This is a genomic window from Brevibacillus sp. NSP2.1, assembly GCF_000470975.2.
Taxonomy (GTDB): Bacteria; Bacillota; Bacilli; order Brevibacillales; family Brevibacillaceae; genus Brevibacillus; species Brevibacillus agri.
The window spans coordinates 4,356,528-4,471,870 of sequence record NZ_CP048274.1; the positions used below are offsets into that span (position 1 = coordinate 4,356,528).

Here is a 115,343-nt window from a genome sequence, read left to right on the forward strand (position 1 = left end):
GGACAGCGTATCGCGGTAGGCCATGATGCACACCGTGTCAAACTGCTCGATCATCCATTGCGACACCGATACAGACTGCTCGCCCGGAACGGGAATATCGTCGAGCCAAAAGGCGAGCGCCACGCTTGCCACAAGCTCGGGCTGTTTTTTCACTTCGCTCGTAAACGCCTGCACATTGGCTTGCCACTCCCGGATGATCCGCTCGCGATCCGTCTCCCAGAACGGCAGCAAGTACGGCTCGATGTCCAGTTGAATGCCGCGGATGCGCTCGTCTTCCGCCGCTTCGAGGTTGTAGTTTTTCACCCATTTGACGATATTCATCATCCGCTTTTCGTTGCTTTTAAGCGCCCAGGCAGGGTGTCCGGCCACGGCGTGCACCTCCACGCCCATCGCATTCGCTTCGCGGATAAAGGCGCGGTAGTAGTCAAACGGCTTGTTCATTTCGATCCGCAAGTAAATCAGGTTGATCTCGTTGCTTTTGCAAAATTCCAGAATTTCCCGTTTTTCGTCTCCGATGATTTCGGATTGCCAAATCCACGTGGCTTTACTCTTTTTTTCCGCCGGGGAAAAGCCGAACAGAAAGCCGAGCGTCAGGCAGAGAACACTAAGGTAGATAGGCGCGGCTTTCATCTGTGCTAGCTACTCCTCTCATTGGCTTCTATGCTTCGTTTCCAGCTTTCGTAGTCGTGAATGGCGCTGCCTGCGAACGCCGGGTTGCCGGACAGCTCCTGCTGCAAAATCGCCAGTTGGCTTTTCATCTCCGCCGGACCGTCGTCGTAGAAGCTCACATGCGAGCCTTCCGCCGATTCCATAATGTTGACCCCGACGATCACCGAGCCTTTTTTCCGCGAGTTGGCGTCGGCTACGATCTTTTTCACAATCTCGACAATGCCGTTGTCTCCCTGGGCGCGGTTGCGGTACGCCATCAGCGTGATGCTGTCGAGGCGCTGCACCATCCAGTTGCTGACTTTTTCCGAGCTTCCCGGGACGGAAACGGAGTCGATCCAGAACGGCAGGTCTGCGCCCACCGCCAGATCGGTGTCCTTCTTCGTCTCGGCCACGAGGTACGCGACATTTTTCAGCCATTGGCGCACGACATCCTGCTGCGACTCCTTCCAGGCGGGCAGCAAGTACGGCTCGATATCGACGTGGATGCCACTAAAGCGCTCGTCCGCCCTGGCGCTCCTGTTGTACGCTTTCACCCAGGAGATCAGTTCGTCGATGCTTTGGCGGTTTTTGGTCAGCGCCCAGTTGGGATCGCCGCCCAGCGCCTCCACCTGAATGCTGGCCTGCCCCGCTTTGCGGATGAACGTCCGGTATGCCTCAGGCGAAACGGCGGTCGGCTCTACATGGAGATAGATCAGGTTGATGCCGTTTTCCTCGGCAAACGCGATCATTTCGTCTGTCTGCGTCTCGATTTGTTTGGCGTGCCAAATCCAGGTGGCTGTCGTCAGGGCAGCGCGAGAGTGGTTGGAGAGCACGAGCATGAGGATGGAAGCGGCCGCAAAAATCGCCATCCCGGCCCATAGCGGCCCGTATTTTCGCAGCGCCCGCATCAATTCAGGCCGTGATCCTGCCCGTTTGTCGTCGCTGCCACCTCAACTGCCGCCCTGTCTGTGTACGCGCTCCCGTCAAATGAGGAAAACGGCGGAACCCGCGTGTAATCCTCGACGACCATATCCTTGACGTGGGCGTGCGGCCCAACCTGGCAGCCTTCCCCGATCTGCGTTGTGCCAAGCAAAAACGTTCCGGGGTACAGCACCGTATCGCGCCCGATCGTCACGGCCGAGTCGATGTACGTAGCGGCCGGGTCGATCATGGTCACGCCGCTCTTCATGTGGCGCTCGTTGATCCGCTTGCGCATGAGCCGCTCCAGGTGGGCGAGCTGCACGCGGTCGTTTACGCCTGAGCCTTCCTCCGGATCTTCGGTAACGTGTGCGGCCACCAGTTCTCCCTGCTCCTGCAAAAGCGCCAGGACGTCTGGCAAGTAATACTCGCCCTGCGCGTTCTGATTGGAGACGTTCGGGAGGGTCGCAAAAAGCTTTCGATTATCGAAGCAAAAGATGCCCGTGCTGATTTCGTTCACCTTTTTTTGCCCGAGGGTCGCGTCCTTTTCCTCGACGATTTTGCGGACATCGCCGTTCTCGTCGCGAATGATTCTTCCGTAGCCGGTCGGGTCTTCCACGATGGAAGTCAAAACCGTCGCTGCCGCCTGCTTCGACTGATGGTAGTCGAGCAGACGCCGCAGCGTTTCGCTTTGCACGAGCGGCGTATCGCCATTGAGCACGATCGTCACGCCGTTTTGCTCTGCGAGGATGTCTTTGCTCATCCATACGGCGTGCGCGGTGCCGAGCTGCTCCTTCTGCTGCGCGTATTGCACGCGGCTTCCGAGCTGCTTTTTCACGGCTTCGGCCCCGTGACCGACAACGACAACCAAGGTATGTAGTGACAAAGGCTCCAGTGCCCCGACGACATGCTCGATCATCGGCTTGCCGCACAGCGGATGCATGACTTTGTACAAGGCAGAGTTCATTCTGGTTCCTTTTCCTGCTGCGAGCACTACTGCGTGTATGTTCATCCTGTCGCCTCCACTCTGGCCAGCCGGTTAGATGCATGCTGGCCTTGCTGGATTTGCTGTTCGAAGTACGGCTTCAATTCATCAGTCAACGTGTGGATCATCATGTTCAAATCTACGTCTTTCCTCTGCACGCCTAGCTGATAGGCCTGGAGCATGATCTCCAGCAAAATCTCCTGGTTCAACTCCCGCTTCGAGGTGCTCATTTACCCGTTCCTCCTCGCAAGTCCATATGGTGGTTCATAACGATAGACGGATTCGCTTACTCAACTGTTACACTTTTTGCCAAATTGCGTGGACGATCTACGTCGTTGCCCAGCACGACAGAAGTGTAGTAGGCGATGAGCTGCAGCGGAATGACGGCGAGCACCGGGGTAAACAGCGCATCTGTCTTCGGAATCAGGCAGACGTCATCCACCGAGCGATGCAGATCGACATGATCCTCGTGCGTGATGCCGAGTACGTTGGCACCGCGCGCCTTCACTTCGGTAATATTGCTAATCATTTTCTCGTGCAAAGCGTCCTGCGTGGACAGGGCAACGACCCGCGTGCCTTCCTCGATCAGCGCCAAGGTGCCGTGCTTCAGCTCCCCTGCGGCATACGCCTCCGAATGGATATAGGAGATTTCCTTGAGCTTGAGCGAGCCTTCCATGGATACGGCATGGTCAATCCCCCGGCCGATGAAAAACAGATGGCGCTCGTCCTTGATCGCTTCAGCAAACTGGCGAAGCTGCTGGGCATGCGCGAGAATGTCCTCTACCTGTCCAGGCAATTGTTGCAAGCTCTGAATCAGCGAAGCGATCTCGGCTGGCGCAAGCGCCGCTTTTTCCTGCGCCAAGTACATTCCCCACAAATAGAAGGCGATGAGCTGGGAGGTGTACGCTTTCGTAGAAGCGACGGCGATCTCCGGTCCGGCATTGGTCGTGATGACTTCATCTGCCTCGCGGGCAATCGAGCTGCCGACTACGTTGGTAATAGCGAGCACGACAGAGCCGTTGCGCTTCGCTTCCCGCATCGCCGCCAGCGTATCTGCTGTCTCACCGGACTGGCTGACAGCAATCGTCAACGTGTTTGGCCCGAACAGCGGGCGGCGGTAACGAAACTCGGAGGCCACGTCGACCTCGACCGGGATGCGCGCAAGACTCTCGATCACATGCTTGCCGATCAGACCTGCATGGTAAGCTGTGCCGCATGCGACAATGTAAATTTTCTCGATGCTGCGAATCGTTTCGGCTGGCAGTTGCAGATCAGGGAAAACAACCTTCTGTCCGGCTTCGTCGATACGGCCTGTCATCGTGTTGCGCAATGCGCGCGGCTGCTCGTAGATTTCTTTTTCCATATAATGCGCGTAGCCGTCTTTTTCCGCTTGCTCCTTGTTCCAGTCAATCCGGACGAGATCGCGCTCTATCGGCTCGTCTGTCGCCAGGCTCATGACCTGCACCGAATCTCTGGTCAAGACGGCCAGATCGCCGTCTTCCAAAACGTACACGTCGCGCGTATGCTCCAGGATGGCGGGAATATCGGAGCCGATGAAGTTCTCGTTTTCGCCTACCCCGATAATCAGCGGACTTGCCATACGGACTGCGATCAGCTTGTCCGGCTCATACTCCGACATGACGCCAAGGGCAAACGCCCCGCGGATTTTGCCTGCCACCTTGCGCACCGCAGCGAGCAGGTCGCCGTCGTATTCGCGGGACAAAAGGTGGACGATCACCTCCGTATCGGTCTCCGAGCTAAACGCGACGCCTTGCTCGATCAGCTCCTGCTTGATTTCCAGGTAGTTTTCGATAATGCCGTTGTGCACGATGGAAAATTTTTGCGTCTGGTCCACGTGAGGGTGAGAGTTCTCATCCGATGGCCGCCCGTGCGTCGCCCAGCGCGTGTGGCCGATGCCGATGGAGCCGGAAAGCCCGGACTTTTCCGTCTTCTCCACGAGGACGTCGATTCTGCCTTTTGCCTTGCGTACGGCGATCGACTTGCCGTCGCAGACCGCGATGCCAGCCGAGTCGTAGCCTCTGTATTCCAGCTTGCGAAGTCCGTTAATCAAAATGGGTTGTGCTTGTCTGTACCCGATGTATCCCATAATTCCGCACATGTTTGTCCTTCCTCCTTCGGTCGTGCTTGTTTGTGTGTGGCGCTCGCCCGCCTGTTAGGCGAGCAAGCTCACGACTTCCTTTTCTTCCTGGATCGCAACGGATGTGCCGATGCGGTAGACGTTCGGGTTGGTGATGCCGTCGAAAGCGTTGCGCGTATCAATAATCGCGACGCCCAGGTCAGCCAGCTCCTGGTAGTGGAAGCACTTGTGGTTGGTGATGAGCACCATGCAATCGTACGTCTTGAACAACTCGTAGTCGTTTTCAATCGAGGACACGACCTGTCCCTTTTTATTCACGAAGCTTTGCGCATACGGGTCGTAGTAGTCGACCTGCGCCCCGCTCTTTTTGAACAGCTCGTAAATTTCCAGTCCGGGAGATTCGCGCAAGTCGTCGACGTCCGGCTTGTAGGCCATGCCCAAAATGAGAATGCGCGAGCTGTTGATCGCTTTCGCGTAAATATTGAGCACCTGTGCTGTCTTGTTCAGCACGTAATCTGGCATGTTGTCATTGATAGATTGGGCAATCTCGATGAACTGGCTATGGAAACGGTAGCCTTTCGCTTTCCACGACAAATACATCGGATCGAGCGGTATGCAATGCCCACCGATACCGGGTCCCGGATAAAACGGCATGAACCCGAACGGCTTGGTCGATGCGGCCTTGATTACCTCCCAAACGTTGATGCCCATTCTGTCGCACATCATCGCCATTTCGTTCATGAACGCGATGTTGACGCTGCGGAACGTATTTTCCAAAAGCTTGGACATCTCCGCCACTTTTGGCGAGGAAACCGGAACGACTGTTTTGACCAGGTTGCCATAGAGAAGTGTCCCAAGCTCGATGCAACGCTCCGTCGTGCCGCCGATGATTTTCGGCGTATTGTACGTGTTGAACTTGCGGTTGCCCGGATCGACCCGCTCAGGCGAGTAGCAGAGGAAAAAGTCGACGCCTGTGACGTAGCCGAGCTTTTCCAGCTCGCGCCCGATCAGCTCTTCGGTCGTTCCCGGATAGGTCGTGCTCTCCAGTGTGATGAGCAGTCCTTTGCGCATATATTGCTTGATTTGCTCTACCACATTCGTGATGTAGGACGTGTCCGGGTCCTGGTTCGGGCTGAGCGGTGTCGGAACGCAAATGCTGATCGCATCCAGTTCCTCGATCGCGCGATAGTCCGTCGTCGGGAAAAAGCGCCCCGTCGCCAGGCATTCCTGCAAGGTTTCGTTGGAGACGTCCTGCACGTACGACTCTCCTTTTTTCAAGCTCTCAATCTTTCCCGCGTGCAGGTCGATCCCGACGACGGTGTACCCGCTCTTCACCGTCTCTACCGCGAGCGGCAGCCCGACATACCCAAGCCCAATCACCCCGATTTTCGCTGTCTTTTGCCCAAGCAGTTGCTGGAGTTCCTCGTATCTTGTCATCCTCGTTTCTCTCCCTTTCTCTTTATGAATTTCTATGAAATCAAGCGTTTGACTCTGGCTTCCAGCTCGACTGGCGAAAATGGCTTCGTGATGTAATCGGAGGCGCCCAGGGCAAACGATTTTTGCACATCTTCCTCCAGGCGTTTGTCTGTCAGCACCATGATTTTGCTCATCGCTTCCTGGCCGAGATGCCTGATTTTCTCCATCAGTTGATAGCCGCTGACGACAGGCAGGTTCAGGTCTGTAATCACCAGGTCGTAGGCGGCTTCGCGGAATTTTTCCATACCGTCCATCCCATCGTGAGCGACGGTTACCTGGTAGCCTTTGCGCTGTAGATAGATGCGCAAAAACTCGTTGACCGTCTCATCCTGATTGACGAGCAAAATGCTTGCCGGCTCCTGCTCGCGGTTCGCCGCGTGCTGTTCGTAAACCGTGATGCTTCCCAGCTCGCTTGCGTCCTTCATCTCCTGAATCATTCGCATCAGCATTTGCGCCGAGGAACGAGAGCTTTCCGGAAAGCTGGCGATCAACAACCCGCCTGTCAAAAGCTTGCGGCCGAGCAAATAGTCTTTGACTTGCAGCGCGTAAAAATGGGTGTCTGCGAGCTTTTTTTGTTCCAGCAAAATGCCGAGTATATTTTTGCTTTTGTCATGCGCAAAATGCATGGTCATGGTGTCTGCCAGTTGCGCTTCCATATCCCTTTTGACCAATTCCAGCGACTCTGCGGAAAAGTTTTTGCAAGATGCCAGGATAACCCCGCACGCCATGCGGTTCTCTTCCATCTTGCTTAACAATTCATAGAAAGCAGGTACGAGATTACTCATCATCAAGCCTCCAAACTGGAAATATTTTTGTTGTTTTTGGACTGCCAGCTCGTCCGGGTCATCGTTCCCCACGAGTTGTTGTTGCGCAAATATTCAATATGTCCGAGGAATCTCCAGATGACGCCGATTTGCCGATAGCCAAAAAACATCAGGATTGTATAGAAAAGCATTTTGACGATGTCCCGGAAGCGCGGGTATCGCCGAAACGCGATTTCCTCCAGCAAGATCGAGCCGATCCCCAACAGTACGCCATACAGCACGTTGAGCAGACCGTAGATCAAAAGAACGTGGCTGTTCGTCATGTCCAGCATCGTATAACCGATGAGCGCGAGCAGACCCGTGATGCGGAAATACGGATTCAACGTTTCAAACAAAATGTTGAAGGGCAAAGTCAGCATCCCGAACAGCTTGTATTTCGGGCGAAAGACCATGTGCTTGCCGTATTCGATCATGTTTTTCAGGTTGCCGCGTCCCCATCTGCGGCGCTGGCTGCCGAGAATCTTCAGCGAGTCCGGCGCTTGCGTCCAGCAAACGGCATCCGGGCAAAACGCCACCCGGTACGGCAAGTTGTTTTCCAGCATGTATTTGTGCAGTTTGATAATGATGTTCATGTCCTCGCCGGGATACCCCTCGCGATAGCCGCCGACCTTGACGACGTAGTCTTTGCGGAACACGCCGAACGCACCCGAGACGATAATCAAGCCGTTGATCGCGCTCCAGCCGATCCGCCCTCCGAGAAACGCCTTCAAGTATTCGACCGATTGCATCATCGGCAAAAACTTGTCTGGCAAACGAATGTCTTTGACGACGCCGTTTTCGATCTTGCAGCCATTGGCGATCCGAATGTCGCCCCCGATCGCCACGGTTTCCTCGGGATTTTCCATGTACACCTTGGCGATGCGGATGAGTGCGTCTTTTTCCAGCAAGGAATCGGCGTCAATGGAAGCGATCAGCGGGTAGTGCGACAGGTTGATGCCCGCGTTCAGCGAATCGGCTTTTCCTCCGTTTTCTTTGTCGATCAAATACAGATTGGGGAACGCCGGATTGTGATAGATTCCCCGTACACGCGAGGTTTGCAGCAGCGGCTGGACAGGCATGTGCTGGGAGATTTTCAGCGAAAACTCCTCGATGAGCACCTGCAACGTATCGTCCTTCGATCCGTCATTGACGACGATCACTTCGTAGCGCGGGTAGTTTAAGGCGAGCAACGACCGGACGTTTTCGATGATCGTCAGCTCTTCGTTGTACGCCGGGACCAGAATCGAGATCGGCGGTACATGCTCCGAGCCAGACAATGCCTGGAACCGCGAGTAAATGGAGTTTTTCAGAATCCCCATGATGCTCTTGAACGAAAACATCATGATGATGAAGTACAAGGAATTGATCGCGATGACGTAGTACATCGCAAACATTCCGTAATAGAGCAGAAACTCTCTCATGCTGGCCTCCTTTCTTCTAGCCTTCCATCACCTGAACCGTAGAGATCGTTTTTTTGTACGACTTGCGGTACAGATGCAGCTTTTCGTTGTACGCCAGTTGCTGTTCTGTGCTGCTTTCTTGCTCCAGACGAAGCTTTTCTTTTTCCAGCTCCTCCAAAATAATTTGGTGCGCCATGTCGACTTTGTGGCCGAAGCGCTCTTCCCGCAAAATCTCGCACAGCGCCGCAAAGCCTTCTGTGTGCATCTGTGCCAGACTGCGCGCACTGTGATGGCGCACCCACCAGTTGCTGTCCCCGACCGCTTTTTTCAGCGCGGGAATGTAGGCGGCCAGTTGCAAGGCCCCGATTGCTTTGGCGATCAGTGCGCGTATTTCCCAGTCTTTGTGGTTCAGGAAATCTTTGACCGTCTGTTCGCTTAAATACCTGACGTCGCGGCACATGAGCTTCACGGCCTTGATGCGCACTTCTTTGTCCGGCGACATGACCAGCTTGGGCAAAGCCGGCTCCAGGCCAGTCTGCGCGTGCACTGAGAAGCCGATCAGTCCGATTTTGACCAGCTCCGGGTCTTTGTCGCGGATAAACTCGGTAAACAGCGAATCGGTATCCAGTTGGGAGTCGCTAATCATGTCGACGATGAGCTGGTGGACGTTTTTCTTCGCCCGGACGACGAACTCTGCCATCTGCCGCAGATCACCGTTGTCTCGGGCGCATTTGGCAATCGCCCGGGCAACGATGAACAGGCTCGGATCATTGGCGCTACTCTTTTGCAAAAGAGCGAGCAAATCCGGTGCGGCCTGCCGGGAGCGCATGACTCCCAGGTTGTAGGCGGCGTCGACTCGCGTCCATTTCCAGCCGCTTTTCAGCCGTTCGAGATCGAGGGCGACCAGCCCCATATCTTCGCACAGCCGGATCAGCTTTTCCCGGTGGACGCCAGTAAAGCGCTCCAACAGCTCAAACAGCTTTTTCTGGATCAGTTGCTTTTCTTTTTGCGTCGGGTCGCCATAAGGCACTTTCAGGCGTTCTTCCTCTTCGCTATAGGCCTGCAAGTAGACGAAGTAGTCGCGGTATTTTTCCTGGCAGCGCCGCGCCTGTTTTTCCGCCGATATATTCCGCAGCTTCAGTGCGAACAACGCAAGCAAGCCCAGTACGGTCAACCCGCATAGTGCGTACACGAAGACAATTGCCATCGCCAATGGTGTTTGCACGTTTGCCACTCTCCTATCCAACCTTTTACGGTTGCGCTTTGTCTTTGTCTGCCACAGGGGCAACTATCTCTTTGAATGCTTGCTGAATGATGGCATAGCTCTGTTTCTTCCGCTCGTGATAGCCGACCTGCTCCCAGGCTGGCCACGAATAGAGCGGAAGCTGTGTCACCGGATAAGGAGAAGGCCATTCAGTTTTGCCGACGATGCTTTTCGTCGCGCGGTCTGCGAGAACCGGCAGCAGGCGAATCCCTTTTGTCGTGTTCGTCGCAAAGTTCTTGCCTTCATCCTGGTAGCTCATCACCGTAAGCGAGCTCGGGTCGGTAAAGCCAAGCAGCATCCACGGCACTCTCAGCTCGACCACATCGCCTTTTGCCTGCCAGGCTGTGCGCGAGTCGTACTGCGGGTCTGCAGCATCCGTCGTTCCTCTTGGCAGCCTGCCAACCACGACCTCTTCCAGCGGGTAGTATTTTTTGCTGTCCGGCGGCTCCATTTCCAATCCAACCGCAAGCTTCCACGGCTTGAAAATGCCGGAGTCGTCCTGCTGCTCCTCTGCTTTCACTTCAAGCATCCCGTACCGTTTGCCGTAGAGGCGCGTGTGAAAATCGTAGTTGGCCGCAATCTGGATTTGGCTTTCCTCCGGTTTTCCCAGCTCGATCAGCGTCTCCAGCCCTTCGTCGAGCGTAAGGCCGGGCAACTGTGCCGCGTGTTTGTTGCCGCCCGGAGTCGTGTCCACGCCCAGGTAGAGCTTTTCTTTTTCCGGGTCAAACGCATGCGCAAGCTTGGCGAGCACGTACACGTAACCTTCGTCGTGCGTCATCCAGATTTCGTCGATGCCGGGGACGCGGATGTCGAGGCGCTGTTTTTCCTCCGGCTTGAGCTGATCCCAGTCGGCGCGGTTGCCGTCGATCGCGAGCACGCCTTCTTTGTTCGGGTACATCCCCAGTACGCCAAACAGCGACTCGTTCGTCAGCACGTTGATCCAGAAGGAGCGGCGGTCTTCGGGAAGCTCGAAGCGCATCGTGTTCCACGTTTTTTTAAACCATTCGTCCTGCCAGACGAACAGGATGCCGCCCGCGTAGCCCTCCTGGTGAATCTCGCGCAACAGCGCTGCGTCGATCTCTCCCTGCTGCCGCTCGGAATGCCCGCCCTGATTGCGTCCGAGATTGCCGAAGTGGGCGACTCCGATGGATGCCGGAACGCCAAACTCCGTCACCATGATCGGCATGTTTTTGTGATGCTCCTTCAAAAGCCGCAAGTACGCTTTGTACGAATCGACCTGCCCGTCGTCATTTTTCACCTGCTGCAAGGCCGGATCGTAGCGGAACAAATCCGGGTAGTACGGATACACGTGATAGGAAGCGAAGTAGCCTGCCTCCCAGTTTTTCGGCTGGATATGGGTCGGATCGACACTGACGAGATCCTCGTGATACAGCGGTTCGCCCGGATGGGAGAGCGGATCGGTAGTCACCCAGTTGGTGAACGTCATCGGGTGCTGCCAGCCGTACTTGCTCTCTTCTGCTGCAACAGTGTCGACCATTTCCGCAAGCCACGTCTCAAAGGCGGTCGCCTCTGCCGTCGCCTGGAAATGCTTGCCCTGATACGGCGGCAGCTTTTGGTGCAGGCGGTTGGTGTTTTGCACCATCACAGGGTCCCACTCGGTGCCTGTATGCCAGCCGATCAAGTACTTGCCCGCATTGGCGCGGTATGTACCGCTCGCTTTTCCTGATTTTTCAGGCAAAGTGACTTCCCCGTACACAGCGCCGACTGCGTCTTTGATCTCTGCCCGAAACTGTTCGCGAATCTCGGGCAAGTACGCGTCTTTCTTTTCGATCAAAAGTTCCTCCGGGCTCCAGATGCCTTGCATCAAGTAGAGCGGATCTCCTTCTTTATGGCGGTTGTATTCCACAAGCGCCTCGTAAAAGACAGGAGGATGAATGGTATATACGCGGATGACGTTCGCTCCCATCTCGTCGATCATGGCGAACCAGCGCAAGTAATCGTCTTTGGTAATAGGCAGCTCGCCAGGAAAATGACCCGGCAGCGACGCGCCCAGATTGACGCCTTTGGCAAAGAACGGCTGCCATTTCTCATCGCGGAACACTTCGATCTGCTCGCCTGACGTCCGAAATTTCATCTGAACGCCAGCCGTCGTCTCCATGCTCTCGACCCGGTCCGCGTCCCAAAACCACCAGATGGCGCTTGCCCCTGCCAGCATCAAGGCAGTGAGGCTCGCCCAACGCCAGCGTCTATTCTTTTTTGGTTCCAATTCCCGTCAACCTCCGATATGTTACCGCGAGCTTTCTTTTCAACGGAAACGGCCAAGGCCGTTTTGTCGACCGCAGGCGGTCACATCTCCTTTTATGCTCCTTTTATGAAAAGCGCCGAGGTGTTTTCGCACGTCGAGACGTTTCTCACAGATTCAGAAAAACGATGCCGACGCGCGGCTTCTACGTCAGCGGGCGGTTACCGGCTTTCTCTCGCCCAAACGTCACTGTCATTGTAAACATAGGGGGCAAACCGTTCCCATAGACGAAATTCACTAATGTCTGTTTTACGGTTTTGTCATGAAACTGTAATGGAGAGGCAGATTCGCCCCCATCGTCCTACATATTTTGGTGCGAAGTCCTGCAACCCGCCCCTCCACCCGGCCCATCATTTTTTGACAATTAGGTACATGTGCTTGAAGCTTTCATTTTGCGAATGCCCTGAAAAATGGTAGGTTGCTACTATTTGGAAATCGCACAAATTTGCCAATATCGTTTTTTCTTTACACAAAAAATACAGGAAATTGGATGGAAAAGCGGTTTCGGGACGGAGAATGGCCCGGATGCTGCGTGAAGCGGGACTGTGGCTCTATCACGAGTATCCGGGTTTTTTAAAAGGAAAAGCGCCTCGGTCGGACTCAAGGCGCGGGGCTCCGATTTTTTTACCATAAACAAAAAAGACAATCCCCCGCCTCCATGAGACGGCGGGATTGCCTTTTCCCCTCTTGCTCGTTGATGAAATTGTGTTCAATGAGATTACAAAGTTTTCATTCCTGGCTTCCAGTTTGCAGGGCACAGGCCGCCTGCCTGGAGAGCTTGCAGGACGCGGAGTGTTTCGTCTACGCTGCGGCCCACGTTCATGTCTGTTACGACCTGGTAGCGCAGGATGCCGTCCGGGTCGATGATGAACAGGCCGCGATGGGCTGCGCCGGTTACTTCGTCGAGGACGCCGTAAGCGCGGGCGGTTTCTTTTGTGAAGTCGCTTGCCAGCGGGAAGTTGACTTCGCCAATGCCGTTCTGGTCGCGCGGCGTTTTGATCCAGGCGCGGTGTGTGTGCACGCTGTCGGTGGACACGCCCAGCACTTCGCAATCGAGATCTTCAAATTCGTCCATGTTGTCGCTGAAGGAAGTCACTTCCGTCGGGCACACGAAGGTGAAGTCGAACGGCCAGAAGAACAGGATCAGCCATTTGCCTTTGTAGTCAGCGAGCGTCACGCGCTCGTTCAACGTCTCCATGTTTTTGGTTGTGAGCATGTTGAAGTCCGGTGCCGGTTTTCCTACTTGAAGCTGTACAGTTTGTTGTTGGGTGGTCATACGTAATCGCTCCTTTTGCGGTGTCTTGGATTTGGTCAGTGACAAAACGGGCTGCTGCCGAGGCGACAGGTTACTGTGCCGTTTCTTCCAGGGAAGCCAGTACTTTTTTGATGCGGTTCGGGTTGAAGCCCAAAATTTTCTTTTCGCCGATGACGGTCAATGGTACCGACATCACGCCGAGGCGGCTCAGCTCTTGCGCAAATTCTTCCTTTTCGTCGATGTTGCGCTCTTCAAAAGAAATGTTTTGTTCCGTCAAATACGTTTTCAGTTGCTTGCAGAAGCCGCAGTTTGTGCTGGAATAAACGATTGCTTGTACCATGTATCCATCTCTCCTTTTATGTTGGGGGAATTATTTGTATTGGGGAACCACTTTGGAACGTTTGTGAATGTACTTGTCCACGGCCATCGCCGCAATCGCACCGTCTGCCGCTGCCACGACGGCTTGCTTGACCGGGGTTTTGCGCACCTCTCCGGCTCCGAACACGCCTGGAACAGAAGACTGCATGTATTCGTCGAGGATCATGAAGCCCTCGTCATCGAGCGGAACCTGGCCGTCGAGAAAATCCGTCCCCGGCTTGCTGCCGGACAGGAAGACGAACACGCCGTCTACGGAAAGCACTTCCTCGTCGCCTGCCGCATTGCGGATGCGCAAACCTTCTACTGTATTCGTGCCGACGATCTCCAGTGGACGGGTGCGGTACAGGATGTCTGTTTTCGGCAGCTCCGGCACCTCCTCCACGCCTTGCAGATCGGCACGCGGCACCAAAAACGTAATTTTGCCCGCAAACTTGGTCAGCGCATGGGCTTCCTCCAGCGCTTCCTCCGTATCGCCAATCACGGCGACATGCTTGCCTTCATAAAACGCTCCGTCGCACGTCGCACATGTGCTGACGCCGCGTCCGAGCAGAGCTTCCTCTCCTGGCAGCATGCGGTTGCGCCCTTTTGAGCCAGTCGCCACGATGACCGCTTTTGCTTCAAACGTGCCGTGCGCGGTAAAAATGCTTTTGACTTCGTCCTCGACATCGACGGCTGAAATCGTCGTCTGGATAAACTCGGCACCGAAGCTCTCCGCCTGCCTGCGCATTTTGTCGAGCAGTTCTTTTCCCGTCAGTTCGCCTTCCACGCCAGGATAGTTGGCGATTTTATGTGTCAGGGCAAGCGCACCTGAGCCTGGCGCCTTATCGATCACCAGCGTTTTCAGATTCCCCCTGGCTGTATATATCGCAGCGGATGTACCAGCCGGGCCGCCGCCGATTATGATTACATCGTACATGAATGGCTCCCCCTTTCTTTCTCTCAATTTATAATTATTATTAACTAGGAACAGTTCTCATTTTACTAGATATCAAGTAAAAGTCAATATCTTTTTATAATAATTTTAAATAAGGAATTTTTATCGGCTGATATGCCAGTCAAACGTATAGCGGACGAAAATGTGCTACTACTCCGTATTATTTTGCGATTCCGAATACAAGCGAACGCGTTGACGAATCAAACCATTCAGGATAAAGTACGCCTATCACTGGAACGCACAAAAGCGAAAAAGCAACAAAGCCAAAAAGCGCGAAAGCATGAAAGCCCACGTCTCTTTGCTTGCTGCTCGCTCGCGTTAGCCTGATTTTGCAAGGAGTTGCCATCATGAACAAATCTATTTCATTTTCGCAAAGTATTTGGGTGCTTTTGGCGATCTTCGGCATCCTGTTTCCTGCCTTGTTCTGGGGCAAAGTAGAGCCACACATGCCGCTTTTTGCCGCCACGATTGCGGCGGCCACGCTCCTGCGGCTGTTCGGGGTGCCGTGGAAGCGGATGGAAGAAGGGCTGGTCAAAGGCATCCAGACCGCCATCGCCCCGATGCTGATCCTCTGTCTGATCGGGGTGTTGATCGGGGTCTGGATGATGAGCGGAACGGTTCCGATGATCTTGCACCTTGGCATCTCGCTGATCTCGCCGGAGTACTTTACGATCAGCGCCCTCTTTTTGACCGTGATCGTCTCGAGCGTCACCGGCAGCACGTTTACGACGATCAGCACGATCGGCGTAGCGATGATGGGCGTCTCGACCGCACTCGGGCTCGACCCGCTAATGACAGCCGGGGCGATTATTTGCGGCGCCTGCTTCGGGGATAAAATGTCCCCGCTGTCAGACACGACCAACTTTGCGGCTGCGATTGCCAACGTCTCTTTGATGAATCACATCAAATTCATGTCGCACACCGCGATTCCCGGCCTGCTGATTACGGCGATTTTCTTCGCCGTTCAGGGACAGTCCGCTGACGTAAGCCTGGAGGCGATCCAGGAAATCCAGACGGTGCTTGCGCAGCATTTTTCCCTGGGAATCACGACGCTTTTGCCTGCTGCCGTCGTGCTCGTCTGTTCTGCCTTGCGCAAGCCGATTTTGCCGACCCTCGTCTTCGGGATCTTGAGCGGAGTCGCGACTGCTGCTCTCGTGCAAGGCGTTCACTCCCCGGTCGAATGGATGAACGTCATGCAAAACGGCTTCGCCAGCGAAATCGCCAACGAAGCCGTTGCTTCTATCGTGAACAGGGGCGGGCTGTTGTCCATGACCTGGTCACTTGCCCTCATTCTCATCGCCCTGTCTCTCGGTGGTATTTTGCAGTACAGCGGTGTGTTCGAAGCCTTGTTTGCAGGCTTGATCCAGCGCATCCAAAAAGCGGCAGGCATGGTCGGACTGGCCGGCTCGTCGTCCATCCTCGTCAACCTTTTGACAGGCGAACAGTACTTGTCGATCCTGCTTCCGGGGCAAATGTTCCACGACGCCTTTGTCAAACAAGGGATCGAAGGCAGACGGCTTTCCCGTACGCTCGAAGACTGCGGGACGCTCGTCAACCCGCTCATTCCTTGGGGCGTCAGCGGGGCCTTTTTCACCTCAACGTTGCACGTGGCGACAATCGACTACTTGCCGTATGTAATCTACCTGTGGATTTCGCCGCTGTTGACTTTCCTGTTTGCTCTGCGGCAGCCAAAAGTCACAGTCGAAACTAGACACTAGCCTGTCGCATACACGGTCGTACAATTTTTCCCTCTGCGCTTGGAGCGGTACAGCGCCTCGTCTGCTGCCCGCTTCAAGCCGTCTGCCGTGTCGCTGTCGTCGGGAAAACGCGCGATGCCGACGCTGACCGCGATCGGGATGCAGCAATTGTCCTGCAATAATGGGTGCATGCGCAAAAAGTCGCGGATCGCCCGCACCTTTTCCTCCGCTTCCTTCATCGTCGCCTTCGGGCAGAGCAGCATGAACTCGTCCCCCGCATAGCGGTAGGCCGTATTTTCTCGCCCTGCCACGGCTTTCATCGCCTCGGCGATTCTTCTAATCAGCTCATCTCCCGCGTGATGTCCGAAATGGTCGTTCACCAGTTTCAAACTGTCCGAATCGAGCATAATCAACGCCACCGGGGAGCTTTCTTCTCCCAGCAGCTTTTCCAGATCGCGGTGGAACGCCCGGTAGTTGGCAAGTCCCGTCAGTTCATCCTGAAAAGACATCTGGTACATCCGCTCGTACAGACGCGCCGTCTCGATCGCGCTCGCCACCTGGAAGCCGATGATCTTCAAAAGCTCCTCGTGCTCCTTTTTGTAGGCAAACTCGCGATAGGACTGTGCCGAAATGACGCCTTTGATCTGATTCCCCAGCATCAGCGGCACAAAAATACAGGTGTTCGTGTCGATCTCCGGGCTGCCCCAGCGAATCATTTCCGGCTCGCTCGGCTCGTCCTTCATCGTCCGAATGTGGATCGTTTGCCGGGTCTCAATCACCTTGGAGATCATCGCCTGGCCGTACGGAACCGTAATCGGCCCGTAGTTGATGCCGTTGTCGATGCTGATCGGGATTCTGATCTCGCTGTCGCCCTCGTCAAAAAACGCGATGAAAAAGGCGTCGGCGCGCATCACGCGGGAGACCAGCTCAAAAGCCTTCCACAAAATCTTGTCTTCCTCAAACGTCTTCGCAAAAATATGGCTCAAGTCGTGCAAAATTTTCATGTGCTCCGACATCCACATCATTTCGGATACCTTGTCCCGCAACTCGCTGATTTTTTTCAGCAGCTCCTTGTGCCGCATCCCGTCTTCTGTTGCCAACACCTCGTCAATCTCGCGGGCTACCGCCTCGATCTCTTCCTGATCCACGGCGTCAACACGGCTGAGCCAGCCGCTGTAACGCTCCAGCAGATGTCTTGCGTACGCTTCTCTTACGGCGTTGTTTTCATGCATGTACAACCCTCCGGCTATTGGGTAGGCTTACGCTTTTTTCTCGTGATAACGATCGACAGCCGCACGAATGGCCTGCAAAACAGCTCCCTGTCCGGGGGCGAGAAAACGCTCCTGGATCGTCTGCGCAATCTCCTGCATCCCCCCTGCCACTGACTTGCCCACGAGCAGACTGACCAAAAACTCGCTCGTCTTGTCCATCACAAAGGTAAAACTGGCATCGCATATGACGCCGTCATCGGCATCAATGATGAGCACACAGCCCACCATCGTCGACACCTCGTACAGCGTCGTCCCTTTGGGGATTTGGGCAAATCCCGCTGTCAGCACTGTGTTTTTGTTTTTCCACTCAGCCATCTGCATGTCCTCCCCTTCGCCATTCGCCCCGCTCTAGCTGATGACGGGCAAACATACCTCCACTGTCGTTCCGATTCCTGGAGTGCTCATCAGCCGTAATGTTCCTCGATGGTTTTCGATGATTCTGCGGCTGACCATCAGGCCGAGGCCGGTTCCCGTCTCCTTCGTGGTGAAGAAAGCCTCTCCCAGCCGGGCAAGCTGCTCCGCCGGGATGCCTACCCCATTGTCCTCAAAGCGGATGACCACCTTGTCGCCCTCGCACCATAGCCGGATGACGATTTCCCCACTGCCTGATGTAGCCTCGATACCGTTTTTCAAAAAGTTGATGAACGCTTGCTTCAACTGGTTTTCATCGCAGTGAACCATAGGCAACGGCGATTCAAACGCGACCTGGATCGTCACTTTTTGCAAAATCGCCTCTGTTTCCAATAACGTTACCACATGGGTGATGAGATTGGTCAAGTCGTGCACCTCAAAGGCAGACGCGTGCGGCTTCGCCAGCACCAACAGCTCGCTGACGATCATCTCGATCCGCGCCAGCTCCGAGCTCATGATGGAAAAGTACTCCGGCTTGCGCATGCCGTCCTTTTGCATCAGTTGGATAAAGCCTTTCAACGAAGTCAGCGGATTGCGTATCTCATGGGCAATCCCCGCCGCCAACTGTCCCACCAGCGCCAGTTTTTCCGAGTTTTGCAAAAATTCATGCACCCTTTTGCGCTCTGTCATATCGCGTATCAATATGTAATGGCGTAGCTTGTCCTGAATGACCACAGATGTGCCGCAAACCTCCACATCCGTTCGCGTGCCGTCCAGGCGAATCAGCTCCACCTCAATCGGCGAGGTCGTCTCTCCCCGCTCCAGCCGCTTTTGCAGCTCGTGAATCAAAGGCATGTCGCGCGGGTGGAAAAAGGAAGTGAACGGATAGGGCAAAAGCTCCTCGTATCCTCGTGCTCCCATGAGCCTGATTCCGGATTGGTTGACGTACTTCAGCTCTCCTTTTTCGTAGATAAAGGCCGCCTCCAGCGAGAGATCCAGCACCTTGCACGATTGGGCCTCCCTGCTGTCGGCCACGGCTTGCGACAGCTTTTGCACCATCGCGTAATAGCCAATCGTGGCACCTTCTGCCAAAAATGCGCCATACGTAATATGGACAGGTACCGGCGGACCAGCCTTGTGAGCGAAAACCGTGCAAAATGGCATCGGCTCCCCGTTTACTGCGCATTGCGTCTGACGGCGCACTGTCTCTTGCTCCTCCGCGATGGCAAGCTTCCAAAACGGGTAGCCCTCCCACTCTTCTGCTGCGTAGCCTGTCAGCGCTTCGCAGGCGGGATTGCCTCTGCAAACGCTTCCTGATTGATCCAGCCAAAAAGCCGCTTGCACCATTTGCTCGAAGAAGGAGCGATAGAGAAGACTGCTCCTGCACTCATTATCCAACAGGTCTTTCATTGTGCCCCTCCCCTCCTGGGACGAGAAAACGGCTACTCCGCCTAGCGGAAATAGCCTTAACCGTTCTCAAATGCTATTCATACCCAATTTTACCCTATTCTTTTTGCCGTTTCCATCCCCTGGGTTTGTGAAATGTATATAAATCTTCTTTTATAGGATAGAGGGGAGCATTCTTACCCGTGCTCAATCGCGGCCCTGACCTTATTGCCTGCACGCGCCAGCCGCTCTGCCGCCTCCTTTGCCGCCAAGCCTGTCTTTTGCATGACGATCGCCACTCGCACATCGCCTGCCGCTTCCCCGAGCAATCGGTCCGCTTCCTCGTACGACGCTCCCGTCACTTGCATGACAATATGCTTCGCGCGCTCCCGCAACTTCTGGTTCGTCGCCTGCACGTTCACCATCAAATTCCCGTACACTTTGCCAAGCTGCACCATGCTCGCAGTCGTCAGCATGTTCAGCACCATCTTCGTCGCGCTGCCTGCCTTGAGCCGGGTAGAGCCGGTGACGACCTCCGGACCGACTTCGATGTTGATCGCGATGTCGGCGCTTTTGCTGCTGTCCGGGTCTGGATTGCAGGAAAGCGCTATCGTTGCAGCCTGCCGCGCCCTCGCCTCTTCCAGCGCTCCCAGCACATAAGGCGTCCGCCCGCTGGCCGCGATCCCCACGACGACATCGCCCTGCCCGACTCCCGCCTCGCGCGCATCCTGCCGCCCCAGCTCGTGCGAGTCTTCGGCCCCTTCGATGGCTTCTGTCATCGCTTGCACTCCGCCGGCAATGATTCCGCGCACGACGGAAGCATCCGTGCCAAAAGTCGGCGGGCATTCGGCGGCGTCCAGCACCCCAAGCCGCCCGCTCGTACCGGCTCCGAAGTAAAACAGCCGTCCGCCGCCCGACAGCGCCTGCACGATCTGCTCGACAGCTTCGGCGACTTGCGGCAGCACCCGCTTGATGGCGACCGCTACCTTGTGATCTTCCTCGTTCATCAGCGTGACGATTTCCAGCGCCGTCATCTGATCCAGCCGCTCGCTGGCCGGATTGCGCATTTCCGTCTGAAGCTGGTGCAGGTTTTCGTCCATGCTGGGCTTCACCTCTTTTCCAAGGCTGTACCGCTTTTTCGCAACTTCTCTGCCGCTTTTTCGTCCAGGCGGTGGCCTGTGCCCGTGATCGCCGCTGCCAGAGAACCGATCACAGGCGGCACGTCCGGGATGACCGTCGAAAACGAAGCTTTATCCATCACTCGCTGTCTGACCAGCGTGTCGGTGGCAAGCAGCCCTCCCGCGAGCACGACAGGCAGTGCTTCCTGCGTCTTTTCCAGGCATGCCTGCGCCAACTCGAGCAGATCGTCCGCCGCTTCTGCAATCAGTCTGCACGCGAGGCTGTCTTGCTGCCGTGCCGCCTGCTCCACCAGCTCGCTCGCCCCGGCCAGGCGCATGCGCGGATTGCTGGCCCCGTAGATCACGCCGATCAGCTCTTCCGGGCTTGCCACCTGGTAATGGGCAAGAAACAGCCCGGTCAAGGCAGTCGGCTCGCCGCGACCGTCATATGCGCGCAAAACAGCCATGGCCGCCTTTTTTCCGAGATCGTAGCCGCTGCCTTCATCGCCAAGCAAATAGCCCCAACCGCCTACGCGGTGCCTCGCCCCTCCGCTTGTCAGCGCACACGCAATCGAGCCTGTACCGGAGATGAGCACAATCCCCGGCTGCCCCCACGTCCCGGAGTAGAGCGCAGGAACCGCATCGTTGTCCACGTGCAGCCGCTCCTGCCACACCTCTGCAAACGAAGCGTGCAGCTTTTCCCGAATCGCCGGGCGATCAGCGCCGCCCAGACCGATGAACAGCCCCGCCACCTCTTCCGCTCTCGCTCCCGCCTGCTCGCACGCAGTCGCAACGAGCTGTTGCAGCGTCGCCTCCACCTGTGCCCACGGCCGCGACAGCGGATTGGATGACTCCCCTGCCACGATCGCCCACACTTGCCCTTGCTCGTCGCAGATGGCGGCTTTTGTCTTCGTCCCCCCTCCATCTATCCCGATAAACCATTTTTTCCCGTCATTTAACTGCACCTGCGGTCAACCCCTCCATGAACTGTCTGGACGCCAGCAAAAACACGACGATCATTGGCAGCGCAGACAACGTCAGCCCGGCAAAAAGCAGGCTCCAATCTGTTTCGTACTCCCCGAACAACACCATCATCCCCACCGGAATCGTCTTCAGCGCGTCTTCCTGAATGAAGATCAGCGGGAAAAAGAAGTCGTTCCAGGCGTGAATGAAGTTGATGATGACAACCGTCGCGAGCGCGGGCCGGATCAGCGGCAAGAGCACGCGCCAAAACACCTGAAAGTGGCTGCAGCCATCAATCCGCGCCGCCTCCTCCAGCTCTACAGGAAGCGTGCGGAAAAACCCCGTCAAAATAAACACCGAGATCGGAATCCCGCTCGCCGTGTAGATCAGGATCAGCGACCAGAGCGAATTGAGCAGCCCGAAATTTTTCATCAACAAAAACAAAGGCACAATCCCCAGCTTGATCGGAATCATCAGCCCGATGATGAAAAAGAAGTACAGCACCCCTGTCCAGCGATACGAAAAGCGCGACAAGTAAAAGGCAGCCATCGCGGAAAAGACCGTAATCATCAGCACCGACATCCCGCTGACCAATACGCTGTTCAGCAAAAAGTCGGCAAACGGCACCGCTTCCCACAGCTTCCGGTACGTCGCAAAGCCAAACGACTGCGGCAGCGACAACGGACTGGCGAAAATCTCCCTGTTCGTTTTAAACGAGGAAAGAATCATTAACACGATCGGATAGAGCGACACCAATGCAAACATATACGCGGCCACATACGAAACCGCCCTGCCCGCTACGCTCGTTTTCACCTGCATCCCCCCTTCCCGTTCCGGTTCAGCCCCAGCCTGCTCGCGGGTCCGCTCCATCGCTCAATGCTGGACTTCGCGCTTGCGCATCAAGTACAGCGAGACAGCCGACACGGACGCGACGATGAAAAACAGCACGACAGCCAATGCGGAGCCGAGTCCGACAGCCAAGTCTCCCGCGCCGCCCGCACTGGAAAACGCCATGCGATAAAAGTAGACCGCGAGCGTATCCGTCGAGCGAAACGGCTCGCCCATCGAGCCTTGCATCGCGTACACCAGCTCAAACGCTTCGAACGCCTGGATAAAGGTGAAGATCGTCATGATCGTAATCGCCGGCATGCACAGCGGCAGGATGATTTTCCACAACAACCGCAGGCCCCGCGCCCCGTCCAGCCTGGCTGCCTCGATCAGCTCTTCCGGAATCGCCTGTAATCCGGCCAAAAAGATCAGCATGGCAAAGCCGATGCCAAACCAGCAGTTAATCAAAATAATCGCAATCAGCGCCGTATCCGGATCGCCCAGCCACGGTCTGGCCCACTCCTGCAGTCCTACCTCGGCCAACAGCGTGTTCAGCGCTCCGTAATTCGGATTGAGGATTAATTTCCATAAAAAACCAATCACAATCACAGACAGCAGCCGCGGCATGAAGTAAGCGATTTTCAAAAAGGCCGAGCCGCGAATTTTGCGGTAGATGAGAAAGGCGAGGCCGAACGCAATCCCGTTTTGCACGATCATTTCGATGACAAAGTAGGAGACGTTGTGCCCGAAGGCGTTCCAGAACATCTCGTTGAACGGCTCCACCGTAAACAGCGTGACAAAATTTTTCAGCCCGACAAACACTCCCCGCTTGATGCCCTGCCAGTCGTACAAGCTGTACAAAAAAGCGCTAAGAATCGGGTACAGGACAAACAGCGTGTACACAATCAAGGCGGGCAAGGGAAACAGGTGGATCAGCCAGCGCGCCCGCCCCTTCGGTCGAATCGTATGCCTGTTCCTCGTGCCGATGATCTCCACCCCCTTTTGGCTTTCGCGGACGGGAGGGCTACGGTTCATCCGCTCCCGCCAACGATCATCACTGCCTACCTTTTAAACGGAGGGAACCAGGTGGCGGCGGACTTCTGTACTTCCCCCGCGACCTGTTCGGGCGTGAGCTTGCCCAAGTACATGCCTTGCAGGGCGTTTTCCAGCGTTTGCTTCGTTGTCGGCTGTCCTTCGGCGAAGTGCACGACCATCAGGTAAGGCGTCGAGCTTGTTTGCGACAGCTCCGCCATTTTGTTTACGAGCGGATCGTCTGTCGACACTCCCGGCACTGCGCTGATACGCTTGAACTGGTTGGCGAACAGCTCGCCGAACTTTTTGGTCGCCATAAACTCCATGAATTTCAACGCTTCCTGCTTATGCTTCGACTTGGCGTTGACGGCATACGAACCATCCACCCATGTCGTCAGGACAGACTGCCCGTTGTTGGTCGGCATCGGGAAAAAATCTAGCTGCAAATCGGGGTTCAGCTTTTTCAGCCCTTCCAGCTCAAAGCTGCCGTTGATGAACATCGCCGCCTTTTCCGTCGCGAACAAGGTGCGCATGTCGTTCAATTCGAGCCCCACATAATTTTCCGGGAAATAAGGAATCAGTTCCTGCATGCGTGTAACCGATTGGAGAAACTCGGAACTTTGCAGATTGCTTTCGCCTTTGAGCAGCTTGTCGAGATAGTCGCCGCCGCTGTAGCTCGCCGGAGCGATCACGCCGTGGCTCAACGAAAGCAGCCAGCCTTCCTTTGCGCCAAACGAAATCGGCGTGATGCCTTTTTCCTTCAACGCCTTGGCTGTCGCTATCAATTCGTCCCAGCTCTTTGGCTCTGTCAGGCCGTTTTGCTCGAAAATTTTCTTGTTGTAGTAAAACTGCGTGGAATTTAAGGAGAGCGGAACGCCGTAGACTTTGCCGTCTTTGCCTGTCGCCGCTGCGAGGACGTCTTTGGGGAAGGAGGAGATGCCTGGCACATTGTCCAGCGACTCCAGATAGCCTGCTTCCGCCAGGGAAATACCCGGGGCATACGGACGCAGTTGCAGGATGTCCGGTCCGCTGTCGCTTTGCAGCGCGGTGTTGAGGATGGTGTTGTACTCGGTTGCCTTGAACGGCTTGAACTCGATCTTGATGTTCGGGTTCTCGGCCTCAAACGCTTTGATAATCGCCTTGTAGCCCTCTGTGTCCTCGACCCGCCAACTGTGCATGGACAGCGTCACCTGCTGTCCGCCGCCCTCATTGCCACCAGGCTGGGTGCCCGGCGCGGTTTGCTCCCCTCCACCTGAACTGCAGCCGACCAGTGCCATGGCTGCTACCAAAAAGACAGACGCCGCCCTTCGAAAACGGAAATGCTTCATCCAGAACCCTCCCCCTTTTTCTTCGAAGCGATCATACACGTGCTCTCGCTTTATCAGTCAGACCGTTTGCAGCGCGGTCGTGACAGCGTTGTGCAGGATGGGCCGCAATTGCCGAAGCTGATGATTGCGCCCGAGGTGAACGGCATTGGTGAGAAAAATGACGGCAAGCTCCCGGACCGGGTCGATCCAGATGCTGGTCCCGGTGAACCCCGTATGTCCGTAGCTCGCGGGATGAAAATGATCGCCGCAACTGAGCGTAGTTCCTGCCTGGTTCAGCTCCCAGCCGAAACCGCGGCTTTCGCCCGCTTGCCCGGCGTGGTTGCGCACCGCCAGCTCGCGCCAATGCTCCGCAAGCAAGGGCGGTTCATTGTACAGCCAGCTTTGCGCGTACAGGCACAAGTCGTCCGCAGTCGCAAACAGCCCGGCGTGCCCCGCGACTCCGCCCATGGCAAACGCTTTTTCGTCATGGACTTCCCCACAGATGTACGCGCTTGTGAGCGAGCAATATTCAGTTTTTGCAATATTCGGAAAACACCTCCCGTCAGGACAGTAGCAAGTGTGCGCCATCCCCAATGGGGCAAAAACCCGCTGTGCGACAAACGCATCCAGCGGCTGTCCTGCCACTCGCTCGATGAGCAGGCCGAGCCAGATCATGCCCAGATCGCTGTAGACGACTCGCTCGCCCGGCTTTTGCAGCAACTGCTGCCGATACAACAGCTCAGGCAGCACGATCTCGCTATCCCGCCTGCGCGTCTCTAAATCTGCTGGCAGTCCGGACGTGTGCGCGAGCAACTGCCCGATCGTGATCGCGGCTTTATCGGGCGGACAATCCGGAAAAAATGCGCCGATCCGGTCATCGGGGGCGAGCAGCCCCTCCTGCATCAAGAGCAGGAGCGCGGGCAATGTCGCTGTCACCTTTGTCAGCGAGGCCAAGTCAAACAAAGTGTCTTTCGTGATCGGCTGGCCGTCGGCGATACTCGTAGCTCCCGCATCGAGCGAGTAGCAGACACGCCCCTCGCGGACGACGCGCAGGGCAGCTCCCGGCAGCAGTCGCTCGCCGATCCAGCCTTGCAACAGTTTTTCGAGCGCCTCCATATTTCCCCCTCCGCCTTTTCGTCAATTGGATGAGCGTTTTGTCCGGCTGACAGCCAGCCGCGTTTTTTCCAGCAACGGAATCACATCATCCTGCTTTCTGCTGACCATCGTGATGAACAAAATATCAATCACATTGAGCTGCGCAATCCGGGAAGCCATCGCCCCGCTGCGGATGCTTTTTTCCACGGAGCTGGTAAACAGCCGGATATGAGCCAAATCCGCGACAGGCGAAGGCCCGAATTTGGTCAGCGAAATGACCGTGGCGCCCTGCTGTCTCGCCTCTGTCAGCGACTGGATGATATCCTCGGTTTGCCCCGAATAGGAAATGCCGATGACGACGTCTTTTTCCGACAGGTTGACAGCCGAGGTCAGTTGCGCGTGAAAATCGGAGTAAGCCTCGCACCACAGGTTGATGCGGGAAAACTTTTGCCTGATGTCGTCGGCAATGACCGCGGAGGCTCCTACTCCGTACACATCTATTTTTCTCGCTGTGGACAGCGCATCGACGGCTCTGTTCACTTCTTCGCTGGACAGGACCGAGAGTGTGTCCTGAATCGACTGAATGTTGTTCCAGCTCACCGCCTGCATGATCGACTCGGTCGTGCCCTCCATCATGATTTCCTGATAGCTCGTGGGCGCCGTCTGTTTGTTCAAGTCGCCCGCAATCCGCAGCTTCAGCTCCTGATAGCCCTTCATATTCAGCGAACGAGCCAGGCGAATAATCGTCGCCTCCGATACTCCGCTCAGCTCGGACAGCTTTTGCACCGACAGCTTCACCACATCTTCCGGGTGAGCCAGTATATACTCGGCCACCTTGCGTTCGGATGGCTTCAATTCGTCCAAAATCGCCTGCAGGCTGACAAGTCCTCCGTTTAACATATGCGCCACCGCTCTCTTCCTTCGTATCTTATCACCATTTTATGTAGTATTATTTCTTGAGTCAATTGTTATCTAATAAACAATATTACAGAATCCGGCGAATCAGCACTGCTTTGCTTCTCTTTTTCGAGACAAATTTCCCTCTTGACTCTGCCGCCGCGTGAAGCTTTACGCTTGCAACCGAACAGAAATCCAAGGAGGATGGTTGCATGAACACGTTACTGATTAAAGGGTGCCATATCTTGACGATGGTGGAAAAAGAACGGCCGTGGGTCGGGGACATTTTGATTGCGGACGGGCGGATTGCGAAGCTCGCACCCGTGATTGAAGCGTCTGCCAGCACCGTGCTTCCGGCCAAAGACATGGTCGCCATGCCTGGCCTTGTCAACGCCCACAATCATGCGAGCATGTCGCTGTTGCGAGCTTTTTCCGACGACCTGAAGCTGATGGATTGGCTGGACAAAAAGATGCTGCCAGCGGAAGCGCGGATGACGCCAGAGGACGTTTACTGGGGAACGATGCTCGGGATTGCGGAAATGATCGCCTCTGGCACGACGGCTTTTGCCGACATGTACGTGCACATGGACGCTGTAGCCGAAGCCGTGCGGGACAGCGGAATCAGAGCTTCCCTGACGCGCGGCCTGATCTTTTTGCAGGATGACGGCGGACGGCGCATGACCGAAGCGCTCGATCTGATCGACAAATGGTCCGGTGCGGCAGACGGCAGAATCACCACCATGCTCGGGCCGCACGCGCCTTATACGTGCCCGCCGCAGCCGCTGAAAGAGGTCGTCGATCTCGCCAGAAGCCGCCGGATTCCGCTGCACATCCACCTGGCCGAAACCCGCGAGGAAGTGGAAAAAATCCGCGAGAAATACGACCAGACGCCGACCGAGTATTTGCAGGAGCTGGGGACTTTTCACGAAAATCACGTCCTGCTCGCCCACGCTGTCCACTTGAGCCTAGAGGACATCGGCCGTTTGCGCGGCATGCGAGGCGGCGTCGCGCACAACCCTGTGAGCAATCTGAAGCTCGGCTGCGGAATCGCTCCTGTCGCGGAGCTGCTCGCCCAAGGCGTCACGGTCGGCCTGGGCACCGACGGAGCAGGCAGCGCCACGACGCTCGACATGTTTGCGGAAATCAAGGCGGCGTCCTGGATGCAAAAGCTGCACTATGGCGATCCGACCGTGCTGCCAGCCGAGCAAGTTTTGCGCATGGCGACGATCGAGAGCGCCAGACTGCTCGGGATCGACCACGAGGTGGGCACACTTGCGACAGGCAAACGCGCCGATCTCATCCTGCTCGATCTGAAAAAGCCGCACCTCGCCCCGCTGCACGACCTGCATTCGCTCGTCGCCTACAGCGCGACCGGCGCGGATGTCGATACCACGATCGTCAACGGCGAAGTTTTGATGCGCGACCGCAAGCTGCAAACCATCTCCTGGGAGGACGTGTATCGCCAAGCCACAGAGCGGGCAAAGCGGCTCGTCGCAGGGCTGTAGTCCGGCACGATCCCAACGCTCACAGGTTCAGCACACAGAACGAAACCGCAAGATAGATGGCGAACAGGCTCCATTGCAAATACGGGATCAACAAGGAGGAGGCGATCTTGTCCAGCGGCCGAATCGCCCGGATCAGCACCCAGGTCGAGTACAGGATGAGAATCGTGTCGACGGCGGCCAAAAACGGCAATTGCAGCCTGTAAAACAACAGCGTAAACAACTGATGAAAAAACCAGTTTATTCCGTACAGAAGCAAAAGCTCCCGATTCATTTGCTTGCGGCGAACAGCAATGACGACAGATACAGCAATGAGCACATGCAAAATAAACCAGACGATCTTGAGCACATGGTCGGGCGGCGTGCCTTCAGGCTTGGTCAGCGACTCGTACCAGGCCCCGCCCCCCGGAAAGGCGAGGCTCGCCAATGAATAAAGGACGATCACCGAGAAAAACAGCAGCGTATGGTGCAAAGTGCTCATCGAGACTTTCCTCTCCTTTTTGCCAGGCTCTCTTCCCTATGTTTCTATATCTATGAGCGTCGCTACCATTTTCATGCCGCTTTTTCAGAGATTGGCCTGTCTCTTTTTATAGAAGACAGGAAAAGAAAAACCGCCTGTCCCGTTTTTTCGGACAAGCGGTTTTTTGGCAAAAGGCGGTTTGCTCTCGGCTGCGGGCTGGTAGACTTGCGGGCTTGTATCTTGCAGTCTGGTAGCTTGCAGTCTTACAGGCTCGCAGTCTTGCAGACTACGGCAGGCGCAAAACCTCGCCTGGTTTCAGTGCCTTGCCTCTGATATCTTTTTCGGCCAAAGTCGCGACAAACGCGTCTCCGTCCTGTTTGATCGGCGGGAACGTATCGTAGTGAATCGGCACGACGTAGTCGGCGGCGATCCACTCGGCGGCGATCACCGCATCCTCCGGCCCCATCGTGAATACATCCCCAATCGGCAAAAACGCCAAGTCGATATCATGGCGATCTCCAATCAGCTTCATGTCGCCGAACAGCCCTGTATCTCCCGCGTGGTAGATCGTTTTGCCGCCCAGCTCGATCACAAAGCCGCCTGGCATCCCCATGTAGACGATCTGCTGCTTGTCATCCAGCACGACGCCGGAGCTGTGGAACGCCTGTGTCATTTTCACTTTTCCAAAAGGCAGTGTCACAGAGCCGCCCAGGTTCATCGAAACGGTTTTGACGCCTTGCCAGTCAAGGTATGTAGCCAGCTCATGCGTCGCGACGATGGTCGCGTCATTTGCCTTTGCCAGCTCGACTGCGTCGAGAATATGGTCCTGGTGTCCGTGCGTCAGCAGGATGTACTGGACTTGGATGTCCGCAAGCGTCGTTTTTGCCAGCGGATTTCCCGAAATAAACGGGTCAATCATGAGCGAATGCCCTTCACTGGTCAACTGCACGGAAGAATGTCCGTGAAACCGGATTTCCAACATGGTATCCCCTGCCCTCTCTCATCATTGGTTTGTTCCTCTACCATGTTACCATGCGCAGGGGCGGGAATAAAATCCATCTGCACACTCCGGCAAAAAGAAAGGAAGAGGCTGCCGATCGCTCGACAGCCTGAGGAACAACTCATTTCTGTTAACAAGACGGTATGGCAGCTTAGCAGTCGTGGTCGTGTTCCGTAACGGCAATAATTTTAGAATCACGAATGATGGTGCGGCGATGGTTGTCGTGTTCGCGCAGGATGATAGTGCTGGATTTTACCTCGATCAGCTTGCCGAAAAAGTTGCAATTCACAGTCTCAACCTTTACGTTTTTCCCTTCGAATCGTCTCACCTGGTCTCTGAATGCCATGGTCAATCCCTCCTTCTGTAAGCATCCTATGTACGTTTGGCATAGCCCTACTGAGCAAATGCACAGACAAACAGAAAATGTACTTGTACCCGTCCGTCATTCGTCTAGTTTGCGGCGTGCAGCGCCACAACGGCGAGTTTTGTCGGCAGATGACAGAGCGCGGACAATCACCGGCGCAAAATTCGAACGGTGCAGGAAATTGTCGCACGATTGCAAAAGGAAATTCTTTTGCCGCACAGAATGGGTAAAAAACGGATAAAAAGCACGTACGGCAGGAGGGATAAGCATGGGAGACGTCATTGAGCTTGTCGCCAGGGAACGGACCTACAGCGGCAGGGAAGTCGTCGAAATGCTCGGGATCGGGGCGAGCACATTGCGCAAGTGGAGCATGCTGCTCGAGCAGCACGGCTATTGGTTCCTGCGGGACAATCAAAACCGGCGCGAATACCGCCAGATGGATGTGTCCTGCCTGACCCGCTTTTACGAGCTGACCAAGGACCAGCTCATTCCCCAGGAAGAAGCCGCGCAAATGATCGTCAGCCAAAACTACACGGGAGCGGGAGCGGCTCACAGAGAGACGGCTGTTGCTCTCGCCCCTGTTGCTCATCCCGTCGCAACATAAGACACTCTCGAAGCATTGGACGCCATCGACGAAAAGCTGCACGCCCTGGCGCTGCACGTGAAGCAGCAGGATGAGAACCAGCAGGCGCTGCTCGCGCGCCTGGAAAAGCAGGAGGCGTATATCCGCAGCAGCCTCAAGGAGCGCGACCGCCGCCTGACCAAAGCGATGAGCGACATCATGGACGCCAAAGTCCAGTTGGCCAAGCTCAAGGACGCCGAGCGGAAAACGTCTATTTGGCATAAGCTGTTTCGGCTGAGCTAAGTATAATGGCAGGAAGCGGTTTGGCAAGCTGGCGGAGGCGGTTTCTGCGGTTTCGTATGTTCGTTCGTGAGGCCGATGCAAAAACACTCTGACTCGCCTCGGTGCGCGAGGGCGGTAGAGTGTTTTTTGTTTTGGGTGTGTAATTTGATACGATCACTGTCGAAATTCGCATATTCGTGCGATGGTGACTACCTAGGAAAAGCGATTCAGTAGTGAGTGAATGCTATCCGCATTAGTTAAGAAAAACTATTTAGTAGATAGCTAAATTATCTTATGAGGTTTTTTATAAAAATTGACATTTAAAACAAATGGATGTATCTTCACCAATATATGCCACTGAAAAACAAAGTAATTACAAAAAGTTAATTAATGAAGGATTATCAGTTGAAGATGCTTTATACTATTCCGAATTACAAGCCTCGCTTGATCAACTAAAAAAGGAAAATAAGACGATTGATGTTGATTCTGTACGTAGCTTGTCGGCAGTTGAGTATACAGATGATTATATTCGGAAAAATAAAAAAGAGTTTAGGGAGAAGATTTTGCAGCAGGATCCCGTTGCAATTAAAAAGGCTACTGAAAATGCACTACAGTCTCACTTTGAAGGAAACGATTTATTAGCCAAATTAGTTAAAGAAGATATTGAGAAAAATGGAAAACCCAAAAGCTTCTACGAGATAACTTTTCCTAGCGGAGATCGCATGCAAGCAACTTTTGAAAGCGTAAAAGAAGTAGATTCTGACAGCGATCAAGTAGAAACGAACGCATCATCCCAGCCTTATGCTGGTCCATGGGGGTCAAATGTGACAACTATAGGTCAAGGAACTTTACCAAGCTCAAGTGGAAATTGGGGAACAAGCACCGATATAAAGTTCTATAATGCAGCGGGATACGCATCAAACTATCTTCAAATCAAATATACACTAGATAAAAAAAACACAAGCACTGCTGATGATGACACTGTTTCGGTCTACTATACCTACTCCACTGCCTCTTCTTCAGGTATCATGGAGGTAGTTACTCCCAATCCAAATGTCGGGCGTCCCTATGATAAAGCTTCCAAATCTTCAAATCTGTACACACAAACTTTTTCGGATGCTACTATGAAGCTTTCTGCCCAAGTAAGCGGTTCTTATAATTTTGTCGCAGGAGGTATTAGTGTTACCTTAACGCACTCGACGATTTGGCATGAGTTCAGCATCATTGAAGTCATGTATCATGGACTCCCAATTTATTATGGTGGATATAAACTGTAAAGGGGCGCTAGAAGGGGATAGTTTTTTATCCCCTCCTTTTAATTTGTGTGATTATGTCGAGAAAAAAAATAATTTATATCTTTGCGATAGGAATTACATTAATTCTTATTGCTTTAAATATTAAAATTGAAACTGATTTCAGATACCCCAATACACCAAATCTCGAAGCAATTCAAAATATGAATGGGTATCCTTTAAAAGTTAGAATTTCACAAGAAAAATTGTATGGTGTGAAAATAGCGATAATTGATAGTGGTATAGACGGGAATCAAAAGAATCTAACACTAAATGAGATTGCTTCCTCACAAAGATTCGGTGATAAATCACACGGTACAATTATTGCTAGCGTGATTGGGGCTAGGGAATGCGAAAATCTGAATTTTAATGGAATACTCCCAGGAATAACGCTGTATACCTATGATATTCATTCAGATACTTTAAATACTGAGACATTGTCTAAAGCTATAGATGAGGTTTCACACATAGGAGTTGATGTGATTAATATTAGCTTATCTACTTATAAAGACACCCCTTCCTTAAAAAACAGTGTTGAAAAAGCCGTAAATAGCGGAATCACGATCGTTGCATCCGTAGGAAACGATTCTTCTAAACAATACAGCTACCCAGCATCTTATAAAATACCTGGTGTAATCTCCGTTGGTGCTTTAGATGAAAACTTGGATGTTTGGTCGCTAAGTAACTTTAATGATACTGTTGATATTTTCGTGCCTGGAACAAAAATTTACTCAATAAATCATAAATTAAGTGGGGATAGCGTTGAAATTTTTAATGGAACATCGCTGGCTGCCCCATTGGTAACGACTTGGGTAGCTATGTTATTAGCAACAAACCCCAATTTGACACCAAAGAATATTGAAAGCATAATTCAAGAAACAGCTCGCCGCCACTTAGTAAATTGGAAGCAAAGTAGAGTAAATATTCAAATGGCAGATATTAATGGATCATTATTGAAGGCAATTAATTTCGTGGAGTGATAATATGAAACGAAGACTGATTTTTATAATCACACTTATTCTTATTAGTGGTTGTAGTAATTCAGAGGTGCTTAACAAAGAACAACCGACTCAATCGATAAACAATGTCACCTATCCAGCCGATAATCCGCCTGTAGTTGGTGAGGCTGGGAATGAAAAAAGCATAGAAGAGCCTATCTATCAGAGATTGATTAAGTACTACAATAGTAATTCTATAAGTGAATTTGAGGTTACTAACTATGCAAAAATTAGCAAGACCATTTTTTGTACGATTAACTTCAAAGTTGATAACAAACTACATTATGGGCTTGTTCAGGCTTATCCTAAAGATAAAGGGTGGGTCATTCAATCTATCAATGAAACCCCTGAAATTCCAGATTTAGCTGTAGTATTACAAATGAGTGTTGGGAAAGAACTGGTAGAAGAAAATGAAACTATAAAACAGTCGTATAGAATTTACTCAGGCTATATAAATGAGAAGCAGGTTAAAGAAATTAGAATTACTACCACAGATGATCGTATGTATGTAATCAAGATAGGTGATAATCAAAAACAGTTTCTTTATGCGTCTCCTCGTGAGGAGGTCAAAGCAAAATTCGTTGCTCTAGATCAGAACGGAAAGATTATTTACGAACAGTAATCAGTAGCACCTAAAAACAACTGAAAAGCATTCCCTATAATTAAAAGCCTTCTCTTTGAGAAAAAAAACAATCTATCGGTGAAGTGGTCAAGAGAGAGCGTAAAAAGTTTTGTGTAAATGGTTAAACTTCCCAGTAAGGAGATGATCATTTATGCAAGACAAAAGAGACATGACGATCAAGGAGTTAGCGAAGGATTGCCGTACCATCGAGGACGTGCACGCCATGTTAAAGATTTGTTCCGCGACACCATTCAGCAGTTGTTTGAAGCAGAAATGGATGCTCATTTGGGCTATGCCAAACATAATTCTGACGGCGATCACACGGGAAATAGTCGGAATGGGTATAGCAAAAAGACGTTGAAAACAAAGTTTGGCCATACAGAAATTCGGGTACCTCGTGACCGTAATGGAGAATTTGAACCTCACGTTGTGAAGAAGCATGAGACTACGGTAAATGGCTTAGAGGAGCAAATCATCGCACTCTACGCCAAAGGAATGTCCACACGAGACATTGAGGAACACATGAAGGAGTTGTATGGGATTGACGTATCTCCTGCCATGGTTAGTAAGGTGACCGACAAGATTATGCTTTGGTAGCGGAATGGCAATGCAGACCGCTTGATCGTGTCTATCCCATCGTGTTCCTGGATGCCATTCACTTTAAAGTTCGGCAAGAAAATCGGATCATCAACAAAGCGGCCTACAGCGTTCTTGGCATTTCGATGTCGGGTCATAAGGACATTTTGGGCATTTATACAACGAACATAATCGAGGGGTATCATCGGCAACTCCGTAAGGTCACAAAGACCAAAACGGCCTATCCATCCGACGATGCTCTGCGGAAAATCATCTACCTCGCTACCGTAAATGCATCGAAGAAGTGGACGATGCCGCTTCGAAGTTGGAAAGAATGTATCTCGCAACTGGCCATCCATTTTGGAGATCGCTTGCAAGGCGAACTGTCCGCATAACCCAACTGTTGAGTCGGCTTGACATGGAGCCTCTGCGGGCATGATTTCTTGCGATGGGGCGATGCCAGTCAACCATGCATCGCATGGCAAACGAGCCTATCATGCCCGCCCCTCCATGTAAAGCCGCCCACGTAACCATCCGCCTGTTAAAAACCCATTTACACAAAAAAATTTACATTCCCTATGGATGTTCGTGAATTTATAAGATTCGCCCTTTGATAAGGTGATAGATCCATCGTAAGCTGCTGTTAACGCAAACTTGCCTTTTGCCGGGGCCTCTTCTTCGAAATTGGCAGGCTCTGCTTCGTTTGTTTTTGCTGATGACGTGCCATCAGCAATCTTTTCTTCTGTATCAGTCTGGACAGGTTCTTCCGAAGGGGCAGTTACGGTTACATTGATGGGAAGAACTTCCTTCTCGTAGTTTGCCACCAGAGTTGTGTTTCCCACGCTTTTGGCATAAATCGTTCCCCTTGAAACGGAAACAACTTTGGGATCTTCTACTTGCCATTCTGTTTGTTTGGAAACATCCGTCTTACTGCCATCGCTGTAAATGGCGTTGATTTCGACTTTTTGAGAGTCTCCGATTTTTAGCGTCATTTCTTTTATAGATGAATCAATAGATACTAGCTCGGGACCCGGATTCGTATTGCTTTCGTCGACGGATGAAACAGCTTCCTGAGCTAATGCCGTGTTGTTAAACATGAGTGGCTGGCTAAAAAAATGGATGGGTTCCAGCAATAGGCAAAACATAACAAAGCAGCACAAAAGTCGTTTTAAGTGAATCAAATCTTACACATCCCTTCCTCTATTTCCAATTAATTGATATGCAGACTTGGTTATACTCTTAAATACTCTGCGTGCAAGATGATTCATAGACAAACGAATTTGTCGATGATCCAAAATACCCCGTCACGATTGCCTCCGCATCACTCCCCCGCTCGCTTCCGTATCCGCAAGTCGCCACGCCCTCACTAAACCGCGCCCATTCAACACCGCTTATCTTGACAATCCCCCCTCAAAACTCCCCTTGTAATATCTCCAAACAAAACGAGTATGCATAACAATAACGCCCCCTAGTCCTGCTGTATAAAAATGGAACAAATTAATATACAAAATAACAACCTCCTCTAACTCACTACCATCTCCACCCTTCGACAAATCTGCGGTTTCCGGCGGTTCCCCTGCACTCGTGGCCCTTTTTCATTACAAAATCCTTATTGATAATAGTAATCATTCTCTATATAATCAAGCCAAACGGTATTGATTCTCATTATCAAAATCAGGAGGCTATACATAGTGAAGCAATCAGGATGGAAAATGGGCATGATTGCCCTACTTTTGACAAGCGCTGTCGGGTGCAGCAGTGCACAGTCTCCCGAACAGGCAACCACTCAGCAGAACCAAACCAGCGAACAACCGAGCCAAAACACCTCCACGCAAGCGGCATCCAGCGAGCAGGCTGCTCCCTCTGTCAGCATTGATGAGAAAAAGGCGGAAAAACTGCTCGCCCAGTTTCAAAACCAAACTCCCACAAAAGTCGTAACTATCTCCGTCGCAATTACGGAAATTTTGCATGAACTCGGGATCGCCCCCGTAGGAGTACCGACGACGAGCAGCAAGCTGCCAGCGGCTCTGGACAGCGTTCCGCGCATCGGGACGTCGCACCAGCCGGACCTGGAGCAAATCGCGAAGCTGCAGCCGGAGTTCGTGCTCGGTCCGTCCTCGATCAAGGACAGCGTCGACAAAAAATTAAAGCCTGCCGGCACACCTACCGCTTACTTGCCTGTCGATTCCTTGGATGAGCTGAAATTGTCCACTGTCGTACTCGGACGGCTGTTCAAGCAAGAGGCAAAAGCAGAGCAGCTCCTGAGCAAAATTGCGGAGCAGGAAAAAAGCATCATCGAAACGACGAAGGGCAAACCGACGCCAAAGGTGCTGTTCCTGTTCGGCTCGGCGGAAGCGCTCATGGTCATGAGCGACCAGACTTTCGCCGGAAGCATCGCGCACAATCTGGGAGCCGTCAACGTCGCTACCGACACGTTGAAGCAAACGCAAACGTACGCGCCGCTGAACATGGAGAGCATCGTCGCGGCCAACCCGGACGTGATTTTGCTCGTGGCGCACGGCGATCCGAATGCCGTAGCGAAAAAATTCGAAGAAGACGTGAAAAAGAACGGCGCCTGGGAAAAAATGAACGCCTTCAAAAACGGCAAAATGCAGTCGCTTGATTTCAGCACGTTCGGCACTGCCTCGATCGTCAACGCCCCTGCCGCCTACCAGCAGCTCGCGGAAATTCTGTACAAGTGATAAGGAGTTTTTGCAGTGAGCCAGAACCATTCAACCAGGAAACCAGTCCTTCTCAGCGTCGCTTGCCTGCTGCTCGTAGCGGCAATCGTCCTGTCTGTCGGGCTTGGGAGCGTGCAGCTCTCGCTGTGGGAAACGATGACGACCGTACTCGGCCAAGGCAATGAAGCCAACCATACGATTCTCTGGGACATTCGGATTCCCCGCGTGTTTCTCGCGCTGCTGATCGGGGCCAACCTCGCTGCGTCCGGGGCGCTGCTGCAAGCTGTCATGCAAAATCCGCTGGCTGATCCGGGGCTGACCGGGGTATCCAGCGGGGCAGCGGTCACGGTGTTGTTCATCATGCTGGTCGTCCCCGGTTATTCCGCGCTGATTCCGCTCTTTGCCATTGTCGGCGGGGGCATCGCAGCCGTGACGGTCTACTTGTGGGCCTGGAAAAAGCAAGGGGGCTTCACCCCGATCCGCATTATTTTGTCCGGTGTCGCCGTCAATGCTGTATTTGGCGGCGTCATCGGCCTGTTGTCCATCCTCTACAGCGACAAGCTGCCAGCGGCTCTGCAATGGATGAACGGAAGCCTGTCCGGGAAAAGCACAAGCGACGTGCTGACGATTCTCCCCTACTCGGTCGTCGGGTGGATCGCTGCGCTAATGTGCATCCGCCAGGCCAACATCTTGCGTCTCGGCGAGCAGGTCGCGCACAATCTCGGGCAAAACCTGAACCGGCTTCGCTTCACCCTGTCCCTGATCGCGGTCTACCTCGCGGCCATCTCCGTTTCGACCGTGGGCCTGGTCGGTTTCGTCGGGCTGATCGTCCCGCATATGTCGCGCATGCTGATGGGCTCCGATTACCGGATGAACTTGCCGTTTGGACTCGTGCTCGGCTCGCTCGTCCTGCTTGTGGCAGACACGCTGGGCCGGACGCTTTTTGCTCCACTCGAAATTCCGGCGGGGATCGTCATGGCCATCGTCGGCGGGCCTTACTTCCTTTATCTGATGCGCAAAGGAGGAACGTGATGTGCTGAACGTGCAGTCAATGAACGTCTGTTACGGCAAAAAACGAATCGTAAATGACTTTTCGCTGGATATACATGAAGGAGAGATTGTCTCGCTCATCGGGCCAAACGGCTCCGGCAAATCGACGGTCCTCAAAGCCATCTCCCGGCTGATTCCTTGCGAGAGCGGCTCGGTGCGCATCGCAGGGGAGCCAGCCGACAACATGAGCATGAAGCAGCTTTCCCGCATCATGTGCATGCTGTGCCAGTCCAACTCCTGTCCTTCGGATGTGACTGTCGAGGAGCTGGTCGGCTACGGTCGCGTCCCCCACAAAAAATGGTATGAACGGCTGGATGCAGCCGACTACGAAATCGTCGACTGGGCGTTGCAGCAAACAGGACTGGAAAGCTACCGGGGCCGCTATCTCGCTTCTCTGTCGGGCGGGGAAGCCCAGCGCGCCTGGATCGCCATGGCCTTGGCCCAGAAGCCGAAGCTGCTGCTGCTCGATGAGCCGACGACGTATCTGGATATTGCCCACCAGCTCGATGTGCTTGAGCTGATCGCCAAGCTGAATCGGGAATTGAAGCTCACGGTTGTCATGGTGCTGCATGACTTGAATCACGCCAGCACCTACAGCGATAAAATTTGCGTCATCAAAGACGGGGACATTCGTGTTTTCGGCAAGCCTCAGGATGTGTTTACGCTGGAGCTGATCCGCAGCGTTTACGGGGTCGACACAGAAATCCGGTATGCGCCAGACAGCACCAGTCCGCGTATTCACGTCCTGAAAAAAGCGCAATAAAACTACAGGAAAAGCGAGGGATGCTCGTATGATAGCAATGGCGAAGGAAGCGATGAAGGTCCAGTACCAAACGTTTGCTGCCGGTATGAAGACGCTCATGCTCAGCACGGTCGACGAGCATGGAAAGCCGTTTATCTCCTATGCCCCTTTTGTCAAAACCAACGGAAAGTTTTATATCTACATCAGCAAAATCGCCAACCATTATCGCTATTTGGAAGAAACGTCGGCAGTCGATGCCATGCTGATTGAGGATGAAGCGAAGACGGCCAATCTGTTCGCCCGCCAGCGCGCCCGCTTCGTCTGCACAGCGAGAAATATCGGCAACGCGGACTGCGACGAGATTTTCGCGCTGTTCGAACAGCGCTTTGGCAAAAGCATGATGGATATGCTGCGCGGCCTCGACTTCTCCCTGTTTGAGCTGACGCCATCCGAAGGCCGCTACGTCGCCGGATTTGGCCAGGCGTACGACATTGATCTTTCCGCCGACAAGTTCGAACACGTCAATCGCGACGGCCACATCCAAACCGCCAAATAATCATTCGCGCCAACAGGAGGGCAAATTCATGACCAATTCAACGTATTCAACTGCACTGACACTCTGGCTCACGATCCAGGAAAGATTCCACAAGACAGCCAAAAGCATGCCGGAACAAGACTTGACGCTCGGGCTCGGCCCTGCCTCCATCGGGTATATGCTCAGACATAACGCCGAAGTGGAATACATGTTTGCCGAGTGGTTTTTCGGCCGCAGCATCCCGGCGGACGTGGAGCTACTGACGAAAAACGGCCCTGTCGAGGGGCGGCAGTTTACGAACTTGCAGGAGCTTGCCGATTTTATGACGGCTTCCAACGAGCATTTGCTCGAAGGCATGAAAAGCTTGTCCGAGGAAGCGTGGCATACGCCTGTCAATACGCCGCTCGGCAGCTCGACTCCGCTCGAAGCGCTGGGGCGTCTGATGTACCATACAGGCATCCACGCCGGACAGATTTCGCAAATCCAAAAAGCGTTTCATACAAGAGAAAAAGAGCGCACGCACTAAAGCACCCTATTCACGCAAAAAGCGCCCCCATCCGACCTGGACAGGGGGCGCTTTTTTCATGCTTGGGTTTAACATTTTTACATGACGATTTTTCTCGCCGCGTTGACGAACATTTTCACGCCGACTTCCAGCGCATCCTCGTCGATGGTAAAGCGCGGGTGATGGTGCGGATACGTAATGCCTTTTTCCTTGTTGCCGGCAGCGACGTAGAAAAAGCAGCCTGGCGCTTTTTGCTGGAACGCCGAGAAATCCTCGCCGCCCATGGTCGGGCGCATATGCTCCACCCACTCCGCTCCCAGCGATTCCACGACTACTTCTTCCATCAAGCGGGTCACTTCCTCGTCGTTGATGACCGGACGGTAGCCGAACTCGTACTTGAACTTGTAGCTTGCGCCGTGCGCTTCCGTAATCCCTTTGATGACGCGCTCCATCAGGCCGGGAACGGATTCGCGCAGCGTCTGGTCAAAGCTGCGCACTGTCCCGCAAATTTCCACTGTGCCCGGAATGACGTTGTGTGTCGTGCCGCCCACAAATTGCGTCACGGACAAGACGAGGTTGTCGAGCGGGTCGGCGTTGCGCGAGACGATGTGCTGCAGGTTGGTCACCACTTGCGCCGCAACCGCGATGCTGTCGATCGTCTCGTGCGGAAGAGCCGCGTGCCCGCCTTTTCCGAGCACGGTAATCCAGAACGTATCAGGAGCTGCCATCATCGGCCCAGGGCAAATGCCTACGGTGCCGTACTCCATCGTCGCCCACAGATGCGTACCGATCACGATGTCCACGCCATCCATGACTCCCGCCTGCACCATTTCCTCCGCGCCGCCCGGAAATACTTCTTCCGCGTGCTGGAACAAAAAGCGCACCTCGCCTTTGATCTGGTCCTTCATCCCGGACAAAATTTTCGCGGTTCCGAGCAGCATCGACGTATGGCCGTCATGTCCGCACGCATGCATCACGCCCGGATTTTTCGAGACGAACTCAAACGTGTTTTCTTCCGTAATCGGCAAAGCGTCCATGTCGGCGCGCATCGCCAGCACTTTTCCCGGCTGCGAACCGATCAGGCGGGCCATTACGCTGTTTTTCGTCGGCCGGCTCACTTCCAGATTGCCAAAAGACAGAAGCGTCTCGTACACGAACTGCGCTGTTTTCTCTTCGTGAAAAGACAGTTCGGGATGCTCGTGCAAATAGCGTCTCCACGCGATTACTTGCTCTTTGACCGCCTCTGCCGCCTGATTCAATGTTGTTGCTGTCGCTGTCATCCGGTTCTCCTCCTCGTTCGGTGCGCTTTTTGCCCGTCGTCGCCAAGCTGCCGAACCCTCGTCTCTTTTGTTTGTACGCCTGTTGCTTTTCCGTCAGTCTCTCTATATTTGCTTCGCCAAAGCCAGCACGGTGCGGTACAGCACGTTGGCTCCGTCCGCGCAATCCTCAATTGTCGAATACTCGGCCGGATTGTGGCTGATACCGTCTTTGGAGCGAATGAAAATCATGCCGACCGGACACAGGTCAACCAGTTGCATGCAGTCGTGGCCTGCGCCGCTCGGCAACCGGAACGCCTCCAAACCTTCCTGGGCACACGCCTCTGCCGCCGCCTGCTGGATGCTCTCGGAGCATACGGCAGGAGCGATCCGCTGCAACAATTCCACTTTCAGCGTCACGTTCCGCTCGGCACAGATCGTTTTCGCCCGCTCGATTATGCGCTGCTCGACCTGATCGCGAACCGCTTCGTCCACATCACGCAAGTCGAGCGAAAACTCTACCCGGCCCGGAATGACGTTGACTCCGCCAGGGAACGCCTGCACCTGTCCGACCGTCCCTACGCTTGTGCCCGTCCGCGCTGCCTCTTCCTCGATGGCAAGCATCACGAGCGCTGCCGCAGCCAGCGGATCGCGGCGCAAGTTCATCGGCGTAGCTCCAGCGTGGCCCGCTTCGCCCTCCAGCACGAATTTCATCCAGAGCGGTCCTGCGACACCCGTCACGATCCCGACGGACAAATCGCGGCTTTCCAGCACCTTGCCCTGCTCGATGTGCAGCTCCACGTACGCTTTGACGCTGCCGGGCGTGCGCGCCGCCTGACCTGTCTGATCCGGGTCCAATCCGACCTGGCGCATGGCTTCGGCAATCGTGATGCCGTCCTTGTCCGCCTGCTCCAGCTCGCTGCGCTTAATCAGCCCGGCGATCCCGCGGCTGCCGATCATGCCGTAGCCGAAGCGCGTGCCCTCTTCATCCGTGAAAGCGATCACTTCAATCGGATGTTCGGTCTCTATGCCTTGTTCCTGCATCGTCTGCAAAATTTCTACGCCTGCCAAAACGCCAAGCGGCCCGTCGAAATCTCCGCCATTCGGTACGGAGTCGATGTGCGAGCCTACGAGAACAACAGGTGCCGAAGGGTTTTTCCCCTCTTTTCGTCCAATCAGATTGCCTACCGCATCTTCGCGAACTGCCAGTCCCGCTTCCTTCATGAAGCCGGCGACGATGTCTTTTGCTGCCCGTTCCTCAGGTGTAAATGACAGCCTCGTTACCCCTCCGGCCTCCTGGGCGCCAATCTTGCCTACCTGCCCTAGTCGGTCCCACAATCGGTCCGCATTAATCATGACAAGAGACTCCTCCTTCGTAAAACCGTCTATTAACGGTTGATTTACGGCTATGTCCCTAATTGTATAATAGTCTGTCTATTTTGAAAAGGAGAAAAGCCTGCGTCATGCTGATTTTTCCAGTTGGTTTTCACGGAAAAAGGCGTGCAAATGCGCTTGCTCGTTGCACGCCTTTTCTATGTTCACGATTGCAATTGGTTGAGTAGAGAGGCAGGCCCCCTAGCTTCTCAAAAATGGATCCGGTACACCTTGCGCGGACGCCCCCGCGGATGCGGGTTTTCCTCCCCGACCACCTGCGCGATGCCCTTCGATTCCAGCTCGATCAAAATGCGGCGGGCGCTGCGCGGCTGAATCTGCATGTGCGAAGCCAGCTCGTGCGCGTTGATCTCCTGCTTGCCCCGCTTTTTCAAGATCGACTCCAGCTTCGACAGCGTCATGACGCTCAGCGAAGTAAGCTGGCTCAACTCCTGCAGCTTCTTCGAGTCGTACCGATAGGCGATCTGCTCGTCGCGTCCGAGCGGCCCCACGACGCTTTTGTCGTCCAGGAAAACCATCCAGTTGCCCGCGCCCCGCTCCTTGGCGTGCAAAAGCGCAGTGCCGCCGTGGATTTCCGCTTCGTACGCCGTCTTGCCGATCCCGATTCCACACGTCACCAGATCGGCGCGAATCCCGAACAGCTCCTCCAGGTCGGGGATCGTCGCATAGTCGCCGGTGACTTCCTGCACTTTTCCGCGCGTCGTGAAAATGACGTAGCGCCCCGGCCCCGCCGTCTTCAGCGAGCCTTGCAAATACCTGGCGTAGCGCAACAGCTTTTCCATCGTCTTGATCTCGGCGTTTTGCCATTCGTCCGTGGAAAAACTCCCGCCTGCCAGCTCCCGAAACGGATCAATCTCCATCATCTGCACAGCGATTTGCGTGTCTTTGAAATGCAGCATCTCATGCGTGCGCAAAAGCATGTGGACGACCGACAGCACGCCCGCTCGCGTCGGCACGACGCGATGCACGGGAACGCCTCTGCGCACAAGCTCCAGCTCTGCCGTCCGCAGGCAGGTCACCGCCGCCTTCGTCTTGCCTTCCTTCCACAATGCCTCATGAAAATCCGCCAGCTCATTGGCAGAGATCGCACCTTCGTAATGCTTCAGCCATTTGTAGCCTTCCGCGATTCCCGCTTCCATGAGAAAATGCCCCAGCTCCTCGCCCGAAAACGTATCGAAGCTCACCTCATCCACGCGAATCCCGAGCTGATGGGACAGATGCAGCAAGGTCCGGTACAGGCTCGCGCCAATATGCGGCACATACGCCATCGGCACCTGGATTTTTCCGGTCTGGCTCGCCATCGCATAAGGAACCTGACCCGAGAAAAGCCACATGTCCACCTCATCCAGATGCGCCATGAGCAGCTCGACGATTTCCTCTTCTCTCCAATACACAATCGGCAAGCATTCGATCTCGGGAAACTCCTGCATGACCGATTGGATAATCACAAGCGAATCATCCGCGCCGATCACGCCTAGTCGCAGCTTCAATACACGTCCCTCTTTCACAGCGTTTTTTCCTAGAATAGCAAAAATATGCCCGCACTTACAGCCACCCCCGCCTCATCCGCGGCTGACCAGCCCTCCTGCCGCCTGCCCGAGCCAGTGCGCAGCGTACAAAATCGGCACGGCCAGCAAGCAGAACGGCAGCGTACTCCAGACGAGCGGCCACGTAAGCACCCCTGCTTCAAACAGGCGGACATAGGTGTAGACGCTGTACGGCAAAACGAGCACGACTGCCGTCACGACGCCCGGTGTGTACGTGCGCAGCGCAATCGTGTGTCCGATGTGCGTGAAAACGTGCAAAAACATAACGTGCAGGCAGACGAGAAAAAACGGCAAGTACGTCCCAAGCGGCAGCGTGGCAGCCGCAAGCACGACGGCAGCGGCGAGGACGGCGAAGACGCACGTGACGGCTACGGCAAACTGCGCGGTGTTCATCGCAAGCGACGGCTCCACGAACTTTTGCAGCCAACTCGGCAGCGCGCGCAAAACCTGCTCCCGCTTCTGCGCAAGCCAGCCCTCGACCGTGATGATTTCCTCCAGATCGTGAAACACAAACACGACCAGCAACAGCCAGATCAGATTCACAAGCTCACTCATGCCGTGCCCCCTTCCTCGTCTTTTCCTGCAAGATTCCGTGCGCCAAAAACGACACCGCCTCGTCGGCGAGCTGCTCGGCCGTCTTTTCCCCCGCCAGCAAAAAGCGGGACGTCAGGCGGTAGCAGACGGCGACCATTGCTTCTGCCGCCACCTCCGGCGACAGGTCGGCGCGGACGTGGCCCGCCGCCTGGTTTTGCCGCAGATTGGCGCTGACCATGGCTGCCAGCTTGCGGTGCAGCTCATCTCCCGCCTCCGCCTGATAGAGCACCATCTGCGTCAGCTCCGGCCGCCCCTGAAAGAAGCGGAACAGCGCCAAGAGATTTTCCCGCACCTGCCCGTACACATCCGCTTCGTCCAGCGCCGTCACCTTGCTCCCTCCGTCGGCCAGCTCCCACAGCTTCGCGAAAAACTCGTCCATGAGCTGCTGGTACAGCCCTTCCTTGCTCTCGAAATACTGGTAAAAAGACGCTTGCGTCAGCCCGGCCGCCTTCACGATGTCACTCACCCTGGCACGGTGAAAGCCTTTGGCCGCAAATTCGGAAGCCGCTGCTGCCAGCAACCGTCCGCGGCTTTGCTCCCCTTTGGAAAATTTGCTGTCCATCCGTGTTGTTCACTCCTAAAAAGTAACTTTTCAGTTATATAACTCTTGAGTTACTTTTACAACTTTTGGATGATATTGTCAATCCCCTCTTGCTTTTTTGGTTTGGACTGCGTAAAATGATTGCTCAAAGGGTATCTTTCGATGGCAATGAGGGAGAAGAGTAGTCATTTTTCGAGACGGCAGAGAGCTGATGGTTGGTGCGAATCAGTGTCAAGGAAATGGTGAATGGGCTCCCGAGCTCCAAACCGAACCCGTTTTTCAAAAGCGGCAGTAGGCTTTGGCGTGACGTCCGTACGTTACAAAGGACACCGTATCAAAACGGTACGGAACAAAGCGATTTTGCGCATGGCTTTTCCCGTGTGCAAAATAACAAGGGTGGCACCACGGTTCATTCGTCCCTGTCCAGGGCGGATGGACCTTTTTGTTTTTCTCCCAAACAGATTTCCCTCTATGGAAAGGAGCAGCACTCTCATGAAAACCATTTTTTCCGGTATTCAGCCGAGCGGTATTTTGACCCTTGGCAACTACCTCGGCGCGATGAAGCATTTCGTTCCGCTGCAGGACCAGTTCAACTGCTTTTACTGCATCGTCGATCAGCACGCGATCACAGTTCCGCAGGAGCCAGCCGTCTTGCGCGAAAACATCCGCCGTCTGGCAGCGCTCTACCTGGCAGTCGGCCTCGACCCGAACAAAATGACTTTGTTCGTCCAATCGGAAGTGCCAGCCCATGCCAAACTCGGCTGGATCATGCTGTGCACCTCGTACCTCGGCGAGCTTGAGCGCATGACCCAGTTCAAGGACAAATCCGACGGACGGGGCGAATCAATTCCGGCCGGCTTGCTGGCGTATCCGCCACTGATGGCCGCAGACATTTTGCTGTACGGCACAGACTACGTTCCGGTCGGCGAGGACCAGAAACAGCACCTGGAGCTGACCCGCGACCTGGCGACCCGCTTCAACAACCGTTACGGCGACATTTTCACCATTCCGGAAGTACGCCTGCCGGAAACGGGCGCACGCATCATGTCGCTTGCCGACGGTACGAAAAAAATGAGCAAGTCCGATCCGAACCAGGGCGCTTTCATCTCCATGCTCGACGACCCGGCGACAATTACGAAAAAAATCAAGCGCGCGCAGACCGACTCGGACAGCAGCGTGCGCTACGACAAGGCAGAAAAGCCTGCCGTATCGAACCTCATGACGATCTACTCGCTCTGCTCCGGCAAGTCGCTGGAAGAGATCGAAGCGATGTACGAGGGCAAAGGCTATGGCGCATTCAAAACCGACCTGGCGGAAGTCGTGGTGGAGACGCTGCGTCCGATCCAGGAGCGCTACGAGCAACTGTTCCATTCCTCCGAGCTGGACGACATCCTCTCGGCGGGCGCAGAAAAGGCAAATGCCGTGGCGAATGAAATGCTGCACAAAGTAGAAAGAGCAATGGGAATGGCGCGCTAGGAAAATCGAGACGCAAAACGGGCCGGGAAGCTTCTCCCGACCCGTTTTTTCATTTGCGAGGCAGACGAGACGCGCGGCTCGCGACGGCAAGCAGTTGTGCCGCCCGCTCCTGCGTGAAGCTCTCCCCCGCGGCCCTTACTTTTCTGCGCTTCTGACAAAAAGATGTACCTTCGCCGTTTTTCCGGCATAGCGAATCGAAATCGTCGCGCGCGTGCCCGCTTCCGCATCGGCCAGAACTGACACCCGGCCTTCCTCGTCCACCTCGATCTGCGCGGGACGGCTGGACTCGAACTCGATTCCTTCTGCCTTTGTCACGTCTTCCGAAGTGCCGTCGCCGAATATCGCCAGCACCTCAAGCTGTGCTTCCTCTCCGGGAGCGAGCTTCAACGACTTCAGTTTGGCTTCGAGCGCCTCCAAGGCAGCGTTCCCCGCGACGTAGGTCGCCGCCGACTTGACTGTGAAGACGGCCAGGTCAGCTTCTTGCGCCACCTGGAGCGGCTTGCCCTTCGCCCCTGTTACTGCCCGCCACTGCTTGTTGCGGTACGTGTAAGCTTGCAGCTTTTCACCTGCATCGGCCGCCAGCGGCAGCGCGAGCGTAAAGCCTGGCTCGCCAAGGCTGCCCAGCGCTTTTCCGTTGCTCCACGCTTCGAGCAAATAGGCTTCACCCGGATGGGAAACGCCCTTCCAGCCGCTTGCTTCTGCCGCTGTCAGGGAGAGGGCAAATTTTCTTCCGCTTTCCTTGGCAAAATAAGCTCCCGGTACTTCTACCCATGCTCCTGCCGGAACGGTCAGCCTGATGCCGACCTCTTTTTTCTTCAGCAGCTCGACCAGCTTCTGCTCCAATGTAATCCGCTGATCTGCCTGCCCTGCTTTTTTGCTGCGGGGACGGTCGGCCGTATCGGCATCCGCACCGTCTTCCTCTGCCCCCTCGCCTTCCATGCGAATGAACAGCACCGGGGAAAAGCCGATTTTTTCCTGCACGTCTTCGATGGCTTCCAAAAAATCGTCCAGCGTGTCGAGCGCGTCGCCCACTTGCTCGTCTTGGGCTTTGATCTCGGCCCCAGGCTCGACGGCCAATGTGCTTGCCTGTTTCAGCAGCGTTTCTGCCAGCAGGCGAACACGCTTGGCTACGTCCTTAGGAACCGCCTTTGGCGCGAGCGGTTCCAGCACTGTGTTTGCAAAATTCGCCAAGGCGGCGAGCCCCAACCTTGCCAGCTCCGCATCCGCTGCCTCGTCGCTTGCGAGGGGCGCAAATGCTTCGTCCAAAAAGCTTTCGCCAAGCGCAAGCAGCGTCTTTTCCCGAACGACTCCGCGCTCCGCCTGCTCCGCTACAGCGGCCAGCACGGTCGAAACGGAATGCGTGACCGCGTCCCACTTCTCGGCCTGGTTGACCTGTTTGGCGGCGAGCAGCTTTTCCAGACTGGCAAGCACCCGCTGCACCTGTTCCTCGATGCTCTGTTCATCTTTTGCAGACAAAATGGCCTGTTCTGCCTGCTTGTTTGCTTCTTTTTGCCTGTCTGGCGTCGGTGCCGGATCTGGCGGAGTGACAGGAGGCGGCGGGGTTGTCGGTTTGGCTGGCACCTGGACGGTCAGCTTTTCGGTGCTGGCGCTCGTACCGTCCGACCCCCGGGTTACTAGCAAAATCAGCTCGACGTCCGTCCGGCGACTCGGCGGCGTGATCGTGCCATCCAGCGCGATGACGCCTGTGTCACTCGATTGCTTGATCGCGACCGTAAATCCTGCGGGCACTTCAGGCAAACGCAGCCTTGTCGCCCCCGCTGCCGGCTGCGCAAGACCCGTGATGCCGTCCGCCACTTCCTGCGCCGTCGTCTCGTGCTCGCCCTGATCTTGCAAATGGATTTGCACAAGCACCGGATCGTGGTCGCTCACCCTGCCCTCGCCCTCGGTGAATCCGGCATTGATATGCACGATGTCCACCTTTGTGCTTTTTTCCAGATGGGGGCTGACCAAAATTTGATCGAGCACCTGCGAATTGCCCTGGTACACGTAGGTGTACTGTCTGCCCGGCGACAGCTTTTCGACCATATTGGTCAGAGCGCCATCCGTCAGCGCTTTCACTGGATTGGAAAACGGAAAGTCGTTCAGGTCGCCCAACACGACCACATTGGCCTTGGGATCTGCTGCGTGGATTTGTTTCACAAAGCCGTTCAGCACGCGGGCGATTTTCATTCGCTGCTTCTCGCTAACCAGCTCCGGCGGCTGCTGTTTGCCGAACAGCGCCCCATCCCCGCCCTTGGAATTGAAATGGTTGGCGATGACAAACACAGGCTTGCCCTGGAAGACGAACTGCGCCGCCAACGGCTTGCGGCTGGACGCGAATGCCTCGTTGTTCGGGTCGACCCGGCCTGGATTGCGCGAGAGGTACGCCGCTCCGTCGCGTGTCTCGACCTGTACTGCCTCTGTTGCCGTTCCCGCTACGCCCTCTGCCAGTTGCACGCGAGCCGGGTTGTAGAAAAACCCGACGCGGATGTTGCCGCCTGGCTGGCCCCCGTCCTGGTTGTTCTCTGGCGCGATGTCGATGTAGCGATAGGCAGGGCCGTTCTTTTGCTGGATTGCCTTGCGCAAGGCATCTGCGGATTTCGCGGCATTTGTTTCGCCGTCGTCCGTCGGTCCGTTGTTGTCCTGCATTTCCACTACGCCGATAATATCCGGCGCTTTCATGTTCTCGACGATCGTTTCCGCGATTCGCGTTATTTTTTGGGACTCGGTTTTGGCCGAAAAATTTTCAATGTTGTAGGAAGCAATCGTCAACTCATCGTCTTTCGGGGCGAGTGTCGTCACAGTCGGTTTGTTGCCGCCCGACTGGACGGAAACCGTTTCGGTGGGATACAGCTTGTAATTGGCAAAGCTGTAATCAATGATCCCTACCAGAGGCTCGGAGATTTTGTCGCCAACCATTGGACGCTCCAAAATCGGCACGAGTTTGTCTGCTACAGTGATGCGCTCAGGGTGAAAATCGTCGGCTGCAAGCACCACGCCGCCTGCCGGCGTACGCGGCTGTCCGCGATGCGCCTCGTCGTCAATGACGACGAACTCTACGCTTGCCGGGTTCGTGAAAACTTTTGTTTCCCCGACTACGACCGGATTGTCGACCTGCACCAGCATCCCTTCGAGGCTCTCCCAGAAGTCAATGCCGTCCTCCTCCGGATCGAATGTGCCCAGGCTGTCGTTGTCAATGATCCCCTTCGGATAGCGGTAGCTTCCTTTCCCTAAAACAACCGGGTCCGGGAGCGGCTGCGCCTTTTTGACAACGGTGACTCTCGCCGCGTCAATCTGCGTCTGGGTGAGATCGGTCGCCGCTCGGTTTTGCGACACGTACTCCTTCACCGTACCGTCTACCTTCACTTCATCGCCCGCGTTTACCGCCGCTTTCGGCTCGTACACGTAGATGCCCTCGGACGTGCGCGGATCGTCGTCCGGAAGCGGGTCTTGCATGTAGAAGCCATGTATCGTTCCGCTGCTTTTCACGACTGCCGTGACGATTCCCGTGACGGCTTTTACCGTGCCGTTTTCCAGCGGGGACTGGTGGGAGGCTCCCTGAATATCGCGAATGCGCACGCTCTCTTTTTGGATCGTGTAGCGGAAGCTGGCGACTTTGCTGTCCGTGAAACCTTCCTTGACGGCAAACGCCTGAATCGTCGTATCCGCGTCGAGCTGGATCGGCTCCGTATAGACGGCACTGTCTCTGGTCGGCTCCGTGCCGTCTGTCGTGTAGTAAATTTTCGCGTCTGCCATGGACGTGGACAAGCTCACTTTGGTGCCTGCCGCGACCAGCGGGCCTTGCGGATACGCCGTCACCGTCGGCACCCGCGTCTCATCCTCGACCAAATCTGCCTGCGTCCGCGGCACCAGTTTGTATTCGTTAAAATCGTAGTTGACCACTCCGGTGATGCTGGCGTAAGTCGTGCCCGGTTCCAGCAGGAGGGTGACGGGCGGGCGGGAGAGGAAGTTGCCCTGATCGTCTTGCAACGTATAATTGCCGCTTTGTACAGACTGGACCGTCACATTGCGGACCGTCACCAGTTGGCCTTCGATGGCTTCCCCCGCATGGGACGCAAAATTCACCGATGTAACCGACTGCGGCGTTGGCACACCTGCCTGCTTCTCTATGACCGTCACGTCGTCGGTTGCGGCTTCGAGCTGGGCCAGCCCGTAGTAGTCATTCATTTTTCCGGTCGCCCGGATTTTGTCTCCGACCGCGATTTTGGCGGCAAGCCCTGGACCGCGCACGACCAGCCCGGCCGTTTCGTCCTGCATGTAGACGTTGTTTTGGCCCCCCGCCTCAAAGATGGCCGTCACGGTTCCGGCAACGCTCGCGGTTGTTCCTTTTGCCAGCGCCCTCGCCTCGGCAATCGTGCTGGTCGAAAGCACAGACTTGGCAATCGGCACAGGCTCGCTCTCGAACATCTTGCCGTGCTCGCTTGCGAGCTGCTGCGTCACGTAGACGGTTTCCAACTGCTCGATGCCTTGCAGCAAATAAGAAAACGCGCCGTTCTCCCCTGCGTTGCCTGTCGGATTGCCGCTGAGCAGCAGGCTGTTGCCATCTGGCGCATCATAGGCGCGCAAAATCGCCTTGCCTGCGGCTGCCCCCGCTTGGCCGTTTAACTCCGCTGCACTTCCCGTTTGCTGCAAGCTGATTTTTTCAGCCGTCAAGGCCGGGCTTGCCTCGGCTGGCAGCAGCTCGATGCTTTCGCTCTCCTGTTTGCCGCTCTCCGTCGCTGTGAGATAGACCGCTGCCGAAGTCGGATGGGCAAAAGTCAGTTCGACCTGGCCGGAATCGTTCGACACCTGCTCAGCCAAAGGCGTTTCGCTGCCAGCAGGCGGGCTTGCGTACACCTTGATGGTGACGTGCGGACGGACTTGGCCGCGAATGACGGCTTCCGCCGGATTCGTATTGTCAAACAGCAGCTCCCGGCCGCTCGGCTTCTCGCTGACATCGCTCTCTGTCGGCGGCGGCTCTGCCGGACTCTGCGTATTTTTCGGAGTAGGCTCTCCCACCACGAAGTCGGCGCTGTTGTTGTCCGTGTCCCAGCCGTTTCCGCCGTTTGGCACGATGCCATCCGCTCGGCTTTTGCGGGAAGCGCTGGCAGAGTTCGACGTAGCGGGAGCAGGACCAGCCCCCTCATAGCCATTGGCCGCTCCGAAGCCGACCAGATCGACTACATCGGGCCGGGCGGACACATCGGCTCCCGTCAAGATGGTTCCGCTGCTGACGAGGGCCACTTTTCCAGCCGTGCTTCCCATGGCAATCGCGCCCTCGTCATCTGCGGCGGGCAGCCCGGTCGTTCCCCCTGTTCCTGCCGCCTGCTTAATCAAGTAATATCCGTATGGAGCGATGCTGCCCGTCAAGTCTGTCTTGCTCCATGTCGGCCCGCTTGCTGAAGCGTACTGCACAGACCAGCCTGCAAGCGAGACGGTCGTGCCCGTCGGATTGTACAGCTCAATAAAGTCGTTTTTGTAATCGGCCCCGCTGTTTCCTCCGCCTCCGTACACCTCGCTGATGACGACATGTCCGGCTTGCTGCGCTTTTGCCTGCGGCCCCCATCCGCTCGGCAAAACCGCGCTCGCGACAACCGCCGCGATCAGCGCCAGCTTCGAGAGACAGCGCAATCTTCCCTTTTTGCTTTGCATTCTCTTTTTCTTCCTCCTCTCAAACATGCGAAACCATAAACTATACACATCGTAAACATACAATCCGAATTTTATGTAAATTGGATGTAAAGAATGTATATTCCTTCCATTATTGTAAAATAAAAACCTTCAAAGCGAGTGAACGCAACTTCAAAGGAGAGCAACCGAATCGGCTGTTTGTAACGGATTTTTCCTGTATTGCTTTGATGGACAAGTTCTATTTCTTGTCAGCGATACAGGATCTTTTCTATCAATGAGATTGTCGCTTGGCAGGTCTTCATGGTCATAGACACCGTAGAAGAGCTGCATAAGGAAAGAGACGTGCAGGGAGCGATTCTCCATTCGGATCAAAGCTTCCCATACACGTCCCAGCAGTACAACAAGCGACTCGAAGAAAAACTAAAAACCGGGATCTATTCGACGCCAGGCGCACAGGTGGGTCAAAAATATCCCGGCGCTAGTGGGTCAAATTAATTCCGGCGTTGACATGCTCCCGCTGCGTACGGAAACACACTGGCCGCTTAGGCTTTTTTATAGCTGTCTACTTGACAGGGGTACGTGCATCCTTCACTGAGAGGATCGAACTATGCGTTTATCTCACCAAACTCGAAATAAGGATCAATAATACAAAGACAAAAAACAGAATCAGAAATGAATAACCAAATATTCTCAACCATCTTGGCATTGTTTTCATATTTATTTTTTTAGGTGGCCCGCTTCCTTCTATTCGCTGCGCATCCTCCAACATTTCATTTATAGGATTGCGCTCTGAAACGGATTTATCTGTGGGCATCGTTTCATTCTTTTCATTCATTTATTATCCCTCCCTCATAGGAAACAAGCCGGGGCTACTCAGCCCCAGCTTGTTTAGTCCTGCAATTGAACTTCGTCATTTAGAACTTTCACCTTTTTCGAAGCCTTTTTATACAATTCTTTCTTGTATTTCTCGAATGCTTTATTAAAGTCATCAAGATTGTCTATTGCATTTGGGAGTACCCCGTCTTTTACGAGTTTTTCAACCAAGTTTGAAGTACTTAGCTGCTTCCTATACATGTCCGGAGCATATTCTTCCCAGTATTTGTCTTCACTTAAACCAGTTACTTCTATAGCATTCCTTTGAAATTCTTTGGATTTCTCATCAGCATTTTCTAATATTTCTTTCATTTTGATCGAATATTCTTTTGCTGTATTTAAACTAACTGACACACCTTGATTTTCAGCTTCCTGAACTAATAGTTCATCCATTACCAATTCCGTCAACAAATCATTATCTGATATTTCATTCGAGGCTTTATTGAGCTTTTGATTAGCCTTCATGTAAGCCTTATAGATTTTAAATTCCTTATCAGTAATACTTTCATTTTCAACTTGAACTAAGGTGCTTTCTTTAGTTGATTTGATGTTGACTATCTCTTCTTTAAGGGACTTGAAAACTTCAGTTTGTTCGTTTGTCGCAAAAGAGGATATTGCTAAAGCTGAGCCCAATACAGTCAATAGAGAGAGGGAAATTGAGAGTTTTTTCATCCTTTTTCTACCTCCTTTTTTTACCAGCTAAAGTCTACTTGGCCAGTTGTATTCGTTTGATAACCTTTGCTCGATGATACAATATATGCACTCGTGCCATAACTACTGCCTTCTGTCGCATTATATGATTTTGTACCTGTCCAATTTCGTCCTGTAACCACTGTATTAGGCTCAGAAACGTAAGAGCTTGTGTTAGGCAAAGATACCGAGGACCCTCTGACATTTAGTGTACCCACACCTAGGCTACCTCCAAAAGTACTTGCGGCACTCGAACTAATGCTTGCACTTAGATCCCACCTAGTTGCTACTTTTGTTTTAGCTGTGTAGTCAATTGAAAAATCTGAGATGACCTTCGTGGTTAAAGCAACAGGCGTGTATATATAGCCTGATGAAGAAACCCTCCAGGCATTTAACCAGTCGGTATCAGTAAACGAAGTGGTTGTCGCGTGACTCGGTGTCGAAAAAGACAGTACTCCCACTAAAAGTGTTGCTGCCGTAAAAATTGCAGAGCCTTTTTTCACTAGTGATTCCTCTAGTTCTAATTTTTGGAATATTACACTAATAAAGACGGATGAATGTTACAAAAAGTTACAAAAAATACAATTTATTTTTTGGGGGGCAGTATGGTGTATCTTCAAAACTCACTAATTGAAGGGATATAACGAGACTTTGTTTGTAGGATGAATGTTGAACATGATTTCTTTGTGAAAATCTGCGAGTGCGGACGGGGAAGAGGCGGACCTCTCCACCCAGAGCCCAAAACGTGTGTGGCGATAGACTTATAAAGGCTTGTTTATAGACTGTCTACTTTACAAGGGTAAGATCAGGTGGCTTTTTTTTGTCTTTTTGTGCTTACTCTTCCGACACCTTCATATTGCGTGCGATATAGAGAAACGGCGTCGAAGCAGCCGAGACGACGAACTTGATTAAATACGTGGTCAATAAAATTTGCCACCACACTTCCAGCGGGTAGACGCCCCAAAAAGCGATCGTGCAAAACGTCAAGGAATCGAGCAACTGGCTGAACAGCGTACTCCCGTTGTTGCGAATCCACAACTGGTTGCGTCCCGGGCACTTTATCTTCAGCCAGGAGTAAATTTTCACGTCCACGAACTGGCTCAGCAAGTACGCGCACAGGCTGCCCAAAGCGAGCCTTGGCATCAGGCCGAACAGCTTTTCCAGCGATTCCTGGGCAATGTCTTCCGGCTGCGGATCAAACAACAGCACGAGCTGCATGATGATCGTCGTCGCGATCAAGGTGAAAAAGCCGAACCAGACCGCCTTTTTCGCCGCCCGCTCGCCGTACTTTTCATTCAGCAGGTCTGACACCAGGTAGATGGATGCATAAATCGTATTGCCGAGCGTCATGACCAGCCCGAACATCTCGATGGTTTTGACCACCTGAATGTTCGCCAGCACCGTAGCCATTCCGATCCAGGCGTACAGCCCCATTCTGCCGAACAGGCGGTAGCAGAGCAGAAACAGCCCGAAATTCACCAGAGCAAAACATACTCCGAGTGCAAGATTAAACATATGATAGCCTCCTAGTTTTGATAACGCGGGAGTTTTTCGAACCGCGGCCCTTTTGGGCATTTCATCATTCTACTTGGAATCGGCTGTTTGCGCAATGCTCGCAGGAAGCTGCCCCGCCCGCTTTTTCCCTGTTACTGTTTTGTAGGCGGGCTGTCACTTGTCTGTAACCATCGGATCCACTCTATCGTACATAATGAACGTGTAGCAAGACACATGAACTCACTCACCACACACTCACCTGACACCATGAACAAACACCAAGATGGGAGAGAACATTCAACATGAACAACTGGAACAAAATCGTCACAGGGACATTGCTCACCTCGGTGCTTTTCACCGGACAAGCCCTGACCGCCGACGCCGCAAGCACAGGCTCTGCCACAAAAGACCTGCAGGCGCTCGCGGAAAAAACGGCTGACGTGACAGGCGACAAAAAGGCCGACACGATCACGCTCTACGGGAAAAAAGACAAAAACAGCCCGTACATTTCCGCCCTCACTGTCAAAGTAACAGATGGCCAGACCAAGAAGTCGTTTCCGATTGACGTCAAAGACGGCGGCTATGAGCCCAAGCTGTCCGTGCAAGACTTCACCTACGACAAAAAAGGCGAGATCATGGTTACCGCAAATACGGGCGGCAGCGGCGGCTACACCATCCAGCACATCTACACCGTCCAAAACGGCAAAGCCGAAAAGCTCAGCCTGCCTGGCCTTGATAAAGACAAACAAGGCATCGTTGGAGACGGATTTGTCGAGTTGAAGCCAATCGACAACAACAAAAACGGTCTTTACGTGCTGGAAGGCACAGAGCGCCTGACCGGAGACTACAACGCAGACGTGCGCGGCTACCTCAAATCGAAATGGAAATGGAGCCAAAGCAAGTGGGAACTGATGAGCGCCCATTTTGAGCCGACCAAAGCGGAGAAAACAGTGTATCAAGGCTCTTTTCGCAGCTACGACTCCGCTTATGATTTTCTCGCTCCACAATCGTGGAACGGGAACATCCTGATCGACGAGAAAACAGGCCCGCATGCCGATCCATACTTGCCAGAGGCCAAGAGCGTGACCTCCTTCCTGTTCAACAGCAGCAAGGCGGAAGACCAGGCAGCGGTCGTCGTGATTTACGCTTTTGACAAAAGCGACTGGAAAAAGCTGAACACGCCAAATGAACCGCCAGTCGGCTACGAAATCGCGCAAAATCCCGCAACCAACACCGTCTACGTCGCGGCTCTGCCACAAGACAGCGTGTTTGACCCGGCGACTGACAAAGGCAAAAAGTTTCAATCGCTCGTCATGACGCTGGATGAAGTGAAAAAGGCGTTCGTGCTGGTGAAGCGCTAAGCTTGGCAACAGACGCTTCGGGCAACTGAGGGAGATGGGCGACGGACCAAACAAGCAGCTTAGCAGACAAGTAGCTCAGCAAACAAGTAACTCACCAAGCAGAGCAGCTCACTCAACAAAGCAACTCGCTCAACAAGCAACTCGCTCAACAAGCAACTCGCTCAACAAGCAACTCGCTCAACAAGCAACTCGCTCAACAAGCAACTCGCTCAACAAGCAAGGACACCTTCTGCTCATGACGAAGCAAAAGGTGTCCTTTTTTGCAAAAACTGGCTTACCTGGCGCTTTCCCTCTTCCCCGCAAGTCCAGCCTCATTCTTTTTCATACATAAAAAACGCTCAACGCCGGGGTAGACTTCCCCCAGACTCTCCACCGCAAACCCGCACGACCGATAAAAAGCAACCGCCTCCCGATCGGTTTCCGCCTGAATGGCAGCCAACGAGTGCAGGGCCAAGACGTCGTCGATCAATTGGCGTCCGACGCCTTGTCCCCGCCGCTCTTCTGTGACCGCAATATGCAAAATGACCGCCGTATTCTCAGTCGGATTCCTTTTCAGCCCGATAATCGCGAAGACGCTGTCGCCATCGACGCAGGCGTACAAGCTCCGATTCGGATCGGTCTTGTACAATCTCATGAGCACGTTCAGCTTTTCCGGTGTCGGGTTGTACAGGCACGGCGCGATTACGGCCGCGACATCGGCGGTCAGCTCATCGACCTGTTGTAACGTTAACGGAAGCATGCTTTCCCTCCTTGATCGGGCCGTGCAGTCTTTTCGCAAAGCGGCCAGCCTTGCGTTAAAGCCCGTGAATGGACGTGTGGCAGCGAGGCACGCCATGGTGCGCACCCGCTACAGCACCCCTAAATTTACCACTGGCTGGATGAAAAGATCAATAAGCAAACAGCCACCCCCCAAAGAGGATGGCTGCCTTTGCCGCTTTCTGCCGTCACAACCAGCGCTTCCGCCGTTTGTAGTGCTTCACCTGGCGAAAGCTTTTTCGCTTCCCGTCACTCATACCCAAGTAAAACTCGCGAACGTCCTCGTTGGACTGCAACGACTCCACGTCCCCTTCCAGCACGATCCTGCCGTTTTCCATGATGTAGCCGTAATCGGCAATGGACAGGGCGACATTCGCGTTTTGCTCGACGACGAGTATCGTTGTGCCTTGCTCCTCGTTGATCTTTTTGATGATCGAAAAAATTTCCTTCACGAGCAGCGGGGCCAAACCGAGCGATGGCTCATCGAGCAAGAGCAACCGTGGACGGGCCATCAGCGCCCGGCCGATCGCCAGCATCTGCTGTTCGCCGCCGCTCAAGTAGCCAGCCGTTCTTGTGCGCAGCATTTTCAGCTTGGGAAAGTAGTGGTAGACCTGCTCCATCTCGTCCTTGAGCGAGCCGCGTTCCCGCCGCGTATGGGCTCCGGCGATGAGATTTTCCTCCACGCTGAGATGCTCGAACACGCGCCTGCCTTCCATCACCTGAAAAATTCCGCTTTTGACGATTTCCTCCGGCTCTCTCCCGGTGATGACGCTTCCCGCGTACTCCAGGCTGCCGTCCGTCACTTCGCCGTTCTCGCTTTTCAGCAGGCCGGATATCGCCCGCAGCGTCGTCGTCTTGCCCGCGCCGTTGCTGCCGAGCAGCGCGACAATTTTCCCCTCCGGCACGTGCATCGACATCCCCTTCAGGACGAGAATCACCTTGCCGTACATCACTTCCACGTTGTTCAGTGTTAGCATGGCTTCCCCCGATCCAGCCTTTAGTAGCCGATGTAGTCCGTAATGATCTCGAACTTGCCGTTTTTCACTTCGCCGAGCCGCACCTGCGTCGTTCCGCGGTGATTATCAGCCGAGAAGGAGACAGGAGCAGCCAGGCCGCCAAACTCCAGGTTGGAAATTTTTTCGATGCCCGCCTTGATTCCTTCGCCTGTCAAATTGTCGCCCGCATTTTTAATTCCTTCCACCATGATTTTCGCTGCGACCCAGCCTTGGACGAACTTCTGGTTTTTGTCCGCCAGCTTCTCTCCTTTGGTGGCGAGGTAGTCTTCGATTTCTTTCAGTCCCGGCAAATTTTCGTACGGGAAGGCGTGAGTAATGACACCGATGTAGCCTTCCGCCGCGTCGCCCGCCAGCGTGATGACGCCTTCGCCCGCCGCCCAGTTCAAGCCGATGAATTTGGTCGTCAGCCCGAGCTTTTTCGCATCCTTCAAAATGGTAGCCGTCGCTCCCCACGTCTGCTGGATGATGGCGAAGTCGGGATTTTTCTTTTGCATGTTAAGAAGCTGCGGTGTCGCGTCGAGCGCCTTGAGATCGACAATCTGCTCATCCACGACGTCCACGCCTACGGAAGCGGCGTACGCTTTGGCGTCCTCAATCGGCGACTTGCCGAACGGGGTGTCGTTGTAGAGCAAGGCCAGCTTCGGATTGCCGCTGCCTTTCCAGTTGTCGCGGAACCATTTGATCGCGACTTTGGCCTGATCGGAGTAGGTGGCAGCCGTCATGAAGTTGTACGGATGCTGGTTGACCTGCGTCAGCGCTTCGGAGTAGGAGGCGGAGATGAACGGCACTTTGTCTTTGGCGATCAGCTCCTTCATCGCTTCCGTGTCTCCGGTTCCCCAGCCCAAAATCGCCGAGACTTTATCCTGCTTGATGAACTTTTGATAAATTTTCACCGCCTCCGGGACTTTATAGGCGTAGTCCACGCCGATCAGCTCGACCTTCGCCCCCTCGATGCCGCCTTTGGAGTTGAGGTAGTCAATGTACGCCTTTTCGCCCTCTGCGTACGGCTTGCCGACGTCTCCGGTTCCGCCCGTTTCGTCAAACAGCCCGCCGATTTTGATCGTGGCCGCAGGCGCAGTTGCAGCCGGAGCGCTTGTGCCGCCCGACGAATTGCCCGACGAGCCGCCTGTCGCGGCCGGAGCGCTTGACTGTCCGCCTCCCCCGCAGCCTGCGATCAATACCGCAGAGAGAATCGCAACCGAAATCGCTTGCATCCGTTTTTTCATCCTGAAAATCCCCCTTTTTATTTTTTACAGGCGCTGCCCAAAGAGCGTTAGTAGGAAAACGGCCACAGCTTGCACTTCTCCTTGAAATTGCGCCACATCTTCGCCAGTCCCTCCGGCTCGTAGATGAGAAAGCCGATGACGATGCCGCCAAAAATGATTTGGCGAATGGCGCCGTAATGCTCGGTCACCTGCGGCAACAGCACAGCGAGCAAATCCATCAGCTCGCGCAACAGCACGGGCAGCAAGGTGAGAAACACCGCGCCGAAAATCGAGCCGACGACACTCCCCAGCCCGCCGATCAAAATCATCGCCAAATACTCGATCGACACCCCGATGTCGAAGTGCTCCGGGGAAATCACCAGCGTGTAATGGCCCATCAGCGCGCCTGCGATCCCGATGAAAAACGAGCTGGTGGCAAAAGCCAGCACTTTGTAGCGAAACAGGTTGATCCCCATGACCTCTGCGGCGAGATCGCGGTCGCGCACGGCGACAAACGCGCGTCCGGTGCGGGAGCGAAACAGGTTTGCCGAAAAGACGAACGTAACCACGAGCACAGCCAGCGTCAAATAGTAATAGCTCATCTCCGAATCGAACGAAAAGCTGCCCAGCGTCGGGCGGGACAAAATCATCCCGGCTGTACCGCCCGTAAGCCCATCCCAATGATTCATCGCATACAAAATAATCACTTGCGCGGCCAAAGTCGCCATCGCGAGGTACAGCCCTTTTAGCCGCAAGGAAGGGATTCCGAACAGCGCCCCGACCAATGCCGTCGCAATTCCGGCCAGCGGCAGCGAAATCCAGAAGCTCAGGCCAAGCGACGTCGTGAGCAGCGCCGATGCGTACCCGCCCACTCCGAGAAAAGCGCCGACCCCGATGGAAATTTGCCCGGTAAAACCTGTCAAAATATTCAGACCGATAGCGCCGATCGAGGCGATGGCACACAAGACAGCCAGACTGGTCACATACTCGCTGACCACCCAGGGCAGCAGGAGAAAACAACCGAGCAGCGCGTACACCCGGTAGCGGATGCGCGGAATTTTGTACAGCGCCATGTCTTCCCGATACGTCGTGCGAAACTCTCCGCATTCACTGACAAATGGACTTCTCATCCGCTCACACCCTTTCAATCTCACGTTTGCCAAACAACCCGTACGGCTTGAACATGAGAATCAGCACGAGTACGACAAACGGCAACACTTCCTTGACCCCGCCGCCCAAAATCGGATCGAGGTACCCGCCCGCCAGCGTCTCCAGCACGCCGATGATAAAGCCGCCGACAATCGCGCCGGGAATGCTGTCCAGTCCGCCGAGCAAAGCTACTGGCAGCACCTTCAGCCCGATCAGCGCCAGCGAGGAGTTGACCCCATTAATATTGCCGAGCAGTACGCCGCCGACTGACGAGACAATCGCGGAAATCGCCCAGGTGACGGCAAAAATCACTTTTACGCTGATCCCCATGGAGAGAGCTGCCTGCTGATCGTCCGCCGTGGCGCGCATGGCGATTCCGAGCTTGGAAAACTTGAAAAACAACGTAAACAACCCGAGCAAAATGAGTACGGTAACCAGCGACCAGACGTACACTTGCGGGACGACTACGCCACCGAGCGCAAGCGGCTGCACAGGAAAAATCGCCGGAAACACCCGTGTATCCGTCCCCCAGAACAGGTGGACGATCCCCGCCATGACACTGGACAGACCGATCGTCGCCATAATCATGGAGATGACGGGCACGCCGATGAACGGCCGCAAGACGACGCGCTCCACCGCCCAGCCGAGCACCGCGCTGAAGACGAGCGTCAGCAGCAAGGCGGGCAAAAACGGTATCTGGTAGGAAGTAATCAGCGTCAGGCAGACGTACGAGCCGACCAGCACGAACTCGCCCTGCGCGAAGTTGATCGCGTCACTCGATTTGTAAATGAGGACAAATCCGAGTGCGATCAAGCCGTAAATGCTCCCTACCGCCAGCCCCATGACCAGCAGTTGCCAAAACATATCCATTACGCCACCTCCCCATCCGACGCCAGCGGCGCGTCCACATCGACGATTTTCAGTTGCGTGCGGACGGCTGTTTCCCGACCATCTCGGTAGCGGACCGCGCCCTCTACCCAGACCGCGTTCAAATCGCTGTACATGCCGTCAATTACCGCTTCGTACTTGTCTGCGACGTAGCTCCGCCGCACTTTTTTCGTCCGCGTCAGCTCTTCGTCATCCGCATCCAGTTCCTTGTGGAGCAGCACAAACCGCTTCACTTTTTCCTTTTCCGCAAGCTCGCTGTTCATCCGCTCGACTTCGCGGCGAATGAGCAGCAGCACCTCCTGCTTTTGCGCCAGGTCGCTGTACGTCGTGTAGGCGACCTGATTCAGCTCGGCATAGCGGCCGACATTCGCCATGTCGATATTGAGAATCGCCGTCACATACGGGCGATCCGTGCCAATCGCCATCACCTCCTTGATATAGGGGCTGAATTTCAGCTTGGTTTCGATCAACTGCGGAGACACCAGCTCGTCGTTGTCCAAGCGGATCACATCCTGCAAACGGTCGAGCACGACCAACTGTCCGCTCTCGTCTGTGTAGCCGACGTCTCCTGTCCGCAGCCAGCCGCCTACCAGCACCGCTTCCGTCGCCCGCTCATTTTTATAGTAGCCCGCAAAAACGCTCGGGCTTTTGATCCAGATTTCCCCTTTGTCCGAGACGTTGATCTCCGTCCCCGGGAGCGGTTCGCCGACCGTATCCGGCCTGATTTTACCGTCGCGGTGAACGGCGGCGATCCCGGACACTTCCGTCTGCCCGTATATTTGCTTCAGATTGACCCCAAGGCTCTGAAAAAACCGGGAGACGTCTGCTCCCAGCGCGGCGCCTCCCGTATAGGCGCGCTTGATGCGCAAAAGCCCCAGATGATCCTTGATCGCGGAAAAGACGAGATAGTCTCCGAGCGTGTACATCAAGCGCTGCCAGACCGTCAGCCGGCCTCCCGCAATCGCAGTCTGCGCCTTCGCTTCGCCGTACGGACGGAACCATTCGTACAACGAGCGCTTCAGCCAGCCAGCGTCCTGCAACTTGACCTGGACGCGCGACACCATGTCCTCCCATATTCTCGGCGGGGAAAAAATCAGGTGCGGGCCAATCTCGCGCAAATCCGCCTGTACCGTAGACGTATCCTCCGGGAAGTTGACCGTGTAGCCTGCGAGAAACGCGCCGGAGACGCTCATCATCTGCTCCCCGATCCAGGCCAGCGGCAAAAACGAGACGTACTCGTCGGACACGTCCACAGGGTCGATGGAAAACAGGCTCTCCGTCATGTGCAGCAGATTGCGGTGCGACAGCATCGCCCCTTTTGGCGGTCCGGTCGTTCCGGCGGTATAGCACAATATCGCGATGTCCTCCACGCTTCCCTGCTCAACCTCCCGCTCCCACTCGCCTGATGCGTAATAAGCGCATTGCCTCCCAAGCTGCTGGACGTCGCGAAACGGGGAGAGCAGCGGGTGATCGTAGCCGCGCATCCCTTTGTCCTTGTAAAACACGATCTTTTGCACAAACGGCAGCTCGTCGGCAATTTCCAGCAGCTTGTCGACCTGCTCCTGATCCTCGACTACGACGATTTTTGCATCGGAGTGGTTCAAAATGTAGGCGATCTCTTTTGGCAGCGAATCCTGGTACAAGCCGACGGATACGCCCCCGAGCGCTTGCGCGGCTGCCTCGGCCATCACCCACTCCGGACGGTTGTCCCCGATGATCGCCAGCTTGTCGCCGCGCGAAAAGCCCAGCTCTCTAAGCCCACTTGACAGCGCTTTCACTTCTTCCGACAGTTGCCTCCAGGTCAGCTCCTGCCAGATGCCCAGCTTTTTTTGGCGCATGGCTGTCTTGTTCGGCCACTGCACTCCCCTTGCCAGCAAATATTGCGGAATGGTCTTCAGCTTCATGCGCTCCTCCCCTCTTTTGTCCCTTCCTGTCCCAAATACGCCTCGATCACTTGCGGGTCGGTCTGAATCTGTTCCGGCGTGCCAAAAGCGATGCATTTGCCGAAGTCCAGCACGGCAATGTGCTGGGACAGCTCCATGACTACGCCCATGTCGTGCTCGATCAAGATCATCGTCGTGCCCCGCTCCTCGTGAATATCGAGAATAAACCGCGCCATATCTTCTTTTTCTTCGCTGTTCATCCCCGCCATCGGCTCGTCGAGCAACAGCATCTCCGGAGACAGAGCGAGCGCTCGCCCGACTTCCACGCGTTTTTGCAGGCCGTACGACAAAGTGCCCACTGGCTTGTGCCGAATGGACTCAATCTCGAGAAACGAGATGATCTCCTCCACAGCCCGCCGATGTTCGATCTCTTCCTGCTGTGCCTTCCCCCAGTAAAATCCGCACGACAAAAGCCCGGCCCGCATCCGCACGTGCCTGCCCAGCATGATGTTGTCCAAAACAGTCATATGTTTGAACAACTCGATGTTTTGAAAGGCGCGCGCAATGCCTTTTTCCGCCCGCTTGTAGGGAGGAAGCGCAAGAATCGGCTCGCCCTGGAAGCGGATGGTGCCAGAGGTCGGTTTGTACAGGCCGCTGATGCAGTTGAGCATGCTCGTCTTGCCTGCTCCGTTCGGCCCGATGAGGGCAAAAATCTCGCCCTTTTCCACGTGAAAACTCACCTCCGACAACGCTGCTACCCCGCCAAACTGCAGCGACAGCCGGTCTACCTCAAGCAACGCCATCTGAAATCCCCCCTTCTTTTTCGCAATGTATATGCTGGATGTAAACATTACATTCGTTGCTTGTACCGCAAAGCCCTTCTTGAATTTTTAAAATTTTCTTTATTTTCAATCTAATTGATTTTTCATTCTTTCTCCCTATACATCCAGCGGTGTTTTCCGCGTTTGCTTTTTGTCAAACCACCTGCCCTTCAGATAGCAAAGGTCGTGCTGCCGAAAAAAGGCGACCAGTTCCCGCTCCGTATGGCCGAACAAGTCGGGACAAAAACGGTCAAACAGCACGTCAAACCTTCCGTACAGCATACCGCTCGCCGAAATGCGCTCTTTGTTTGGCGTTGTATTTCGCAAAAAGCCAAGCGCCTCCAGGCGGCAAAAGTACTCGTACACCAGCTCGTGAACCGCTTTGCCAGGCGACTCTCGCTCGTTCGGGCGACGGATCGTTTGCGCCAGCCGCTGGTCGACGTACCTGGTCACTACGCTGCGAAACGGCCGCTCGAAAAAGCGGTCATCCTTCGTCAAAATGTGCTTGATAAAGAGCCGGGGAATTTCCGTTCCGGTGGCAAATACAGCCTTCCTTTGATAGACCTTGTGAATTTCCGTCAAAAACAGATAGCTTTGCCACAGGCGATGGTCGATGGCAAACAGTTGGTCGCCCTCCAGCTTCTGGTTGAACAGCGGATGCGAAAGATAGTCGCCCACTCTCGCCAGCGCGAACTTTCGCAACGGGTGGGCCAAAAACTCGCGCTCTCGCTCGCGTTCCGTTTTTTTATGTGCCAGCGCCGCCTTTTCCCTTGTTGCCCTGCGCCGGGATGTTTTTTGGGCTTGCGGGCTTTGTCGCTTCTTTTCCGCCGCCAGCGGGGCATCGTCTGCCTGCAAAAGCTGCGCTTCCGGCGTGAGCTTCAACCGCGAAAGCTCCCACTCCGCCCTGCGCTTGCAGGAAAACAGCGTCTTCGCTCCCGCCACTGCTGCCAAATCCAGGAGCACGTCCAGGCGCTTCCTCCCGAGCGGATCGAGCAGGCACAGCAGGCGCTGCCGCTCCCAAATCGTTTTCTCCCAGGCTTGCAGCCGAAAGCGATTGACAGACCGGCTCGCAAAGACGCTTTTCCCGATGATCCAGATTTGCGCGATCTGCGCCTGGTCATATCCCTCGATCCGTTTGCGCAATGCCTTGTCCTCGATCCGTGAGCATTGGTATTCGATACAAAGCCGCTGTCCGTTCGGGAAAATCGTCAAAACATCTGCGCGCTGCCCGATCTCTTCCAAATACGCTTCCTGACGCGTGTGATTCGCGGGATACAGCTCCCGGACCCACTCCACCAACAGTTGTTTTCCCGCCTTGTGCTCGGCTGTCTCCGGCTCACCAGCGTCACAGCAACTGCTCGCTACATGGGCGAAGTGCGGAGCCACGCGCTGTCCGTGCCGAAAGATCACTTTCGCCCCACACTGTTGACAAAACAACTGCTTGCCGGACCATGTCCGCAGCAACTCCGGCGAATGCGTCTGCGGATCAACCGAAAAGCCCTCTCCGTGCACACACTGTCTCACTGTCCATTCCCCCTCGGCCATACCGTACCAGAAGGCAGAAGGACAAAAAAATACCCCAACGGAAAGTCGGGGTATCTCTTCCTTACGTGAATACAGGCAGCATCAGATTAAGCAAGAACAGCCCGGCGATCACATAGAGCAGAGCAGGCACTTCCCGGCGCTTGCCCAGCGCGAGCTTCATCAGCGGGTACGCCACGAAGCCGAAAGCGATGCCGTCCACGATGCTGTAGGACAGCGGAATGATCGCGATAATCAAAAAGGCGGGGAAGCCCTCCGAAAAGTCTTTCAGATTGATGTTTTGCACATTTTGCAGCATCAGTGCCCCGATGATGATGAGCACAGGCGCAACCGCGCCGTCCGGAATCATTTTCACCACCGGAATCAGGCCGAGCGAGAACAACAGAAGCGTCCCGGTGACGAGCGTGGTCAGCCCGGTCCGCCCTCCTGCCGCGATTCCGGCTGCCGTCTCTACCGTTGCGACGGTCGGGCTCGTTCCCATGATGCCGGAAATAGCCGCCGACAAGGCATTTGCTTGCAGCGAGCGGCGAAACTTTTGCGGCTGGCCGATCATCGCCGTATGCCCGTGCAGCAAACCGATGTTTTCAAACACGATCACCATCGCAAGCGAAAAGGTCGCGATCCAGAACGGCAAGGTCCAGATGGCGGAAAACGACATGCCGCCCAATACTTGTCCAAACTGCGCAAACGAAAACGTCTCCCCTGTACCCGGCGTGACGATCCCGAACAAAAAGCCAAGTCCCGTACCAGCCGCAATCCCGATCAGGAAGTTGCCGGGGACGTTGCGCACAAACAGGATCAGCGTGAGGAGGAGCGTCACCAACGTCACGATCACATGCGGGCTGGACAAATCGCCCAGCGCGACGAATGTGGACGGATTGGTGACGATCAGGCCGCCTTTTTGCAGCCCGATAAAGGTCAAAAACAAGCCGATACCCACCGTGATCGCTTCCTTGAGCGAGGCGGGAATCGCATTGGACAAAATGGCCGCCGCGCGGGTAAAGGCGATGACGGTAAAGATCAGGCCGGAAACGAATACAGCCGCCAGCGCTTCCTGCCAGGAGAGGCCCATCGACTGGCAGAGCGTATAGGTGAACAGCGCATTAATCCCCATGCCGGGGACGAGGATGATCGGGGCATTCGCCCAGAAGGCCATTAACAGCGATCCGATAAAAGCGGTCAGAACAGTTGCCAAAATCCCTGCCTCCATCGGGATTCCGGCATCCTGCAAAATCGAAGCGTTTACGGCAACAATGTAGACAATGGTGACAAAGCCGATAAATCCGGCGATCAGCTCCCGTTGAAACGTCGTGTCGCAAGCGCGCAAGTGAAACAGCTTTTCCAGCCACGTACGCACGTCTATTTCCCTTCTTTCTTTGGTTGTCTTCTCGGTGGTTTGCTGAAACATATGCTATCATAGCGACAACAATATGAAAAATATCGAGTAAATCTGATTTTCATATCGAAATCATATAGTTGAGCAAAACGAAAGAAGGATGACACGTGGATATACGGCAATTGCGCTACTTTATCGCCATCGCGGAGGAAGGCCAAATTACAGGGGCGGCGAAACGGCTGAACATGGCCCAGCCTCCTTTGAGCCAGCAGCTCAAGCAAATGGAGGACGAGCTGGGCGTCACGCTCGTGGAGCGCTCCGGGAAGCGGATGGAGCTGACCGAAGCCGGGCTTACCTTGTACCGCCAGGCGCTCAACATCGTCCACCAGATGGAGGAAGCGCTCTCCGAAGTAAAAGAAACGGGCGAAGGCATTCGCGGGACGCTGTCCATCGGGGTGAGCGCCTTGTCCGCCTACCGTCTGCCGGAGCAGATTCGCCTGTTTCAGCAAAAATATCCGCTCATTACCTACAAAGTCTGGAAGGGCGATACCCAACTGCTCAACCAGTGGCTGGAGCGGCGCACCATCGAGGTCGCGATCGTGCGCCTGCCCCACTCGCTCAACAACTGCACGATGATTCCGCTGGAGGAAGAGGCGTTCGTCCTGATCGTCCCCGCAAGCTCGCCGTATGCGGACCGCACCGAGATTCACATGCGGGAAATCGCCAAGCTTCCGCTCATCATGCCCAGCCTGCCCGGCCTTGGCATTTACGACCTGATCGTCAAAGAGTTTTCGCGCCTTGGCGTTGCGCCGCACGTCATCTGCGAATGCCCGGACATCTCGCTGATCGTCAGCATGGTCGCCGCTTCCGTCGGCTCGTCCATCGTCCCGATTTCCGCCTGGGAGACGCACAAGAGCGAACAAATCCATGGAATCAGGCTTGCCGGGACGTCCATTTACTCGTCTGCCGCTGTCGTCTGGCAGTCGGGCCGACACTTGTCCAAGGCTGCCAAGCGGTTTATCGAAACGTTTTCGTAAACGAGTAGAAACCGAAACAAAAACCCGTGCGCACAGCCATCTGCTACGCGTCCGGGTTTTTGTGGTATAATTTGTAAAAAACACAAAAAAGGCATGATCGAATTTGCAAAGCACACAAAAAGGACGCGTACAACCAAAATCATACTGGCAATTGGCGGTAGTGATCGCGCTCTTTTTCAGTTGGTTCATCGTCTGGGAAAACGCAAAGGAGCGCCACCACTTTGCCACCGATGAGCTGGTTTACACGAAGTCGATTTTTTCCGACGTCATGTACAAAATCGAATACGAACGGGATCTGACAGGAAATGCCGTCGCGTACCATACGGTTTCCGGCCCTGACTACGTTCGGGAGCGGCTGATTCCTGCCGAGAGCACCGAGTCCACATGGATAAAGCTGCAAAACGAAGTGCACCGCTTGCTTCACGGGGAACAAGAGCTAGTCTTTTTCCTCGCCAATATCGTCTATTTCCTGCTCTCTGCCCTTATTTTCCGCCCCTACTATTCGCAGCTTCGCTTCCGAAAAACGGCGCTATTGCTTTGCGGCGGGTTCTTTCTTTTCCTCTGCTTTTCGGCTGGGGATGCGTGGGTGAGTACAAGGGCAACCAAGGCTGCGCCGATGGCTTGGCGCAGCCAAGTTTTCCAATGCGCTAAGCTAGTTCCGCTCCGACTTCACCTCTATGCCGTGTCTGCGAAACAGCGCCGCCGTCACGCCAGCTCCCGGCACCTTTTTCCCGGAAAACTGGCCGTCGTACACGAACGAGCTGCCACAGGACGGGCTGTTTTCTTTCAGGATGGCAGACGTCGCCCCGACCGTTTGCGCCAGCCTCAGCGCCTGATAAGCGCCCGCCACAAATTCAGCCGTCACGTCACAGCCTGTCTGGTCGATAATTTTTGCCCGCCCATCCAGCACGTCGTTTCCGTCTCCCCCGACAATCTCCGCTGGCGGACGCGGAGTAGGCAAGCCGCCCAACTGCTCCGGACAGACAGGGATTACTTTGCCGTCCCGTAGCAACTGCTCCAGTTCCTTGTCCAGACACGATTTTTGGTCGTAGCGGCATTCGCAGCCGATCAGGCAAGCGCTAATCATTTTCACAAGCGATCCCCCTCCCATGTGTTTACAGCTTGCGCAGCTTGACGCTTTGCACCATGTGGTCCTGTCCCTTGTTCAAAATCAACTGGGCACGGACGCGCGTCGGCAAAATGTTTTGCACCAAGTTGGCTCCGTTGATCTCCGTCCAGATGCCTGTCGCCACCTCTGTCGCTTCCTCGTCAGACAGGCTCGCGTAGCGCCGGAAATACGAGTTCGGATCGGAAAATGCCGTCTGGCGCAGCAGCTTGAACCGCTCCACGTACCATTGCAAAATATCTTTTTCCTCGGCGTGCACGTAAATCGAAAAATCGAAAAAGTCGGAGACGATCACCTCGGAAATATGCGGCTCGTCGCCTTTTGGCGGCTGGAGCACGTTCAAGCCTTCCACGATCAGGATGTCGGGCTGGCGGACAGTCTGCCATTCCCCTGGCACGATGTCATAGACGAGGTGGGAGTAGACCGGGGCCTTGACCTCGGGAAGACCGGACTTCACATCGGCCAAAAAGTTGATAAAGCGGCGCAGGTCGTAGCTTTCCGGGAAGCCTTTGCGCTTCATGATCCCCCGCTCTTCCAAGACGCGGTTCGGATACAAAAAGCCGTCCGTCGTCACCAGATCGACCTTGGGATGATTCGGCCAGCGCGACAAAAGCGTCTGCAAAATACGCGCTGTCGTGCTTTTTCCGACCGCCACGCTTCCGGCGATCCCGATGATAAACGGCACCTTGCCGTCCTGGTTGCCCAAAAACGTATGCGTCGCCTGATACAGCTCCTGCATGCCGCCGACGTACAAATTCAGCAGCCGGGACAGCGGCAAGTAAATATCGGTCACTTCAGTCATGGATATATTTTCGTTCAACCCCTGCAAACAGGCGAGCTCTTCGTCTGATATGGTAAGCGGTGTGGAGGCCCGCAGCGCTCTCCACTGCTCGCGATTAAACGTAACGTAGGGTGATGCCATGGGAATGTACATCCTTTCCATCATGAAAGTGCTTTCTTTGTTTCATCACAAGGTAAGTTTACACTAGCATGCCTCTCTTGGGAACAAGAGGGTGTCCCAAATAGAGCCACAGCACCTTCTTTGTTTATGGAAAACAGATGCGCACCCACGGAAAATCCCGCCTCGCTGTTACGTCGCCGTCGCTGCCGGACCTGTTGCGGGCATGCGCTTTTTTTCTTCCAGCTCCCACTTTTGCGCCTGCTCGTCCCAGCGATATTTGGCAAGGTGGTTGCTTCCCAGCCCGTCATTGTATATGACGACAGCCACTGGCTCGTCTTTTTTCAAAAAGACGGCAGGAATACTGCCCTTGTAGGCCGTTCCGCGCTCCACCATCGGCTGGCGGGAAAGCAGCCCGATCTGTTTCAGCGCGTCTTGCTTCCAACCCATGTCTGTATAGATCGCGTTTTGCTTGTAATCGTGGAGGTACGCATACGCCGACAGCGACAGCCCGAAGCTTTGCAAAAACTGTTCATGCCGCTGCTCGCGGTCCAGCGCAAATTTCACGTCCGCATGCAGCGACAAGCTGTTGGTCAGAAACAGGACGTTTTTGACCGCATACAAATACGTCGGGCCGCTCGCCGAAAGCGGCAGGAGATCCTCCCGCAGCTTCGCCCCCTGAAACGTATAAGTGACCTCCTTCGGGCGAGTGAAGTCCTCCACGATCTTGATTTGATCGGCCCTGTACCCTTCCGGAAAAAAGAGGATGTGCACCTTCCTGTACGGTTCCTCCAACAGAACGCCTTCCTGCGCCTCGGCAAAAACTCCCGCCAACGGAGAAGCGGAAATTTTCGCTGCGTGTACTCCGCCGTACAAGGCCATGATCTCGATTAGCTGAGCCGCGCGCTGACAAAGTACCGCTTCGCCATAGGGCGCTTCCAACGGATGTTTGCCCCCTTGATTGCTCACACCAACCTGAAGGCCGACGCCGACCGTGACCGCCAGCACGATTCCGGCAGCAACCGCCCCTCCGATTCGCGGGAGCGCGCTTTTCCGTCTTTTCGCCTGTGTGAGAATGTTCTGCTCCATGCGTGCCTTCCGCTCGTCGTCGAGCTTCCACGCTTGCCGTTCGACTGTTGCCAATTGGCGCAATCCTTTTTCTACGTCCACGGTTCTCCCTCCTTTAGCAACAGCTTTTTCAGCTTTTCGCGCGCGCGGTGCAAACGGGTGTAGACAGCGCCGGGCGATATGCCGAGAACCGCCGCGATCTCTTCCGCGCTTAGTTCTTCGTAGTAGTGGAGAACCAGCATTTGCCGATGACGATACGAAAGCTTCGCCATACAGCCTGCCAGTTGGCGCCACTCTTCTTTTTGCAGCACTTCCTCTTCCAGCCCGGAAAAGCCAGGCACAGCCGGTTCCGCCTGATACAGCAAATGCCGAAACGACCACGAGCGCATGTAGCGTTTGCACTCATTTACCGCAATCCGATACAGCCACGTCTCGATTTTGCTCTCTCCGCGAAAGCGCGGCAGGTGCTGGTACGCGCGCAAAAACACTTCCTGGGCAATATCTTCTGCGACCTGCCTGTCCTGGACAAGCCAGCAGCAGAGACGGTAAATCCGGTACAGATGAGCGTCCATGATCGCTTCCAGCGAGACGTCGACTGTCGTGCGAAGAATCGAGAGCGACGGCAGCAGTTCTTTGTCTCTCAGCGTCCTCCCCTCCCTTTCAGCATTTAGATACCGCAGCCCGCATTTTCTTACACGTTTTTTGGCGAATCCACAAATTCTTATCTGGATAAAAAAGCAAGCTGACACCGACGGCATCAGCTTGCTCTCCTGCTTGCGCTTATTTTCCCAAATACGCCTGCAGCATCCACACATGTTTTTGCAGGCTTTCGCTCATTCCCAAAAACATGTCGCCCGTCGCTTCGTCATCGGCTGCCTCTGCGGCGACGATCCCTTCCTTCAGCTCGCCGATCAACGTCGTAAAGTCGTTCACGACCGCCTGCACCATCTGCTCGGCTGTCTCGCCAGAAGCCGCTTCCTTGATCGAAGCCTGCTCGATACAGGCCTTCATGGTCGAGACAGGCTGGCCGCCGACGGCAAGCAGCCGCTCCGCCAGGTCGTCCACATATGTCGCCGCCTCGTTGTACAGTTCCTCGAACTTGGCGTGGAGCGTAAAGAAGTGCGGACCTTTTACATACCAGTGGAAATGGTGCAGTTTCACATACATCACAGACCAGTTGGCAACCTGTTTATTTAAGACATCGGTGACGGGCCGACTTATCGTCATGCTCATGAAAAGGACGCTCCTTTCTCTGATGAAAAAGATACAGCGTCTGTAGTGTTCCGCCGCTCGCCTCATCCTATACCCGGACCCTGCCTTGAAAAACGGCGTGTGAGAAGCCTGCGTTATTTTTCCTGCAAGCTGGCCGCCCGCTCCTGCAAAAAGGTGATCGCGTTGTACGTCTGCATCGCTGTGCCGATCACCAGGCTACGCTCATCGAGGTCAAAGCGCGGATGGTGGACAGGATAGACGAAGCCCGCTTCCTCATTGCGCACCCCGAGGTGGTAAAAGGCGCTCGGGACATGCTCCGCGAAAAAGGCGAAATCTTCCACGCCCAGGCTCGGCAGCTCGTTCACCTTGACCCGCTCTCTTCCGAGCAGTTCTTCGCCGCACTTTTTCACCAGGTCGACCATAGCGTTGTCGTTGATGAGCGAGGTGTAGCCTTCCTCGAACGCCACCTCTGCCGAGCCGCCGAGACTTTTCGCCGTCAGTTCGGCTACCTCGCGCACGCGCTCTTTCACCATTGCCCGCACCTTTTTGTCCAGCGTCCGGATCGTTCCGGTCAGCTTCACTTCCGAGGCGATGATGTTGCTTGCCGTCCCGCCAGCGATCATGCCAAGCGAAAGCACCGCCGAGTCGCGCGGGTCGACGTTGCGGCTGATGATCGTCTGCAGGGCGGTAATGACGTGAGCCGCGATCACGATTGCGTCCTTGCCGTTGTGCGGGTAGGCTCCGTGCCCGTTTTCCCCGCGGACGACAATGTGCACATCGTCAGAGGCCGCATTCATCTGTCCGTACTTGACCGCGATGCTACCGACAGCCAGCTCAGGCGATACGTGCAAGCCAAAAACCGCTTCCACGCGCGGGTTGTCGAGCACGCCTTCGCGGATCATCGGCAGCGCCCCGCCCACCGTCTCTTCCGCAGGCTGGAAAAACAGCTTCACGCTGCCGGACAGTTGCTGCTTCTGCGCCGCGAGCAGCCGCGCCGCACCGAGCAGGCACGTCATGTGGGCATCGTGGCCGCAGGCGTGCATCCGTCCGGCGATTTGCGAGCGGTACTCCACGGCGTTTTCCTCTACAATCGGCAGCGCGTCCATGTCGCCGCGCAGCCCGACGACAGCTCCTGGCCGTGCGCCTTCAATCAGTCCGACGACACCTGTGCCCGCCACTTTTGCATGCGGAATCCCCAACTCGTTCAAGTAGGCGCTAATTTTTTCCTGTGTGCGAAACTCCTCCAGCCCAAACTCGGGAAATTGATGAAAATCGCGGCGAACTGCCCTCAGCCAAGGAAGCAGCTCCTGCGCTTGCTGCATGATCCAGTCGTTTTGTCCGGGACTCATACGGTCACACTCTCCTCTACCGCGAGTATTCTTGAAGTCGCGTCAAGCGTAGCCTCGACGCCGAAGGGCAGCGCCATATTGTAAGAGCCGTGCCCGATCTGCACGTTCCAGATCGTCGGCTTTCCGTAAGGCACGACGATGTTTTGGAACACGTCCCAGACGGAAAAGCCTTCGCGCTTCTTCGGCTCGCAGTTGGTCCACGTGCCGATGACGATGCCTGCGCAATCGGCGAACAGGCCGCCGAGCGCAAGCTGTGTCAGCATGCGATCTACGCGATACGGCTCCTCGTCAATGTCTTCCAGAAACAGGATTTTGCCGCGGGTATCCACCTGATACGGCGTGCCCATTAGCGTGGCGATCAAAGCGAGGTTTCCGCCGACAATCGGGCCGTACGCCTGCCCTTCCACGAGACAGAGAATGTCCTCTCCCGGCGGGTTGATGATCGGCCCGAGCGGCTCAGGCCGGGTCAGCGCCCGCAGCAAATACTGCCTGGTCCAGTCGTCCAGGCCGTGCGCAATATCCGAGGTCGCCATTGGCCCGTGCAAGGTCGCCAGATGCGATACCTGTCCAAAAGCGGCGTGCAGCGCAGTAATGTCGCTGTACCCGACAAACAGCTTCGGATTTTGCGCAATGAGGTCGTAATCGAGCAGCGGCAAAATTTGCGGGGACCCGTAACCGCCGCGCATGCACATGATGCCGTCCACCTCGTCGTCGGCAAACATCGCGTTCAGCTCGCCTGCCCGTTGCTCCGGGGTGCCCGCCAAATAGCCGCCGTACGTCTCATAGCACGTCTGCCCGACCTTTACCTTGAAGCCCATCTCCATGATCGCGGCCACTGCCTTGCCCAGCACCTCTTCCGTAGCGGGACTGGAAGTGGCGACCAGCCCGATTGTATCTCCTGCCCGCAATGCTTTTCCTTTATTCATCCGACACGTCTCCCTTTATCAATTGTCCATCTGTCCACAGCGGCCCTTGCGCAAGCAGCTTTTGCACACACGTATGCGTTCCCTCATCCGTTCATGACTTTTTCAATATTGCAAAAACAATGCCAACAAGCTGCCCGCTCCCTGTATGTACAGCGGCTATTCACGGCCGCATACAAGCACCGCCCATTCGCGCAGGAACCATCCTGCATGCTATTCACGCGCGAATAGCGATTATTCACCTGTGAATACCCACTTTCTCAGCTTCCGGCTGGCGGATGGCTGGCTGATGCCGAGCGCTTCCGCTACTTTTGTCGTCGTCTTGTGCTGCTCGTAGGCGCGCTGCAGCAACTGCCGTTCGACTTCCTCCATCGCCTCCTGCATCTGCATCACCCGCTCGACCTTGATGCCGCCCAAGGCGCTATCCTCATGGCTGTGGATGTACCGGGGGATTTGCGTCGGCGTAATGAGGACGTCAGGGGCGGTCACCACGAGCCGCTCCACTACATTTTCCAATTCGCGCACATTGCCTGGCCAATCGTATTCCGCGAGAATCCGGAAGCAGGCGTCGGAAAGCTGCCGATCCAGACAGTACTTTTCGCAAAAAACGCCCAGGAAATAATGGACGAGCACCGGAATTTCCTCGCGGCGTTCCCGCAGCGGCGGAATTTCCAGCGGCACGACGTGAATCCGGTAGTACAAATCTTCGCGAAACCTGCCCTCTTTGACCATTTGCCGCAAGTTTTGGTTGGTGGCGGTAATCAGCTTCACATCGACCTTGCGCGGAACGGCGCTGCCTACGGGCGTAATCGTTTTTTCCTGCAAGACGTTGAGCAGCTTCACCTGCAAGGCGAGCGGCATCTCTCCGATCTCGTCCAAAAACAGCGTGCCGCCGTTCGCCTTTTCGATCAGGCCCGCTTTGCCGTCCTTGTCCGCTCCGGTAAACGCTCCTTTTTCGTATCCGAACAGCTCCGATTCCAGCAACGTCTCCGGGATCGCTCCGCAGTTGATGTGGACGAACGGCTTGTCTGCGCGCGGGCTGCATTCGTGGATGTACTTCGCGAGCACGCCTTTGCCGACGCCCGATTCTCCCAGCAAAATCATGGACGACTCGACCTGCGCCAGCTTTTCCGCCAGCGCGGTGACCTGCTCCATCGACTGGCTGCGGTAGACGAGACTGATTTTGCCTTTTCGCCTGCTGTTCTCCTTTGTCATTTCGCTTTGCAAAAGGCCGCCGACGTACTTGCGCTCATTTTGCTCCTGCTGCAACTGCTCGTGGTCGGTAATGTCAATCGACGTGTTGACGACTCCACAAAAGTTGCCGTCCGCGTCCCAGAGCGGGGTGCCCTCGACCAGCAGCCGGCGTTTTTTCCGGGTCGTCTGGATCGTGTGCACCTTTTTCCGATCGCGAATGACGCGCATCGTAATCGTCGGGGAAAAATAGCCCAGATGGTAAAATTCCTCAATCGGCTTGCCGATCATTTCCTGCGGATCGATCCCGAAAAACTCTTCGTAGCGCCCGGAGCAATACAGTGTCCGTCCTTTTTCATCCGTCACGTGAACGATGTCAAACAGCCCGTCCAATATGGCTTCAAAGTCGATCATGCCCGCCTGCCACCCCCTGTCTCATGCTCGTCGACGCGCACGTAGCGATTCGTCGGCCTGCCGACTCCGCCGTAGCTGACGTCGATTCTCACCATCCCGGCCTTCTCCAGGTAGTCCAGATAGCGCCTCGCCGTCACCCTGGCGATGCCTACCCGCTCCGCCACATCTTCCGCCGACAGCGCCTGGTCCTCGTTGTCGAGCTGGCGAATGATCTGCTCTAACGTCACGGCGTGTAGCCCTTTTGGCAGCGGACTCAGCTTGCTGCCTGTGCCTGCCGAAGCCGAGCGAGCCTGTTCCTCTTCGCGCTCTGACGCCCCGCGAAACAAAAGCTGGTCTACCTCATCCTGCGAAGCCGCCCCTGCCTGTTCGATCTTCTGGCGAAACTCGCGGTAGGTTTCCAGCGACTTTTTCATCCGGTCAAACGCGAACGGCTTGATGATGTAGTCCATCGCGCCGCCGCGCAGCATCGCCTGAATCGTCGCCTTGTCCTTGGCCGCGGTCACCACAATGACATCGACGTCCTGACCGGCCGCGCGCAGCTCCGCGAGCGCTTTGACCCCGTCCTGAATCGGCATGAAAATGTCCATGATGACCAAGTCCGGCCCCAGCTCCTGCACCATCCACACGCCGTCGGCCCCGTTCGCCGCCATCCCGACGACGGTGAAGCCTGGCACGCGCTCGATAAACTGCTTGTTGATCTCCTGCACCATCGGATCGTCTTCCACTACCAGTACGCGAATGCTGTCCGTCTCCACTAGTCGTCCACCTCCTTCATCGGGAATGTAATCATGAAGCTCGCTCCTGCTCCCGGCCGGGAATGGCAGACCAGCTCGCCCCTTCCTTTTCGCACCAGTTGATGCACCAGGTGCAGACCGAGTCCGCGGTTCGCCCGGCTTTTGGTGGAGAAGCCTCTTTCCAGCATCTTCTCGCGCGTCTCTTCGTCCATCCCGATCCCGTTGTCCTCCACGAGAATCGAGCACACCTCTTCATCCTGCTCGATGCTGATCGTAATCTCCTTGTCCGCACGCTCGCACTGCTCCAGCGAGTCAAATGCATTTTCGATCAGATTGCCCAGAATGAGCACGAAGTTGTGGTGGTCCATGTAGGGTGGAAATTTCTCCAGGTGGCTCATCCTGTCGATGACCACGCGAATGCCCAGTTCCTTGCCGCGACTGACCTTGCCGATCAACAGCCCGGACAAGTTTTCATCCATGATCCGCGTCGTCAGAAAAGACGTCAGTTCCTCCTGCTCCTCGTTGATCTCGAACAGGTAGGCGAGCGCCTTGTCGTATTGGTTGAGCTGCAGCAAGCCCGCGATCGTGTGCAGCTTGTTCATGTGCTCGTGGTTTTGGACGCGGAGGGCGCCGACAAACTCCTTGACCCCTGTCAGTTCCTCCGCCATCCGCGCAACCTCTGTCCTGTCCTGGAAGATGGCGAGGGCGCCGACGATCTTGTCCTCGACTTTAATCAAAAAGCGGTTGGACCAGAGCAAGGCATTGCCTACGTGCAGTTCGGTGTTCGTAAAGTTTTGCCGCAGTTCCAGCACCTCGGGCAAGCGGGTGTCGGGCAGTACCGAGCGAATGGATTTTCCCAATACGTCTCCCTCGATCCCGAAAATTTGCTTGGCCCGATCGTTGAAAATCGTGATGTGCTCCCGGTTGTCGATGGCGATGACCCCTTCGTGCATGGCGTGGAAGGTTGCCGTCCGCTCGACCAGGATGCGCGCGATCTGCTCCGGCTCCAGATCGAGCATCTGCTTTTTGATGTGGCGAGCCAGCAAATAGCTGCCCCAGACGCCGACCAAAAGCGAGAGAATCAGCGTCAGCGCGATGTTGCCGCGCTCGCTTTTCATGACCTCCCACGTGCCGGGCATCACCCGGCCCACCAGCACCACCCCGACCTGCTGGTGCTGCTCGTCCATGATCGGCACGTAAGCACGAAGCGCCGTGCCCATGTCCCCTTTCACCTTTTGCAAATAGGAGTGCTCAGAATACGCCTCCTCGACAGCCGCATCCTCGAACACGGTGCCAATCCGCTCGTCCAGCGGGTCGGAGTAGCGCACCCGCTCCATATTCAAGACGACGATGTACGTCACGTCATTGACGACTCTCAGCTTGTGCGCCGTCGGGTTGATCTGCCGCCAGCCGTCCGGCTCCTGGATGCTTTCCTGCACCAGCGGAATCTGGGCGACAGTGCGGGCGATCGTCATCAGCCGTTGGCCAAGCTGATTTTCCGTGACCCGAATCATGCCTCCCACAATAATCAGCAGCCCAATAACCAGAGAGAACAGCACGATTCCCACCGAAAGCAGCATAATCTTCCATTTGATCGTTAACTGTTTGAACAGACCAGCTCTTCCTTTCCAGTGGGGATTGCTTGCTTCTCTATATTTTGGTACAGTACATCCAGCAAATCAACTGATCGTGGGCAGGTGAAAAAAGATGAAATCTTTTCTGAGCATCGCGCTGTTTGTGATGATCGCGCTTGTGAGCGCTGTCATGATCGGCTTCGGGACAGACCTGTCGATGGCGAAGCTCGGCTATGACGAGGTGCAGGAGGGACTGTCCGAGCGCATCATCATCAAATTCAGCCACGTGGTTGCGGAAAACACGCCAAAAGGCTTGACGGTGGAACGGTTCGCGCAGCTTGTCAAAGACAAGACTCACGGACGCGTCGAGGTGCAAGTGTTCCCCAACAGCGTGCTGCACTCCGAAAAGACGGAGATATCGGCCCTGCAAAACGGCGAAGTGCAAATGATCGCGCCTGCGTTCTCCCACCTGTCGAGCATGATCCCGGCCTGGGCTGTGCTCGAATTGCCCTATCTGTTTCGGACGCAGGAGGACGTGGAAAACGTATTCAACGGCGAAATCGGGCAAATGCTGTTTTCCACGCTGGAACAATCCGATATGAAGGGGCTGGCCTTCTGGTCGAGCGGCTTCAAGCAGATGACGGCGAATCGCCCGCTGATTACGCCAGACGACTTCGTCGGCCAACGTTTTCGCATCATCCCGAGCGCCGTGCTGGAAGCGCAGTTTCGCTCTTTTCATGCCATTCCGATCGGCTCGTACTTCGGCGACCTGTACAGCATGCTGGCGAGCGGAAAAGTGGACGGCGAGGAAAACACGATTTCCAACGTGTACACGAAGCGGCTGTATCAAGTGCAAAAGTATATGACCATCAGCGACCACGGCTTTCTCGGCTACGCGGTCGTCATTAATCAATCGTTCTGGAACAAGCTCCCCCCGGATATTCAGCAAGCGATCACAGAGGCGATGCAGGAAGCGACCGCGTACAACAATCAACTGGCTGTTTCCATGAACGCGAGCCAACTGCGCATGCTCCAGGAGCAGAAAAACATCCAGATCCACGTGCAGACAGAAGAAGAGCGCGCAGCCTGGATTCAAGCCGTGCAGCCAGTCTACGACAAGTTCGCAGACAGCATCGGGGCTGACTTGATGGAAAAAATCAGAGAGCTTCACCAGAGACGGTGAAGCTCTTCCGCTCTCGCCCGTCTTTACGTCTGCTTAGGCAGGATGAGGGTAAAGACCGAGCCCTGTTCACTGCTTTGCCGAAGCATGAGGTCGCCGCCCAGCGCTTTGGCCATCATGCGCGAGTACGACAGCCCAAGTCCCAGCCCCCGCACCTTGTCTTTTTTGTTGCTGCCGCGAAAAAACCGCTCGAAGACAAGCGGCTGCTCCTCTGCCGGAATCCCGTGTCCGTTGTCCTTCACGTCGATGCGCATGTCGCCTTCGGTTTCGTACAAAACAAGCTGGATGCTCCCCTCGGCCTCTGCTTTTCCGATCGCCTGTCTCGCGTTGTTGAGCAGGTTGGTCAAAATTTGCTGGACGCGGCCCGGGTCAACAAAAACGGTCACAGATTTTTCCGGGATGACGACCTCAAACGAGATCGCCCCCAGGTCTTGCACAATTCGCCACTGCGAGGCGATTTCCCTGACCAGCTTGCTGATGTCCTGCTCCTCCTTGTGGACGGTAATCGCCCCTACGGCAAACGAGTTGAAATCGAGCAAGTCCTCGACCATTTTTTGCAGACGCCTTGTTTCGCGCAGGCATATCTCCAAAAATTCCTTCTGCTCTGCCCCCGATACGACTTCATCGTTAATCGCCTGGACCAGCCCGCTGATCGAGGTCACGGGCGTTTTCAGCTCGTGCGTTACTCCGGCCAACAGCTCTGTCCGCATGCTTTCCAGTTGGCGCAGGCGGTCAGCCATCTCCTTGAACGTGTAGACCAGCTCGTGAATTTCCCGTTCCTGGATTGGCTGCGTGATCGCGACATCGTAGTTGCCTTCCACGATTTTGCGTGCCGACAGCACGACTTGCTGAATCGGCTCCGACAGCCGCCGGGAGTGAAAGTAAATGACGGCCCAGCCAAGCACGCCGAGGCTGCCGAGCATGATGACCAAATATTGCAATTGCTCCCGGCCGATTTTGATATCGGTCTCGGGAAAAAGCAAAATGACCTTCCCGATAATATTGTCATTATATTCCAAATTTTTCCTGATGACGTACAGCGTGTCGCCCGATGCCTGCTTGATCCTGTCTGCCGTATCAGCCTGCTCAAGCAAGCCGGGAAGCGCTTTTTCCAGCGTGGGCGGCAGCATTCCCGGGCGGCTGTAGATGACCTCTCCCTGATTGTTTTTAATAAACAAGACCAGGTTGCGATCCACCCCCATGAACTTGCGCCGGTTGTCCAGCACCTGATGCAGCTTGGCCCCCACCAAAATGTCGCCTTCGTCGTCTACGACCCGATCCGCCACTTCCTCGGCGAACAGCCGGGTCACCTCAATCTGCTTTTCCACCGCAGCATATTTGATCCAGTAGGCAGACACGGCCCCGACGATGAGCAGTCCTACGACCAGTGTCAGCAGGTAGCGGGTCGTCCAGTAGCGCAGGAGCGAAACGGGTTCCTTTTTTTTAGTAAACACAGAATTGATAACCCACCCCTCGCAGCGTCTTGATCTCGCCTTCGTGGGCGGGCCAATTTTCCAATGTTTTTCGCACGCGCTTGATGGCGAGATCCACGGCGCGGTCGCTGCCCCCGTAGTCCATTCCCCACACCTGCTCAATCAACTGCTCGCGGGTAAAGGTCTGGTTCGGGTTTTGCGCCAGAAAGAGCAGCAGCGACAGGTCACGCGGATGAAACACCAGTTCCAGCCCGTGCAGCGTGACGTGGTGGGACTGGAAATTGATTTTCAGGCTGCCGAAAAAGCGCGTCTCCTGGTCTTTGACCAAAATCACCGAGCGGCGCAGCACAGCATTGACCCTCGCCACCACTTCCTCGGCGACAAACGGCTTTGTTATGTAGTCGTCGGCTCCCTGGTTCAGCCCTTTCAGCTTTTGATCGGTCTGTCCCAGCGCCGTCATAATAATGACCGGACAGGCGCTTTTTTCCCGAATATACTGCAGAATCTCCCAGCCGCTTCGCTCGGGAAGCATGAGATCCAAAAGAACGAGATCCGGTTTTTTTTCGTCAAACAGGCGGATCGCTTCGATGCCGTCTTCAGCCTGCCAGACCTCATAGTCCGCTTTTTGCAGGTACGCTTTCAACACGCGCGAGATCACCAGTTCGTCTTCTACCAACAAAATGCTTTTCATAGGCTTCCTATTCTCCCATTCGCGATTGCTCGCATGGTCCTCTCTTTCTGCTACGTACTACTATACTATCAGTTTACCCCTTTCTTTTTATAATTGGATTTGCGTGTTTTTGGAAAATAGGAAAAAAGCCTTGCCCCCTTACAGGAGACAAGGCTTTTTTGACTGCCATTAGTTGATAATGTCGTCCTCGAAGTAGATGTCGCCATCGCTTGCATCGCCTTCAAAGTCGTATTTTTTCTTGTCGTTGTTGCTGGTGTCGACGATCTCGCCTACCACGTCTGCATCGTCGAATTCATCCCAGATGTCCTCGATGACGTTAATCACGAGGTCTTCATAGTCGGAATCGTCCAATTCGTCCTCGTACTCATCGAAGTCGAGAGCGATTTCTACCTCGATCTCATCTTCGTCGCCGCTCAGGGTAATATCCCACTCAGCGCCGCGGAAGTCTTCGTAATCGTCATTCAGAGCATCTTCCAAGTCATCCAGTTGATCGTCGAAATCGTCGTCGTCATCTTTGTTTTTCGCATCTTCCAGATCGTCTTCCAGATCGGAAATTTGCCGGTTCAGCGTGTCGATTTTGCTTTGCAGGCTGCGGATTTGGGCATCGCGCGCTGCCAGTTCAGCCGCATGCTGGGCATCAGCCTGGTCTTTTACCGTGATAGTGTACGTATTGCCATCCCAGACGACTTCCTTGTTGAACACGCCTGCCATCATGCGCAGCGGAATGTAGGTGGTTCCGTTGACGATGAATGGTTCGATCGTAGTCGGAACGGCAGCGCCGTTATACAAAACCTTGATATTGTTGTACTTCGCCTGCAAGTTTTTTGTTCCAGTCGCTGCCTGAGAGCCAGTCGGCAGCAAGCTTGTCGCAAGAACCACCGCTGAGAAAACTGCTAGATACTGTTTTTTAAACATCGAAAATCCTCCTTCTCCCGGTTGTCTTTTTCATGTCATGTCGCTATGTACATAACTTACTTTACCTACTGATCGTGTCGAGCGTATGTCAACATTGCATTTTTTCCTTTCCAGTTTCAGGAGAGTCCATGACCAAAACGACCAAAACAACCAATATGACCGTATCATTTTCAATTTTTTGTCCATTCTATACAATGCGAAATAGATGAGTGAAGCGCTTACAACAGCATTTCTAAAGACGAAAGAGAAAAGGGGTCGGTTCGATGCGGATCAACTTTAAAAACCTGACCGTTCAGGTTGTGATTGCCATCATCCTCGGGATTATCGTCGGGCATTTTGCTCCCAAGTTCGGCGCAGAACTGAAAGTATTGGCAGATATTTTTGTGAAGCTGATTAAAATGGTCATTCCGCCGATTGTGTTTTTCACCGTCGTCAACGGAATCGCGAGCATGGGCGACATGAAAAAGGTCGGGAAGATCGGCGGCAAGGCGCTGATTTATTTTGAAATCGTTACCACGATCGCGCTCGCCATCGGGCTGCTCGTCGTCAACCTCATCAAACCGGGCGAAGGCTTCGACAAAACGGGCCTGACAAGCGGCGACGTAAGCAAGTACACAGAGGCGGCTGCGCAGTCGAGCCACGGCTTCGTTGATTTTATCGCCAGCATCATCCCGGAAAACGTCGTCGGTGCCATGGCAAAAGGCGAACTGCTTCCTATCCTGTTCTTCGCTGTCCTGTTCGGGCTGTCGCTCGCGGCAATGGGTCCTGCCTCCCAGCCTGTCATCAAGCTGTTTGACAAGCTGACACACGGATTTTTCGGCGTCGTCAACATGATTATGAAAGTGTCCCCGCTGGCGGCATTCGGTGCAATGGCTTACACGATCGGCAAATTCGGCATCGGCTCTCTTACCCGTCTGGGCCTGCTGATGACAGCGGTGTACATCACCATGTTTTTGTTCATCGTCCTGGTGTTGGGCGGTATCGCCCGCTACTACAAATTCAGCATCTTTTCGTTTATCAAATACATTCGCGAAGAAATTTTGCTCGTGCTTGGCACCTCCTCCTCGGAATCTGCACTCCCGCGGATGATGGACCGCCTGGAAAAGTACGGCTGCTCCAAATCGGTTGTCGGCCTCGTCGTTCCTACAGGCTATTCGTTCAACCTGGACGGAACCTCGATCTACCTGTCGATGGCGGCCATGTTCATCGCCCAGGCTTACGGGGTTGACCTCAGCATCTGGCAACAGTTGACGCTGCTCGGCATTTTGATGATTACGTCCAAAGGCGCGGCGGGCGTGACAGGCTCCGGCTTCATTACGCTGGCGGCTACACTGGCAGCTTTCCCGATGATTCCGGTCGAAGGCATTGCCTTGCTGCTCGGGGTTGACCGCTTCATGTCCGAGGCGCGTGCGATTACGAACCTGATCGGAAACGGCGTAGCAGCGGTTGTCATCGCCAAACAAGAAGACGAATTCCATCCGGAACGCGTCCAGCAAGCGAGTGACACGCCAGAGCCAGACTCTGGGCAGGAAGCAGAGAGCAAAGCGATCTTGGCCTAACAACATGATATGTGCCGCTGCTTCTGGCTATAACACAAGGGAACCCTTCTCGTGGGTTCCCTTGTTTCGTGACAGGCTCTTCTTTTCTCAGGCAAGTTTTTGACACGGATACACCATCCGCCAAAATTCATGCGCACTGGTGGAAGAAGGGTGCTCCTTGCTCAGTCATGTGGCCATGTCTTGCGCAGGTCCTGCTCGAACTGGCGCAGATGTTTGATCCGCTTCTGCGCAGCCTGGTATTCCTCCAGCCAGTGCTCCTTTTCCCGCTCGCGGATGATTTCTGCTTTTTTCTCCAGCTCCCGCACCTCATTGCGCAAGGCAATCACGATGTCCAGCAGCTCATCCATCTCCATGGAGCGCATGTCCTGAATAAAATGCCATTCGGCTTCGGTTAAACGATATTGCTTGTTGGCCACGCTTCATCACCCTTAAAAAATGTGTCAAATCTGTGCGAATTTGTTGCATCTATGTGAATTTGGATTTATTCCAAAAAGCGGATGCCGCTTCGTGTATAATAATGGATAATAGGTACGTATGTCGACAATGCCACCGTGCATGCACCGGGATTATTACTAAAATAGCACCGGAATGGTTATAATTCCAAATGATTATCGGCGACATGCAAAAGCGCTCTTTCGCGCCAAAGAGCGACTACCTAATATAAATTACAGATGTGAATTTGGAGGAGGCTGTTGCATGTTCTCTATTCGAGAAACAGATTTGCCGGGCATCGGCAGAAAATACCAGGTGGAAACAAAAAGCGGCGATAAGCTGGTCATCGTCATTCACGATGACGGACGCCGGGAAATGTACCATTTTGATCGCGAAGATCCGGACGACAACATTTCGATGGTGACCCTCGATGATGACGAGGCCCGGCAAATTGCCGCAATCGTCGGCGGGCTGACGTACAAGCCATCCGCTTTGGAAACAGTCGAGGTCGCATTGGACAAGCTAATGATCGAGTGGTACAAGATCGAACCGGGCGCACGCGCGATCGGCAAGACCATCGGCGAGCTGGACGTGCGACAGGAGACCGGAGCCACGATCATCGCGGTCATTGAAAAAGATCACAAGCAAACGATCAACCCGGGCCCCGAGTATGTGCTCTGTGCAAGCTCCACTCTAGTTGTAGCAGGTGAACGAAAGCAGGTGAAGGCGCTCAAGACTATTCTCAGCAACGGGGGTGATTGACCTTGGAGCACATCGTGTTTGAAGTCGGCCTTGCGCTCGCTCTGATAGCCATCGCCGGCTTTCTCTCCATCAAGCTGAAGTTCTCCATCGTCCCTTTTTACATTTTGGTCGGGATGGTCGTCGGTCCGCACGCGCCCGACATCGGCCTGTTCGACCTTCGCTTTATCGACAGCGCTCCGCTCATCGAATTTATGGGCAGAGTCGGGGTGCTTTTTCTATTGTTTTACCTCGGTCTTGAATTTTCGGTAGGGCGGCTCGTCAAGGCAGGCCGCTCTATTGCGATTGGCGGCACGATCTACATCGCCATCAACTTTACGCTCGGTCTGCTGTTTGGCTGGGCTGCCGGCTTTCCGCTCAAGGAAATGCTGATCGTCGCCGGAATCACCACGATTTCCTCCAGCGCGATCGTGGCCAAAGTGCTGGTCGATCTCAAGCGCACCGCCAATCGCGAAACCGAAATGATTCTCGGCATCATCATGTTCGAGGACATCTTTTTGGCGGTGTACATCTCGATCGTCTCCGGGCTTGTCCTCTCTGGTGCCACTTCGCTTGGCGGCGTGCTCTCTTCCGCCCTGATCGCGCTGGGCTACATGCTTTTGCTCATCATCGTCGGACGCAAGCTCGTCCCCTTTTTGAACCGCGCGCTGAACATCAAATCGAACGAAGTGTTCATGATTACGGTGTTCGCCGCCCTGTTTTTGATTGCGGGTTTTTCCGAGACTATCCATGTAGCTGAAGCCATCGGCGCACTGCTCGTGGGGCTCGTATTAGCGGAAACACAACATATGAAACGCATCGAACATCTGATACTGCCATTTCGCGACTTTTTCGGCGCCATGTTTTTCTTCAGCTTCGGGTTGACGATTGATCCCTTGTCGCTCGGGGGAGCCGTCTGGCTGTCCATCGTGGCGGTCATCATCACGCTCGTCGGCAACGTCGCCGCCGGTCTGCTCGCAGGCCGCAGCGCCGGACTGCCGCCCAAGGCTTCCACGAACATCGGGCTGACAATCGTTTCTCGTGGTGAGTTTTCCATCATCATGGCTAATCTGGGAAAAGCGGGCGCACTCATGGATATCCTGCAGCCGTTCGCCGCGCTGTACGTGCTGATCCTGGCGATATTAGGCCCTCTTTTGACCAAGGAATCCAAGCTCATCTACCAGTTGCTGAATGCCGTGCTTCCTCTGGAGCGGGGCAGCAAAAGCAAATCGCCGGAAAACAATCCCGGCAACTGATTGAACCGATTGCGGATATTCGCAGCTTTCTCAGTCAGGCTGGTGGTGGTTGGCCTTTGCCATCCTTTCACGTTTAACAAAAATGACTGCACGTCAGCCTGTTCTCATCCAGCGGGCTGCTTTTTTTCGCGCTCGCACGAGGTTCTCGTTTTGGCTTTGGAGCTGGTCTTGGGTCAGGCGACGACGCAACTCGCATCCGTACATGAGCATGAGAGATAGCCGCCCGCAAAGACCGGCGTCAAAAACGGCCGCTGCGCGTGCCCGGCTCACTTTACTGCATCCCCGCCAGCGTCTTTTCCATCCATTCGTAGCTCATCGGGCCGATGTACTTTTCGCGGATCACGCCATTGCTGTCGATGAGGAAACTGGTCGGAATGGAAATGGCTTTGTACGCGCCGGATACGTGCTTTTCGTCATCGAGCAGCACGGGAAAAGTCATGCCGTACGCCTGGACAAACGCTTCGACATCTTCTGGCTTCGTCTCCGTTGTTGTCAGGTTGACGCCCAGGATGACGACACCGTTCGCCTTGTTTGCTTCGTAAAACCGCTGCATGTCCGGGATTTCCGCCCGACACGGCGGACACCAGGTCGCCCACAAGTTGACGATGACTTTTTTTCCGCGCAAATCGGACAGCTTCACCTTGCCGCCACCGAGCTGCCGCAGCTCAAAGTCTGGCGCCAGGTTGCCTTTTTTCAACCCGATCGGCACGCTGCCCGGCTCGCTTGTCGCCGCATTTTCCGCTCCTGTGTCAAGGACGTATGCATCCACGACACCCCACGCCAGCAAGGCGACCAGCACGACAACCGCCCATATGTGATTACGCTTCATCCAACGCCTCTCCTTTCGCTTGGGTGGCGCGCCTGGACAAAAACAGCAGCAGCAGGGCGCAGCCGTAATAAGCGAGCTGCTCCGCAGAAAGTCCCAGCAGCACCGCTTGGCGAGGCTCGAAGTAAAACAGCACGTAGACCTGCCCGATCGCATACCACATGAGCGGCGCAAGCCAGGCAGGCAGCTCGGTGAGTGCTTCTCGCACACGTTGCAGCCAGCCGAGGAACAACAGACAGAGCACGAGCTGCTGGCCATGGTACCACACGCCGCCTTTTTCCAGCAAAGCCGTCAGCAGATGGTGCACGCCAGCCGCAGCCAAAAAGCCGATCGCCATCGCCCAGGCCACGAGCTGGACCGGCAAAGCTTTTTTGCGCACCGTCACCACGAGGTAGACCGCAACCGCCACGGCTGCCAGCCACGCTCCGCTCTCGCCCCCGGAGAAGTAGAGGATCGACGAAGGATTTTGCAGCATTTGCTCCAGATGAAACAGCGCATAGCTGAGCTTCCAGACGAGAAAGGCGAGAACGACCGCGTTGCTCAGCAGCTCTGTGATGGCAACTCTTGTCGCCCTCTCTTTTGGAAACAAAAACGTAATCGCAAGAAAGCCGCTGGCGATGGACACGATCACGGCCAGCGTGCTCATTTTCAACAAAAAGGGACCGATCTGAAAGGCGTCCGACAAAGCTGTTTCCTCCTTGGAAAAGATGGCTTGCGCTTGAAGGAGTTGCATACCATCTATCACCATATCAGGAAAAGGGGAATAATGGAATGCTCCGGGGAAATTTGTGTTGCATGGGCGACTTGGCTGTGCCTGCTGCACGAGTTCGGCGCAGTTTCGCGTGCAGCAGGGCAGGAATCATCCCCAAATGAAAAACACCACCCTCATCAAGTGGCGTTTTTTCAGATGACACCGCTGCTTATTTGTTTTCTGCTCAGTCCGAAAGGCTGATCCATTTTCCGGTATGTCCGTCGACGAAGCCCGGCTCATGGACGAAACGGTACAGAAGCAACGCTTTTGGTTCCTTGGCCTCATCGTCATATTGATTTGACTGGAAGTAGAAAAGTTCAAGCGATTTTTTCACCGTCTGCTCCGTTTTTTTCGCTGTGGCCACATCCACTCTCTGCGCGTTGTTGTCATCAATCACAGGCGGGAGAGGATGTTCTCCCCGAAAATGACTTTCTGCGGTGTCCGGATTGACCCTTACTTCAAATGTAGCGTAGTCAACCAGAGTCCCTTTATGCAACCAGCTAAATTTGAAACTGTAATCTTTCCAATCAGCCGATCTCGGTATAATCTCCGGTTCCAGATAGACATGATCTAGTTGATCTTTGAGTGTGGTTTGTAAAAAATGAATTGCCGCAGCCTTCGCCTGCTCCAGAGTAAACGTTCCTTTTATCCCGTTTCCCTCTTTCGGAGCAGCTACAAGCGGCAAATCTTTCAGGCTCTTGATCGGTTGCTTCGGCTTTGCCAAGGTTCCATACTTGTCCACCATCACACCTGAGATCGCATCGACGAATTGGGGGTCGCCCCGCAAATAATCATAGACTAACATATATTTTTGCTTGTATTTCCCTTGCAAGTTATCAGGCGTTTCCCTATAGTACAAGGTCGGCTCCGCATTTTGCTCCAGAAGTTCCCGCGCTGCCTTTTCTGCCATGATCTTGCTTGCGTCGGGCACCTCTCCCTCATACCAGTGCCGCACGAAGTGGAGAAGCTTTCCGTCTCCTCCCAAAACTACGTCAATCGAATTGTTTTTGAAAGGAATGCTGTTTTCAACACGTTTAAATTTAATTCCATATCTTGGCGAACCGTATCTCGTATATGTACATTCCTCTGGCTCCATCAGCTTTGCCCGCTCCTCTGAGGGAACGAATTTTGCAAGAAACTGCAACGCTCTCTCACGGGCCATTTGCTTTTGAATCGGGGGAGCAGTGCCAGCGGGTTTAGTGTCATTGTCGTAACGATCGTAGCTCAACAGGCGGCTTGAGACAGGATGAATTTTATACGAAATGAACGAACCGTCTGGGTGATGCCAGGCGAGAAACCATGCTCCGTACGGTGTCTTGTCCTCTTCGTACGGTTCGAAGTATAATCCGTAAGAATATTGGTAGCCTGCGGGGATATCCATCCATTTCTTCGCCGCTTCTACAGCCTGTTGTTCTGAAAGAAGCTTTGCGGATTTTTGCTCAACTGCGTGTACCTGTTGACTCACACCTGCGAAACTGCCCACTGCAAATACGGATAAAAGCGTGAGAATCGACATTCGTTTCCAAAATCTTTTTCTGCCAGTATGCCTCATAATTATCTTCTCCTACTCCTGTTTATCGCTCGTCCCGGTACATCTCATGGGAGCTTGAATGAAAATTGGATGCGCCGATAGCTTCATATACTAAATTTTACCATAAAAGAGCATTTCAGGATGCAGTCATCTTTTTCACAAAAAAATAACCCAAGCCCATATGCTGAACAGGCTCAGGTTGTTTCCGTTCATGTTTCTTCTTGTCTTTCCAGCCATCCCGCGACAACCGCCTCTGCCTCCCGGTCCCTCCGCTCGATCTCCCCGCTTCGGGTCCAGTGCAAAAAGCGGTCGTCCAACAGCTCTGCCAAAATGGCGCGTTTGTTTGCCGGGCGAAGCTCATCCAGCGCGAGTACGCGGCGGCGCATTTTGCCCAAGAAGAGCGTGTAGTCCTCGTACTCCGGCCCGATCCACGCTTCCAGTTGGCTGCGCATTTTTTTCGCCAGGCCCGGGTTGTTTCCTCCGGTGGAGATGGCAACGGTCAGGTCGCCGCGCTCGACTACGGACGGAACCGTAAACGAGCACAGGTCGGGACGGTCTGCCACGTTGATCCACTGCTGCGGCCCGCACGCCTCGTAGACGGCCAGGTTGACAGCCGGATCGCTGGTCGCCGCGATGACGAGCACGGCGTCCGCGACGTCATCGGGGACGAACGGGCGCAGCCGGAGCGTCAGCTTGCCAGCTTGCTCCCATTCGCGGATCAACGCTGTGCAGGAGGGACTCACGACGCTGACGGCTGCCCCAGCGGCAAGCAGACTGGCGATTTTCCGCTCCGCGACTTGCCCGCCGCCGACGACTGCGCAGCGTTTGTTTTCCAGGTTGACCATCATGGCATACGGCCGCATCCGGCATCCCTCCTCCCAAAATGTTTCAGGCAAACAAGCGGATGGCTCCTCCGACCGCCTCATCCGCTTGCCCGCCTCGCCTGTCCTGGCTTACCCGGGAATCCCCTCGTTCAGACCGAGCGAAGCCTCGAACCAGTTAATCTTTTCCCGCATTTTCACGACGTCTCCGACGAGAATGATCGCCGGATTGGTGATATGGCTATTTTCTGCCAAGCGCTCCTCGATATCCGCCAACGTGCCTGTGACGACAGCCTGCTTTGGCAGCGTCCCCCAGGAGATGACGGCGACGGGCGTCTTCGGATCGCGGCCGTGCTTCATCAACTGCGTGCGGATGAGCGGCAGGTTGGCAACGCCCATGTAAAAGGCCACCGTGTCGATTCCGCCTGCCAGCGCCCGCCATTTTTCCACAGCCAGCTCCGGTTTGTCCTCGCGCAAATGCCCCGTCACCACGGCAAACGACGAGCCGTGATCGCGGTGCGTCACCGGGATGCCCGCGTACGCCGAAGCGGCGATTCCTGCCGTCACGCCCGGCACGATTTCAAACGCGACGCCGCGTGCAGCGAGATGCTCCGCTTCCTCTCCCGCGCGGCCAAAGACGCACGGATCGCCGCCTTTCAGCCGCACGACGACTTTGCCTGCCAGCGCTTTTTCCGCCAGCACCTCATTGATCGACTCCTGCCGCATCGTGTGATGATCGGGCAGCTTGCCGCAGTAGATGCGCTCCGCTGTCTCGGGCGCATGGGCGAGCAAAGCCGGATTCGCGAGGCGGTCGTAGACGACTACGTCTGCCTTTTGCAGACATTCCAGACCTTTGACGGTAATCAGCTTCGGGTCACCGGGGCCTGCGCCGACGAGATACACTTTGCCTGCGCCGCTCATCGGTCGCTGACCCCCGCCGATGCGAATGTCGCCATCTCCCGAACCATTCGCGACGACGCCTCGACGATCGAAAACGCAACGGCCGCTCCGCTGCCTTCGCCAAGTCGCAGGTTTAAGTCGAGCAGCGGCTGTTTGCCGAGTACGTTCAGCACAAAAGCGTGCCCCGGCTCCTGGGAGCGATGCCCGGCAATCAGGTAGTCTGCGACCGCAGGCGCAAGCCGCACGGCCAGCAGTGCCGCCACGGTGGCGATAAAGCCGTCCAAGAGCACCGGAACGCGCCTCGAAGCCGCGCCGATCATCGCGCCTGCCATCGCGCCGATCTCCAACCCGCCTACTTTTGCCAGGACGTCCAGCGGTTCGTTGGCATCCGGGCGATGCAGGGCGAGCGCCTCGCGCACGACCGCTTTTTTGCGCTGCCAGCCCGCGTCGTCCAGTCCTGTGCCGCGGCCGACGATCTCGTCCGGGTCCGCCCCGGTCAAGGCAGACAGGATTGCGCTGCTCGCCGTCGTGTTGCCGATTCCTACTTCTCCGACGATCAGCACCTTGGCGCCTTCGTCGATAATCTGCTCTGCCAGCTCGATGCCGACCGCGAGCGTGCGCTGCGCTTCGTCAGCGGACATGGCGGCTTCCTTCAGCATGTTGCCCGAGCCTGCCCTGATTCTTCTGTTGATGACGCCTGGCGCCTCGACCTCTACTGCCACGCCGACATCGACGAACTTTTGCATCGCGCCGATTTGCCGCGCGAAAACGTTGATGCCCGCGCCGCCGTTCACCAGATTCAAGAGCATTTGCGCCGTCACCTCTTGCGGGTAGGCCGACACTCCTTCTGCGGCCACCCCGTGATCGGCGGCAAAAACGAGTACGCCCGGCGGCGTGACGACCGGAAACGTCTCGCCCGTCATCGCGGCCAGCTCGACGGCCAGCTCCTCCAGACGTCCCAGACTGCCCAGCGGCTTTGTCAGTTGATCCACATGCTGTCTCGTTTGCTCACTCGCTTCCTGGTTTCGCGGCGCAATCGCCGGAAATCGCTTTTCCAAGCCTGCCATCATCTACGCACCTCTTTTTCCTGATAAGCCTTCATCTGTTCTTCAATCGCATCCAACCGCACATGACGGCGTACCGTATCCGCCAAGAGATCGTAGCCCTGCTCGCGAAGCGCCACGAAAGATGGGCGCTCTGTGATCGGCGCAAGCCCTTTTTTCGCGCGAATCGCGTTCAGCAAGAGCGTGCGGAAGCGGTCGTTGTGGAACAGTCCGTGAAAATACGTCCCGATCAGCCGGCGTTCCTCGTGACAGTAGCCTTCTGCCCGATCTCCCATCTGAATAAAAGGACATTCGCTCTTGGCATAAACGGATTGGCCCATGTGAATCTCGTAGCCTTCGAGCGTAAGCTGTTCTCCGGCGAATGTGGCTTCCCCGCGGGACAGCACCGTCGTTTTCTTCTGCTCCATCGTCGTCACCATCGGAATCAGGCCCAGCCCGTCAAGCTGTTGCAGCGGCGACTCCACACAAGCCGGGTCCAGAATCGACTCGCCGAGCATCTGATAGCCGCCGCACAGGCCGACCACGTACGACTTGCCTCGCAGATGCAGCTTTTTCACCGCCTCGGCCAGTCCCGTCTCGCGCAAAAATTGCAAGTCTTCCAACGTATTTTTGCTGCCGGGCAGCACGATCAGGTCCGGCTCGCCCAACTCTTCCAGCCGGGTCACAAAGCGCAGACGGCAGTCCGGCTCCACAAAAAACGGGTCGACATCCGTAAAATTCGAGATGCGCGGGTAGCGCAAGACGGCAATATCCAGCTCGCGCGGCGTCTCCCGCTTGCCCTGGTAACGGTGCAAAATGAGCGAATCCTCCGCGTCGATCCACAAGTCGGGAATAAACGGCACCACGCCAAGCACAGGCTTGCCTGTGTACTGCTCGAACCAGTCCAGACCTGGCTGCAACAGCGTCAGATCGCCGCGAAAACGATTGATGATGACGCCAATCACCCGGTCGCGGTCCTTGGGTTCAAGCAGTTGCAGCGTGCCGACGAGGCTGGCAAACACGCCGCCGCGCTCAATGTCCGCCACCAAAATGACCGGAGCGTTCGTCAGGCGGGCAACCCGCATGTTGACCAGCTCGCGGTCGTTCAGGTTGATCTCCGCCGGACTGCCTGCTCCTTCGATGACGATGCGCTCGTAAGCGGCAGCGAGCCGCTGGTACGCCTCCCGGATAATCCGCAGTCCTTCTTCGTAAAAATCCGTCCGATACGCCATCGCCTTCATGTTGGCGTACGGCTCGCCGTTCACCACGATCTGCGACTCCGAATCCCGCGTCGGCTTGATGAGGATCGGATTCATGTCGGTCGTGGCGAGAATGCCCGCCGCCTCCGCCTGAACGCCCTGTGCCCGCCCGATTTCTTTTCCGTCCAGCGTCACATAGGAATTCAGCGCCATGTTTTGCGACTTGAACGGCGCCGTTTTGTAGCCGTCCTGGGCAAAAATGCGGCAGAGCGCTGTCGCGATCGCGCTTTTTCCGGCATCGGAGCTGGTTCCCTGAATCATCAGCGGGAGCGCTTTAGGCACGGGAGGCCACCTCCGCGCACAAACCGAGCCAGCGCTTCACCAGCGCCGGGTTGGAGCCGAAATGCAAATGCGTGTACCCCGCGACGAGATTGTCCCTGGCAAAGCCCTCCGGCTTGGTGCCGCGCAGCCCTTTTGTCTCGTAGGCCGCAGGGAGCTGCTCGTCGGTGGCATAGGTCGAATAGTGGAACTCGTGGCCTTTTGCCTGTTCCTCTGGACCGATCAGGAAGTTGCCCTCCTTGCCGCGCACCTCGCGATAGCCGAGCGCCGCCCATTTTTTTTGCATCGTCACCTTGCCGGGGATGAGTCCGACCATCGGATAGCTCTCCCCGTCTGTCGTCACAATCGCCTCGGTCAAAAACATGAATCCGCCGCACTCGGCCAAGGTCGGCAAGCCTTTTTTGACCGCCTGGCGGAACGATTCCTTCACCGCCTCGTTTTGCGACAGCTCGGCGGCAAACTCCTCCGGGAAGCCTCCCCCGATGTACAAGCCGTCCGCTGCTTCCGGTACGCCCTCCCCCGCAAGCGGCGAGAAAAAGGCCAGCTTCGCGCCGTACGCCTGCAGCAGCTCCAGATTTTCCGGATAGTAAAAGTGGAACGCCGGGTCTTTCGCTACTGCAATCGTGACGTCGAAAGCCGCCTCGCGCGGTGCGAACAGCTTAGGTTCCACTTGCAGCGGCTCGGCTTTGGCCAGCTCCCAGACTAGTTCCAGGTCTACCGTCTCCCCGATCAGGTCAGCCAGCTTGGCAAACAGAGGTGCCAGCTCGCCGCGTTCCACAGACGGCACAAGCCCCAGATGGCGCTCGGGAATTTCCAGCTCGTTTTCCCGCTTCAGGTAGCCAACGACCGGAATCCCGCACTCCTGCTCAATCGCGGCCTTGACGATTTTGTGGTGGCCTTCGCTGCCGACCTTGTTCGCGATCACGCCGACGATTTTCGCCTGCGGATTGAGCAACTGGAAGCCTTTTACAATCGCAGCCGCACTGCGCGCCATGCTCTGGCAGTTGACGACGAGCAATACAGGCGATCCGGTCAAAATGCTGATTTCGGCCGTGCTGCCCTTGTCGCTGGTCGCTTCCTTGCCGTCGTACATGCCCATGACGCCTTCGATGATCGAAATATCCGCGCCTTCGCTGCCGCGGACAAAAATCTCCTTCACGACGTCGTGCTCCAGCATGAAGCTGTCCAGATTGCGCGACGCTCTGCCCGTCACCGCGGTATGGTAGGTCGGGTCGATGTAGTCAGGACCGCACTTGAAGCCTTGCACCATATATCCTTTGCGGATCAGGGCAGCCATCAGCCCGATGGTTACCGTCGTTTTCCCCGCTCCGCTGCCTGTTCCGGCGATTACGATCCGGCGGCTGTCCATCATGCGCGCTCCTCCTTATGATAGGGCATCAGGGCGACCGAAATGGTGACGTTGCCCGACTTTTTCTTGGTCAGCACCAGTTCGTCGACGCCCGCGTACAGCTTGGCCGCAGGCTCGCTCACCCCGTACGCTCCCGTAAACTTGAACACCGTCTCGGACGGCTCGCTGATTTCCACCTGGTTCAGCTCCTGTGGTGAGTACCAGACGAACGGCCAGCCGTATTTCTCGCATACGGCGAGCAACCCGGCCTCGTCTTTTTTCAGCTCAATTGTGGCCAGCGCCTTGACGCTCTTGAGCGAAAATTGCAGTTCGTCCAGCGTCTCGCGGATGACCGCCTCGATCTCCTCCGCAGACGTTCCCCGGTTGCAGCCCATCCCCAACACGATCACCTTGGGGCGATACAGGACGCCGTTGTCCAAAATCGTCTGTTCCTCCGGCGCAAGCAGGCGGTGAGTTACGACGAGGGCCGCGTGCGGCTTGGCAGCCTGTGCTTCGGCGATGCTCGCATACTCCTTGATCGACGGCGGCATCGGCGTGTCGTGCATCCACCAGTCGCGTTCGCCGGATTCGTTGACGACCGCTACGTGTTCCTCGTTGACGACCGAGGCGCTCACAGGCGTCAGCTTGTCGGCAGAATCCCACTCCCAGCCAAAACGGCGGCCGAACAAATCGACCGGAATCGTCTTCTGCACGTCGGACGCGGTCGTGATGATCGGGCGGGCGCCCATGACCGCCGCCACTTCGCGGGCCAGCTCATTGGCCCCGCCCAGATGGCCGGACAGCACGCTGATGACGTTCTCCCCCCGGTCGTCGACGACAACGACGCCCGGGTCTTTCTTTTTGTCTTCGAGCAGCGGCGCGATCATGCGCACGACCGCCCCGAGCGAAATGATGACAATCAGCCCTTTGTACACAGGCCACAGCGCCGGAAACAGCATCCGCACGCTGTTGGAAAAAAGCTGGATGCCGCGCGCTTCCTCATCCCCGCGCGCGAACTTGCTCATGTAGTACAGGTCTGTCCCGGGAAATTTTTGCGCCAGATCGCGGGCCATCTCGACCCCGTGCTTCGTGATGGCGACAATCGCGTAATCGCCCTGCTGACGGATGACAGGAATTTCTCCTTCGACCAGTTCGATTATCATTCTTTCACACCTTTTCTGTACCCGTGCGTGAAGGTTTTATCGTACAGCCTGGAACGGTATTGCTCGCTTTTTTCGTGAATGTCCGGGTCCAAAGCCCAGCCGGCCAAAATCATCGCGTGCTTGCGAATGCCGTTTTTGCCCATGTCTTCGTCCAGGTTTTTCAAGGTCGTGCGCACGATCAACTGATCCGGCCAGCTCGCGCGCTGCACGACAGCGACGGGCGTATCCTCGCTCCAGCCCGCCTCGATCAGCTCCCGCACCACTTTTTTCGTCAAAGTCGCGCTGAGGTACAGCGCCAGCGTACAATGATGCTCCGCGAGCGCGCGCAGCTTTTCCCTGTCGGGCACAGGCGTGCGTCCTTCCGCGCGGGTGAGGATCAGCGTCTGGGTCAGCTCGGGAATCGTCAGCTCCGCACCGACCGCCGCTGCCGCCGCAAACACAGAGCTTACGCCCGGCACGATTTCCACCTCGATGCCTTCTGCCTTCAACAGCGCGATCTGCTCCATGATCGCCCCGTACACAGACGGATCGCCCGTATGCAGGCGCACGACCGTTTTGCCTTTGCGAATCCGGTCCACCATCAGCGCCACCATTTCTTCCAAGGCCATGCCGGAGCTGTGCAGCACCTCAGCGTCAGGGTTGCCGAGCGCCACCAGCTCTTCGTTGACGAGCGAGTCGGTGTACAAAATCACGTCTGCCTTTTGCAAAAGCTTCAAGCCTTTTACGGTAATCAAGTCAGGGTCGCCGGGACCCGCTCCCACTATGTACAGTTTCATCCCTTTTTCACCACCATCAGCGTAAGATAGCCAAGCTCTGCCCGCTCCAGCTCGCGCATGTCCGTCCAGACCATCTCTTCGGAGGAGGTGACCTTTGTCGCGACGGCGGCTTTGTCTGCGAGTCCCATTTCTTTCAGCAAACTGATAATCATCGGCAGCACTTTCGCTACTTTCAAAAACACGACGGTATCGTGGTTCTCAAGCGCTTTGCGCATCGCTTCCCGGTCTTCTGTCGCCGGAATAATTCCGATCTGCTCGTCGCCGTCCGCAAGCGGCAGGTTGAAGCGCGAAGCTGCTCCGAGAAACGAGGATACGCCCGGCACGGTCACCACAGGCACTTCCGGGTGCGCGTCGTGCATCACCCGCATCATGTGGATAAACGTGCTGTAAAACATCGGATCGCCTTCCGTCACGAACGCGACGTCTTTTCCCGCAGACAGACGCTCCCAGACGATTTCCACCGTTTTGTTCCACTCGCGCTCCAAAATTTCCTTGTCCCGCGTCATCGGGAACACCAGTCCGAGCATTTCTTTTTCTGACTGCTGCACGTACAGCTCGGCGATTTGGTGCGCGTAGCTTTTGCTGCCCATCCGCTTTTTCGGGTACGCGATCACCGGAGATTGCTGCAACAGGCGGAATGCCTTGACCGTAATCAGCTCCGGGTCGCCTGGACCTACGCCCAGCCCGTACAATGTTCCGATCTTGCTCACTTGCTGTCTCCCCCTTGTTCCTCTGTCTGTTTGGCCCAGGCCGTGATGATGTAGATCGGATTCAACGCCTCAAACCGCGTCAGAGACAAAATCGGCTTGCTGCGCGACAACTGCGCCAATGTCACCGATGTTTCAAAGCCTTCGTCTGCAAAAGCTTGCGTCGCTTCGTACAGCGTCTCGATTGTCGCGGCGTTGACCACGATTCGGCCGCCCGGACGCAGACGCGTGCAGCAAATATGCAAAAGCTCGCGCAATTCCCCGCCGCTGCCGCCGATGAACACGGCATCCGGATCCGGGAACTCGTCCAGTCCTTGCGGCGCGCGCGCATGCACAACGGTCAAATCCGTGCGAAACTTCGCCATGTTCTGGCGGCAGTTTTCCAAATCGTCCGCGTTTTTCTCCACGCCGTACACTTCGCCTTCCCGCGCGATCCGCGCCGCCTCGATGGCGACAGAGCCTGTGCACGTGCCGATGTCCCAGACGATGCTTTTTATGTGCAGTTGCAGTTGGGCGATGCTTACAATACGCACTTCTTTTTTCGTAATCAATCCTTTGTCCGGCTTGCGCTGGGAAAACTCTTCGTCTGCGATTCCAAACGGCCAGACCGGGCTTGGACGGCGTTTTTTCAAAATCACGACATTCAGATCGGAAAAGACGCCATCTGCCATTTCCTCCAGCGTGTACCAGCCCGTCCGCTCATCGGCGTTACCCAGGTTCTCGGCCACGAACGCATCGTATTCGGTCATCTGAAACGACAGCAAATAACGGGCGATAGCCGCTGGCGAATTTTCCCGGTCGGTGAGCAGCGCGACCTTTTCCTTCCCGTCGATGCGCTGCGCCAGTCCCTTGATGCTGCGGCCGTGCACGCTGACGAGCGCCGCATCTTGCCACGCCTCGCCCATTTTGGCGAAAGCGAGCTGAATGGAGCTTAGGTGCGGGTAAATTTCCACGTTCAGCTTTTTCGCCAGCAAGCTGCCGATCCCGTAAAAGAGCGGATCGCCCGAAGCGAGAATGACCGTCTTGCGCGTCTCGGAGCGCAGCTCCTCCACCATCGCGGACAAGCCGCCTTTCAGCACCCGTTTTTCCCCTTTGTACGCCGGAAAAAAGCCCAGATGCCGCTCTCCGCCGACCAGAAGCTCGCTCTCTTCAATCCAGGTCCGGTACAACGGCAGCAGGCTTTGCTGTCCGTCATCCCCGATCCCGATCACTTTCATCGCTTGTGTCATTGATCGTCACCCTTCCCAACAGGGACCCTTTCATAGTAATGATGATGGTTTCTACCTCCATACCGCCGCCCACTTCCTTCAGTGCTGCCCGGCAACAGTTCGCGCACATGATCTCGAAAAAGGCAGGCGTATCTGCCATCAGATCGCCAACCTGCGAGGCCGTGTTCGCGGTGAGTATCTCGCGGGTCCGCTCCTGCGGCGCGCCCGCCTCTTCTGCCATCTGGGCGAGAAAGCCGAAGTCGACAGGGGCGCTTTTCGAGTGGACCATCATGACGCCCTGCGCCACTTTGGAAAACTTGCCCATCATTCCAACCAAGGTCACCTTGCGCATGTTTCGGTTCTTGCATTGCTTGAGCGCAAAACCGACAAAGTCTCCCATTTCCACGAACGCTTCCTCGGACAGCTCCGGGTAGGTGGCAATCCCGAACGATTCGCTCTTGCCGCCCGTGGACAGGACGATGTGGTCGCAGCCCGCCTCCTTGGCGACGTTGATCGCTTGCGCCACGCTCGCTTTGTAGGCAGAAGTGGAAAACGGCACCACGATTCCGCGCGTCCCCAAAATAGAGATGCCGCCGAGTATGCCGAGTCGTCCATTCAATGTTTTTTTGGCGATTTCCTCGCCCGCTGGCACAGAGATCACGATTTTGATTCCGCGCTTTGTCCCGTACTCATCGAGCACCGCCTGCGCGGTTTCCCGAATCATTTTGCGCGGGACGGGGTTAATCGCCGCTTCTCCGATCGGAACAGGCAGCCCTGGCTTGGTCACCCGACCGACACCAACGCCGCCGTCCAGTATAATGCCAGGCTCATCGGACCATTCCACGGTGGAGAGAATCAGCGCACCGTGGGTCGCATCCGGGTCGTCGCCGCCGTCCTTGATCGTGCCCGCCGTCGCTTTTTCCGGCGAAAATTCGCAGCTCTCCATCCGAAACGTCACGTCCTCGCCTATCGGCAGGCGGATGGTCGCCTCTGACTGCGGCTCCTGGGTAATCAGCGCGATCAAAGCAGCCTTGGTCGTCGCCGTTGCGCATGCTCCCGTTGTATAGCCGTGGCGGAGGGGTTTTGCCTCTTTTTCGTCCGACGCTGCTTTGGCTGCCATCTCTTTTATCCCAACCGTTCCGCCATGATGGAAATGGCATTCAATGCAGCTACTGTCACAGGGCTTCCGCCTTTGCGCCCGATGTTCGTAATGAACGGAATATCGAGCTTCGCCAGCTCTTCCTTGGACTCTGCCGCAGAGACGAAGCCGACTGGCATCCCGATCACAAGACCTGGCTTCGCTTCGCCTTCCTTGACCATGCGGATCAGCTCCAGGAGCGCTGTCGGCGCGTTGCCGATGCAGAAAATGCCGCCGTCTGCTTCCTTCACCGCTTTGCGCATGGAAATGATCGCGCGCGTCGTGTTGAGGCGTTTCGCTTCTTCCATGACGTCGCGGTCGGAGATGTACACCTTCACTTGGCCGCCGAACTTCTCGATCCGGTTTTTGCTGATGCCGACCTGAACCATTTGCACGTCCGCGACGACGATTTTGCCGCTGCGGATCGCCTGAATACCGGATTGGACAGCATCCGGGTGGAAGACGAGACTGCGTCCGAGGTCAAAGTCTGCGGAAGCGTGGATGACGCGCTGCACGACAGGAAATTGTTCGGCGGTAAAAGGATGCTCGCCCAGCTCATCGGTAATGATCTGAAAGCTCATGTCCTCGATCTCTTGCGGTTGTACAGTCAAAGGCTTGAATTCCGTCTTGAAATCCATGGTTGGTTTCCTCCAGTCAGTTGTTTGGGGTAGGTGCTCATTGCATGCACACGGCCTGGCGCTTATAGAACGACCGCTTTGAGCTGGTTCAGCACGCTTTCGTAATCGGAAAACTTGGTCCCGTAGTCGATTTTCGGCCGGCCGATGACGATGGTTTCGATGCCCATTTCCAGCGCCGCTTCCACCTTTTCGTCAAAAGCGCCGACCTTGCCGCTCTCCTTCGTAATCATCAGCGTCACGCCGTAGTGGGCGTAGAGCGCTTTGTTCAGCTCCTTGGAAAAAGGCCCTTGCATCGCGACGATGTTTTTTTGCTCCACGCCGAGCTCCTCGCATTTTTGCATGTTGTCGAGGCGCGGCAGCATCCGGGCGACCAAAGTCGTATCCGGCAGGCCCAAGAGGCGATCCGTGAACGTTTTCAGCGTCTTGCTGCCTGTCGTCAGCATGATGACCCCGCGCTTTTCAGCGGCAAGCTCAGCCGCCTGCACGTAATCCTCGACGACGATCAGCTTTTCGCTGCCTGGCGCAGCGAGGCTTTCCCGCTCGTAGCGGATGTACGGCACACCTGCGCCCTGCGCGCCAGCCATGGCGTTTTTCGAGGCTTCCTCGGCAAAAGGGTGGCTTGCGTCTACCACGCACCGCACGCCTTTTTCCCGGATCAACTGCTGGATGTCGTCCGCGCTCAAGCGTCCGACCTGGACAGGCACGCCTGCCTCTTCCATGCTTTTCGCAGCGTTGTCCGTTACGACCGTCGTCAGCAGGTCGTAGCCGTTTTCCTTGATTAACAGGGCCAATTCGCGGGCGTCGCTCGTTCCAGCCAGTACCAGAATCATGCTGTGTCTCCTCCTACTTCGATACGTGGTCGTGTTTATGCTCATGCTTGTGGTCATGGTCGTGGTCATGGTGATGGTCGTGACCATGGTGGTGGTCGTGGTCATGATCGTGATGATGACCATGGTGGTGATGATGGTGATGGTGACCATGACCGTGCTCGTCGTCATGATGGTGGTGGTGATGGTCGATGTGCTCCATCGCTGCCAGCCTGTACTGACAGGTGTCGCAGTTCAGCTTCACTTCCCCGTGCAGCGCTTCCTCGATCCGGTCCTTCATCACTTCTTTTAACAGCGGGTGGAAGCCGAAATACTCAGCCATCTCAAACTGGGCTTCCGGGTATTGCTGGCGGAACTTTTCCAGTTGATCGCTCATCCGCTTAATCAGCACGCCGGTAAACAGGAAGTACGGCAAGAGCACGATCCGCTTCGCGCCGAGCTTCAGGCAGCGCTCCACGCCCTCGTCGTAGAGCGGATAGGTCACGCCCATGAAAGCCGTCTCTACCCAGCGCGCCTTGTAGCGCTCCCAGAACAGGCGGGACATTTTGTAAATATCGCTGTTGGCGTCCGCGTCGCTGCTGCCGCGCCCGATCACGAGCACTGCCAGGTCGTCGTGGTCTTCGCCGGAGGCAAAGCCCGCTTCCGCCATCCGTGTAGACAGGATGTTGATGACTTCCTCGTGAATGCCGATCGGACGGCCGTAGATGAACTGCACGTGCGGATGCAGCTCCTTCGCCTCGTCGATTGCCGCCGGAATGTGGATTTTCGCGTGTCCCGCAGAGAACAGGATGATCGGAATGACCGCCACCCGCGTAGCGCCGCGAGCGACGCACGTATTCAAGCCTTGCAGCATGTCTGGGCGCGCAAACTCCAGAAAGCACGTCTCGATGATCGGCACATCCAGCTCTGGCGCAAGCGAAGCGACAAACTGCCGGATTTCTTCGTTGCCTTCCGGGTCCTTGCTCCCGTGTCCTACAAATAATACCGCGTCCATTTCGTTTCCCCCTCGTATTTGTTCGAACAACCGATCAATCTCCGCAAGCGGCGTTCTCGATTTCCGCCTTGGCCGGTTCGTACCAGGCGTAGCCTTCCAGTTCGCCTACCCGTTGGAAAAACTTGTGGAAGCGTTCATTCGGAAATGCCTCTTTTTTGAATCGATTCACGATTCGCTCGACAATCGGCACGATATCCTCCTTGTCGATGCCTTCCGCGACCGGAATGCCGGAGTGCGCATTGCGCCCGACTGTTTTCGCGCCCAGGAACAGGTCGAACTTGCCTTTGCGGAACACGATTCCGATATCTTCCTGAACCGCTCCGTAGCAGGCCATTCCGCAGCCGTTGAAGCCGATTTTCAGCTCCTTCGGCATTTCTTTTCCGCCCAGTCTTCGGTGCAGCTCCTCCGCATACGGAATGCTGTCTTTTTTCTCGCCGTCGCAAAAATCGCACGCTTTTACCTGCAACACGTCTCCGATCGGACTGAGGATCAGCCCAAGCTCGCGCAGTCGGCCTGTAATGCTGTCAGGGTCGGCAGTCGGCACGCGCAAAATCATCTGGTGGTGCGGCGTGTATTCGATCTCGCCCTTTTCACCCGCCACCTCGGCAATGGCCATCATTTGCTGCGGCGTAATTTTTTTGTTGGCGACGCCTGGACTGACCGCAAATTCGAAAATCATTTCCGGCTGAAACGCCGAGGCTGGACGCACGTTGCTTGCTGTGGCAGGCGTCGTTTCGATGCCTTTGGCTGCATGGATCGCATTCAGCGCCTGCATCGCCCATTCGAATGGCGGACGCTCTGCTTCGGGCTTTGCTGTCTCCACCTTTTGCTCGACTGGCGGCGCTTCCAGAACAGCCGTACTGGTCGCCGTGCCGGAAAACGCCGCTTCCGGCGCCGTTGGCTTCGCAGCTTCCCCAGCCAGCACAGGGCGCTCGCTCGCAGGCTCCGCTGGCTTGGCCGCAGAGGCGTTGACGCTTTCGCCGCTTGCTTCGAGCGACCACGGTTCGTTTTCCACGCGCAGGCGCTGGTGCGGCTTCAGCGGCTGCTCATCCGCAGACAGAGTGTACTTGCGCTGATAGCCGCGCGGCGTAATCATTTTGCCATCGTAGACAAACGTCGAAGAGTTCCCGATAATGACCGTCGTCAGCATGCCGATGTCGTGCTCGAGCATTTGCGCAAGCGTCGTCACGACAACCGTCTCGCGCTCGCGGTAGGCACTCTTCACAATACCGACAGGGGTATCTGGCGAGCGGTATTGCAGCAGGATGCGCTGCGCCTCGACGATCTGCCGCGTCCGCCTGCCGCTGCGCGGGTTGTACAGCGCAATGACAAAGTCGGCCATCCCGGCTGCGTCAATCCGTTTGGCAATCAGCTCCCACGGCGTCAAGTGGTCGCTTAAGCTGATCGTGCAGGCGTCGTGCATAATCGGAGCACCGAGGATCGCGCCACAGGAGTTGATCGCCGAGATGCCCGGCACGATTTCGATCGGAACGCCTGTCGCTTCTGTCCAGCCTTTTTCCACCAGCACCTCGTAGACCAGTCCCGCCATCCCGTAGACCCCGGAGTCGCCGCTGGAGATGACCGCTACTTTTTTGCCTTCTTCCTCCGCCTGACGCACCGCCTCGCGCGCACGCGTCACTTCCTCCGTCATCCCGGTGCTGACGATCTCCTGGTTGGTCAAAAGTCCGCGGATCAAATCCACGTAAGTCGAATAGCCGATAATGACGTCCGACTCTTGCAGTGCCTCCCGCGCCCGCTTGGTGATATGCTCAAAACTTCCTGGGCCAAACCCGATCACAAACAACTTGCCGCTCATACGGCCCCTCCCCTTTCCATTGCCTGCGTGTCGCAGGCAGCCGTTATCTCGTTCGTTCTCATTTCTTCCGTTGTCTTACGCTTCGTTTCAAGTGCCGCCCTATATAAAAGCAATGGCAGCCGCAATCGCCAGGCACACGAGCAGGCACAGCAAGGAGGTGAGATACATCAGCCGAATCGTCGCCATAATATCCGCCGCAGCCAACGGCCGATGCGCATCCCCGAGCCGCGCCCGGTTGGAAGGCACTCCCTGGTAGTAGTTGAGCCCGCCAAGTTGCACGCCCAGCGCGCCAGCCACTCCCGCTTCCGGCAGCCCGCTGTTCGGGCTCGGGTGCAGATGCGCGTCCCGGCGAATCATCGCCCAGCACTGTCGCCAATCCAGCCGCTGCAGCCCGCTTGCGATTACCAACAGCAATGCCGTCAGCCGGGCGGGTATGTAGTTCATCGCGTCGTCGAAGCGGGCGGACGCCCAGCCGAGATTTTTGTACATTTCGTTTTTGTAGCCGACCATCGAGTCCAGCGTGTTGGCTGCCCGGTACGCCATCGCTAGCGGCGCGCCGCCAATCGCGGCATAGATCAGCGGGGAAACGATCGCATCGACGATGTTTTCCGCCACCGTCTCCACGGCCCCCCGGCAAATCTCCGGTTCGTCCAGTTGATCCGTATCGCGGCCGACCACCATCGACAGAGAGCGCCTCGCCGCTGCCATGTCCCCGGCGAGCAGGTGGCGGGCGATCTCCAGTCCCGCGTCCGCGAGTCCTTTTGTGGCAATCGTCGTGGAGATGAGCCACGCGCTCAACACCCACGAGAGCAGCGGATGAATGAACGCCGCTCCCCATAACAGCAGCCAGACGACCGCGTAGCTGCCTGTGACGATCAACAGCGGGAACAGGACGCCAGCCAGCTTCAGTTGCGATTCCTGCTTGACTGCCGCGCGAATGACCCGTTCCAGCCGCGTAATCCACCAGCCGATCATGACCACCGGATGCGGCAGGCTGCGCGGGTCGCCGACCACCCGGTCAATCACGTATGCCGCGCACAATATCCATACTTCTGTCATGTTGTCCCTCTCTTTAAGCCTTCCAGCCGTAGTCTTCGCCAGCGTCGCCCGTCCCATTGCGCCAGCAGGGCCTCTCCGTGCCCTACGCCATCTACGTGCCAATATCGCTTAGGGTCGTTTTCCAGCCAAACCGCCTGAAACCAGCGAATCACTCCCCCGTGCGCGACGCAAACCGTAGTCTCGTCCGCAGCCGCTTGCCGCTGCTCCAAAAGCTTGCGCAGCCAGCCGTCCACCCGGTGCCCCAGTTCCTGCAAGCTCTCGCCATTCGGCGGACTGCAGCGATACGGGTCGTCGTACCAGCGGACAGCCCGCTCGGCATCCGAGCGCATCAGCTCCTCGTAGGTCAAAAGCTCCCAGTCGCCAAACGACAGCTCGCGCAAAGCCGGGACGGAAATGATCGGCAGCCCCCACTCGTCTGCCAGCGGCCGGGCCGTTTGCGTGCAGCGGAGCAAATCGCTTGCGTACAGCGCGACAGGCCGTTTTAGTTGCTGCGACAATTGCCGCGCCAGCTCGCGCGCCTGCTGCTCCCCCTTTTCGTTCAAAGGAATGTCGCTATGCCCGAGATATTTGCGCTCCCGATTGCTGTCTGTCTCCCCGTGCCGTATCCAGATCAACTTCATGTCCACCAGCTCCCGACCAGTACGAGCAGCATGACCGCCTCGCCGCTCTCGATAGCTGCTCCGTAGCAGTCTCCGTTCAGGCCGCCGAGCTTGCGGGCGACCGAGCGGGAAAACAACAGCACGAACAAAAGCGAGACGACCATTGCCGCGACGACCTGCAAACCTCCGGCGAACCAGCCAGCCGCGGCGAGAACGATGTATCCGGCGGCGATGGCGACAGGCGACAGCCCTGCACTGATGCCTTTGCCGATCCCTTTTTCCTGCGATAAATACGGCCACAGCCGAATCGACAGCAGCACATGTGTCCGCGCTATGGCAGGAACGAATACGAGGCGCACACCCCAGCCAGGATGCGCAAGCTCCGCGACGGCCCCTGCCTTGAGTAAAAGTAGCAAGATCGCGGCTAAAACCCCCATCGCGCCCACGCGGCTATCTTTCATGATCGCGAGCACTTGCTCTTTTGGCCGGCTGCTTCCCAGTCCGTCCGCCAAATCCATCCAGCCGTCCAGATGCAGTCCGCCTGTGATGTACACCCAGACAGCGAGCGTCAGCACGGCGGACAGCCACGGGCTAAAGAGCACAAGCCCCGTCTGGTGGACTCCCCATAGCAAAATACCTATGACCAGCCCGACTGCCGGATACCAGTTGACGCTTTTTTTCCACGCCTCGTCGGACGGGCGCAGCCACGGAACCGGAATCCGGGTGAAAAACGCAATCGCGTGCCAAAATGCATTCATCCTTTGATCCTCCACGGGATTCCGGCCATGACCGCGTAGACCGTCTCTGCCTGACGCGCAGCCCGCTGGTTGACGTCGCCCAGCGCGTCTGCGAACCAGCGGCCGAGCCGATTCATGGCGACACCGCCCAGCCCGACCTCGCTCGTGACCGCAATCACTTTTTGCGGGGAGCGCTGGACAAGCCCAAGCCACGCCTCTGCCTCCGCAAGCAGCGCCTCTGTGTGCGCCTCGCTTCGCCACTCTGCTTCCTCGACGCTCATCAGCCGATTGCTCACCCACGTCGACAGGCAATCGATCAGCACGACGTCGTAAGGTGTGCTAGCAGGCTCGTAGTCGCACAGCCGCTCGCCGACCTCCACGCTGCCCCACTGCTTCGGCCGCCGCTCCTTGTGCCGCTCGATCCGCTGCCGCATTTCCTCGTCCCACGCCTGACCCGTCGCCACGTACAGGACGCGCTCTCCGGCCTGTTGCGCCAGTTCTTCCGCAAAGCGGCTTTTTCCCGAGCGCACGCCGCCTGTCACCAGCACAAGACTCATCGCTCCCCGCTCCCTTCGCTGTGTACCTCGCGCAAGGCCGCGATCAAGCGCGCATTGTCTTCTGGCCCGCGAACGGCGATGCGCACGTCATGCGCCGTCAATCCGGGATACATGGCGCAACTGCGAATCAGCACGCCTTTTTTGCCGAGCCGCTCTTGCAGTTGTGCGGCTGGCAAGCCCTCCGGCGAGCGAAGCAGCAAAAAGTTCGCCTCCCCCGGCCAGACCTTCCAGCCCAGCTCCCCGCGAATAAACGCGACCAGGCCAGCGCGCTCCCTGGCGACCAGGCTGCGTGTCCGCCGCTCGTACTCATGCTCTTGCAAGCACAGCTCCCCCGCCAAAAGCGCAAGCGCATTCACGCTCCAGCTCACCTGCTTCGCGCGCATTTTCGCAATCGCGTCAGGCTGGGCGATCGCGTATCCGAGACGCAAGCCGGGGATCGCGTACATTTTCGTCATCGACCGCAGCAAAATGACGCGGGGAAAGCGCTCCAGCCGACTTGCCAGCGTAAACTGGCGGCTTTCTTCCACAAAATCGAGAAACGCCTCGTCCACGACCAGCCACGTATCGGTCTGGGCCGTCCAGTCCGCCATCTGCAACAGCTCCTGTGGCTCATACAAGATGCCAGTCGGATTGTTCGGCGAGCCGACAAACACCAGATCAGCCTGTTCGAACAGACGGTACAGCTCGGCGCTGTCGGCCTTGTAGCCGTTCTCTTCTTTTCCGTAGCAGCCGATGACGGTTGCGCCAAACTGCTCGGAAAGCTCTGCATATTCCGAAAAGCAAGGATAAATCACGCCGACTGTTTGCGGCTGCAGCCCGAGAATCGCGAGCGCCATCGCTTCTGCCGCTCCGTTCGCAGGCAAAAGCCATTCCTTTGGCAACTGCAACCGCTGCGCCAACGCCCGGCGAAACTGGCGATGCCCAGGGTCCGGGTAACGCAGCACGGCAGACAGCGAGGCCAAAAGCATCTCGCGCACGCTGTCCGGCATGCCCAGCGGGTTAATATTGGCACTGAAATCAAGGAATTGGCCCGGCTCCATCCCAAAGCGGTCCGCTGCCGTCAGCAAATCTCCGCCGTGGCCGTACGCTTCCAATACGTTCATCAAAACTCTACCCCCAGCACCGCTGGTATTCCTTCATCGTAGTAATGCTTGATCGGCTTCATCTCTGTCACGAGATCGGCCATGTCGATGATTTCCTGCTTGGCGCTCCGCCCCGTCACGACCAGATGCACATGGCTCGGCCTGTTTTGAATCGCTTCCAAAACGTCCGCGAGCGGCAGCACGTCCACAATCGGAAAACGGTCGATCGCCAGCGCATTGTTCAGCTCGTCGAGAATGACGACGTCGTACTCGCCCGAAGCGAGCTTTTCCCGGGCGAACGCCCACGCTTCCTGCAGCGCCGCGCGATGCTCCTCCGGCGTCTTCGTCCAGGTGAAGCCTACGCCTTTTTGCACGATTTCGATGCCCAGCTTGTCGAAGATGATTTTCTCTCCGTACGTGCGCTCCGGCGACTTGATGAACTGGATCATGATGACCTTTTTGCCTCGTCCAGTCGCGCGCACAGCCAGCCCCACCGCGGCTGTTGTCTTTCCTTTGCCGTCTCCGGTGTAGACCAAAAACAGGCCCCGCTTGTTGCTCAAGTACGCTCACCCCCAAAATAAACTGTAGGCCCCGTTGCCCATCCCTAATAATTTTCGGAGGCACAGCGCTCCAAAAATGCAGTTTAGGCTCCGTTGCCTATTTCAAATGTTTTCCATAGCCTCGTTATTTACCTGACTGAAAAAGTGAAGAGTTTGCCGATTTGCTTCCTGTTTCGCTTTCCGCGTACAAAAAAACGCCTTGTTTCCCCAAACCTCCAAGGAAAACAAAGCGCGGATAGCCGACTGCAACAATCCTCACCTCATCCTTTGACCCGAAGGAAATCAGTGGACATCAAAACAGGCAGGTCTCCTGGCTCAAGGATCTTCGCTCTTCTTCCTCCTTCCCGCACGCTGGCGTGCAGTGGATGGCGCCGTTGCCAAGAAGAAGAGCTCCTCTTTTACAGTGGCGGGACCGCGTTGGCTTTTCACCAAACTTCCCTTTTAACCTCGCATTCGCAAACTATCGCTTGCGAAAAACAAGGACCTGTTTTTCTACCATATTCAAATGTCGTTCTTTTCTATGACAAGCACTTGCTTTAATAATAGCAAATGCTACCGGGGATTCAAGCAAAAGCTGCGGATAGGAACATACTGGGCATTGATCTTTGTTTTGTGAACTAATTATTTGTACACAAATCTTTTGTGTGCGTGTTATCTTATTCTTACATCGATTTCCAATAAAATATTTGGAGGTACATATGGATCGGATTGAGGATTGCTATGGGTTTCTTCTCGGGAAGGCGTATCAAAAAATCTGGCAAATGGAAAAGGCCAAATTATCGCCGTACGGGATTACTCCCGTGCAGTTTGTTCTATTACATGCGCTATGGGAAAAAGATGGCCAAAAAGGTGTGGAATTGGGTAGTCGGCTTCGCTTGGATGGAGCAACCATCACGGGGGTGCTCGATCGACTGCAAAATATGGGGCTCATCGAGCGTCGTTCCGATCCCAATGATCGCCGGACGAACTTGATTTTTCTGACTCCGCGAGGCAAGGAATTGGAACAACCTCTGAATCAGATCAGTGACGAAGTGAATCAAGAAGCGATGTCCATATTCAGTGAAGAAGAAGCGAAATTATTCAAAAACATGCTGACCAGATTGGGATTAAACTCATAAGGAGTGCGTTGAGACTGTGAAGAGCAAAGTGCATTACGCGTGGATCATTTTATTTGTCACCTTTTTCGCATTGTTGGCTGTGCAAGGAGCAAGACTTTCTTTCGGAGCATTTATTGAACCTTGGGAGAATGGCTTTGCCGCGGATCGAGGTACCATTTCTCTCATCTCCACATTGAGTTTTGTCATTTATGGCATATCCCAACCAATAGCAGGCAGGTTGATTGACCGCTTTGGTGCCAGGTCCATTCTCTTAGGCAGCACACTTCTGGTTGGTCTGAGCATTTTTTCACGCAATGGGTAACTTCCCTCTGGCAATTGTTTATTCTCTATGGTGTCTTCGCTTCCATTGGTGTTGGAGGTGCCTCCAATGTAGCCGCAACCATTATGGTCACAAATTGGTTCAATAAAAGGCGTGGACTCGCATTCGGAGTAATAGAGGCTGGCTTTAGCGTAGGCCAAATGGTAGTTGTGCCAGCCTCACTGTTTTTCATACAGTGGTTTGACTGGAAAATGGCTGTTGCGGTATTGGGTCTCTTTTTACTGATCGTGGTATTTCCCGTCATGATGTTTCTTCTGAAGAATCATCCTGCCGAAAAGGGTTTGCAACCGATAGGAGGTTCGCCACAGATCGCAGATGAAAGACAACAAATACATCCTTCCAGCCGGCAACCGGTCAGGCGGATATTTCCAACCAAGGCTTTCTGGTTTCTGATTTTGCCGTTTTTCATCTGCGGATTCACCACTACCGGCTTAATGGACACGCACCTCATTCCCTTTGCCTAACGAAACCAGCGAACTTACAAAAAGTCCGCCATGATGATTTCCAGGTCAAACGGAGTGATTCCCTCGTCCATGGAGAAAACCGTGTCCGCCTCATCCGCCCGGTCAGTCAGCGTGCCTCTCGCTTGCGCATGAAGCGTGAACAGCTCATAGAGAGTGGGCTTCACCAGCGAGGTGAGCGCCCTTCCCATCCACTCCACGCCGCCTCCGTTCGCCTCTACGTTATTGACAAACCGGGGGTGGGAGCGCAGCGCGATGTCCGTCCAGATCACTTTTCGCTCCGCCAGATCGAGAATGACCGGGATGCAGATCGTAGAGCGTGAAGCGAGGTCGATCTTGTCCTGCACCGTCTGCGGTTCAAAAATTTCCCCCGACTGTGGAGCCTTGCGTATCATCCAGCCCGCATAACATTCGGGCAAATCGCAATAGGGCTGACTGGTAAACGAGTTCAGCGACATGACCACGTAACGGCCGCCGTAATGAAGGACAGATTCGATATCCACATCGATGAACTCGCAGGCCCCCATCGGCGCCCTCACAATGTCGCCGCTATGGTAGGCGCGGTATTTCTCCGAGCGCAAATTCGTGTAGGAAATGTGCTCCATGTACTTCCAGTCCGCGTCGTACAGCACCGCAGACAAATCGACGTCGACGCGCCCGGTGGGGACGTTGTTGACAATGCCTTCCTTCCACCAGGTGAAAAAGCGGATCGTACTGCCCTCCGGGATCGGAAGTCTGGAGCCGCGCACGATCGTCCGCAGCGCTTTGCTCGCCGACCGTTGCGAAAAAGGCACGAGCTGCTCCTGCAAGCGCGGATCGAGGTAGACTTTTCCCAGGGAAGACAGGGCAGAAAACCGCTCCAGCAGGGCTTCCCGGCATCTGCGGGCTGCACTCGCGCGGACGTCTTCCGGCAACTGCGGCAGCGCGTTTGCAATCGTCTGTACTTTTGCCACCTCTCCTTTCGGGAAAAAGGTGCGCCACTCTCCGTACGCTTCTCTTTTCTCGAAGTGGTTCAGCGCTTGCAGCAGCACAGGGGTAGACACCAAAGGCGCGACCTGTGCAAACGAACGGAGCACCTCGTCACGATCCGCTGCCAGCCTGAGCAGGTGGTCGAGGCGCCGGGCAAATTCCCCCGGCCGCTGCACGAGCAGGCTCGTCGCCTCGTGCACATCCCCGCACGCCAGCGCCAGCTCGACCTTGCTGTTGAACGTTTCCAGCCGACGGTTGTTGCGCAAAATATCGAACGCTTCCGCCGTCTGCGGATAGCGGTCCTTGTATTCGAACGGATGCAAGATTTCCCCGAGGCGAATCCAGCGGCCTTTGTAGCGCAGCATGTCTTCCGCGAGGTTCGGGCTGGCTTCCAGCAAGCGCAGCAGCAGGCGGCGCTCGGCGCGGCTGAACTTGCGGAATTTCGCAGGGGCGGCCAGGCTGACATCGCCGTCAGACAGCGCAACCGCCAGCCGCAAGACGTCGGTCGCCGTTTTGCAATAGGTCGCAAAAAAGCCGGGCGGCAGCTTGTCGGCACGCAGCAAGATGCTGGCTACGACCGCCGCGTTTTCCTTGTGCGGAATCTCTGGCGGCAGCGCTTCTGCGATTCCATCGCACTCGGTGAGCAGCGCTGCGAGGTCTTCCTTGTCCTGCGCCGAGAGCGAGCTTTTTGCCCGCAACAGGTTCATGCCCGTCTGCAAAAGCTCTTCGTCCGTTCCCAACTGGATCACCTTCAGGCGGGATTCTCGCAACAGCGGCAGCCGTTTTTTCACCTCGTGCACAGGAAGCTGCCACGTCAGGCAGTGGATGATCGCCTGCAAATACAATTCTCCCTCGCTCGCCTCCATCACTTGTTCGGGAAAATTCGGATACATCGGCTTGTACTTGCGGGATGCGCCCACCATTTCTTTCAATACCGTCACTACCTCGGAGTAAAGCGGGAAAAACTCCGCTTCAGACAGCGTGCGGATTCGCTCCAGCAGCTCCAGGGAAAACGTGTAGCCCAGACTCTCGATGTTGCGCAGAGCCGCAGCCAAATAAGAGACAGGCAATTCATGCTGTCCCTTCTCGACGACCAGTTTATTTTTCCGGCGAAGGTAGATTTGATTTTTCATCGGCCTCAATAAAAAAAATCAGGAAAGCAGTACCCCTAATCATCAATTGAGTAGAAGGAAGGTGTACAATAGCCTGATTTTTTATTCCTTTTGTCATTTTCAACCATTTTACCGCTGGGTCGCCGCTCCTGTAAAGTCATCCAGTGGAAAAGTAGTCGTTTCTTCACAAATTTTTCCTGCTCCCCTGCAACCTTGTAATCAGGTAAAGGCAAACAGTCCTATTGTAAAATAGTACAGCACATTCTATAGAAAGACGCGAGGAAAAGCACGCATGAAAAAACTGCAGCGAGTCGGCCTGCTGACCTTTCTGCTCAGCGCCGCTCCCTTCTCTTTTGCCCAGTCCGCTCCGCAAGTCCAGGTAGCCGTGAACGGAGAGTACGTCACGTTTCCCGACGCCCTGCCTTACGTGAACCCAAGCACGCAGCGAACCATGGTTCCCGCCCGGTTTGTCGCGGAAAAGCTCGGTCTTGGCATGCAGTGGAATCCACAGACGAGCCAGGTGACGCTCCGGAAAGAACCGGACACCATTCAGTTGACCATCGGCCAGGACTACGCGCTGGTCAACGGGAAAAAGGTCCACTTTGACGCCCCGGCCGTGCTCCGCAGCAACCGCACGATGGTTCCGCTGCGCTTCATCAGCGAGCTGTTTGACGCCCGGATCGAGTGGCTGGCCGAGCGCAACCTGGTCGCGATCACCACTTCCGGCCATGCGAGTGCAGTCCCTCCGGCATCTGTGCCGCCTGCTCCTGACAGCACATGGCAGCATCGGCGCAGCACGTGGCTTTGGGATGCCAGCCTGCTCTACACCCAGCAAGAGCAGATTATCCAGTTTGCGAGCGAGCATCAATTGAGCGCAATCTACCTGCAAATCGACCGGGACATCCCGCCGACTGTCTATCAGCAGTTCATCCGCAAGGCGCAGGAAAAGCAAATCGCCGTAGAAGCGCTGGAAGGCCGTCCCCAATGGGCTTTTCCCGCAAGCCATGGCGAGCTCAAGGCGTTTATCAACTGGGTCCGCGCTTACAACGCCTCGGTCGCCGCGCAAGAGCGGTTCGCCGGGCTGCATTTTGACATTGAGCCGTACATTTTGCCGGAATGGAAGTCAAACCGCGACAAAATCGTGCAAAGCTGGATGGACACGGTTCGCCTGATCGAAAAAGACATGCGCTCAAGCGGGCTTACGCTCACGCTCGACATCCCGTTTTGGCTCCATCAGGTCAAAGTCCCGGGCACGGATTACAGCTTGAGCGCCTGGATGCTGGAAAAGGCAGATGCCGTAGTCATCATGGACTACCGCAATGTCGCGCTGGGCAACGACGGGATTATCGCCAACGCCCATCCGATTTTGCGGGAAGCGGCCACGCTGAAAAAGCAGGTGATCGTCGCCGTAGAGACGGCTCCCAGTGCGGAAGGGCCGCACACGAGCTTTCACGCACTGCCGCTCCAGACGATGAAAACCGAACTGCAGTTGGCGAAGGAACATCTCGAGCATTATGCGAGCTTTGCCGGCTTTGCGATTCACGACTACAACCATTGGGTCAGGCTAAAGCAGGGCGGCTCCTGATTCCCCCGTCTTCTCGGGGTACGGAAACAGGTCCGCTACCCGCACGCTTTGCCCGCTTTCATTTGTATAGACGACGTGCTCGCGGCGAAAATCGCGCGGACTCTCCAGCCCGCAGGCGGCCGCCAACGAAAACAGTCCCTCGCGCAACTGCAAAATGTAGTTCATGACGCGCCACTGCTTTTCTTCCGGGGCGAGCGCCTTCTGGTATTTGGAATCGGTCGTGGTGATTCCCGTTGGACATTTGCCTGTGTGGCATTGCAGGGCCATGATACAGCCGTTTGCCATCATGAAGCCGCGCGCGGAGCTGACCAGGTCCGCGCCGAGCGCCAGGGCGATGGCGACTTTGTCCGGGGTGATGAGCTTGCCGGAAGCAAAAATTTTGAAGCGGTCGCGCACCCCGAATTTTCGCGCCGTGTCATCGAGAATGAGCAGCGCCGGATA

General features: G+C 55.6%; 106 protein-coding genes, 2 pseudogenes, 1 riboswitch and 1 other annotated feature (2 of these 110 cut by a window edge). Of the genes and pseudogenes, 24 read left to right on the forward strand and 84 right to left on the reverse strand.

Going from position 1 to position 115,343, the window contains the following annotated elements:
- The 13 genes from M655_RS21110 to M655_RS21170 all read right to left on the reverse strand — a co-directional run.
- Positions 1 to 630 carry the 5' portion of a hypothetical protein gene (locus M655_RS21110; protein ID WP_026557910.1) on the reverse strand. It extends 1,050 nt beyond the left edge of the window, so only the first 630 of its 1,680 coding nucleotides appear in the window; it begins with the start codon at positions 628 to 630; its stop codon lies off the left edge, out of view.
- 5 nt (positions 631 to 635) lie between these two features.
- Positions 636 to 1,556 (reverse strand): hypothetical protein, encoded by a 921-nt coding sequence (locus M655_RS21115; protein WP_026557911.1) that lies wholly within the window; start codon positions 1,554 to 1,556, stop codon positions 636 to 638.
- Positions 1,556 to 2,578 carry a bifunctional UDP-N-acetylglucosamine diphosphorylase/glucosamine-1-phosphate N-acetyltransferase GlmU gene (glmU, locus tag M655_RS21120; RefSeq protein ID WP_026557912.1) on the reverse strand — a complete coding sequence of 341 codons (1,023 nt, stop codon included), beginning with the start codon at positions 2,576 to 2,578 and terminating at the stop codon, positions 1,556 to 1,558. The genes M655_RS21115 and glmU overlap by 1 nt, the downstream gene beginning before the upstream one ends.
- On the reverse strand, positions 2,575 to 2,781 hold the full coding sequence (locus tag M655_RS21125; RefSeq protein ID WP_005831426.1) for a hypothetical protein: 207 nt from the start codon (positions 2,779 to 2,781) through the stop codon (positions 2,575 to 2,577). Before M655_RS21125 ends, glmU begins: the two co-directional genes overlap by 4 nt.
- Positions 2,782 to 2,837: 56 nt before the next feature.
- Positions 2,838 to 4,670, reverse strand: coding sequence for a glutamine--fructose-6-phosphate transaminase (isomerizing) (glmS, locus tag M655_RS21130; protein ID WP_026557913.1), 1,833 nt, complete (start codon positions 4,668 to 4,670; stop codon positions 2,838 to 2,840).
- A gap of 54 nt (positions 4,671 to 4,724) precedes the next feature.
- The gene (locus M655_RS21135) at positions 4,725 to 6,086 is read right to left on the reverse strand and encodes a nucleotide sugar dehydrogenase (protein WP_005831430.1); all 1,362 of its coding nucleotides are present in this window, start codon (positions 6,084 to 6,086) and stop codon (positions 4,725 to 4,727) included.
- 32 nt (positions 6,087 to 6,118) lie between these two features.
- Complete coding sequence (locus M655_RS21140; protein ID WP_007782738.1) at positions 6,119 to 6,910, reverse strand: response regulator transcription factor; 792 nt, start codon at positions 6,908 to 6,910, stop codon at positions 6,119 to 6,121.
- Between the two features lie 2 nt (positions 6,911 to 6,912).
- Entirely contained in the window at positions 6,913 to 8,349 is a 1,437-nt protein-coding gene (locus M655_RS21145) for a glycosyltransferase family 2 protein (RefSeq protein WP_026557914.1), read from the reverse strand.
- 16 nt (positions 8,350 to 8,365) lie between these two features.
- Positions 8,366 to 9,553: a HEAT repeat domain-containing protein gene (locus tag M655_RS21150; RefSeq protein ID WP_005831439.1), complete on the reverse strand. Its 1,188-nt coding sequence runs from the start codon at positions 9,551 to 9,553 to the stop codon at positions 8,366 to 8,368.
- 25 nt (positions 9,554 to 9,578) lie between these two features.
- Entirely contained in the window at positions 9,579 to 11,819 is a 2,241-nt protein-coding gene (locus M655_RS21155; protein WP_026557915.1) for a hypothetical protein, read from the reverse strand.
- A 754-nt stretch (positions 11,820 to 12,573) separates the two neighbouring features.
- Positions 12,574 to 13,131, reverse strand: coding sequence for a peroxiredoxin (locus M655_RS21160; protein WP_005831441.1), 558 nt, complete (start codon positions 13,129 to 13,131; stop codon positions 12,574 to 12,576).
- Between the two features lie 70 nt (positions 13,132 to 13,201).
- Positions 13,202 to 13,450, reverse strand: coding sequence for a glutaredoxin family protein (locus M655_RS21165; protein ID WP_005831442.1), 249 nt, complete (start codon positions 13,448 to 13,450; stop codon positions 13,202 to 13,204).
- A gap of 30 nt (positions 13,451 to 13,480) precedes the next feature.
- Positions 13,481 to 14,404, reverse strand: coding sequence for an NAD(P)/FAD-dependent oxidoreductase (locus tag M655_RS21170; RefSeq protein ID WP_007782751.1), 924 nt, complete (start codon positions 14,402 to 14,404; stop codon positions 13,481 to 13,483).
- Between the two features lie 365 nt (positions 14,405 to 14,769).
- On the opposite strand from M655_RS21170, the gene nhaC reads away from it, so the two are divergent.
- Positions 14,770 to 16,140, forward strand: a complete 1,371-nt coding sequence (gene nhaC / locus M655_RS21175; RefSeq protein ID WP_005831446.1) for a Na+/H+ antiporter NhaC — start codon at positions 14,770 to 14,772, stop codon at positions 16,138 to 16,140.
- Here nhaC and M655_RS21180 read toward each other — a convergent pair.
- The 10 genes from M655_RS21180 to M655_RS21225 all read right to left on the reverse strand — a co-directional run bounded on the left by M655_RS21180 (position 16,137) and on the right by M655_RS21225 (position 26,370).
- Positions 16,137 to 17,351 carry a sensor domain-containing diguanylate cyclase gene (locus M655_RS21180; protein ID WP_005831448.1) on the reverse strand — a complete coding sequence of 405 codons (1,215 nt, stop codon included), beginning with the start codon at positions 17,349 to 17,351 and terminating at the stop codon, positions 16,137 to 16,139. The genes nhaC and M655_RS21180 overlap by 4 nt on opposite strands.
- 27 nt (positions 17,352 to 17,378) lie before the next feature.
- The gene (locus M655_RS21185; RefSeq protein ID WP_005831450.1) at positions 17,379 to 17,705 is read right to left on the reverse strand and encodes a DUF3870 domain-containing protein; all 327 of its coding nucleotides are present in this window, start codon (positions 17,703 to 17,705) and stop codon (positions 17,379 to 17,381) included.
- Positions 17,706 to 17,738: 33 nt separating this feature from the next.
- On the reverse strand, positions 17,739 to 19,151 hold the full coding sequence (locus M655_RS21190; protein ID WP_007782763.1) for a PAS domain-containing sensor histidine kinase: 1,413 nt from the start codon (positions 19,149 to 19,151) through the stop codon (positions 17,739 to 17,741).
- 173 nt (positions 19,152 to 19,324) lie between these two features.
- Complete coding sequence (gene murQ, locus M655_RS21195; RefSeq protein ID WP_026557916.1) at positions 19,325 to 20,227, reverse strand: N-acetylmuramic acid 6-phosphate etherase; 903 nt, start codon at positions 20,225 to 20,227, stop codon at positions 19,325 to 19,327.
- 8 nt (positions 20,228 to 20,235) lie between these two features.
- Positions 20,236 to 21,210, reverse strand: coding sequence for an N-acetylglucosamine kinase (locus M655_RS21200; protein ID WP_026557917.1), 975 nt, complete (start codon positions 21,208 to 21,210; stop codon positions 20,236 to 20,238).
- Positions 21,197 to 22,021: a carbohydrate ABC transporter permease gene (locus M655_RS21205; RefSeq protein WP_026557918.1), complete on the reverse strand. Its 825-nt coding sequence runs from the start codon at positions 22,019 to 22,021 to the stop codon at positions 21,197 to 21,199. Before M655_RS21205 ends, M655_RS21200 begins: the two co-directional genes overlap by 14 nt.
- Positions 22,022 to 22,081: 60 nt before the next feature.
- The gene (locus M655_RS21210) at positions 22,082 to 23,071 is read right to left on the reverse strand and encodes a carbohydrate ABC transporter permease (RefSeq protein WP_025846786.1); all 990 of its coding nucleotides are present in this window, start codon (positions 23,069 to 23,071) and stop codon (positions 22,082 to 22,084) included.
- A gap of 26 nt (positions 23,072 to 23,097) precedes the next feature.
- Positions 23,098 to 24,396 carry an ABC transporter substrate-binding protein gene (locus M655_RS21215; protein ID WP_026557919.1) on the reverse strand — a complete coding sequence of 433 codons (1,299 nt, stop codon included), beginning with the start codon at positions 24,394 to 24,396 and terminating at the stop codon, positions 23,098 to 23,100.
- 57 nt (positions 24,397 to 24,453) lie between these two features.
- Positions 24,454 to 25,491, reverse strand: a complete 1,038-nt coding sequence (locus M655_RS21220) for a serine hydrolase domain-containing protein (RefSeq protein WP_026557920.1) — start codon at positions 25,489 to 25,491, stop codon at positions 24,454 to 24,456.
- Positions 25,492 to 25,512: 21 nt separating this feature from the next.
- Positions 25,513 to 26,370: a MurR/RpiR family transcriptional regulator gene (locus M655_RS21225; protein ID WP_035423134.1), complete on the reverse strand. Its 858-nt coding sequence runs from the start codon at positions 26,368 to 26,370 to the stop codon at positions 25,513 to 25,515.
- 209 nt (positions 26,371 to 26,579) lie between these two features.
- On the opposite strand from M655_RS21225, the gene M655_RS21230 reads away from it, so the two are divergent.
- Entirely contained in the window at positions 26,580 to 27,872 is a 1,293-nt protein-coding gene (locus M655_RS21230) for an amidohydrolase (RefSeq protein ID WP_007782791.1), read from the forward strand.
- 19 nt (positions 27,873 to 27,891) lie between these two features.
- Here the strand turns inward: M655_RS21230 and M655_RS21235 are convergent, their stop codons facing one another.
- From M655_RS21235 to M655_RS21245, 3 genes are all read right to left on the reverse strand, one after another.
- Complete coding sequence (locus M655_RS21235) at positions 27,892 to 28,350, reverse strand: TspO/MBR family protein (RefSeq protein ID WP_026557921.1); 459 nt, start codon at positions 28,348 to 28,350, stop codon at positions 27,892 to 27,894.
- A gap of 265 nt (positions 28,351 to 28,615) precedes the next feature.
- Complete coding sequence (locus M655_RS21240; protein ID WP_035423113.1) at positions 28,616 to 29,311, reverse strand: metal-dependent hydrolase; 696 nt, start codon at positions 29,309 to 29,311, stop codon at positions 28,616 to 28,618.
- A 169-nt stretch (positions 29,312 to 29,480) separates the two neighbouring features.
- On the reverse strand, positions 29,481 to 29,675 hold the full coding sequence (locus tag M655_RS21245; RefSeq protein ID WP_005828092.1) for a hypothetical protein: 195 nt from the start codon (positions 29,673 to 29,675) through the stop codon (positions 29,481 to 29,483).
- Between the two features lie 286 nt (positions 29,676 to 29,961).
- Here M655_RS21245 and M655_RS21250 point away from each other — a divergent pair, with 286 nt between their 5' ends.
- From M655_RS21250 to M655_RS21275, 6 genes and pseudogenes are all read left to right on the forward strand, one after another.
- Complete coding sequence (locus M655_RS21250) at positions 29,962 to 30,297, forward strand: MerR family transcriptional regulator (protein ID WP_238503932.1); 336 nt, start codon at positions 29,962 to 29,964, stop codon at positions 30,295 to 30,297.
- A 15-nt stretch (positions 30,298 to 30,312) separates the two neighbouring features.
- Entirely contained in the window at positions 30,313 to 30,558 is a 246-nt protein-coding gene (locus tag M655_RS21255; RefSeq protein ID WP_238503931.1) for a hypothetical protein, read from the forward strand.
- 308 nt (positions 30,559 to 30,866) lie between these two features.
- The gene (locus M655_RS21260) at positions 30,867 to 31,814 is read left to right on the forward strand and encodes a hypothetical protein (RefSeq protein WP_005828097.1); all 948 of its coding nucleotides are present in this window, start codon (positions 30,867 to 30,869) and stop codon (positions 31,812 to 31,814) included.
- Between the two features lie 53 nt (positions 31,815 to 31,867).
- On the forward strand, positions 31,868 to 32,809 hold the full coding sequence (locus M655_RS21265; protein WP_141333635.1) for a S8 family peptidase: 942 nt from the start codon (positions 31,868 to 31,870) through the stop codon (positions 32,807 to 32,809).
- A 4-nt stretch (positions 32,810 to 32,813) separates the two neighbouring features.
- Positions 32,814 to 33,449 (forward strand): hypothetical protein, encoded by a 636-nt coding sequence (locus M655_RS21270; protein ID WP_005837212.1) that lies wholly within the window; start codon positions 32,814 to 32,816, stop codon positions 33,447 to 33,449.
- Between the two features lie 151 nt (positions 33,450 to 33,600).
- A pseudogene (locus M655_RS21275) lies at positions 33,601 to 34,420 on the forward strand (IS256 family transposase).
- A gap of 99 nt (positions 34,421 to 34,519) precedes the next feature.
- Here the strand turns inward: M655_RS21275 and M655_RS21280 are convergent.
- Positions 34,520 to 35,206 (reverse strand): Ig-like domain-containing protein, encoded by a 687-nt coding sequence (locus tag M655_RS21280; RefSeq protein WP_026557924.1) that lies wholly within the window; start codon positions 35,204 to 35,206, stop codon positions 34,520 to 34,522.
- A 510-nt stretch (positions 35,207 to 35,716) separates the two neighbouring features.
- Here M655_RS21280 and M655_RS21285 point away from each other — a divergent pair.
- Genes M655_RS21285 through M655_RS21305 form a run of 5 tightly spaced genes read left to right on the forward strand, consistent with a single transcriptional unit; the run spans position 35,717 to position 39,559 of the window.
- Positions 35,717 to 36,727, forward strand: a complete 1,011-nt coding sequence (locus M655_RS21285; protein WP_026557925.1) for a helical backbone metal receptor — start codon at positions 35,717 to 35,719, stop codon at positions 36,725 to 36,727.
- 15 nt (positions 36,728 to 36,742) lie between these two features.
- Positions 36,743 to 37,738, forward strand: a complete 996-nt coding sequence (locus M655_RS21290) for a FecCD family ABC transporter permease (protein ID WP_026557926.1) — start codon at positions 36,743 to 36,745, stop codon at positions 37,736 to 37,738.
- 1 nt (position 37,739) lies between these two features.
- Positions 37,740 to 38,519, forward strand: coding sequence for an ABC transporter ATP-binding protein (locus M655_RS21295; RefSeq protein WP_005836095.1), 780 nt, complete (start codon positions 37,740 to 37,742; stop codon positions 38,517 to 38,519).
- Between the two features lie 28 nt (positions 38,520 to 38,547).
- Complete coding sequence (locus tag M655_RS21300) at positions 38,548 to 39,054, forward strand: HugZ family pyridoxamine 5'-phosphate oxidase (RefSeq protein WP_026557927.1); 507 nt, start codon at positions 38,548 to 38,550, stop codon at positions 39,052 to 39,054.
- Positions 39,055 to 39,082: 28 nt separating this feature from the next.
- Positions 39,083 to 39,559 carry a DinB family protein gene (locus M655_RS21305; RefSeq protein ID WP_005836091.1) on the forward strand — a complete coding sequence of 159 codons (477 nt, stop codon included), beginning with the start codon at positions 39,083 to 39,085 and terminating at the stop codon, positions 39,557 to 39,559.
- 77 nt (positions 39,560 to 39,636) lie between these two features.
- Here M655_RS21305 and M655_RS21310 read toward each other — a convergent pair whose 3' ends face one another.
- The 5 genes from M655_RS21310 to M655_RS21330 all read right to left on the reverse strand — a co-directional run bounded on the left by M655_RS21310 (position 39,637) and on the right by M655_RS21330 (position 44,889).
- Positions 39,637 to 40,818 (reverse strand): M20 family metallopeptidase, encoded by a 1,182-nt coding sequence (locus M655_RS21310; protein WP_007782819.1) that lies wholly within the window; start codon positions 40,816 to 40,818, stop codon positions 39,637 to 39,639.
- A gap of 102 nt (positions 40,819 to 40,920) precedes the next feature.
- Positions 40,921 to 42,150: a Zn-dependent hydrolase gene (locus M655_RS21315; RefSeq protein ID WP_026557928.1), complete on the reverse strand. Its 1,230-nt coding sequence runs from the start codon at positions 42,148 to 42,150 to the stop codon at positions 40,921 to 40,923.
- A 227-nt stretch (positions 42,151 to 42,377) separates the two neighbouring features.
- Positions 42,378 to 43,676, reverse strand: coding sequence for a helix-turn-helix domain-containing protein (locus tag M655_RS21320; RefSeq protein ID WP_026557929.1), 1,299 nt, complete (start codon positions 43,674 to 43,676; stop codon positions 42,378 to 42,380).
- 72 nt (positions 43,677 to 43,748) lie between these two features.
- Entirely contained in the window at positions 43,749 to 44,288 is a 540-nt protein-coding gene (locus M655_RS21325) for an HXXEE domain-containing protein (RefSeq protein ID WP_005836087.1), read from the reverse strand.
- Positions 44,281 to 44,889, reverse strand: coding sequence for a TetR/AcrR family transcriptional regulator (locus M655_RS21330; protein ID WP_005836086.1), 609 nt, complete (start codon positions 44,887 to 44,889; stop codon positions 44,281 to 44,283). Before M655_RS21330 ends, M655_RS21325 begins: the two co-directional genes overlap by 8 nt.
- A 138-nt stretch (positions 44,890 to 45,027) precedes the next feature.
- Positions 45,028 to 45,292: a binding site (T-box leader), on the forward strand.
- A 68-nt stretch (positions 45,293 to 45,360) separates the two neighbouring features.
- Between M655_RS21330 and trpS the strand changes: the two genes are divergently transcribed.
- Positions 45,361 to 46,344, forward strand: coding sequence for a tryptophan--tRNA ligase (trpS, locus tag M655_RS21335; RefSeq protein ID WP_005836084.1), 984 nt, complete (start codon positions 45,361 to 45,363; stop codon positions 46,342 to 46,344).
- Between the two features lie 135 nt (positions 46,345 to 46,479).
- On the opposite strand, the gene M655_RS21340 is transcribed toward trpS, so the two are convergent.
- The 4 genes from M655_RS21340 to M655_RS21355 all read right to left on the reverse strand — a co-directional run bounded on the left by M655_RS21340 (position 46,480) and on the right by M655_RS21355 (position 55,053).
- The gene (locus tag M655_RS21340) at positions 46,480 to 51,996 is read right to left on the reverse strand and encodes a DUF8508 domain-containing protein (protein ID WP_026557930.1); all 5,517 of its coding nucleotides are present in this window, start codon (positions 51,994 to 51,996) and stop codon (positions 46,480 to 46,482) included.
- Between the two features lie 592 nt (positions 51,997 to 52,588).
- Positions 52,589 to 52,810 carry a hypothetical protein gene (locus tag M655_RS21345; RefSeq protein ID WP_005836668.1) on the reverse strand — a complete coding sequence of 74 codons (222 nt, stop codon included), beginning with the start codon at positions 52,808 to 52,810 and terminating at the stop codon, positions 52,589 to 52,591.
- A 53-nt stretch (positions 52,811 to 52,863) separates the two neighbouring features.
- Positions 52,864 to 53,520, reverse strand: coding sequence for a SurA N-terminal domain-containing protein (locus M655_RS21350; RefSeq protein ID WP_005836666.1), 657 nt, complete (start codon positions 53,518 to 53,520; stop codon positions 52,864 to 52,866).
- Between the two features lie 852 nt (positions 53,521 to 54,372).
- On the reverse strand, positions 54,373 to 55,053 hold the full coding sequence (locus M655_RS21355; protein WP_007782840.1) for a queuosine precursor transporter: 681 nt from the start codon (positions 55,051 to 55,053) through the stop codon (positions 54,373 to 54,375).
- A gap of 281 nt (positions 55,054 to 55,334) precedes the next feature.
- Between M655_RS21355 and M655_RS21360 the strand changes: the two genes are divergently transcribed.
- Complete coding sequence (locus M655_RS21360; RefSeq protein ID WP_007782842.1) at positions 55,335 to 56,393, forward strand: YybI family spore inner coat protein; 1,059 nt, start codon at positions 55,335 to 55,337, stop codon at positions 56,391 to 56,393.
- Between the two features lie 274 nt (positions 56,394 to 56,667).
- Here M655_RS21360 and M655_RS21365 read toward each other — a convergent pair whose 3' ends face one another.
- From M655_RS21365 to M655_RS21405, 9 genes are all read right to left on the reverse strand, one after another.
- Positions 56,668 to 57,132, reverse strand: a complete 465-nt coding sequence (locus M655_RS21365) for a GNAT family N-acetyltransferase (protein WP_007782845.1) — start codon at positions 57,130 to 57,132, stop codon at positions 56,668 to 56,670.
- A 205-nt stretch (positions 57,133 to 57,337) separates the two neighbouring features.
- Positions 57,338 to 58,126: an ABC transporter ATP-binding protein gene (locus M655_RS21370; protein ID WP_005832051.1), complete on the reverse strand. Its 789-nt coding sequence runs from the start codon at positions 58,124 to 58,126 to the stop codon at positions 57,338 to 57,340.
- A 20-nt stretch (positions 58,127 to 58,146) separates the two neighbouring features.
- Entirely contained in the window at positions 58,147 to 59,391 is a 1,245-nt protein-coding gene (locus M655_RS21375; protein WP_007782849.1) for an ABC transporter substrate-binding protein, read from the reverse strand.
- Between the two features lie 47 nt (positions 59,392 to 59,438).
- Positions 59,439 to 60,500, reverse strand: a complete 1,062-nt coding sequence (locus M655_RS21380) for a branched-chain amino acid ABC transporter permease (RefSeq protein ID WP_005832049.1) — start codon at positions 60,498 to 60,500, stop codon at positions 59,439 to 59,441.
- A gap of 4 nt (positions 60,501 to 60,504) precedes the next feature.
- Positions 60,505 to 61,389, reverse strand: a complete 885-nt coding sequence (locus M655_RS21385; protein ID WP_005832048.1) for a branched-chain amino acid ABC transporter permease — start codon at positions 61,387 to 61,389, stop codon at positions 60,505 to 60,507.
- On the reverse strand, positions 61,389 to 63,311 hold the full coding sequence (locus tag M655_RS21390) for an AMP-binding protein (RefSeq protein WP_026557931.1): 1,923 nt from the start codon (positions 63,309 to 63,311) through the stop codon (positions 61,389 to 61,391). Before M655_RS21390 ends, M655_RS21385 begins: the two co-directional genes overlap by 1 nt.
- A complete protein-coding gene (locus tag M655_RS21395; protein ID WP_005832046.1) occupies positions 63,308 to 64,093 on the reverse strand; it encodes an ABC transporter ATP-binding protein in 786 nt (261 codons plus the stop codon). Before M655_RS21395 ends, M655_RS21390 begins: the two co-directional genes overlap by 4 nt.
- Positions 64,094 to 64,228: 135 nt before the next feature.
- Positions 64,229 to 65,635, reverse strand: coding sequence for a competence protein CoiA (locus tag M655_RS21400; RefSeq protein ID WP_286085885.1), 1,407 nt, complete (start codon positions 65,633 to 65,635; stop codon positions 64,229 to 64,231).
- An 82-nt stretch (positions 65,636 to 65,717) separates the two neighbouring features.
- Positions 65,718 to 67,010 (reverse strand): NCS2 family permease, encoded by a 1,293-nt coding sequence (locus M655_RS21405; RefSeq protein ID WP_026557933.1) that lies wholly within the window; start codon positions 67,008 to 67,010, stop codon positions 65,718 to 65,720.
- Between the two features lie 146 nt (positions 67,011 to 67,156).
- Here M655_RS21405 and M655_RS21410 point away from each other — a divergent pair, with 146 nt between their 5' ends.
- Positions 67,157 to 68,026, forward strand: a complete 870-nt coding sequence (locus tag M655_RS21410) for a LysR family transcriptional regulator (protein ID WP_025847445.1) — start codon at positions 67,157 to 67,159, stop codon at positions 68,024 to 68,026.
- Positions 68,027 to 68,678: 652 nt separating this feature from the next.
- Here M655_RS21410 and M655_RS21415 read toward each other — a convergent pair.
- The 10 genes from M655_RS21415 to M655_RS21460 form a co-directional block, all read right to left on the reverse strand.
- Positions 68,679 to 69,119: a 2-thiouracil desulfurase family protein gene (locus M655_RS21415; RefSeq protein WP_005832041.1), complete on the reverse strand. Its 441-nt coding sequence runs from the start codon at positions 69,117 to 69,119 to the stop codon at positions 68,679 to 68,681.
- Between the two features lie 22 nt (positions 69,120 to 69,141).
- On the reverse strand, positions 69,142 to 70,074 hold the full coding sequence (gene coaA, locus M655_RS21420; RefSeq protein ID WP_005832040.1) for a type I pantothenate kinase: 933 nt from the start codon (positions 70,072 to 70,074) through the stop codon (positions 69,142 to 69,144).
- A 168-nt stretch (positions 70,075 to 70,242) separates the two neighbouring features.
- The gene (locus tag M655_RS21425; protein WP_026557935.1) at positions 70,243 to 71,220 is read right to left on the reverse strand and encodes a hypothetical protein; all 978 of its coding nucleotides are present in this window, start codon (positions 71,218 to 71,220) and stop codon (positions 70,243 to 70,245) included.
- On the reverse strand, positions 71,211 to 71,876 hold the full coding sequence (locus M655_RS21430) for an RNA polymerase sigma factor (RefSeq protein WP_005832038.1): 666 nt from the start codon (positions 71,874 to 71,876) through the stop codon (positions 71,211 to 71,213). The genes M655_RS21425 and M655_RS21430 overlap by 10 nt, the downstream gene beginning before the upstream one ends.
- Positions 71,877 to 71,898: 22 nt before the next feature.
- Positions 71,899 to 72,351 carry a Dps family protein gene (locus M655_RS21435; protein WP_007785779.1) on the reverse strand — a complete coding sequence of 151 codons (453 nt, stop codon included), beginning with the start codon at positions 72,349 to 72,351 and terminating at the stop codon, positions 71,899 to 71,901.
- Between the two features lie 113 nt (positions 72,352 to 72,464).
- Entirely contained in the window at positions 72,465 to 73,679 is a 1,215-nt protein-coding gene (locus M655_RS21440; RefSeq protein WP_005832036.1) for a M20 metallopeptidase family protein, read from the reverse strand.
- A complete protein-coding gene (locus M655_RS21445) occupies positions 73,676 to 74,605 on the reverse strand; it encodes a S66 peptidase family protein (protein WP_007785781.1) in 930 nt (309 codons plus the stop codon). The genes M655_RS21440 and M655_RS21445 overlap by 4 nt, the downstream gene beginning before the upstream one ends.
- A 231-nt stretch (positions 74,606 to 74,836) precedes the next feature.
- Positions 74,837 to 76,207, reverse strand: coding sequence for a sigma-54 interaction domain-containing protein (locus tag M655_RS21450; protein WP_005832034.1), 1,371 nt, complete (start codon positions 76,205 to 76,207; stop codon positions 74,837 to 74,839).
- Positions 76,204 to 76,962 carry a response regulator gene (locus tag M655_RS21455; protein WP_005832033.1) on the reverse strand — a complete coding sequence of 253 codons (759 nt, stop codon included), beginning with the start codon at positions 76,960 to 76,962 and terminating at the stop codon, positions 76,204 to 76,206. Before M655_RS21455 ends, M655_RS21450 begins: the two co-directional genes overlap by 4 nt.
- Positions 76,962 to 78,521 carry an ATP-binding protein gene (locus tag M655_RS21460; protein ID WP_005832032.1) on the reverse strand — a complete coding sequence of 520 codons (1,560 nt, stop codon included), beginning with the start codon at positions 78,519 to 78,521 and terminating at the stop codon, positions 76,962 to 76,964. Before M655_RS21460 ends, M655_RS21455 begins: the two co-directional genes overlap by 1 nt.
- Positions 78,522 to 78,648: 127 nt before the next feature.
- Here M655_RS21460 and M655_RS21465 point away from each other — a divergent pair, with 127 nt between their 5' ends.
- Complete coding sequence (locus tag M655_RS21465) at positions 78,649 to 79,698, forward strand: DctP family TRAP transporter solute-binding subunit (RefSeq protein WP_005832031.1); 1,050 nt, start codon at positions 78,649 to 78,651, stop codon at positions 79,696 to 79,698.
- 23 nt (positions 79,699 to 79,721) lie between these two features.
- Here the strand turns inward: M655_RS21465 and M655_RS21470 are convergent, their stop codons facing one another.
- From M655_RS21470 to M655_RS21480, 3 genes are all read right to left on the reverse strand, one after another.
- Positions 79,722 to 81,149 carry a HAMP domain-containing sensor histidine kinase gene (locus M655_RS21470; protein WP_007785789.1) on the reverse strand — a complete coding sequence of 476 codons (1,428 nt, stop codon included), beginning with the start codon at positions 81,147 to 81,149 and terminating at the stop codon, positions 79,722 to 79,724.
- Entirely contained in the window at positions 81,139 to 81,819 is a 681-nt protein-coding gene (locus tag M655_RS21475; protein ID WP_025847473.1) for a response regulator transcription factor, read from the reverse strand. Before M655_RS21475 ends, M655_RS21470 begins: the two co-directional genes overlap by 11 nt.
- A 168-nt stretch (positions 81,820 to 81,987) precedes the next feature.
- Positions 81,988 to 82,734, reverse strand: coding sequence for a stalk domain-containing protein (locus tag M655_RS21480; RefSeq protein ID WP_005832029.1), 747 nt, complete (start codon positions 82,732 to 82,734; stop codon positions 81,988 to 81,990).
- A gap of 263 nt (positions 82,735 to 82,997) precedes the next feature.
- On the opposite strand from M655_RS21480, the gene M655_RS21485 reads away from it, so the two are divergent.
- The gene (locus tag M655_RS21485; RefSeq protein ID WP_007785794.1) at positions 82,998 to 84,293 is read left to right on the forward strand and encodes a dicarboxylate/amino acid:cation symporter; all 1,296 of its coding nucleotides are present in this window, start codon (positions 82,998 to 83,000) and stop codon (positions 84,291 to 84,293) included.
- A gap of 161 nt (positions 84,294 to 84,454) precedes the next feature.
- Here the strand turns inward: M655_RS21485 and M655_RS21490 are convergent, their stop codons facing one another.
- Positions 84,455 to 84,709, reverse strand: coding sequence for a hypothetical protein (locus M655_RS21490; protein WP_005832027.1), 255 nt, complete (start codon positions 84,707 to 84,709; stop codon positions 84,455 to 84,457).
- Positions 84,710 to 84,989: 280 nt separating this feature from the next.
- On the opposite strand from M655_RS21490, the gene M655_RS21495 reads away from it, so the two are divergent.
- Both M655_RS21495 and M655_RS21500 read left to right on the forward strand, forming a co-directional pair.
- Complete coding sequence (locus M655_RS21495) at positions 84,990 to 85,487, forward strand: cation:proton antiporter regulatory subunit (RefSeq protein ID WP_025847479.1); 498 nt, start codon at positions 84,990 to 84,992, stop codon at positions 85,485 to 85,487.
- Between the two features lie 2 nt (positions 85,488 to 85,489).
- Complete coding sequence (locus M655_RS21500; protein WP_025847481.1) at positions 85,490 to 86,719, forward strand: cation:proton antiporter; 1,230 nt, start codon at positions 85,490 to 85,492, stop codon at positions 86,717 to 86,719.
- Between the two features lie 271 nt (positions 86,720 to 86,990).
- Here M655_RS21500 and M655_RS21505 read toward each other — a convergent pair whose 3' ends face one another.
- The 23 genes from M655_RS21505 to cobO all read right to left on the reverse strand — a co-directional run bounded on the left by M655_RS21505 (position 86,991) and on the right by cobO (position 109,338).
- Positions 86,991 to 87,548, reverse strand: a complete 558-nt coding sequence (locus M655_RS21505) for a peroxiredoxin family protein (RefSeq protein ID WP_005832024.1) — start codon at positions 87,546 to 87,548, stop codon at positions 86,991 to 86,993.
- A complete protein-coding gene (locus tag M655_RS21510; RefSeq protein WP_007785798.1) occupies positions 87,538 to 88,230 on the reverse strand; it encodes a hypothetical protein in 693 nt (230 codons plus the stop codon). The genes M655_RS21505 and M655_RS21510 overlap by 11 nt, the downstream gene beginning before the upstream one ends.
- A gap of 250 nt (positions 88,231 to 88,480) precedes the next feature.
- A complete protein-coding gene (locus M655_RS21515; RefSeq protein WP_005832021.1) occupies positions 88,481 to 89,848 on the reverse strand; it encodes a YcdB/YcdC domain-containing protein in 1,368 nt (455 codons plus the stop codon).
- A 188-nt stretch (positions 89,849 to 90,036) separates the two neighbouring features.
- A complete protein-coding gene (locus M655_RS21520; protein ID WP_007785799.1) occupies positions 90,037 to 90,690 on the reverse strand; it encodes a precorrin-2 dehydrogenase/sirohydrochlorin ferrochelatase family protein in 654 nt (217 codons plus the stop codon).
- Positions 90,691 to 90,780: 90 nt separating this feature from the next.
- Positions 90,781 to 91,569, reverse strand: coding sequence for a uroporphyrinogen-III C-methyltransferase (gene cobA, locus M655_RS21525; protein ID WP_025847490.1), 789 nt, complete (start codon positions 91,567 to 91,569; stop codon positions 90,781 to 90,783).
- Positions 91,566 to 92,618, reverse strand: a complete 1,053-nt coding sequence (gene cobT, locus M655_RS21530) for a nicotinate-nucleotide--dimethylbenzimidazole phosphoribosyltransferase (RefSeq protein WP_007785801.1) — start codon at positions 92,616 to 92,618, stop codon at positions 91,566 to 91,568. Before cobT ends, cobA begins: the two co-directional genes overlap by 4 nt.
- Positions 92,615 to 94,132: a cobyric acid synthase gene (locus M655_RS21535; RefSeq protein WP_026557938.1), complete on the reverse strand. Its 1,518-nt coding sequence runs from the start codon at positions 94,130 to 94,132 to the stop codon at positions 92,615 to 92,617. Before M655_RS21535 ends, cobT begins: the two co-directional genes overlap by 4 nt.
- Positions 94,125 to 95,501, reverse strand: a complete 1,377-nt coding sequence (locus tag M655_RS21540) for a cobyrinic acid a,c-diamide synthase CobB (RefSeq protein ID WP_026557939.1) — start codon at positions 95,499 to 95,501, stop codon at positions 94,125 to 94,127. The genes M655_RS21535 and M655_RS21540 overlap by 8 nt, the downstream gene beginning before the upstream one ends.
- Positions 95,498 to 96,640, reverse strand: coding sequence for a cobalt-precorrin 5A hydrolase (locus M655_RS21545; protein WP_026557940.1), 1,143 nt, complete (start codon positions 96,638 to 96,640; stop codon positions 95,498 to 95,500). The genes M655_RS21540 and M655_RS21545 overlap by 4 nt, the downstream gene beginning before the upstream one ends.
- Complete coding sequence (gene cobM, locus M655_RS21550) at positions 96,637 to 97,416, reverse strand: precorrin-4 C(11)-methyltransferase (protein WP_026557941.1); 780 nt, start codon at positions 97,414 to 97,416, stop codon at positions 96,637 to 96,639. The genes M655_RS21545 and cobM overlap by 4 nt, the downstream gene beginning before the upstream one ends.
- Positions 97,413 to 98,126, reverse strand: a complete 714-nt coding sequence (gene cobI, locus M655_RS21555; protein ID WP_026557942.1) for a precorrin-2 C(20)-methyltransferase — start codon at positions 98,124 to 98,126, stop codon at positions 97,413 to 97,415. The genes cobM and cobI overlap by 4 nt, the downstream gene beginning before the upstream one ends.
- Complete coding sequence (locus M655_RS21560; RefSeq protein WP_026557943.1) at positions 98,123 to 99,352, reverse strand: bifunctional cobalt-precorrin-7 (C(5))-methyltransferase/cobalt-precorrin-6B (C(15))-methyltransferase; 1,230 nt, start codon at positions 99,350 to 99,352, stop codon at positions 98,123 to 98,125. The genes cobI and M655_RS21560 overlap by 4 nt, the downstream gene beginning before the upstream one ends.
- Complete coding sequence (locus M655_RS21565) at positions 99,315 to 100,451, reverse strand: cobalt-precorrin-5B (C(1))-methyltransferase (protein ID WP_007785812.1); 1,137 nt, start codon at positions 100,449 to 100,451, stop codon at positions 99,315 to 99,317. The genes M655_RS21560 and M655_RS21565 overlap by 38 nt, the downstream gene beginning before the upstream one ends.
- Positions 100,452 to 100,456: 5 nt before the next feature.
- On the reverse strand, positions 100,457 to 101,107 hold the full coding sequence (locus M655_RS21570; protein ID WP_025847506.1) for a precorrin-8X methylmutase: 651 nt from the start codon (positions 101,105 to 101,107) through the stop codon (positions 100,457 to 100,459).
- Between the two features lie 62 nt (positions 101,108 to 101,169).
- The gene (gene cobK, locus M655_RS21575) at positions 101,170 to 101,937 is read right to left on the reverse strand and encodes a precorrin-6A reductase (RefSeq protein ID WP_005832000.1); all 768 of its coding nucleotides are present in this window, start codon (positions 101,935 to 101,937) and stop codon (positions 101,170 to 101,172) included.
- Positions 101,938 to 101,950: 13 nt separating this feature from the next.
- Positions 101,951 to 102,928 (reverse strand): sirohydrochlorin chelatase, encoded by a 978-nt coding sequence (locus M655_RS21580; protein ID WP_026557944.1) that lies wholly within the window; start codon positions 102,926 to 102,928, stop codon positions 101,951 to 101,953.
- A 34-nt stretch (positions 102,929 to 102,962) separates the two neighbouring features.
- A complete protein-coding gene (cobJ, locus tag M655_RS21585) occupies positions 102,963 to 104,744 on the reverse strand; it encodes a precorrin-3B C(17)-methyltransferase (protein ID WP_007785819.1) in 1,782 nt (593 codons plus the stop codon).
- Positions 104,745 to 104,843: 99 nt separating this feature from the next.
- The gene (gene cbiB / locus M655_RS21590; protein ID WP_026557945.1) at positions 104,844 to 105,803 is read right to left on the reverse strand and encodes an adenosylcobinamide-phosphate synthase CbiB; all 960 of its coding nucleotides are present in this window, start codon (positions 105,801 to 105,803) and stop codon (positions 104,844 to 104,846) included.
- A complete protein-coding gene (locus M655_RS21595) occupies positions 105,800 to 106,423 on the reverse strand; it encodes a histidine phosphatase family protein (RefSeq protein ID WP_005831994.1) in 624 nt (207 codons plus the stop codon). Before M655_RS21595 ends, cbiB begins: the two co-directional genes overlap by 4 nt.
- Positions 106,420 to 107,160 carry an adenosylcobinamide-GDP ribazoletransferase gene (cobS, locus tag M655_RS21600; RefSeq protein WP_005831991.1) on the reverse strand — a complete coding sequence of 247 codons (741 nt, stop codon included), beginning with the start codon at positions 107,158 to 107,160 and terminating at the stop codon, positions 106,420 to 106,422. Before cobS ends, M655_RS21595 begins: the two co-directional genes overlap by 4 nt.
- The gene (cobU, locus tag M655_RS21605) at positions 107,157 to 107,696 is read right to left on the reverse strand and encodes a bifunctional adenosylcobinamide kinase/adenosylcobinamide-phosphate guanylyltransferase (protein WP_025847518.1); all 540 of its coding nucleotides are present in this window, start codon (positions 107,694 to 107,696) and stop codon (positions 107,157 to 107,159) included. The genes cobS and cobU overlap by 4 nt, the downstream gene beginning before the upstream one ends.
- A complete protein-coding gene (gene cobD, locus M655_RS21610; protein ID WP_007785829.1) occupies positions 107,693 to 108,799 on the reverse strand; it encodes a threonine-phosphate decarboxylase CobD in 1,107 nt (368 codons plus the stop codon). The genes cobU and cobD overlap by 4 nt, the downstream gene beginning before the upstream one ends.
- Entirely contained in the window at positions 108,799 to 109,338 is a 540-nt protein-coding gene (gene cobO / locus M655_RS21615; protein ID WP_026557946.1) for a cob(I)yrinic acid a,c-diamide adenosyltransferase, read from the reverse strand. The genes cobD and cobO overlap by 1 nt, the downstream gene beginning before the upstream one ends.
- A 283-nt stretch (positions 109,339 to 109,621) precedes the next feature.
- Positions 109,622 to 109,841: riboswitch (cobalamin riboswitch) on the reverse strand.
- Between the two features lie 195 nt (positions 109,842 to 110,036).
- On the opposite strand from cobO, the gene M655_RS21620 reads away from it, so the two are divergent.
- The 3 genes and pseudogenes from M655_RS21620 to M655_RS28375 form a co-directional block, all read left to right on the forward strand.
- The gene (locus M655_RS21620; protein WP_005831982.1) at positions 110,037 to 110,456 is read left to right on the forward strand and encodes a MarR family winged helix-turn-helix transcriptional regulator; all 420 of its coding nucleotides are present in this window, start codon (positions 110,037 to 110,039) and stop codon (positions 110,454 to 110,456) included.
- A 16-nt stretch (positions 110,457 to 110,472) separates the two neighbouring features.
- On the forward strand, positions 110,473 to 110,757 hold the full coding sequence (locus M655_RS28370) for an MFS transporter (protein WP_007785834.1): 285 nt from the start codon (positions 110,473 to 110,475) through the stop codon (positions 110,755 to 110,757).
- A 14-nt stretch (positions 110,758 to 110,771) separates the two neighbouring features.
- Positions 110,772 to 111,236 (forward strand): annotated as a pseudogene (locus M655_RS28375) (MFS transporter); the annotation flags it as partial.
- A gap of 17 nt (positions 111,237 to 111,253) precedes the next feature.
- Here M655_RS28375 and M655_RS21630 read toward each other — a convergent pair.
- Positions 111,254 to 113,338: a TerD family protein gene (locus tag M655_RS21630; protein WP_026557948.1), complete on the reverse strand. Its 2,085-nt coding sequence runs from the start codon at positions 113,336 to 113,338 to the stop codon at positions 111,254 to 111,256.
- A 271-nt stretch (positions 113,339 to 113,609) separates the two neighbouring features.
- On the opposite strand from M655_RS21630, the gene M655_RS21635 reads away from it, so the two are divergent.
- Positions 113,610 to 114,902 carry a copper amine oxidase N-terminal domain-containing protein gene (locus M655_RS21635; RefSeq protein WP_026557949.1) on the forward strand — a complete coding sequence of 431 codons (1,293 nt, stop codon included), beginning with the start codon at positions 113,610 to 113,612 and terminating at the stop codon, positions 114,900 to 114,902.
- Here the strand turns inward: M655_RS21635 and M655_RS21640 are convergent.
- On the reverse strand, positions 114,882 to 115,343 hold the 3' end of the coding sequence (locus M655_RS21640; protein ID WP_026557950.1) for an FMN-binding glutamate synthase family protein. 1,131 nt of this gene lie beyond the right edge of the window; the window shows 462 of its 1,593 coding nt (coding positions 1,132-1,593); the start codon falls outside the window, past its right edge — the gene reads right to left on this strand; the stop codon is at positions 114,882 to 114,884. The two genes, M655_RS21635 and M655_RS21640, sit on opposite strands and share 21 nt — an antisense overlap.

Excerpts from the sequence above, each read along its gene's own strand:
- M655_RS21115 (WP_026557911.1), bottom strand. The coding sequence starts at position 1,556 with ATGCGGGCGCTGCGAAAATACGGGCCGCTATGGGCCGGGATGGCGATT.
- glmU (WP_026557912.1), bottom strand. The coding sequence starts at position 2,578 with ATGAACATACACGCAGTAGTGCTCGCAGCAGGAAAAGGAACCAGAATG.
- M655_RS21125 (WP_005831426.1), bottom strand. The coding sequence starts at position 2,781 with ATGAGCACCTCGAAGCGGGAGTTGAACCAGGAGATTTTGCTGGAGATC.
- glmS (WP_026557913.1), bottom strand. The coding sequence starts at position 4,670 with ATGTGCGGAATTATGGGATACATCGGGTACAGACAAGCACAACCCATT.
- M655_RS21135 (WP_005831430.1), bottom strand. The coding sequence starts at position 6,086 with ATGACAAGATACGAGGAACTCCAGCAACTGCTTGGGCAAAAGACAGCG.
- M655_RS21140 (WP_007782738.1), bottom strand. The coding sequence starts at position 6,910 with ATGAGTAATCTCGTACCTGCTTTCTATGAATTGTTAAGCAAGATGGAA.
- M655_RS21145 (WP_026557914.1), bottom strand. The coding sequence starts at position 8,349 with ATGAGAGAGTTTCTGCTCTATTACGGAATGTTTGCGATGTACTACGTC.
- M655_RS21160 (WP_005831441.1), bottom strand. The coding sequence starts at position 13,131 with ATGACCACCCAACAACAAACTGTACAGCTTCAAGTAGGAAAACCGGCA.
- M655_RS21165 (WP_005831442.1), bottom strand. The coding sequence starts at position 13,450 with ATGGTACAAGCAATCGTTTATTCCAGCACAAACTGCGGCTTCTGCAAG.
- M655_RS21170 (WP_007782751.1), bottom strand. The coding sequence starts at position 14,404 with ATGTACGATGTAATCATAATCGGCGGCGGCCCGGCTGGTACATCCGCT.
- nhaC (WP_005831446.1), top strand. The coding sequence starts at position 14,770 with ATGAACAAATCTATTTCATTTTCGCAAAGTATTTGGGTGCTTTTGGCG.
- M655_RS21180 (WP_005831448.1), bottom strand. The coding sequence starts at position 17,351 with ATGCATGAAAACAACGCCGTAAGAGAAGCGTACGCAAGACATCTGCTG.
- M655_RS21185 (WP_005831450.1), bottom strand. The coding sequence starts at position 17,705 with ATGGCTGAGTGGAAAAACAAAAACACAGTGCTGACAGCGGGATTTGCC.
- M655_RS21190 (WP_007782763.1), bottom strand. The coding sequence starts at position 19,151 with ATGAAAGACCTGTTGGATAATGAGTGCAGGAGCAGTCTTCTCTATCGC.
- murQ (WP_026557916.1), bottom strand. The coding sequence starts at position 20,227 with ATGGACGAAAACCTGCACCAGCTTCAGACGGAAATGCGCAATCCGGCC.
- M655_RS21210 (WP_025846786.1), bottom strand. The coding sequence starts at position 23,071 with ATGAACCGTAGCCCTCCCGTCCGCGAAAGCCAAAAGGGGGTGGAGATC.
- M655_RS21215 (WP_026557919.1), bottom strand. The coding sequence starts at position 24,396 with ATGAAGCATTTCCGTTTTCGAAGGGCGGCGTCTGTCTTTTTGGTAGCA.
- M655_RS21220 (WP_026557920.1), bottom strand. The coding sequence starts at position 25,491 with ATGGAGGCGCTCGAAAAACTGTTGCAAGGCTGGATCGGCGAGCGACTG.
- M655_RS21225 (WP_035423134.1), bottom strand. The coding sequence starts at position 26,370 with ATGTTAAACGGAGGACTTGTCAGCCTGCAGGCGATTTTGGACGAATTG.
- M655_RS21230 (WP_007782791.1), top strand. The coding sequence starts at position 26,580 with ATGAACACGTTACTGATTAAAGGGTGCCATATCTTGACGATGGTGGAA.
- M655_RS21235 (WP_026557921.1), bottom strand. The coding sequence starts at position 28,350 with ATGAGCACTTTGCACCATACGCTGCTGTTTTTCTCGGTGATCGTCCTT.
- M655_RS21240 (WP_035423113.1), bottom strand. The coding sequence starts at position 29,311 with ATGTTGGAAATCCGGTTTCACGGACATTCTTCCGTGCAGTTGACCAGT.
- M655_RS21245 (WP_005828092.1), bottom strand. The coding sequence starts at position 29,675 with ATGGCATTCAGAGACCAGGTGAGACGATTCGAAGGGAAAAACGTAAAG.
- M655_RS21250 (WP_238503932.1), top strand. The coding sequence starts at position 29,962 with ATGGGAGACGTCATTGAGCTTGTCGCCAGGGAACGGACCTACAGCGGC.
- M655_RS21260 (WP_005828097.1), top strand. The coding sequence starts at position 30,867 with ATGGATGTATCTTCACCAATATATGCCACTGAAAAACAAAGTAATTAC.
- M655_RS21265 (WP_141333635.1), top strand. The coding sequence starts at position 31,868 with ATGTCGAGAAAAAAAATAATTTATATCTTTGCGATAGGAATTACATTA.
- M655_RS21270 (WP_005837212.1), top strand. The coding sequence starts at position 32,814 with ATGAAACGAAGACTGATTTTTATAATCACACTTATTCTTATTAGTGGT.
- M655_RS21300 (WP_026557927.1), top strand. The coding sequence starts at position 38,548 with ATGATAGCAATGGCGAAGGAAGCGATGAAGGTCCAGTACCAAACGTTT.
- M655_RS21305 (WP_005836091.1), top strand. The coding sequence starts at position 39,083 with ATGACCAATTCAACGTATTCAACTGCACTGACACTCTGGCTCACGATC.
- M655_RS21310 (WP_007782819.1), bottom strand. The coding sequence starts at position 40,818 with ATGACAGCGACAGCAACAACATTGAATCAGGCGGCAGAGGCGGTCAAA.
- M655_RS21315 (WP_026557928.1), bottom strand. The coding sequence starts at position 42,150 with ATGATTAATGCGGACCGATTGTGGGACCGACTAGGGCAGGTAGGCAAG.
- M655_RS21325 (WP_005836087.1), bottom strand. The coding sequence starts at position 44,288 with ATGAGTGAGCTTGTGAATCTGATCTGGCTGTTGCTGGTCGTGTTTGTG.
- M655_RS21330 (WP_005836086.1), bottom strand. The coding sequence starts at position 44,889 with ATGGACAGCAAATTTTCCAAAGGGGAGCAAAGCCGCGGACGGTTGCTG.
- trpS (WP_005836084.1), top strand. The coding sequence starts at position 45,361 with ATGAAAACCATTTTTTCCGGTATTCAGCCGAGCGGTATTTTGACCCTT.
- M655_RS21340 (WP_026557930.1), bottom strand. The coding sequence starts at position 51,996 with ATGCAAAGCAAAAAGGGAAGATTGCGCTGTCTCTCGAAGCTGGCGCTG.
- M655_RS21345 (WP_005836668.1), bottom strand. The coding sequence starts at position 52,810 with ATGAATGAAAAGAATGAAACGATGCCCACAGATAAATCCGTTTCAGAG.
- M655_RS21350 (WP_005836666.1), bottom strand. The coding sequence starts at position 53,520 with ATGAAAAAACTCTCAATTTCCCTCTCTCTATTGACTGTATTGGGCTCA.
- M655_RS21355 (WP_007782840.1), bottom strand. The coding sequence starts at position 55,053 with ATGTTTAATCTTGCACTCGGAGTATGTTTTGCTCTGGTGAATTTCGGG.
- M655_RS21360 (WP_007782842.1), top strand. The coding sequence starts at position 55,335 with ATGAACAACTGGAACAAAATCGTCACAGGGACATTGCTCACCTCGGTG.
- M655_RS21365 (WP_007782845.1), bottom strand. The coding sequence starts at position 57,132 with ATGCTTCCGTTAACGTTACAACAGGTCGATGAGCTGACCGCCGATGTC.
- M655_RS21370 (WP_005832051.1), bottom strand. The coding sequence starts at position 58,126 with ATGCTAACACTGAACAACGTGGAAGTGATGTACGGCAAGGTGATTCTC.
- M655_RS21375 (WP_007782849.1), bottom strand. The coding sequence starts at position 59,391 with ATGAAAAAACGGATGCAAGCGATTTCGGTTGCGATTCTCTCTGCGGTA.
- M655_RS21380 (WP_005832049.1), bottom strand. The coding sequence starts at position 60,500 with ATGAGAAGTCCATTTGTCAGTGAATGCGGAGAGTTTCGCACGACGTAT.
- M655_RS21385 (WP_005832048.1), bottom strand. The coding sequence starts at position 61,389 with ATGGATATGTTTTGGCAACTGCTGGTCATGGGGCTGGCGGTAGGGAGC.
- M655_RS21390 (WP_026557931.1), bottom strand. The coding sequence starts at position 63,311 with ATGAAGCTGAAGACCATTCCGCAATATTTGCTGGCAAGGGGAGTGCAG.
- M655_RS21395 (WP_005832046.1), bottom strand. The coding sequence starts at position 64,093 with ATGGCGTTGCTTGAGGTAGACCGGCTGTCGCTGCAGTTTGGCGGGGTA.
- coaA (WP_005832040.1), bottom strand. The coding sequence starts at position 70,074 with ATGGCATCACCCTACGTTACGTTTAATCGCGAGCAGTGGAGAGCGCTG.
- M655_RS21430 (WP_005832038.1), bottom strand. The coding sequence starts at position 71,876 with ATGCCGTCGGTGTCAGCTTGCTTTTTTATCCAGATAAGAATTTGTGGA.
- M655_RS21435 (WP_007785779.1), bottom strand. The coding sequence starts at position 72,351 with ATGAGCATGACGATAAGTCGGCCCGTCACCGATGTCTTAAATAAACAG.
- M655_RS21440 (WP_005832036.1), bottom strand. The coding sequence starts at position 73,679 with ATGAGTCCCGGACAAAACGACTGGATCATGCAGCAAGCGCAGGAGCTG.
- M655_RS21445 (WP_007785781.1), bottom strand. The coding sequence starts at position 74,605 with ATGAATAAAGGAAAAGCATTGCGGGCAGGAGATACAATCGGGCTGGTC.
- M655_RS21450 (WP_005832034.1), bottom strand. The coding sequence starts at position 76,207 with ATGATCGACTTTGAAGCCATATTGGACGGGCTGTTTGACATCGTTCAC.
- M655_RS21460 (WP_005832032.1), bottom strand. The coding sequence starts at position 78,521 with ATGCTGCTTTCGGTGGGAATCGTGCTGTTCTCTCTGGTTATTGGGCTG.
- M655_RS21465 (WP_005832031.1), top strand. The coding sequence starts at position 78,649 with ATGAAATCTTTTCTGAGCATCGCGCTGTTTGTGATGATCGCGCTTGTG.
- M655_RS21475 (WP_025847473.1), bottom strand. The coding sequence starts at position 81,819 with ATGAAAAGCATTTTGTTGGTAGAAGACGAACTGGTGATCTCGCGCGTG.
- M655_RS21480 (WP_005832029.1), bottom strand. The coding sequence starts at position 82,734 with ATGTTTAAAAAACAGTATCTAGCAGTTTTCTCAGCGGTGGTTCTTGCG.
- M655_RS21485 (WP_007785794.1), top strand. The coding sequence starts at position 82,998 with ATGCGGATCAACTTTAAAAACCTGACCGTTCAGGTTGTGATTGCCATC.
- M655_RS21495 (WP_025847479.1), top strand. The coding sequence starts at position 84,990 with ATGTTCTCTATTCGAGAAACAGATTTGCCGGGCATCGGCAGAAAATAC.
- M655_RS21505 (WP_005832024.1), bottom strand. The coding sequence starts at position 87,548 with ATGAAGCGTAATCACATATGGGCGGTTGTCGTGCTGGTCGCCTTGCTG.
- M655_RS21515 (WP_005832021.1), bottom strand. The coding sequence starts at position 89,848 with ATGAGGCATACTGGCAGAAAAAGATTTTGGAAACGAATGTCGATTCTC.
- M655_RS21520 (WP_007785799.1), bottom strand. The coding sequence starts at position 90,690 with ATGCGGCCGTATGCCATGATGGTCAACCTGGAAAACAAACGCTGCGCA.
- cobA (WP_025847490.1), bottom strand. The coding sequence starts at position 91,569 with ATGAGCGGCGCAGGCAAAGTGTATCTCGTCGGCGCAGGCCCCGGTGAC.
- cobT (WP_007785801.1), bottom strand. The coding sequence starts at position 92,618 with ATGATGGCAGGCTTGGAAAAGCGATTTCCGGCGATTGCGCCGCGAAAC.
- M655_RS21540 (WP_026557939.1), bottom strand. The coding sequence starts at position 95,501 with ATGATGGACAGCCGCCGGATCGTAATCGCCGGAACAGGCAGCGGAGCG.
- M655_RS21545 (WP_026557940.1), bottom strand. The coding sequence starts at position 96,640 with ATGATAATCGAACTGGTCGAAGGAGAAATTCCTGTCATCCGTCAGCAG.
- cobM (WP_026557941.1), bottom strand. The coding sequence starts at position 97,416 with ATGAAACTGTACATAGTGGGAGCGGGTCCCGGCGACCCTGACTTGATT.
- M655_RS21560 (WP_026557943.1), bottom strand. The coding sequence starts at position 99,352 with ATGACACAAGCGATGAAAGTGATCGGGATCGGGGATGACGGACAGCAA.
- M655_RS21565 (WP_007785812.1), bottom strand. The coding sequence starts at position 100,451 with ATGGCAGCCAAAGCAGCGTCGGACGAAAAAGAGGCAAAACCCCTCCGC.
- M655_RS21570 (WP_025847506.1), bottom strand. The coding sequence starts at position 101,107 with ATGGATTTCAAGACGGAATTCAAGCCTTTGACTGTACAACCGCAAGAG.
- cobK (WP_005832000.1), bottom strand. The coding sequence starts at position 101,937 with ATGATTCTGGTACTGGCTGGAACGAGCGACGCCCGCGAATTGGCCCTG.
- M655_RS21580 (WP_026557944.1), bottom strand. The coding sequence starts at position 102,928 with ATGGACGCGGTATTATTTGTAGGACACGGGAGCAAGGACCCGGAAGGC.
- cobJ (WP_007785819.1), bottom strand. The coding sequence starts at position 104,744 with ATGAGCGGCAAGTTGTTTGTGATCGGGTTTGGCCCAGGAAGTTTTGAG.
- cbiB (WP_026557945.1), bottom strand. The coding sequence starts at position 105,803 with ATGACAGAAGTATGGATATTGTGCGCGGCATACGTGATTGACCGGGTG.
- M655_RS21595 (WP_005831994.1), bottom strand. The coding sequence starts at position 106,423 with ATGAAGTTGATCTGGATACGGCACGGGGAGACAGACAGCAATCGGGAG.
- cobS (WP_005831991.1), bottom strand. The coding sequence starts at position 107,160 with ATGAATGCATTTTGGCACGCGATTGCGTTTTTCACCCGGATTCCGGTT.
- cobU (WP_025847518.1), bottom strand. The coding sequence starts at position 107,696 with ATGAGTCTTGTGCTGGTGACAGGCGGCGTGCGCTCGGGAAAAAGCCGC.
- cobD (WP_007785829.1), bottom strand. The coding sequence starts at position 108,799 with ATGAACGTATTGGAAGCGTACGGCCACGGCGGAGATTTGCTGACGGCA.
- M655_RS21620 (WP_005831982.1), top strand. The coding sequence starts at position 110,037 with ATGGATCGGATTGAGGATTGCTATGGGTTTCTTCTCGGGAAGGCGTAT.
- M655_RS21630 (WP_026557948.1), bottom strand. The coding sequence starts at position 113,338 with ATGAAAAATCAAATCTACCTTCGCCGGAAAAATAAACTGGTCGTCGAG.
- M655_RS21635 (WP_026557949.1), top strand. The coding sequence starts at position 113,610 with ATGAAAAAACTGCAGCGAGTCGGCCTGCTGACCTTTCTGCTCAGCGCC.